The 115,343-nt window shown below is 57.7% G+C and carries 102 protein-coding genes and 1 tRNA gene (1 of these 103 running past the window's edge); 23 read left to right on the forward strand and 80 right to left on the reverse strand.

The window, feature by feature from the left end:
• On the forward strand, window positions 1–339 hold a 339-nt coding region (locus BW950_RS15130), incomplete at its 5' end, for a methyl-accepting chemotaxis protein (protein WP_159438768.1).
• Here the strand turns inward: BW950_RS15130 and BW950_RS09035 are convergent.
• Entirely contained in the window at window positions 336–1,310 is a 975-nt protein-coding gene (locus tag BW950_RS09035; protein ID WP_076488978.1) for a glycosyltransferase, read from the reverse strand. The two genes, BW950_RS15130 and BW950_RS09035, sit on opposite strands and share 4 nt — an antisense overlap.
• On the reverse strand, window positions 1,307–2,191 hold the full coding sequence (locus BW950_RS09040; protein ID WP_076488979.1) for an FkbM family methyltransferase: 885 nt from the start codon (window positions 2,189–2,191) through the stop codon (window positions 1,307–1,309). Before BW950_RS09040 ends, BW950_RS09035 begins: the two co-directional genes overlap by 4 nt.
• A 65-nt stretch (window positions 2,192–2,256) precedes the next feature.
• Here BW950_RS09040 and BW950_RS09045 point away from each other — a divergent pair, with 65 nt between their 5' ends.
• Window positions 2,257–3,147: an inositol monophosphatase family protein gene (locus BW950_RS09045; RefSeq protein ID WP_076488980.1), complete on the forward strand. Its 891-nt coding sequence runs from the start codon at window positions 2,257–2,259 to the stop codon at window positions 3,145–3,147.
• 119 nt (window positions 3,148–3,266) lie between these two features.
• On the opposite strand, the gene BW950_RS09050 is transcribed toward BW950_RS09045, so the two are convergent.
• The 5 genes from BW950_RS09050 to BW950_RS09070 form a co-directional block, all read right to left on the reverse strand.
• The gene (locus BW950_RS09050; RefSeq protein ID WP_076488981.1) at window positions 3,267–6,377 is read right to left on the reverse strand and encodes a glycoside hydrolase family 2; all 3,111 of its coding nucleotides are present in this window, start codon (window positions 6,375–6,377) and stop codon (window positions 3,267–3,269) included.
• A complete protein-coding gene (locus tag BW950_RS09055) occupies window positions 6,370–8,682 on the reverse strand; it encodes an alpha-galactosidase (RefSeq protein ID WP_083943888.1) in 2,313 nt (770 codons plus the stop codon). The genes BW950_RS09050 and BW950_RS09055 overlap by 8 nt, the downstream gene beginning before the upstream one ends.
• Entirely contained in the window at window positions 8,679–9,536 is an 858-nt protein-coding gene (locus BW950_RS09060) for a carbohydrate ABC transporter permease (RefSeq protein WP_076488983.1), read from the reverse strand. Before BW950_RS09060 ends, BW950_RS09055 begins: the two co-directional genes overlap by 4 nt.
• A 4-nt stretch (window positions 9,537–9,540) precedes the next feature.
• Window positions 9,541–10,428: a carbohydrate ABC transporter permease gene (locus BW950_RS09065; RefSeq protein WP_234969076.1), complete on the reverse strand. Its 888-nt coding sequence runs from the start codon at window positions 10,426–10,428 to the stop codon at window positions 9,541–9,543.
• A gap of 141 nt (window positions 10,429–10,569) precedes the next feature.
• Window positions 10,570–11,823: an ABC transporter substrate-binding protein gene (locus BW950_RS09070; RefSeq protein WP_076488984.1), complete on the reverse strand. Its 1,254-nt coding sequence runs from the start codon at window positions 11,821–11,823 to the stop codon at window positions 10,570–10,572.
• A gap of 255 nt (window positions 11,824–12,078) precedes the next feature.
• On the opposite strand from BW950_RS09070, the gene BW950_RS09075 reads away from it, so the two are divergent.
• Window positions 12,079–12,948, forward strand: coding sequence for an AraC family transcriptional regulator (locus BW950_RS09075; RefSeq protein WP_076488985.1), 870 nt, complete (start codon window positions 12,079–12,081; stop codon window positions 12,946–12,948).
• Between the two features lie 33 nt (window positions 12,949–12,981).
• Here the strand turns inward: BW950_RS09075 and htpG are convergent, their stop codons facing one another.
• From htpG to BW950_RS09090, 3 genes are all read right to left on the reverse strand, one after another.
• The gene (gene htpG / locus BW950_RS09080; RefSeq protein WP_076488986.1) at window positions 12,982–14,856 is read right to left on the reverse strand and encodes a molecular chaperone HtpG; all 1,875 of its coding nucleotides are present in this window, start codon (window positions 14,854–14,856) and stop codon (window positions 12,982–12,984) included.
• 173 nt (window positions 14,857–15,029) lie between these two features.
• A complete protein-coding gene (locus BW950_RS09085) occupies window positions 15,030–16,502 on the reverse strand; it encodes a GNAT family N-acetyltransferase (RefSeq protein WP_076488987.1) in 1,473 nt (490 codons plus the stop codon).
• A gap of 62 nt (window positions 16,503–16,564) precedes the next feature.
• Entirely contained in the window at window positions 16,565–17,839 is a 1,275-nt protein-coding gene (locus BW950_RS09090) for a hypothetical protein (protein WP_076488988.1), read from the reverse strand.
• A gap of 162 nt (window positions 17,840–18,001) precedes the next feature.
• Here BW950_RS09090 and trxA point away from each other — a divergent pair, with 162 nt between their 5' ends.
• Window positions 18,002–18,364: a thioredoxin gene (gene trxA, locus BW950_RS09095; protein ID WP_076488989.1), complete on the forward strand. Its 363-nt coding sequence runs from the start codon at window positions 18,002–18,004 to the stop codon at window positions 18,362–18,364.
• 135 nt (window positions 18,365–18,499) lie between these two features.
• The gene (locus BW950_RS09100) at window positions 18,500–19,753 is read left to right on the forward strand and encodes a hemolysin family protein (RefSeq protein ID WP_076488990.1); all 1,254 of its coding nucleotides are present in this window, start codon (window positions 18,500–18,502) and stop codon (window positions 19,751–19,753) included.
• A 238-nt stretch (window positions 19,754–19,991) separates the two neighbouring features.
• Here the strand turns inward: BW950_RS09100 and BW950_RS09110 are convergent, their stop codons facing one another.
• The 4 genes from BW950_RS09110 to amrB are packed head-to-tail and all read right to left on the reverse strand — an operon-like array spanning window position 19,992 to window position 23,099.
• Window positions 19,992–20,546: a hypothetical protein gene (locus BW950_RS09110; RefSeq protein WP_076488992.1), complete on the reverse strand. Its 555-nt coding sequence runs from the start codon at window positions 20,544–20,546 to the stop codon at window positions 19,992–19,994.
• A gap of 9 nt (window positions 20,547–20,555) precedes the next feature.
• The gene (locus BW950_RS09115; protein WP_159438769.1) at window positions 20,556–21,635 is read right to left on the reverse strand and encodes a radical SAM protein; all 1,080 of its coding nucleotides are present in this window, start codon (window positions 21,633–21,635) and stop codon (window positions 20,556–20,558) included.
• Window positions 21,580–22,131, reverse strand: a complete 552-nt coding sequence (amrA, locus tag BW950_RS09120) for an AmmeMemoRadiSam system protein A (protein WP_076488994.1) — start codon at window positions 22,129–22,131, stop codon at window positions 21,580–21,582. The genes BW950_RS09115 and amrA overlap by 56 nt, the downstream gene beginning before the upstream one ends.
• On the reverse strand, window positions 22,131–23,099 hold the full coding sequence (amrB, locus tag BW950_RS09125; RefSeq protein ID WP_076488995.1) for an AmmeMemoRadiSam system protein B: 969 nt from the start codon (window positions 23,097–23,099) through the stop codon (window positions 22,131–22,133). The genes amrA and amrB overlap by 1 nt, the downstream gene beginning before the upstream one ends.
• Before the next feature lie 57 nt (window positions 23,100–23,156).
• Here amrB and leuS point away from each other — a divergent pair, with 57 nt between their 5' ends.
• A complete protein-coding gene (gene leuS, locus BW950_RS09130) occupies window positions 23,157–25,616 on the forward strand; it encodes a leucine--tRNA ligase (protein WP_076488996.1) in 2,460 nt (819 codons plus the stop codon).
• Window positions 25,617–25,649: 33 nt separating this feature from the next.
• Here the strand turns inward: leuS and BW950_RS09135 are convergent, their stop codons facing one another.
• Entirely contained in the window at window positions 25,650–26,507 is an 858-nt protein-coding gene (locus BW950_RS09135; protein WP_143559189.1) for a hypothetical protein, read from the reverse strand.
• Window positions 26,508–26,577: 70 nt separating this feature from the next.
• On the opposite strand from BW950_RS09135, the gene BW950_RS09140 reads away from it, so the two are divergent.
• Window positions 26,578–28,008: a TP0584 family protein gene (locus BW950_RS09140; RefSeq protein WP_076488998.1), complete on the forward strand. Its 1,431-nt coding sequence runs from the start codon at window positions 26,578–26,580 to the stop codon at window positions 28,006–28,008.
• Between the two features lie 75 nt (window positions 28,009–28,083).
• On the opposite strand, the gene aroF is transcribed toward BW950_RS09140, so the two are convergent.
• Genes aroF through BW950_RS09155 form a run of 3 tightly spaced genes read right to left on the reverse strand, consistent with a single transcriptional unit; the run spans window position 28,084 to window position 31,437 of the window.
• Window positions 28,084–30,015: a 3-deoxy-7-phosphoheptulonate synthase gene (gene aroF / locus BW950_RS09145; RefSeq protein WP_076488999.1), complete on the reverse strand. Its 1,932-nt coding sequence runs from the start codon at window positions 30,013–30,015 to the stop codon at window positions 28,084–28,086.
• Window positions 30,016–30,033: 18 nt separating this feature from the next.
• Window positions 30,034–30,723: a lytic transglycosylase domain-containing protein gene (locus BW950_RS09150; protein WP_076489000.1), complete on the reverse strand. Its 690-nt coding sequence runs from the start codon at window positions 30,721–30,723 to the stop codon at window positions 30,034–30,036.
• 15 nt (window positions 30,724–30,738) lie between these two features.
• Window positions 30,739–31,437 (reverse strand): TylF/MycF/NovP-related O-methyltransferase, encoded by a 699-nt coding sequence (locus tag BW950_RS09155; protein WP_083943892.1) that lies wholly within the window; start codon window positions 31,435–31,437, stop codon window positions 30,739–30,741.
• A gap of 180 nt (window positions 31,438–31,617) precedes the next feature.
• Here BW950_RS09155 and BW950_RS09160 point away from each other — a divergent pair, with 180 nt between their 5' ends.
• From BW950_RS09160 to BW950_RS09175, 4 genes are all read left to right on the forward strand, one after another.
• The gene (locus tag BW950_RS09160) at window positions 31,618–32,616 is read left to right on the forward strand and encodes an aldo/keto reductase (RefSeq protein WP_076489002.1); all 999 of its coding nucleotides are present in this window, start codon (window positions 31,618–31,620) and stop codon (window positions 32,614–32,616) included.
• Window positions 32,617–32,657: 41 nt separating this feature from the next.
• Window positions 32,658–34,268 carry a peptide ABC transporter substrate-binding protein gene (locus tag BW950_RS09165; protein ID WP_159438770.1) on the forward strand — a complete coding sequence of 537 codons (1,611 nt, stop codon included), beginning with the start codon at window positions 32,658–32,660 and terminating at the stop codon, window positions 34,266–34,268.
• Between the two features lie 78 nt (window positions 34,269–34,346).
• Window positions 34,347–34,958: a CarD family transcriptional regulator gene (locus tag BW950_RS09170; RefSeq protein ID WP_076489003.1), complete on the forward strand. Its 612-nt coding sequence runs from the start codon at window positions 34,347–34,349 to the stop codon at window positions 34,956–34,958.
• Between the two features lie 40 nt (window positions 34,959–34,998).
• Entirely contained in the window at window positions 34,999–35,655 is a 657-nt protein-coding gene (locus BW950_RS09175) for an endonuclease III domain-containing protein (RefSeq protein WP_076489004.1), read from the forward strand.
• Window positions 35,656–35,671: 16 nt separating this feature from the next.
• Here BW950_RS09175 and BW950_RS09180 read toward each other — a convergent pair whose 3' ends face one another.
• From BW950_RS09180 to BW950_RS09325, 30 genes are all read right to left on the reverse strand, one after another.
• Window positions 35,672–36,379: an AAA family ATPase gene (locus tag BW950_RS09180; RefSeq protein ID WP_076489005.1), complete on the reverse strand. Its 708-nt coding sequence runs from the start codon at window positions 36,377–36,379 to the stop codon at window positions 35,672–35,674.
• Window positions 36,380–36,394: 15 nt separating this feature from the next.
• Complete coding sequence (gene fusA / locus BW950_RS09185) at window positions 36,395–38,485, reverse strand: elongation factor G (protein WP_076489006.1); 2,091 nt, start codon at window positions 38,483–38,485, stop codon at window positions 36,395–36,397.
• Between the two features lie 170 nt (window positions 38,486–38,655).
• Window positions 38,656–39,663, reverse strand: coding sequence for a hypothetical protein (locus BW950_RS09190; protein WP_076489007.1), 1,008 nt, complete (start codon window positions 39,661–39,663; stop codon window positions 38,656–38,658).
• 1 nt (window position 39,664) lies between these two features.
• Window positions 39,665–41,116 (reverse strand): hypothetical protein, encoded by a 1,452-nt coding sequence (locus BW950_RS09195; protein WP_076489008.1) that lies wholly within the window; start codon window positions 41,114–41,116, stop codon window positions 39,665–39,667.
• Window positions 41,095–42,795 carry an adenylate/guanylate cyclase domain-containing protein gene (locus BW950_RS09200; RefSeq protein WP_076489009.1) on the reverse strand — a complete coding sequence of 567 codons (1,701 nt, stop codon included), beginning with the start codon at window positions 42,793–42,795 and terminating at the stop codon, window positions 41,095–41,097. Before BW950_RS09200 ends, BW950_RS09195 begins: the two co-directional genes overlap by 22 nt.
• Window positions 42,796–42,861: 66 nt before the next feature.
• Window positions 42,862–43,512 carry a CBS and ACT domain-containing protein gene (locus BW950_RS09205; protein WP_076489010.1) on the reverse strand — a complete coding sequence of 217 codons (651 nt, stop codon included), beginning with the start codon at window positions 43,510–43,512 and terminating at the stop codon, window positions 42,862–42,864.
• 94 nt (window positions 43,513–43,606) lie between these two features.
• Window positions 43,607–44,314 (reverse strand): ABC transporter ATP-binding protein, encoded by a 708-nt coding sequence (locus BW950_RS09210; protein WP_076489011.1) that lies wholly within the window; start codon window positions 44,312–44,314, stop codon window positions 43,607–43,609.
• Window positions 44,307–45,095, reverse strand: a complete 789-nt coding sequence (locus tag BW950_RS09215; RefSeq protein WP_076489012.1) for an ABC transporter ATP-binding protein — start codon at window positions 45,093–45,095, stop codon at window positions 44,307–44,309. The genes BW950_RS09210 and BW950_RS09215 overlap by 8 nt, the downstream gene beginning before the upstream one ends.
• Window positions 45,092–46,342, reverse strand: a complete 1,251-nt coding sequence (locus tag BW950_RS09220) for an ABC transporter permease subunit (protein ID WP_076489013.1) — start codon at window positions 46,340–46,342, stop codon at window positions 45,092–45,094. The genes BW950_RS09215 and BW950_RS09220 overlap by 4 nt, the downstream gene beginning before the upstream one ends.
• A gap of 3 nt (window positions 46,343–46,345) precedes the next feature.
• The gene (locus tag BW950_RS09225; RefSeq protein ID WP_076489014.1) at window positions 46,346–47,254 is read right to left on the reverse strand and encodes a branched-chain amino acid ABC transporter permease; all 909 of its coding nucleotides are present in this window, start codon (window positions 47,252–47,254) and stop codon (window positions 46,346–46,348) included.
• A gap of 73 nt (window positions 47,255–47,327) precedes the next feature.
• Complete coding sequence (locus BW950_RS09230; protein WP_094336512.1) at window positions 47,328–48,449, reverse strand: branched-chain amino acid ABC transporter substrate-binding protein; 1,122 nt, start codon at window positions 48,447–48,449, stop codon at window positions 47,328–47,330.
• 154 nt (window positions 48,450–48,603) lie between these two features.
• Window positions 48,604–49,395: an ABC transporter ATP-binding protein gene (locus BW950_RS09235; RefSeq protein WP_076489015.1), complete on the reverse strand. Its 792-nt coding sequence runs from the start codon at window positions 49,393–49,395 to the stop codon at window positions 48,604–48,606.
• Complete coding sequence (locus tag BW950_RS09240) at window positions 49,392–50,327, reverse strand: ABC transporter permease (RefSeq protein ID WP_076489016.1); 936 nt, start codon at window positions 50,325–50,327, stop codon at window positions 49,392–49,394. Before BW950_RS09240 ends, BW950_RS09235 begins: the two co-directional genes overlap by 4 nt.
• The gene (locus tag BW950_RS09245; RefSeq protein ID WP_094336514.1) at window positions 50,324–51,325 is read right to left on the reverse strand and encodes an ABC transporter substrate-binding protein; all 1,002 of its coding nucleotides are present in this window, start codon (window positions 51,323–51,325) and stop codon (window positions 50,324–50,326) included. Before BW950_RS09245 ends, BW950_RS09240 begins: the two co-directional genes overlap by 4 nt.
• A gap of 89 nt (window positions 51,326–51,414) precedes the next feature.
• The gene (locus BW950_RS09250) at window positions 51,415–51,738 is read right to left on the reverse strand and encodes a hypothetical protein (protein WP_076489017.1); all 324 of its coding nucleotides are present in this window, start codon (window positions 51,736–51,738) and stop codon (window positions 51,415–51,417) included.
• Window positions 51,739–51,751: 13 nt separating this feature from the next.
• The gene (locus BW950_RS09255; protein ID WP_076489018.1) at window positions 51,752–52,375 is read right to left on the reverse strand and encodes a hypothetical protein; all 624 of its coding nucleotides are present in this window, start codon (window positions 52,373–52,375) and stop codon (window positions 51,752–51,754) included.
• A complete protein-coding gene (gene eutJ / locus BW950_RS09260; RefSeq protein WP_076489019.1) occupies window positions 52,375–53,223 on the reverse strand; it encodes an ethanolamine utilization protein EutJ in 849 nt (282 codons plus the stop codon). Before eutJ ends, BW950_RS09255 begins: the two co-directional genes overlap by 1 nt.
• On the reverse strand, window positions 53,220–54,044 hold the full coding sequence (locus BW950_RS09265; RefSeq protein ID WP_143559190.1) for a cobalamin adenosyltransferase family protein: 825 nt from the start codon (window positions 54,042–54,044) through the stop codon (window positions 53,220–53,222). Before BW950_RS09265 ends, eutJ begins: the two co-directional genes overlap by 4 nt.
• Entirely contained in the window at window positions 54,041–54,649 is a 609-nt protein-coding gene (locus BW950_RS09270; protein ID WP_076489021.1) for a EutQ-related cupin domain-containing protein, read from the reverse strand. The genes BW950_RS09265 and BW950_RS09270 overlap by 4 nt, the downstream gene beginning before the upstream one ends.
• Window positions 54,650–54,685: 36 nt before the next feature.
• A complete protein-coding gene (gene eutM / locus BW950_RS09275; protein WP_076489096.1) occupies window positions 54,686–54,973 on the reverse strand; it encodes an ethanolamine utilization microcompartment protein EutM in 288 nt (95 codons plus the stop codon).
• 248 nt (window positions 54,974–55,221) lie between these two features.
• Window positions 55,222–56,715: an aldehyde dehydrogenase family protein gene (locus tag BW950_RS09280; protein ID WP_076489022.1), complete on the reverse strand. Its 1,494-nt coding sequence runs from the start codon at window positions 56,713–56,715 to the stop codon at window positions 55,222–55,224.
• Window positions 56,716–56,743: 28 nt separating this feature from the next.
• Window positions 56,744–57,400 (reverse strand): ethanolamine utilization microcompartment protein EutL, encoded by a 657-nt coding sequence (gene eutL / locus BW950_RS09285; RefSeq protein ID WP_076489023.1) that lies wholly within the window; start codon window positions 57,398–57,400, stop codon window positions 56,744–56,746.
• Window positions 57,401–57,417: 17 nt separating this feature from the next.
• Window positions 57,418–58,335, reverse strand: a complete 918-nt coding sequence (eutC, locus tag BW950_RS09290) for an ethanolamine ammonia-lyase subunit EutC (RefSeq protein ID WP_076489024.1) — start codon at window positions 58,333–58,335, stop codon at window positions 57,418–57,420.
• 25 nt (window positions 58,336–58,360) lie between these two features.
• Complete coding sequence (locus BW950_RS09295) at window positions 58,361–59,728, reverse strand: ethanolamine ammonia-lyase subunit EutB (RefSeq protein ID WP_076489025.1); 1,368 nt, start codon at window positions 59,726–59,728, stop codon at window positions 58,361–58,363.
• Between the two features lie 31 nt (window positions 59,729–59,759).
• Window positions 59,760–61,208, reverse strand: a complete 1,449-nt coding sequence (locus BW950_RS09300; protein ID WP_234969077.1) for an ethanolamine ammonia-lyase reactivating factor EutA — start codon at window positions 61,206–61,208, stop codon at window positions 59,760–59,762.
• 37 nt (window positions 61,209–61,245) lie between these two features.
• Window positions 61,246–61,536, reverse strand: coding sequence for an ethanolamine utilization microcompartment protein EutM (gene eutM / locus BW950_RS09305; RefSeq protein ID WP_076489027.1), 291 nt, complete (start codon window positions 61,534–61,536; stop codon window positions 61,246–61,248).
• Between the two features lie 81 nt (window positions 61,537–61,617).
• Window positions 61,618–61,908: a EutN/CcmL family microcompartment protein gene (locus BW950_RS09310; RefSeq protein ID WP_076489028.1), complete on the reverse strand. Its 291-nt coding sequence runs from the start codon at window positions 61,906–61,908 to the stop codon at window positions 61,618–61,620.
• Between the two features lie 195 nt (window positions 61,909–62,103).
• A complete protein-coding gene (locus tag BW950_RS09315) occupies window positions 62,104–63,015 on the reverse strand; it encodes a glycine betaine ABC transporter substrate-binding protein (protein WP_076489029.1) in 912 nt (303 codons plus the stop codon).
• 115 nt (window positions 63,016–63,130) lie between these two features.
• Window positions 63,131–63,970, reverse strand: a complete 840-nt coding sequence (locus BW950_RS09320) for an ABC transporter permease (RefSeq protein WP_076489030.1) — start codon at window positions 63,968–63,970, stop codon at window positions 63,131–63,133.
• Window positions 63,963–65,171, reverse strand: a complete 1,209-nt coding sequence (locus BW950_RS09325) for a quaternary amine ABC transporter ATP-binding protein (protein ID WP_076489031.1) — start codon at window positions 65,169–65,171, stop codon at window positions 63,963–63,965. The genes BW950_RS09320 and BW950_RS09325 overlap by 8 nt, the downstream gene beginning before the upstream one ends.
• A 288-nt stretch (window positions 65,172–65,459) precedes the next feature.
• Between BW950_RS09325 and thrH the strand changes: the two genes are divergently transcribed.
• On the forward strand, window positions 65,460–66,053 hold the full coding sequence (gene thrH, locus BW950_RS09330; RefSeq protein ID WP_076489097.1) for a bifunctional phosphoserine phosphatase/homoserine phosphotransferase ThrH: 594 nt from the start codon (window positions 65,460–65,462) through the stop codon (window positions 66,051–66,053).
• Window positions 66,054–66,131: 78 nt separating this feature from the next.
• On the forward strand, window positions 66,132–67,745 hold the full coding sequence (locus BW950_RS09335) for a response regulator (protein WP_143559191.1): 1,614 nt from the start codon (window positions 66,132–66,134) through the stop codon (window positions 67,743–67,745).
• Between the two features lie 41 nt (window positions 67,746–67,786).
• Here BW950_RS09335 and BW950_RS09340 read toward each other — a convergent pair whose 3' ends face one another.
• The 7 genes from BW950_RS09340 to BW950_RS09370 all read right to left on the reverse strand — a co-directional run bounded on the left by BW950_RS09340 (window position 67,787) and on the right by BW950_RS09370 (window position 79,467).
• Window positions 67,787–68,569 (reverse strand): ParA family protein, encoded by a 783-nt coding sequence (locus BW950_RS09340; RefSeq protein WP_076489033.1) that lies wholly within the window; start codon window positions 68,567–68,569, stop codon window positions 67,787–67,789.
• Window positions 68,566–70,599 (reverse strand): cyclic nucleotide-binding domain-containing protein, encoded by a 2,034-nt coding sequence (locus BW950_RS09345; protein ID WP_076489034.1) that lies wholly within the window; start codon window positions 70,597–70,599, stop codon window positions 68,566–68,568. Before BW950_RS09345 ends, BW950_RS09340 begins: the two co-directional genes overlap by 4 nt.
• A 98-nt stretch (window positions 70,600–70,697) precedes the next feature.
• Window positions 70,698–71,657, reverse strand: coding sequence for a hypothetical protein (locus tag BW950_RS09350; protein WP_076489035.1), 960 nt, complete (start codon window positions 71,655–71,657; stop codon window positions 70,698–70,700).
• A complete protein-coding gene (gene pheT / locus BW950_RS09355; RefSeq protein ID WP_076489036.1) occupies window positions 71,629–73,380 on the reverse strand; it encodes a phenylalanine--tRNA ligase subunit beta in 1,752 nt (583 codons plus the stop codon). Before pheT ends, BW950_RS09350 begins: the two co-directional genes overlap by 29 nt.
• Window positions 73,381–73,405: 25 nt before the next feature.
• A complete protein-coding gene (gene pheS, locus BW950_RS09360) occupies window positions 73,406–74,950 on the reverse strand; it encodes a phenylalanine--tRNA ligase subunit alpha (protein ID WP_076489098.1) in 1,545 nt (514 codons plus the stop codon).
• A gap of 42 nt (window positions 74,951–74,992) precedes the next feature.
• The gene (locus BW950_RS09365) at window positions 74,993–77,914 is read right to left on the reverse strand and encodes a tetratricopeptide repeat protein (protein ID WP_076489037.1); all 2,922 of its coding nucleotides are present in this window, start codon (window positions 77,912–77,914) and stop codon (window positions 74,993–74,995) included.
• Window positions 77,914–79,467 (reverse strand): fibronectin type III domain-containing protein, encoded by a 1,554-nt coding sequence (locus BW950_RS09370; RefSeq protein ID WP_143559192.1) that lies wholly within the window; start codon window positions 79,465–79,467, stop codon window positions 77,914–77,916. Before BW950_RS09370 ends, BW950_RS09365 begins: the two co-directional genes overlap by 1 nt.
• Before the next feature lie 49 nt (window positions 79,468–79,516).
• On the opposite strand from BW950_RS09370, the gene uvrC reads away from it, so the two are divergent.
• A complete protein-coding gene (gene uvrC, locus BW950_RS09375; protein ID WP_234969078.1) occupies window positions 79,517–81,292 on the forward strand; it encodes an excinuclease ABC subunit UvrC in 1,776 nt (591 codons plus the stop codon).
• A 1-nt stretch (window position 81,293) separates the two neighbouring features.
• On the opposite strand, the gene holA is transcribed toward uvrC, so the two are convergent.
• The 12 genes from holA to pyrG all read right to left on the reverse strand — a co-directional run bounded on the left by holA (window position 81,294) and on the right by pyrG (window position 92,936).
• On the reverse strand, window positions 81,294–82,349 hold the full coding sequence (gene holA, locus BW950_RS09380; RefSeq protein WP_076489040.1) for a DNA polymerase III subunit delta: 1,056 nt from the start codon (window positions 82,347–82,349) through the stop codon (window positions 81,294–81,296).
• A gap of 6 nt (window positions 82,350–82,355) precedes the next feature.
• Window positions 82,356–82,967 (reverse strand): transcriptional repressor LexA, encoded by a 612-nt coding sequence (gene lexA, locus BW950_RS09385; RefSeq protein ID WP_076489041.1) that lies wholly within the window; start codon window positions 82,965–82,967, stop codon window positions 82,356–82,358.
• A complete protein-coding gene (locus BW950_RS09390) occupies window positions 82,964–84,358 on the reverse strand; it encodes a sigma-54-dependent transcriptional regulator (RefSeq protein ID WP_076489042.1) in 1,395 nt (464 codons plus the stop codon). The genes lexA and BW950_RS09390 overlap by 4 nt, the downstream gene beginning before the upstream one ends.
• Window positions 84,358–86,208 (reverse strand): sensor histidine kinase, encoded by a 1,851-nt coding sequence (locus tag BW950_RS09395; RefSeq protein WP_159438772.1) that lies wholly within the window; start codon window positions 86,206–86,208, stop codon window positions 84,358–84,360. Before BW950_RS09395 ends, BW950_RS09390 begins: the two co-directional genes overlap by 1 nt.
• Window positions 86,198–86,461 (reverse strand): HPr family phosphocarrier protein, encoded by a 264-nt coding sequence (locus BW950_RS09400; RefSeq protein ID WP_076489044.1) that lies wholly within the window; start codon window positions 86,459–86,461, stop codon window positions 86,198–86,200. Before BW950_RS09400 ends, BW950_RS09395 begins: the two co-directional genes overlap by 11 nt.
• A gap of 14 nt (window positions 86,462–86,475) precedes the next feature.
• Window positions 86,476–87,456 carry an HPr(Ser) kinase/phosphatase gene (gene hprK, locus BW950_RS09405; protein WP_076489045.1) on the reverse strand — a complete coding sequence of 327 codons (981 nt, stop codon included), beginning with the start codon at window positions 87,454–87,456 and terminating at the stop codon, window positions 86,476–86,478.
• Window positions 87,457–87,466: 10 nt separating this feature from the next.
• Window positions 87,467–87,766 carry an HPF/RaiA family ribosome-associated protein gene (locus tag BW950_RS09410; protein WP_076489046.1) on the reverse strand — a complete coding sequence of 100 codons (300 nt, stop codon included), beginning with the start codon at window positions 87,764–87,766 and terminating at the stop codon, window positions 87,467–87,469.
• A 22-nt stretch (window positions 87,767–87,788) separates the two neighbouring features.
• The gene (rpoN, locus tag BW950_RS09415; protein WP_327077624.1) at window positions 87,789–89,162 is read right to left on the reverse strand and encodes an RNA polymerase factor sigma-54; all 1,374 of its coding nucleotides are present in this window, start codon (window positions 89,160–89,162) and stop codon (window positions 87,789–87,791) included.
• 95 nt (window positions 89,163–89,257) lie between these two features.
• Window positions 89,258–89,989 (reverse strand): LPS export ABC transporter ATP-binding protein, encoded by a 732-nt coding sequence (gene lptB, locus BW950_RS09420; protein ID WP_076489048.1) that lies wholly within the window; start codon window positions 89,987–89,989, stop codon window positions 89,258–89,260.
• Window positions 89,986–90,675 carry a hypothetical protein gene (locus tag BW950_RS09425; RefSeq protein WP_076489049.1) on the reverse strand — a complete coding sequence of 230 codons (690 nt, stop codon included), beginning with the start codon at window positions 90,673–90,675 and terminating at the stop codon, window positions 89,986–89,988. The genes lptB and BW950_RS09425 overlap by 4 nt, the downstream gene beginning before the upstream one ends.
• Entirely contained in the window at window positions 90,672–91,247 is a 576-nt protein-coding gene (locus BW950_RS09430; RefSeq protein ID WP_143559194.1) for an LptA/OstA family protein, read from the reverse strand. Before BW950_RS09430 ends, BW950_RS09425 begins: the two co-directional genes overlap by 4 nt.
• A gap of 9 nt (window positions 91,248–91,256) precedes the next feature.
• Complete coding sequence (pyrG, locus tag BW950_RS09435; protein WP_076489051.1) at window positions 91,257–92,936, reverse strand: CTP synthase; 1,680 nt, start codon at window positions 92,934–92,936, stop codon at window positions 91,257–91,259.
• 206 nt (window positions 92,937–93,142) lie between these two features.
• Between pyrG and BW950_RS09440 the strand changes: the two genes are divergently transcribed.
• The 3 genes from BW950_RS09440 to lipB are packed head-to-tail and all read left to right on the forward strand — an operon-like array spanning window position 93,143 to window position 95,875.
• The gene (locus tag BW950_RS09440; protein ID WP_076489052.1) at window positions 93,143–93,958 is read left to right on the forward strand and encodes a CheR family methyltransferase; all 816 of its coding nucleotides are present in this window, start codon (window positions 93,143–93,145) and stop codon (window positions 93,956–93,958) included.
• 34 nt (window positions 93,959–93,992) lie between these two features.
• A complete protein-coding gene (locus BW950_RS09445) occupies window positions 93,993–95,165 on the forward strand; it encodes a protein-glutamate methylesterase/protein-glutamine glutaminase (RefSeq protein ID WP_076489053.1) in 1,173 nt (390 codons plus the stop codon).
• 2 nt (window positions 95,166–95,167) lie between these two features.
• Window positions 95,168–95,875 carry a lipoyl(octanoyl) transferase LipB gene (lipB, locus tag BW950_RS09450; RefSeq protein WP_076489054.1) on the forward strand — a complete coding sequence of 236 codons (708 nt, stop codon included), beginning with the start codon at window positions 95,168–95,170 and terminating at the stop codon, window positions 95,873–95,875.
• On the opposite strand, the gene BW950_RS09455 is transcribed toward lipB, so the two are convergent.
• Both BW950_RS09455 and BW950_RS09460 read right to left on the reverse strand, forming a co-directional pair.
• Complete coding sequence (locus tag BW950_RS09455; protein ID WP_076489055.1) at window positions 95,795–96,202, reverse strand: hypothetical protein; 408 nt, start codon at window positions 96,200–96,202, stop codon at window positions 95,795–95,797. The genes lipB and BW950_RS09455 overlap by 81 nt on opposite strands.
• Window positions 96,203–96,222: 20 nt before the next feature.
• A complete protein-coding gene (locus BW950_RS09460; protein ID WP_076489056.1) occupies window positions 96,223–97,068 on the reverse strand; it encodes a TIGR00282 family metallophosphoesterase in 846 nt (281 codons plus the stop codon).
• 118 nt (window positions 97,069–97,186) lie between these two features.
• Between BW950_RS09460 and BW950_RS09465 the strand changes: the two genes are divergently transcribed.
• Complete coding sequence (locus BW950_RS09465; protein WP_076489057.1) at window positions 97,187–98,305, forward strand: GntR family transcriptional regulator; 1,119 nt, start codon at window positions 97,187–97,189, stop codon at window positions 98,303–98,305.
• A 50-nt stretch (window positions 98,306–98,355) separates the two neighbouring features.
• On the opposite strand, the gene BW950_RS09470 is transcribed toward BW950_RS09465, so the two are convergent.
• The 4 genes from BW950_RS09470 to BW950_RS09485 form a co-directional block, all read right to left on the reverse strand.
• Window positions 98,356–99,885: a xylulokinase gene (locus BW950_RS09470; protein ID WP_076489058.1), complete on the reverse strand. Its 1,530-nt coding sequence runs from the start codon at window positions 99,883–99,885 to the stop codon at window positions 98,356–98,358.
• Between the two features lie 9 nt (window positions 99,886–99,894).
• A complete protein-coding gene (locus BW950_RS09475; RefSeq protein WP_234969079.1) occupies window positions 99,895–100,764 on the reverse strand; it encodes a carbohydrate ABC transporter permease in 870 nt (289 codons plus the stop codon).
• Window positions 100,765–100,767: 3 nt separating this feature from the next.
• Window positions 100,768–101,658, reverse strand: a complete 891-nt coding sequence (locus BW950_RS09480; protein ID WP_076489059.1) for a carbohydrate ABC transporter permease — start codon at window positions 101,656–101,658, stop codon at window positions 100,768–100,770.
• 116 nt (window positions 101,659–101,774) lie between these two features.
• The gene (locus tag BW950_RS09485; protein ID WP_234969082.1) at window positions 101,775–103,001 is read right to left on the reverse strand and encodes an ABC transporter substrate-binding protein; all 1,227 of its coding nucleotides are present in this window, start codon (window positions 102,999–103,001) and stop codon (window positions 101,775–101,777) included.
• Between the two features lie 389 nt (window positions 103,002–103,390).
• Between BW950_RS09485 and BW950_RS09490 the strand changes: the two genes are divergently transcribed.
• Entirely contained in the window at window positions 103,391–104,431 is a 1,041-nt protein-coding gene (locus tag BW950_RS09490) for a GGDEF domain-containing protein (protein WP_076489061.1), read from the forward strand.
• On the opposite strand, the gene BW950_RS09495 is transcribed toward BW950_RS09490, so the two are convergent.
• From BW950_RS09495 to ilvD, 6 genes are all read right to left on the reverse strand, one after another.
• Window positions 104,428–105,105: a carotenoid biosynthesis protein gene (locus tag BW950_RS09495; RefSeq protein ID WP_076489062.1), complete on the reverse strand. Its 678-nt coding sequence runs from the start codon at window positions 105,103–105,105 to the stop codon at window positions 104,428–104,430. The two genes, BW950_RS09490 and BW950_RS09495, sit on opposite strands and share 4 nt — an antisense overlap.
• A gap of 55 nt (window positions 105,106–105,160) precedes the next feature.
• Window positions 105,161–106,657: a phytoene desaturase family protein gene (locus BW950_RS09500; protein WP_083943899.1), complete on the reverse strand. Its 1,497-nt coding sequence runs from the start codon at window positions 106,655–106,657 to the stop codon at window positions 105,161–105,163.
• Complete coding sequence (locus BW950_RS09505; protein WP_076489064.1) at window positions 106,645–107,328, reverse strand: lycopene cyclase domain-containing protein; 684 nt, start codon at window positions 107,326–107,328, stop codon at window positions 106,645–106,647. Before BW950_RS09505 ends, BW950_RS09500 begins: the two co-directional genes overlap by 13 nt.
• A gap of 12 nt (window positions 107,329–107,340) precedes the next feature.
• Window positions 107,341–108,231 carry a phytoene/squalene synthase family protein gene (locus tag BW950_RS09510; RefSeq protein ID WP_076489065.1) on the reverse strand — a complete coding sequence of 297 codons (891 nt, stop codon included), beginning with the start codon at window positions 108,229–108,231 and terminating at the stop codon, window positions 107,341–107,343.
• Window positions 108,228–108,995: a tetratricopeptide repeat protein gene (locus BW950_RS09515; RefSeq protein ID WP_076489066.1), complete on the reverse strand. Its 768-nt coding sequence runs from the start codon at window positions 108,993–108,995 to the stop codon at window positions 108,228–108,230. The genes BW950_RS09510 and BW950_RS09515 overlap by 4 nt, the downstream gene beginning before the upstream one ends.
• 100 nt (window positions 108,996–109,095) lie before the next feature.
• On the reverse strand, window positions 109,096–110,787 hold the full coding sequence (gene ilvD, locus BW950_RS09520; protein ID WP_076489067.1) for a dihydroxy-acid dehydratase: 1,692 nt from the start codon (window positions 110,785–110,787) through the stop codon (window positions 109,096–109,098).
• 148 nt (window positions 110,788–110,935) lie between these two features.
• On the opposite strand from ilvD, the gene BW950_RS09525 reads away from it, so the two are divergent.
• Window positions 110,936–111,430: an Hsp20/alpha crystallin family protein gene (locus BW950_RS09525; RefSeq protein ID WP_076489068.1), complete on the forward strand. Its 495-nt coding sequence runs from the start codon at window positions 110,936–110,938 to the stop codon at window positions 111,428–111,430.
• Here BW950_RS09525 and BW950_RS09530 read toward each other — a convergent pair.
• Window positions 111,427–112,290: a DUF2797 domain-containing protein gene (locus BW950_RS09530; protein WP_076489069.1), complete on the reverse strand. Its 864-nt coding sequence runs from the start codon at window positions 112,288–112,290 to the stop codon at window positions 111,427–111,429. The genes BW950_RS09525 and BW950_RS09530 overlap by 4 nt on opposite strands.
• Window positions 112,291–112,335: 45 nt before the next feature.
• Here BW950_RS09530 and BW950_RS09535 point away from each other — a divergent pair, with 45 nt between their 5' ends.
• The 3 genes from BW950_RS09535 to BW950_RS09545 all read left to right on the forward strand — a co-directional run.
• Window positions 112,336–113,148 (forward strand): Cof-type HAD-IIB family hydrolase, encoded by an 813-nt coding sequence (locus BW950_RS09535; RefSeq protein ID WP_076489070.1) that lies wholly within the window; start codon window positions 112,336–112,338, stop codon window positions 113,146–113,148.
• 39 nt (window positions 113,149–113,187) lie between these two features.
• A tRNA-Leu gene (locus BW950_RS09540) sits at window positions 113,188–113,271 on the forward strand.
• A 141-nt stretch (window positions 113,272–113,412) separates the two neighbouring features.
• A protein-coding gene (locus tag BW950_RS09545; RefSeq protein ID WP_143559196.1) for a cyclic nucleotide-binding domain-containing protein crosses the window boundary here: on the forward strand, window positions 113,413–115,343 show its 5' portion. The gene runs 1,234 nt beyond the window's last position; 1,931 of the gene's 3,165 nt are visible here — the first part of the coding sequence; its start codon is at window positions 113,413–113,415; its stop codon lies off the right edge, out of view.

Raw genomic sequence — 115,343 nt, forward strand, 5'->3', positions numbered from 1 at the left:
GCCGGAGGCGGCGAGATTCTTCAGGCCCTGACCCAGATGAGGGAGATGACCGGCTCGGTTCAGGGTGGATCGGGGGAGATGAAATCGGGGAACGACCAGATGCTCACGGCCATGCGGAACGTGAGCGAGATCACCCTGCGCTCCCGCGACGCCATGGATACGATCATTGCCAGCGTGGAGCAGATCAGTGCCGCCATCGGCGATATCTCCAGCGTGAGCGATGTAAACCATTCCCAGATCGAGGAGATCCTCCGGGCCACGGGCGAACTCAAGCTGGCATCGCGGGACACCCTGGCACCGGGGAACACTCCGACATCGGAAGAAGCGTCACCGGACTAGGGGTCCTTCCTCTTGCGCCGCCGGAGGCGGCGGCGCAGCTGCACCGATATTTGCCGAAACTGAGACTGAAGCCGATCCCGCAACAGGGCCTGGTCCGCCTCGCCCTCTCCTTTGGCCGGATCAGCATCACGGCTCCTGGCATTGGCAATCAACGTGGAGATCCCTTCATCGGCAGACAGAAGGAACCGGTCAAGCTTGGCAAGAATCGTCTCACTGGGGGCCTCTTCAGCTGAGACGGGCGGTTCATCGTAGTGGGCAAACTCGTATTCGATAAAGTCGTCCCGGATCTCCCCCACCCACCGCCGATGAAGATCAGTCTGGATCGCCTTCAGCGCGTAGGCCAGACGCCCCTCCTTCTCAAGACGCCGCACGCTTACGTCGGCCCAAACCGAGGAGAGAAACTCCAGGGGCCGGTACTTCACGGCGGCTTTCCCGAAGGCGTGATCTTCCCCCAGACGAATGGTCTCATCAAAGCCCCCGACGCGCCGAAACAGGCGGCGGCTCGCGATGAGACAGAACCCCGAGGAACGGGGCTCTGTCCGCAGGGTCAGGCGGGTTATGGTCGAGGCAAAGCTGAAAAGAAGCTTGTCCAGAGAGACCTCCGAGAGAGGCCGAATCTCGCAAGTGGCGAAATCAATAAAACGTCGCTCTATCTCTTCGTGGGCATTCCGCAAAAACCCCAGAGGAAGTCGCACATCGGCATCGATGAAGAAAAAGAACTCTCCTCTGGCAACAGCTGCTCCGGCGTTGCGGCCTGCCCCGGGCATCCCTCCGGAAACAACCCGGCAGTTCCGGCTCAGGGCACACTCCACCGTTCCATCGGTGGACCCGGCGTCGGCCACAATCACCTCGTAATCGGAAAAATCCTGTTTCTCCAGGCTGTCCAGCAGAACAGGAAGATAGCGGCCCTCGTTCAGGGCGGGAACGATCACACTGATCGCGGGAGACACGGCGGGCGGCAAGGGCGTCATGAGGGCAGATCCGTGCCAAGCTCTGCCCGGGCCAGAGGGAGGGCAAAGCGGTCAGAAAAGGCGATGATATTCCAGATGCGACAGTCTTCAAAGGCTTCTTCGCCGTAGAGCCTCCGATCCTTGTTGCGGTAGAGCCCAAAGATCTTGCGGTACCCGGCGCGGCGCAGCAGATCCAGAAGCTCCCTGCGGTCGTAGCCGGCGTGGGCGGTGTTGACACAGGAATATTCCATCACCACCGCCGGAGCGGCGTCCCGAAGCGTTTCCAGAGCTCCTTCCAGGACATCTCTCTCGGCCCCCTCCACGTCAATCTTCACCACATCAGGCGGAGGCAGGGGGGGCTCCGGCACAGAGGGAAGCGCTTCCTTCAGGACCCCCGCGAGAGCCTGGCGAAACGGGTCCGTCTGATCCGATTCTGCGGTTCCGGTCCCCCGGGTATCCTTTTGGCACACTCCTGTGAGCCCATCCAGAGCCAGGACTGTCACCTCTTCCGTCCCCGTCACGGCAAGACCATACCGTTGGAGATCCTCCCGAGAGCGCTCGTGAAGAGAAGAAAAGGTGTCATCGCTGTAAACATCCAGCACAGCTCTCCCCGGCTGGCGTCCCAGCGCGCAGGGAAGGAGGGTGAATGCCTGAAGATCTGCCTGACGGGATACCCGCTGGAGCAACCGCTCCCGGGCTGCCCGGCCCGGCTCAAAGGCGATCACTTTGTGGGGTTTTCGGGCAAAGGGAAGCGTAAGCTCACCGTCGTTGGCACCGATATCGTAGATCACCGCCCTCCCCGAAGGCACAGCCCCCACCAGCTCGTTCATCCAGTAGCGCAGATTCTCGTGAATGTCGTCGTAGCCGTCGATACCGGCCTGTTCCCCGTTGGAGCTTTTCATGGCTGTGATTCTACCAGACTCGGGCAGTTCTTGCCAAAGCCCGACCGATGAGGAAGAATACCGCCATGACAGACACAGACACACTCTGGAAGGTTGAGGAAATCCGGGATCTGATGCTCGAGGCAGGCAGAATTGCCCTGAGCCATTTCGAAGCCCCCGAGACAGAACACAAAGCCGATCAGTCCCTGGTTACCGCTGCCGACCGGGAAATAGAACAGTTCTTCACCGAACGCCTGGTTGCACCCCAAAAAAATACCACCTCCCGGGGCATCGCCGCCGGGGCGACCCTTCTTGGAGAAGAAACCTGGGAAAAACTGGACCAACCAACCCGGGAAAAACTCTTCCAGGGAGCCACCTGGGTGGTGGACCCCATCGATGGAACCGCCCCCTATGCAAACCATCTTCCTTCCTGGGGTATCTCCCTGGGCCTGCTTCTGGAAGGCCGCTTTGCCGAAGGAGCAATTTTTCTTCCCTGCACGGGAGAACTCTTTCTCACCAGAGACGGCCATGTGCTCTACGAGCAGGGCCCCCGGGACCCCCAGCGCTGGACCTTTGAGAATCTTCAGCCCCTGGAAACACCGGAACGGCCCTACCGTCCGGGAGGAATGGTGGCACTCCCCCACGAGATCGCCCGAACCACCCGTTTCCCCGGACCAAACCCGATCCAGGTGAACGGCTGCGCCGTCTATTCCCTGACCAACCTTTTTCTGGGGAACTATCTGGCCTACATCGCCAAGATTCGCCTGTGGGATGTGGCCGGAGCAATCCCCATGCTTCGGAACCTGGGCTTTCTGGTGCAATTCTCTGACGGCCGGGAGTTGAGCTCCTCCGTCACCGATCAGGACTGGGTCCTGGATCCCCGGGACCGGAACCTCTGGAAGAGCAGGGGCCGCCTCTACACAGCCCGCTCACCGGAAACCCTGGAAAAAATTCGCCAGATCTACCAGACTCCCTGATCCCTGCCCCTGAACCATCGACCCCGCCCGGCCTCTCGGGCCGGATATAACCGAACCGGATAACCGAACCGGCTAACCGGGCCGGGTAACCGAACCGGCTAACCGGGCCGGGCAAGGGGTCAAAAAAACCGCAGATAGAGACTCCAGGAGAACGTTCCTCCCCCTCGGCGGTGACGGTGTGCACAATCAGGACCGCAGGCCCCCGTGCCGAGGCCCCGGTGAAAGTGATCCACGATCAGCACCGTCTGATCCCTGGGAGCAACCTGCCAGGTATGAGCAAGCTGGTCCAGATCCTCCGGCGCCGTGGCCAGCGCAGAAAAATGAAAGCTCTCGCCAGCCGGAGCAGCCACCCAGAGAGCCCGCCCGGAATCGCCCTTCTGAAGACAGACATAGCGGGTTCCGCTGTGTCCCCCGTGTTCCTGGGGAACAATATACGGAACATACTGATCGGCTACGGAACTCTTCCACACCCCCAGGGGATACCCCGAGGCCCGATCGGGATAGCTCTCCTGGGGACCAAACCCGTACCATTCGATCCTGTCGTAGGAACCGGGTAAATCCAGCCGGACCCCTGCCCGGGGAAGATCGGGAATATCCCGAAGCACATCCAGACAGACAGACAGCTCGTACCAGCCCGGAGCCCCGCCCCGGGAGGACTCGTCGCCAGAGGGGCGCAGCGACAGACGGGCAGTCCCCAGTTCATCTCCCCGGGCGCTCCTCAAAAACCCGCGAATCTCCTCTGCCCCCCCCTCACGGGACAACTCCCACTCGACAGAAACCCGATCCAGCCCGAAGCGATACCAGACTCCTCCCGGCTTCTCTTCCTGACCGGACATGCCGCGAATCAGATCGTTATCGGTGGGCGCCCGCCAGAGAGCCGGCATCGGCCCTGCCAGGTGATCGTCCCCGTCCAGGGAGAGCACCGGCTGGCCCTGGCCGTCCAGGGAGAGGGAGAGCCCCCGCGAGGGAGAATGCTCCGGGACCGGGGGAGTCCATTCGCCCGCCAGAACCCACTGTTCCCATCCCAACTGATGGCCCGGGGGAACCAGATCGGTCCCCTCCTCGTTCAGAAGACGCACCGTGAGAACAACCTCTCCCGATACGGTCAGGGGGCGTCCCACCCCATGATCCCGAACCTGACCCGGTTCCAGCCTCTCCAGAGAGACCCTCTCCCGGGCAAGTTCTTCTCCCTGGCACGAAAGAATCCACTCCAGCGAGGTCTTGTGGAGGCAGAGAAAGTCGTAGTCGTTGCGTATCCGCACACCCCGAAGGGCCCTTCCGGGGGCCTCTTCCTCGCCCAGCAGTTCAAACGAGACGGGCTGAAAAAGCTTCCGGAACTCCCACATCGCCGGGTGGGGGCGTCTGTCAGGCCAGACCAGACCGTTAATGCAAAAATCACGGTCGTTCGGCTCGTCTCCATAGTCACCCCCGTAGGACCAATAGGGAGTCCCCTCGGGAGATATCTCCAGAAGTCCCTGATCCACCCAATCCCAGATGAATCCGCCCTGAAGCCCGGGAACACCGTGGAAGGCCTCGGCGTAATCGGCAAGACCGCCGTTGGAATTCCCCATGGCGTGAGAATACTCGCAAAGAATCAGGGGACGGGGATCTGCCTTTCCGGCATCGCTCTCGGCCCAGGAGACGATCTCCTCCACCGATGCGTACATGGGAGCGATCACATCGGAGGCCGCGCCGCCCCGGAAAAACTGATACCCTCCCTGCCCCCACTCACTGCGCTGGGCCCCCTCGTAATGGAGCGGTCTGGTAGGATCGGCGTGACGAATCCATCCCGCCAGAGCATCGTGATTGGGACCGTAACCGCTCTCGTTCCCCAGGGACCAGAGAATAACGCTGGGATGATTCTTATCACGCTGAACCATACGCATTCCCCGATCCAGAAAGGCCGCCGCGTAGAGAGGATCCCGACAAATTTCGTTGTAGTAATGGTGCGATTCGATATTCGCTTCGTCCACCAGATAGATCCCGTACTGGTCGCACAGGTCGTACCAATCGGGATGATTGGGGTAGTGAGCAGTCCGTACAGCGTTGAAGTGGAACCGCTTCAGCAAGGCGATATCGGCGATCATGCTCTCGCGGCTCACCACCTTTCCCGTCTCCTGATCGTGCTCGTGGCGGTTCACGCCGCGCAGGAGCACCGGTTTCCCATTGACCAGGAGCTCCCGGTCCTGCACGCAGACCGTTCGGAAACCAACCCAGAGGGACAGGTGCTGCGCATCACCTCGTTCTCCCTCGATCGTTACCTCCAGACGGTAAAGGTACGGTTCCTCGGCACACCACAGTACCGGCGAAGGAACATCCAGGATCAGACGAGCCCGGTGCCCGCCGGTAGGATCATCGTGGAGATGTCCCTCGGATCCATAGATACCGGACAGTTCCCGAACTCCCCGAGCCACCTGGGGAAGATTCTCCTGGTCCGACGGGACACCCCCTCCCCCGTCCCGTCGACAGGGGCCGAAGAGGGACATCTCCACACGGCACGATGGGTCCTGTCGATCCATCTCTTCGATCCGACCGATTTCCAGATCGACCTGGACAATCTCTTCCCGGGGATCGGGCCGGACAAAGAGGTCCTGCAAGAACACAGGAGGCGTGGCGTAGAGAAAAACGCTCCGGTGCAGGCCTGCCATCCACCATTGATCCTGATCCTCGATATAGCTGGAATCGCTGTAGCGAACAACCATAATCAGGAGATGCTGTTCTGTCTCGAGACCCCGGGCCTTCACCGCTCCCGTGATATCGAACTCGCTCTCCATTCGGGAATCCTTGGAAATCCCCGCCAGCTCTCCATTGATCCAGACCAGAGCCACGCTCTCGGCTCCTCCCAGGTGCAGCACCACCCGTTGCCCCTGCCAATCCCGGGGCAGAAAGAATCGTCGCTGGTAGAGTCCGCAGGGGTTTCTCTCGGGCAGGTGGGGCGGCGGCTCCGGCCAGGGCATGGCTATATTGGTATAGTGGGGCGTGTCAAAACCCTGACGGGTCCAGTTTGAGGGTACAGGGATCGACTCCTCCAGAGAAATCTGGCCATCTCCCGCCGCCAGAACTGTCTCTGCTTTCTTCAGGGCCTCCCCGGGGTTCTCAAAAAGGGCAAACTCCCAGGTGCCGTCCAGAGAGAACTGCCCCTCGGGAATCATCCGGGGGCGCCCTGGCAGGCGTCCCAGACCTGTTATTTCAGGGCGAGCCCAGGGTCGAAGGGTTTCCAGATCAATCATCGCGTGGTTCTCCTCGCTCTCTTTCCTTATTGTTTTCTCCGTCCCGCGCAATCAGCTCCCAGAGGGTTCCCTCGTAGTCTCCCCGGGCCGGCGGAAGGTCAAGGCCCCTCCCCTGCAGAGCCGCTCCCGAAAGCGTCACCGGAGCAGCCTGGCAGCGTTCATTCGTCAGGAGGCTCACCCGGTAATCGGTGTACTCTTCCAACCCCGGCACGAGGAGCCTCCCCGTCCCCGGGTTTGCCCCGGCCAGGACCTGGACATAAAAAACCAGAGCCCGTTGCCGGTCAGGGGCGATCGCCGCCCAGGCCCAGTCGTTTCCTCCCTGCTTCAACCGGACAAACCGCGCGCGGCGAAAAAAACCCCTGTTCCTCCGGTAGAGTTCGGAAAACCGGCGGTAGACAAGCCGGTCCGCCTCTGTTTCCCGAGCCAGATCAAGTTCGTACCCGTAATTAAAGGCCAGCGCCGTGAGCGCCCGGAGCGAGGCCGGTGTTACCCGACCCACCTGATGGTTGGGAACAGCCGAGACATGGGCCCCCATCGTCTCGGGAGGAAACAGCATACTCGTACCCCGCTGAATCTCAAGCCGTTGAATCGCATCGGTCTGGTCACTCGTCCAGAACTGGGGTGTCCAGGCCAGCATTCCGTAATCGAAACGCCCACCGCCACCGGCGCAGCCCTCGATCAGGAGATCAGGAAACTCTTCGGTAATTGCCTCCAGAATCCGGTAGAGCCCCAGAATATACCGGTGCATCACCTCGCCCTGGGCATCGGCGGGAAGAGAAGGCGATGCGGCCTCGCTCATGGGACGGTTCATGTCCCACTTGAGATAGTCGATCGGCGCCGACGCCAGAACCTGCCGTATCACCCCGGTGAGATATTCCACCACCTCGGGGTTTGCCAGATCCAGGACCAGCTGATTCCGGGCCAGGGTAGGATCACGACCGGCAATTCCCAGAACCCACTCGGGATGATCCCGGAAAAGATCGCTCCGGGGACTCACCATTTCCGGCTCCATCCACAGACCGAAGCGAAGTCCCTGCAGATGGACCGCCTCTGCCACGGGCCGAAGACCTCGGGGAAACTTCTCCCCGTCGGGAGTCCAGTCGCCCAGAGAAGACGTATCGTCGTGGCGTCCGCGAAACCATCCATCGTCCAGAACCAGCACCTCGGCCCCAACCCGAGCAGCCTCACGGGCAAGATCAGCCACCTTTTCCCCGTTCACATCGAAGTAATGGGCTTCCCAGGTATTTGCAACAATCGGCCTGTCCCGATCTCTCCAGGGAACCGGCAGAAGCGCCTCCCGCACAAACCGGTGCAGGGCCTCGCTCAGACCGTTAAACCCTTGATCGGAACAACCGAGCACGCACAGGGGTGCATCAAAGGACTCGCCCGGCTTCAGGTGCCAGGCAAACCCCAGAGGATTTATCCCCGCCTGGAGCCGCACCTGCCCGTATTGATCCACCTCCACCTGGTGGCGGTGGTTGCCGCTGTAGACCAGGGAGAGTCCCCAGAGCGTTCCATGATCCTCGCAACATCCGGGTTCGGCCACCGCCACGAAGGGAGCATGGTGATGCCCTGACGAACCACCCCGACTCTCCACAAGCTGAACCCCCGGACCCAGAGGCCTCCGGTGGAAAGAACGCTCCCGAGCCCAGGCGCCGTTCAAGGTGATCATTTCCAGGGGCTCGGCAGGAAGATCAACCGAGGCCGAGGCCACCTGCTCCAGTTCCACCGGTGTGCTCCCGCTATTGGTAACACGAACCCACCGCAGAAGGATCGGGATATCCCCGACCACACCATAGAAGAGCGATACCTCCACCCCCCCGGCAGGGTCAGCGCAATCGACCCGAAGAACCTCCATGTTCCGGTGCTTCACCCAGGGAAGCCCCCGAGGACGAAGAGCATCAACCTCCCGAGGCTCCCGGTGTATCCCGTAACCACGATATTCCAGAGATCCTGCCCGGGTTCCATCGTGGCGACGCACCATCCAGGCGGGAGCCCGAAGCTCTCCCGTTCCCCAGGAAGGATACTCCCGGGGAAGAAGATCCGGAGAGAAAATCCCCTGACCGGACCTCCAGGGAAGAGTCGTCATGTAATCAGCACGACCGGGCAAAGGACGATCCCCCGCCTCGAACGGCCCCCAGTGACGGGACGACACCCAGGTGCCGTCCACCACCTCCAGCTCGTACCGGATTTGCCTGCCACCCTGAACAGGCCTGCCACACCGCAAGGAGAAGATCGGGCCTCGCCGATCCCCGTCACCCTCCCGACAGGTAATCAAATCACCACTTCCGGCAGACATCATCATTCCTTTACCCCTCCAAAGGTCAGACCCGCGATAAACTGCCTCTGCAACACAAAGAAAACCAGCACCGACGGAAGCGCCGCCACCACAGACCCGGCAGAAATCAGGTTCCAGGCGATAGACCACTGCCCTCGCAACGCCTGAAGTCCGAAAGTTACCGGCCGGGCAGCATCACTCTGAACAAGTGTCAGAGCCCAAAAGAAATCGTTCCACACAAAGGTAAAGAGCAGAACTCCCAAAGAAGCCAGAGCAGGACGAATCAAGGGCAGAATAACCCGGAAAAAGACGCCCATCTCGGAGGCTCCCTCCATACGAGCCGATTCCACCAGGGAAATGGGCAGATCAGCGATAAAGTTCCGCAGAAAAAAGGTGGCAAACCCTATCTGAAAGGAGGTATGAAAGATGATCAGCGCCCGAAGCGTATCCAGGAGCCCCAGGTTTCCAAAGATCGTCCGCACGGGGATCATCAGAATCTGAAAGGGCACAAAGTTTCCGGCAATAAATATCGCGTACAGGAGAATTCTCCCCCGAAACCTGTGGATAGCCAGGGTGTACCCCGCCATGGCGCTGAAAAAAATGGCCATAAAGACCGAAGGCAGGGTAATCACCAGGCTGTTTATGAAATACCGCACCATGGGGCTGCGGGCAGGGTTAAAGACCTCGGCGTAATTCTGGATCATCCGGAACTCCGAAGGCCAGCCCCAGTAATTTCCGGCGATGATATCCTGGTTTCCCCGCAGGGAGGTAACAAGAATAGCCAGCATGGGAAGAAGCCAGAGCAGGAGCACCAGGGGCACAGCCAGGTGGTAGAGCACCCGCACAACCCGGGGGGTTCGTTCTATTGGTGTTGGAAACACAGCATTACCTCTCGTTTTTCACGACGGTCCGCAGAAAAAAGGCGATAAAAACCGACATGATCAGAAAGAGCACCACAGCGATCGCCGCGCCATAGCCCATGTTAAAGTTGAAAAGGGCCTCGTTATACATCTGGTAGGCCAGAACATTGGTCCTTCCCCAGGGGCCGCCCCCGGTCATGATCGCAATCAGGTCGAAGCTCCGGAGCGCCCCCACAATCGTCACCACGAATGCTACAAAGGAAGCCCCCCGTAGCTGCGGAATAATCACATGCCAGAGCATCTTCATTCCTGCAGCTCCGTCTATACGGGCCGCCTCCACTACCTGGGCGTTCATGCTGGTGAGCCCTGTCAAATAGAGGATCATGCAGTACGCCGTCTGGGGCCAGAGATTTGCCGCGATCACCGCGTAGGTGGCAAGTCGCTCATCGGCCAGGATAGGAATCGGTTTCATTCCCAAAGAACGGAATAGCACTGCAAGAAGGCCCAGATCAGGGTTGTAGAACCAGGAGAAAACCAGACCGATCACCACCAGATTTATGACGAAGGGGAAAAAGAAGAGCGATTTTACCATCCGTATTCCCCGTATGTTCTGGTTCAGAAAGAGCGCCAGGACAAGCCCCCCCACCGGAGCCAGCATCATCACCACCAGCCAGCGGATGTTGTTCGCCAGAGAAATGTGGAACCGGTCATCACCCAGAAGACGCTCGTAGTTTGCCAGGCCCGCCCAGGTCATGGGCCCGAACCCTGACCAATGATGCAGGCTGATCCAGAAACTCTGAAGCACCGGCCAGACCACGAAGATCGTAAAAAGCAGAACCGCCGGAGCAAGAAAATAGACTGGCGCAAACCGGTATTGCAGCCGCAACCAGCGGTATTCGATATCTTTATTCACGCATAACCTCTACAGAGCAGGACGATAACCAAAACGGCTCCCGACCCCGGACCCCCGGGATCGGGAACCATCCCCTACAGGTATAACTCATGGAGCATTCGCGGTGCCTGCCGGACTACCTGTGTCGTCGGGCACAGACGATCACCGGCTGAAAATCTCCTCGCGCCGCCTGTCCAGACGCTGGAGGATTCTCTCGAGCCGGTCGGGATTCACCATAAACTCCTGGAACCCCTCCATACCGTGGCGGGCCATCTCCTCGCTGGTGTCGCGATCGTAGAACTGGGCCAACCCGTCGGCAGCGTTGAGCATCTCGAAACCCTTCAGCACGAAGGGATCCCGGGGCGGGGGAGAATCCCGGTGGGGAGAAATGTTCCCCGTTGCTGCGGCAAACTGAGCCAGCACATCGGGACGGGAAGCGAACGCCAGAAACCGTCGCGCCCCTTCCTTGTTCCGTGCCCCCGCAGGAATGTGATAGGTCTCGGTAGGTGCGTCCTCGTAGATCCCTACAGAGGGGTCGATCACGGGAAACTGGAAAAATCCCATCTTGTCGCCGACTCCCGCAGCTTCCATATCGGGTATGATGAAGTTGCCGATCAGATACATCGCTGCGGTACCGTTGATCAGTGGAGCCTGAGCCTCCTGCCAGGAGTAGGTAGCATGGTTTGCCAGGAAAAACTCCCGGTCTACCAGGTCCTGCCAAACCTCAAAGACCCGGTCCAGCTCGGAATCAAGATACGACGCTTCCCCGGCCATGAGGCGCATATGATAATCATAACCGTTGATCCTCAGGTTGAGATAATCGAACCACCCCGCCGTGGTCCAGAGGTAGCGAGTTCCGATCGTAACGGGGGTGATGCCCTGATTCTTCAGGACCTCGCCCAGGGCGATGAACTCATCCCACGTCTCGGGAACCTCCAGGCCGTGCTCGGCAAAGATGTCCTTTCGATAGTAGACGCCCCACTGGTAGTACCCCCAGGGCACCCCGTACTGCCGTCCGTCAACGGTGGCCGCCAGCCGCGACGAGGCCATGGCGCGGTGAAGATCATTCTCGGCCCAGACATCGCTGATGTCTTCCAGAAGCCCCTGGTCGACGAAATACTTCATCCGTTCCCCGGCAAACCAGAGGGCCACATCGGGCGGATCGGCCACCAGGAAGTTCCTGATCGCCGTCTTGTAGGCTTCGTGATCAAAGGTGTTGACCACCACGTCCAGGTCGGGATTCTCCTCCCGAAACTGCTCCACCACCTCGGCAAAGGCTGCGCGCGGGGCAGGATCTGAAAGATTGGAGTTTATCACCAGCCGGCGGGATTGATCCTCTTTTTGGCCGCCTCCGAAGGCCACACCCGCTATCAGGGTAGCCAGGACCAGCACCATAAGGGTTCTGCATCGTCTCATTCTGTCTTTCCTCCTTGATTGGCATCCTCTGATATTCTCCCGTCACTCCGTCGGTCGGTCAATCTCAATATTTTCCGGAACTTTCCAATTATTCAGAACGAACAAAATTTCGCATAAAAAACCACAAATTGCGCATAAAAAAAGATTAAAATGGATTTTTATGCAGAAAGAAGGGAACGTTTCGCAAAGAGGCCGTCTCCGCCGTATCACAATAGTGAGGTTTGTTGTAAAATCCTCCGGTCAGGAAGGTCTATTGTGGAAAATCAGCACGACCGGGGCCGCCGGGACGGCGACTTTGTCCTGGGGCAACCCTCGGAGATAGAAAACGAACTCCCCTACCAGCTGGTTGGCGCGGGGTGCGATTTTTTCCAGTACCCCGTGAAGCGTCCCTTCGGTTTTCCTGCTTTTCAGTGGATTCAAACGATCTCCGGTACGGGGTCCCTCAGCCAGGGGGACGACACGCACACCGCCCGTCCCGGAGAAGGGCTCCTGCTGCACCCCAACGAGCCTCACCGCTACCAGGCCCTGGAGGATCCCTGGTATGTGCACTGGATAACCTTCAGCGGATACCATGTGCGGGATATGCTCTCGTACCTGGGAATGTCCACCACCGGCGTCTACGGCGTGGCAGAACCGATGGCTCTGGCAAGCCACATCAGAAAGGCCCTGGGAATCCTCAAAAGCGACTACCCCCTCCGGGGCATCGACGGATCCGTTGTGGTCTACCAGTTAATGATGGACTTTTTCAAGTTTGTCCATTCCGCCGGAGGAACAAGCCACGACGCCCACGTTCGCCGCCTGAAACCCGCCCTGGACCGTATCGAGCGGGAGATCCACCGGTCCCTGACTCTGGAGGATCTGGCACAGGAGGTGGGCGTTACGCCCCAGTATTTCTGCGAGCTCTTCAAATCTATCACCCGGTATCGTCCCACGGAGTACATCAATCAACGTCGGGTGGAGCGCGCCAAGAATCTGCTTCTGCGCAACCCTCGCGACAAGGTTCACGACATAGCCCGCCAGGTGGGGTTCGAGAGCGACAGCTACTTCTCCACGGTCTTCCGGAAGTACGAGGGGGTGAGCCCTCGCACCTACCGGGAGACCAACGGCCCCCTGGGGGGAGGCTGACCACCCCCAGGGGAAATCCCGAAAGAGACAGTCCTAGGCGAGCCCCTGCTCCATAACACGGTTGAGGCGTTTCACAAATTCCGCCGGGTTCTGCACGGGAGCCCCCTCCACGAGCAACGCCTGATCCAGCAACAGGAAAGCCGCATCGGCAAAGCGATCCTCATCGGCAAGTTCCTTCATGCGCAACACAATGGCACTATCGGGATTCACCTCCAGGATCGGCTTGATCTCGGGCAAATCAGTTTGCCCCATGGCTTTCATCATCTGGGCCATCTTCATGGTGGGATCGCTCTCGTCCACCACTATACAACTGGGACTATCGGCAAGACGCACCGAGGTGACCACATCCTTTACCCGATCTCCCAAAACAGTCTTCATGCGCTCCAGAAGCGGCTTGAGAGCCTCGTCCTTTTCCTGATCCTTCTCGGCCTCCAGATCCTTACCAGCATCAGAGCGATTTACCGACTTGAGCTCCACCTCCTTGTAGGTTCCGATCATGGGAACCACCAGCTCATCCACATCGTCGGCCATGATCAGTACTTCCAGATCCTTCTTGCGGTACGCCTCGAGGAGGGGAGAGTTTCGCAGGGTCTGCTCGTTATCGCCGGTGATATAGTAGATCGCCTTCTGATCGGGCAACATACGCTGCTTGTACTCGGCCAGACTCGTCCAACCTTCAACCTTGGTGCTGCGGAACCGCACCAGCTCCAGCAGGGTCTCGCGGTTGGCAAAGTCCGAATAGAGACCCTCTTTCAGGGGCCGATTATAGTGCTCCACAAAGGAGAGCCACCGCTGGGGATCCTCCTGGGCAATCCGGACAAACTCGCCCAGAACCTTCTTCACCGAGCTCTCCCGTATCTTTGCCATCATCCGATTCTGCTGCAGAATTTCGCGGCTCACGTTCAGAGGAAGATCCTCGGAATCGATCACCCCCCGGAGAAACCGCAGGTAGGTCGGCATCAGATCCTTCTCATCGTCGGTGATAAAGACCCGCTTTACATAGAGCTTCACTCCGGGGCGGTAATCCGCCTGATACATATCCAGCGGAGCCTTGGAGGGCACAAAAAAGAGGGTGGTGTACTCCATGGTTCCCTCGGCCCGGGTGTGGAGATGCATGAGGGGATCCTCTGTGTCATGGCTGATCGTCTTGTAGAACTCGTTATATTCCTCGGCCGTGATCTCGTTCTTGGAGCGCTTCCAGAGTGCTGCCGCGCTGTTGATCTGCTCCTCCGTGGGAGTGGATCCCTTCTCCTTGCCCTTATCGTCGTACTCGGTCTTCACATAGTGCAGGAAGATGGGAAAGGCGATGTGATTCGAGTACTTCTTCACAATCTGTTCAATCTGCCAGCGTGAGGCGAACTCGCTCCCCTCTTCGCCCAGATGCAAGGTCACGGTGGTACCGCAACTTTCACGCTCGGCGGGGGTGATATCGAACTCTCCCTGGCCATCGCTCACCCATTTCCAGGCGGTCTCTTCACCAGCTTTTCTGGTAATCACCTCGGCCCGGTCTGCCACCATAAAAACCGAGTAGAACCCGACCCCGAACTGGCCAATCAGGTTGGAGTCTTTTTTGCTGTCCCCCGTAAGGTTTCCCAGAAAAGCTTTGGTCCCGCTCCGGGCAATCGTACCCAGGTTCTCCACCAGATCTTCCTGGTTCATGCCGATTCCCGTATCGCTCACGCTCAGGGTCTTCTCATCCCCCTCTTCAGAGAAGGTAATATCGATTCGGGGATCAAAAGAGAGATCTTTGAAGGAATCGTCCGTAAGGGTAAGATACTTCAGCTTATCCAGGGCATCACTGGAGTTGGAGATAAGCTCCCGCAGGAAAATTTCCTTGTGGGAGTAGAGGGAGTGGATGATAAGATGAAGTAACTGGTTTACTTCGGTTTGAAACTGATGCTTCGCCATGGAATGTCTCCTGTGAGTTGGAATTAGATATCGTTTGTATGCACCGTAATATACCGAGAGTCGGCGCAGCTGGCAATCTCTTCCGGGGCAGTTATCTTCCAGGGCAGTCTGCTGCCGGGGCAGTCTGCTGCCGGGACAGTTTGCTGCCGGGACAGTCTGCTGCCGGAAGCAGACTATCCCGGGAGGGGGACCGCACCGGAGACCTGAGACGCCTCCCAGGAGGTATCCATCGAAAGATACAGGACCTGGCTCTTTCGGTCTGCATCGTAGCGCTGACGTTTCTCCCTGGGGAGTTCATCGGGAGAAACCCGGGAAAACCCGATCGACTCGAACCAGTCCCCTGTCCGGGTGGTAAGAACGAAGACCCCCCGCAACCCCCGTTCCCGCGCCAGCGAGATCAGGTAGAGCACAATCTTCCGGCCAATTCCCAGCTCCTCGAAGGAAGGGTCCACGGCGATCGCCGCGATCTCCCCCTGACCGGAAGAATATGTGTGAAGCGCTCCGCACCCGTGGAGGCGGCCATCGGTCTCGTGAACCACAAAATCCTGGTACATCGACTCGATCTCTTCCTGGGTGCGTACGACAAGAACACCCGAGTCCGCCAGGGGCCTGATCAGGCTCAGAAGCTTGGGAACCTCGTCAAGCCGAACGGAACGGATACTCTGGTAGGCGTTGGCATGAACCATGGTGCCCACCCCGAGATTGCTGAAGACTTCCACCAGGAGCACCCCGTCGCGCCGCCCATCCACCATATGGACCCGGTTTACCGAGACCCCTGCGGCAAGGTAGGCGAGCCGCAGATACTCCAGGATCTCCCGCTGGCCCTCATAGTAGCCACTCGGCTTGGGCGTTGCCCCGGGAGTTGCCGCAGCATCGGCCCGTCCCTCCCCGCCTGCTGCAGGGCGGCCCAGTTCAAGATCATGAATGCCATTCAGGCGCAAAAACTCCCGGGCCTCCTCCACCGAGAGGCGGCTCACCCGGCCATCTCCGGCGGTATCCACACCCTGGGGCAGGTTGAAATCCTTTCCGTTGATCCCCATCTGGTCGGTGATAAAAAAGAGTTTATCCGCCTCCAGAGAGACGGCGATCCGGAAGGCCAGCTCCCGGGAGGAAATATTGTAGGGCTTGCCGCTGACGCTCCAGCCGATGCAGGGAAAGATCGGGATAATCCCCTGTTCCAGCGTCTGCCGGATCAGATCAAGCTGCACCCGCTCCACCACTCCGGCATGGTGGTAATCCACTCCCTCGAGAACTCCCAACCCTCGGGCCCGCACCCAGTTTCCCACCACGGCGTTGGTGTGGTGCACGCTCAGGAGGGTCATGAACCGGTTCGTCACATCCACAGCGGCCATCTTTATAAAAGGAATAGCCTCGGACGAGGCGATCCGGACACCTCCCTCACGTCGCCAGGGAATATTATACCGCGTCAACACCTCGTCGATGCGCTGTCTGGCCCCGGGAACCAGAAGAATCCGGATACCCGATTTGTGGAGCAGCACCAGGTCCTGGATCAGCCCGTTCAGCCGGGAATCGTCCACAGCCCCATAATCAACATGAATAACGAAGGTTTTTCCCCGGAAACGATGGGCGTAGGAAAAAACCTCCCGGATCAGGTCGACCTGATCAATGATCTGCGCACTTTCCATAGTATCCTTTCGGCGCTCCCGCTATCTTATGGCGCTTTTGTCGCTTTTGGCGATTTTGGCGCCTAGAACCGGGCCCCCAAGCCAAGACCCAGCCCGAGGAAAGAGAAAAGCTCTCCCTCGTCGTATATCCCGTAATACCCGACGGAAATAGACAACCGCCCCGTGTTGCCCAGACCGATTCCGATATCCAGGGAAGAGGAAAAGGCAGGCTGATAACTGGCGTCGGAGTCATCCGATACGACCCCGCCCCCATCTTTTCCATCGCGCACCGAGGAGTTTGTCATGGCGATGCCGACCCCTCCCCGAAGGGCCATATCGGCCACCGGGACAGGACCGAAGGATATTCCCGTGGTAAGGAGCAGCAAGGCCGCCTCCAGAGTTGCATCAAGAGGATCATCGGAATCTTTCAGGTCCGGATCGAAGGAGATAAATCCCGCCTCCACCCCCAGAACGTGGTGCCTGAAAAAGACATCGTTAAAGAGAACCGTGGCAAAGCCTCCCCCGGCAAGACCACTAAACTGATCGAGCCCTTCCATGGGTATCATGAGTGCAGCCCGGAGATCGAAGAGTGCGTACCAGTCGTCGGCAAAACCGCCAAAAAAGGAAAGACCGGGCGTCCCCGAATCCTCCTGCAGGGCAAAGCGCACCTCCAGCACCTCCCCGGGAGCAATCGTGACGGTGCGCTGCGCCAGGGGATACTCCAGATCTCCCTGAAGGCGCCAGAGCTCGAGGCGGTGCGTTCCGGCGGGCAGAATCACCTCCTCGAGGCCATGACCAAGGAGTTCCCCCCCCGCATAGACAGCGTAGGCCCCGGGAACACCCTCATTCCGCAAGAGAACTCGACCATGATCGGGGAAATACCCTTCCAGCCTCTCCCGGGTGGCCTCGATCAACCGAAAAAGGACGGAGAACGACCCGGGAGCATCTTCTCCCGAGGGGAGATCCTGTCGTTGAACCCAGACAGAACGTCCCTGATGGAAGAGTTCAAGCATAACCTGAAGCCCTCCCCCGGAAACCTCCCCGACACGGGCAGCCACCACGGCATCCACGGCGGGGGAGAAGGCCTCAAGAGCAGGGCCGTCACCGCGCTCACGATAGAGCCGGAAGCGCCCGCTCTCGCGCAGGCTTCCTTCCAGGAGCGATTCCAGAAGAGGAAGTACAGCCGCCTTCTCCCCGGGATCAACTTCGGCAGCTTCGACAGAAGGCAGATAGATTCCCAGGGCAGGCAACAATGGATGACCTCCGGAGAACAGGGATCCCCCCCCGGAGAGAAAGAGAAATGCCGCGGCGGCAGAGAAGACAAGAACCCGTCTGGAACGCACCATATCTACACCCATAGGATACCGTCTACTCTAACACAAGGGATCGGTCTTTGCACCGTCTTTGCACCGTCTTCGAAGAGCCTTTCCAGGAAAATACTCCAGGAAGCCGCCCCCCTTGCCGACAAGCATCATTGTGGTTACACTATATATAGTTTAATCAAGATCGGAGAGAAAACGATGACCCAGACACTAACAAAAGATACCTTTCGTGAGAAAATTTTTGATTTCGAAGAGAACCAGGACTGGAAATTTCTCGGAGAACGGCCGGCAATCATAGATTTTTACGCCGACTGGTGTGGCCCCTGTAAAATGATCGCCCCGATTCTGGAGGAGATCTCCGATGAATACACCGGCAGTGTCGACATCTACAAAGTCGATACCGATGCAGAACAGGAGCTGGCCCAGATTTTTGGGATTCAAAGCATTCCATCGATGCTCTTTATTCCCCTGGAAGAGAAGCCCCAGATGTCCGTGGGCGCGCTCCCGAAAGAGAGCATCAGTCAGGCGATCAAGGACGTCCTGAAAGTAGACCACCCCTAGGGGGCTGTCGGGCCTCACCCGCCCCTCTTTCTTCTCCTCCTGTCCTCGCCAGGAGGGAACTCCCCGGAAGAAAAGAGGGGGTCCTTCCCTGGCCCCTTCACTCCCCCCTCCCCGACAGGGTAGACTCCAGACATTGTGGACCTCACACCGGCAATCACAGCACTTGCGGCCCTGATCCTGGGATCGGCTTTTTTCTCCGGCGCAGAATCAGCCTTCACGTCGCTCTCTCCTGAACAGTTGGCAGTTATCCGATCCTCGCGCGGCAAAAAAGGTATCCTGGTCTACGATCTGATGGGCCGCCCGAACCACCTGCTATCGACCATTCTCATCGGCAATAACCTGATGAACATCGCCGCCAGCGCGCTGGCAACGCACATCACCATCAGACTCTTTGGCAGCGCCGCCGTAGGCATCATGACGGGCGTGCTCACTCTGATCATGCTGGTTTTTGCCGAGATCACTCCCAAGCAGGTGGCCTTGGCAAATAACGAGTTTATCAGTCTTCACACGGCCCGAGTTCTCTATATCCTCTCCCGGATTCTGATGCCCCTTATCGTTGTTCTGGGAGGATTCAGTCGCCTGGCAGCCCGCGTCGGCGGAGGGGAGAAACGGCGGCACCTCACAATGGAGGGGCTTCTCCACATTATCCGCCACGCCGAAAACGCAGGCATTCTTGAGCAATACAAATCCCGGGCCATGAAAAACCTCTTTCGGTTCAGCGATATTCCCGTAAGCGCTGTCATGACCCACCGCACCGACGTGGTCAGCCTGGATCAAACCACCCCCATCAGGGAGGCTCTGAAGATCGTGGGGGAGACCGGCCACTCCCGGATTCCCGTCTACGACCGTGACCCTGAGCACATTGTTGGAGTAATCGTGACCCAGGATCTGATCAGGACCATCGCCGAACCGGAACGACCGATCAAGGCGATCATGATGGACCCCATGTTTGTCCCGGAATACCGCAGGATCGACCAGGCCATGAACCAGATCCTCCAGGCAAAGCTGAATCTGGCCATCGTCCTGGATGAATACGGAGGGCTCTCGGGCATCGTAAGTCTCGAAGATATTCTGGAGGAGATAATCGGGGAGATCTACGATGAACACGAGCCTCGTGAGGGGAGCAAAATCATCCCCCTGGGAGAAAACCGTTATTCAATTCGCGCAGACATTCCTCTCTCGGTAATAAACGATTTTCTGCCGGTCCCCCTGAAAACCCGCAACAGCGATGTTCACACCCTGGGAGGATATATCGGAGAGATTCTGGGACGAATTCCAGGAAGATCGGAACGTATCCGTACCGTGGCAGGCGAGTTCACGGTGACCCGCATCAAGAAAAACCGCCTCATTGAGCTTACCTGGACGCGACCGGAACAAAACTCAACATAAAACCCAAAAAAGAACCTTCGAAGTGTTGATTCTCTTTGAATTCTGTTGTATGTTCCCAATCAACAACACAGCACGGTCGGGCTCTGTCAGGGTTCGGCCAGATTTCTTTACGTACCCTCTCAGGTTTTCCACCTCCTTTCCTGAGAGGGTTTTTTCTTGCCCTCCCCGAGGGGGGGCCTGCCAAGAAAGCTCCACCGCTCCTGCAAACCAGGCACGGCACAGCCCTCACGAAGGATTTTCAGGGAGTCAGTGGATCCAGAGCAAAGTTGATTCCCAGACTGAACCGCGTCCCCGTGTTAATCCAGTCGTCACCACCGATCAGGAGATCCTGCTGAACCTCGGTGTAGAGACTCATGATAGGATGCACCCTGATACGCACCGCACCCTTCACATAGGGCCCCATATAAAAGTAAAATTCATCATCCGTGTCAGGATTAAAGTTAAAGACCGGCGAGAGGCCCGTTCCAAATACAAAGGTCACCAGATCCTGGGGAAAGGTGAAGTTCAGTCCCAGATTCAGGGGAATAAGAAAACTGGGGACAGTATCCCCCTTGTCGTTTTCATCGGTATTGATCCCGAACTCGGCCCCCAGGTTCAACTCCAGCCCCTCCCCCAAACCATGCAGGTAGGTTGCGCTCAGAGCAGTCAGATAGGCCTTGTCATAGCGGAAAAAATTAACTCCCATACCACCCGAAAAGGAACTCTGCCCGGCCAGAGGAGCGCCACCCAGGGCAAGCCCCGCCACAACCAGCACCAGTGAGAAGAGCCGTGTTTTGCATCGCTGTATCACCATGTATCCTCCTCATTCCACAGAAGCCTCAATATTATTACCTCCGGAGGACCCGGAGAACACCCCGTAAATCTTCGCTCCGCAGGAGGGACACCTGCCCAAACGGGTATAATCCCCAGCGGACCGGCCCCGGCTGATACACAAGCTACCACAACGGGGACAAAGCGTCCTCTGATATCTCATGTGTCGGCAGTTTCCTCCGTAGATAAAAGGAATACGCCCCCCATCACCACCCTTGCGGGAAAATCGCTCCAGAAGCTCCTCCAGAAAGGCTTCTCCCGTGGGAGCCCGGTGGCTCATGGATCCGGCGGGAAAAAACCGGCTCAGATGCCATACCGATACACCGGCAGACACGAGGCGGGAAAACATTCCCTCAAGTTCAGCTCCGGTGTGAATTCCCTCGATCACCAGAGAGGTCACCTCCAGGTGCCGCACCGGGGCGATCCGCTCCAACGCCCCAACCACCCCTTCAAAGCCATCTTCAGCTCCGCAGTATTTTCCATAAAACCCGGGCCCTCCCTTCAGATCCACATTAAAGGCATCCACCAGGGGGATCAGCCGATCCAGAGCCTCGGAGGTGAGATATCCATTTGTCACCATCACGATCCTGGCCCCCTCCTTCCGGGCCAGAGCCGCGACATCCCGAAGGTAGTCCTGCCACACTCCCGGTTCAGTGTAGGTAAAGGAGAGCGTGGGGGTCTGTGATCTCTGCCAGGCCTCCACCGTCTCCCGGGGACTCCACCGCACCCGGGGCGGCCCCAGGCGGGAGGAAAAAGCGATCCTCCCGTTCTGGCAGAAGGGGCAGACGAAATTGCATCCTCCCAGGGCAAGCGAAAAGGTGCGGGATCCGGGCAGGAAATGAAAGAGAGGTTTCTTTTCGATCGGGTCGACGGCCCAGGCCTGAATCTCACCGTAGACCGTGGTGCAAAGTCGTCCGGCTTCGTTCCGGCGCACACCGCACCGGCCGGTACCACCGGGAGGGAGAGAACACCGATGGAGACAGAAGTCGCATTCCGGGCATCCCTCGATCACATCGTCAACCCCGATCATCTTCACCATAGTGACAGGTCTGGAAGACCTGAAACCGTGCACCGCTATCCCTCCAGGCCCGGGGAGAAAGTCCCGCCTTCCGCGCCAGAGCCTCCAGCAGGGCCCGTGTATCCCACCCCTGCTCAAGAGCCACTTCGGGAAGAAAGACGCTCCGGGCACCGCCAAGAGAAAAAATAACCCCGTCCACCCCGAGACGCAGATTCTCTGCCTTGGCCAGGGGCCGGGGCGGCGAAAGAAGGGAGTGTTCGATGGTGAGCATCGACAACTCTTCGCCGGTGAGGGGAGAAAAGCGGCGGTCACCAAAGGCTGCTTCCAGGGTGCAATGCCTCAGCGTTTCGGGAAGTGCCACCTCAGCCACAATCCGACCGATACAGCCCCGCAAGGCCCCCTGAAGGCGCAACGTTACAAAGAGCCCCCGCTTCTCCTCCAGAAGAGCATCGCCCCGGGGCAGAGGGGGGGCAGGAACTCCCAGAAGAGATTCCTCCAGAAGTCCCCGGGAATATCCCAGGAGTTCTCTCCGCAACGCCCGGCAGACCATCACGACGGGCTCTCCCGGGATATTTTCCGGGTTATTTCCAGAGTGGCGTAGGAGACAAAGGAGAGATCCTCCAAACCATCCCGATCGGACGAGGCCTTCCGATCCGCCGAGGTATAATAGCAGAGGGAACGTCCGCCCACAGCCTCCTGCCCGAAGAGCTCCCCCAAAACCGCCAGAACCAGAGCGATCGCAAAGCGCCCGCACACCGAAGAGGGCTCCCTCAGGGCGGCCCAATACCGCAGAAGATTCCCCGAGGCAGCCGCGTCGGCAAGGGCCTGATCGTTTCGGGCAACCCGGTCCCGCACCTCCCGCGCCCACCTCTCCCGGGACATGTTCCGGGACGATCCATCCCGGGAAAAGCGATAGCCGAAACGGGCCCCGTAATGGGTGAAATCGGAACTGGCAAGCCACAGCACACGGCGGGGATTTACATGCCGGGACAGACGCTTCAGGAGACGCCGGGCCGTGGCTACAACCTCTCCGGGTGAGGTCATGGGGCCCGTCAGAATCAGCGCCGTCGGAACCTCGCCGGCCCAGAACCGCAGGCCCGGCAAAAGCAACTCAAAGCCGTGTTCCCGGGCAAGAAGAGCAGGATCATCCCGGTCTCCAAAGAAGGGCAGAAGCCCCGGAATCTCACCAAGAGGCGTCTCGTGGGAAGCGAAGGAGGCACCCAGGATACACCCCTGGGGAAGGTACTCGTAATGGCTGGGAGAAATAATCAGGACCGCCTCGGGAGCGCTCCGGCCCTCCAGCGGGTACCAGCGCCGCCAGAACGCAGCCTGACCGGGGGCACTGTAATAGAGCCCGGCGTGGGGGAGAACCGCAGCGGAGAGGATCTCTTCCGGGCGAGGAGGGCCGGAGGAACAGGCTACAGACTCCGGCGAGCCTTCCAGAAGGGCCTCAAGGGCAGCGACCTCGGCCGGATACCAGGAACCGGCGTAATGCGACGAATTCGACCTGGGTTCCACTCTTTCAAGTATAGGTCACGATTGACTGGCCTGTGAAGCTTTGGGTACCATGCCGGCATGAAGAAATACCCCTTCTCCGAGATCGAGAAAAAGTGGCAGCGTTATTGGGAGGAGAATCGGACCTTCCGGACCGAGGAAGATCCCTCGGTTCCCAAGGAACGGCGCCGGTACGTGCTGGACATGTTTCCCTACCCTTCTGCGGCAGGTCTGCATGTGGGTCACCCCGAGGGGTACACCGCAACCGATATCTACTGCCGGTTCCTGCGCATGCGGGGCTTCAACGTTCTCCATCCCATGGGGTTTGACAGCTTTGGTCTGCCCGCTGAAAATTACGCGATCCAGACAGGAACGCACCCCCGAAAAACAACCGAAGAGAACATCGACCGCTTCCGGGAACAGATAAAGAACCTGGGTTTCTCCTACGACTGGGACCGGGAAGTATCAACCCACAAGGAAGATTACTACCACTGGACCCAGTGGATCTTTCTCAAGCTCTGGGAGAAAGGGCTGGCCTACGTAGCAGAAATCCCCATGTGGTACTGCGAGGAGCTGGGAACAGTTCTGGCCAACGAAGAGGTCCTGACCACCCCCGACGGCCCCCGGAGCGAGCGGGGCAACCATCCCGTTGAACGAAGGCCTCTGCGACAATGGATGCTTCGAATAACGGAGTACGCCGATCGACTCCTGGAAGGGCTGGATGCGCTGGACTGGCCGGAATCGATCAAGGCGATGCAGCGAAACTGGATCGGCCGCTCCGAAGGTGCAAACGTCCGCTTCGCCCTGGCACCCGACACGGTCCCCGCCGGAGGAGATCTTCCCGATATCGAAGTCTACACCACCCGGCCTGATACGCTCTTTGGAGCCACCTACATGGTCCTTGCTCCGGAACACCCCCTGGTACCGCAAATCACCATTCCCGAACAGGCCGACCAGGTTCAAACCTACATAACAGCAGCGCGCCTGAAAAGCGATCTTGAACGGTCCGAGCTGAGCCGGGAAAAAACCGGTGTCTTCACCGGTGCCTTCGCCATAAACCCCGTGAATCAGGAACAAATCCCCATCTGGATATCCGACTATATCCTGATCAGCTACGGCACCGGCGCGATCATGGCCGTCCCCGGTCACGACGAGCGGGACTGGGCCTTCGCGACCCAGTTCGAGCTGCCCATCCGCAAGGTTGTAGCCCGATCGCTCCAGGAAGATCCCGAGGAACTTCTGGAAGCACCCCGGCCTGAGCCGGGCTTTTCCGTGAACAGCGGAGCCTTCGACGGCCTCCCCACAGAGGATGCCAAGGCCCGGATCACCTCCTGGCTGGAAGAACAGGGAATCGGAAAAAAGACGGTAAACTACAAACTGCGTGACTGGATCTTCAGCCGCCAGCGGTATTGGGGCGAACCAATCCCCCTGGTGGAGTGCGAGGGCGAGTACTACCCTGTTCCCTACGATCAACTTCCCCTGACCCTGCCGGAAGTGGAGAAATACACCCCCACAGGAACAGGCGAGAGCCCCCTGGCGGCGGTGGAAAGCTGGGTAAACTGCGAGTGTCCCGACGGAAGCGGCCGCCCCGGGCGCCGTGAGACCAACACCATGCCCCAGTGGGCAGGCAGTTGCTGGTATTACCTCCGCTATATCGACCCCCGCAACCAGAACGCCCTGGCAGATCCCGAGAAAATGGAATACTGGCTCCCCGTAGACCTCTACGTGGGGGGCGCTGAGCACGCTGTTCTTCACCTGCTCTATGCCCGGTTCTGGCACAAGGTGCTCTACGATCTGGGGATCGTCACCTGCGACGAACCCTTCGCCCGTCTGGTGAACCAGGGAATGATCCTGGGCGAGGGTGGCGTCAAGATGTCCAAGAGTCTGGGCAACGTGATCAACCCCGACGACGTGGTAGCCCGCTACGGAGCCGACAGCATGCGCATCTACGAGATGTTCATGGGGCCGCTTCGGCAGGAAAAACCCTGGTCCACCCAGGGACTGGTGGGAGTATACCGCTTCCTGGACCGGGTCTGGCGCCTCACGGAGCGACCCGTCACGGAGGAGGCCCCCGACGAAACCCTGTTGCGCCTGCTCCACAAAACAATCCGGAAAGTCACCCACGACACGGATGAGCTGGCCATGAACACCGCCATCAGTCAAATGATGATCCTGGTAAACGAACTCTACAAGGGAGACACCCTTCCCCGGGCAGTTTGGGACCCCTTCATTCGCCTCCTCTCTCCTTACGCGCCGCACCTGGCCGAAGAACTGTGGGAAATGATCGGGAACCCCGCACCGGCCTCGCTGGCTCCCTGGCCCCAATACGACGAGGCCCTCACCCAGGACGAGCAAATCACCGTGGTCCTTCAGGTAAACGGCAAAGTTCGGGCCCGCATGGAGGTGCCGGCGGGAACCGATAAAGCCACGCTCCAGACCTCGGCAGCCCAAAACGCCCGAATCCAGGAGTTTATCGAAGGAAAAGAGATGGTCAAGGTCATCGTAGTGCCCGATAAGCTGGTCAACTTCGTCGTGCGCTGATCACCCCGCCCTACAGATCTTCGGGGGGGGGCCTCACGGCCCCTTCCGAGCTCTCTCCCCGCCGGGAGAGAGCTCCACCAGGCGATGAAACCCATGGCCCTCGGGCGTTCTGTGCACCACCAGAAGTTCTGTCCCCCTCCCCTCCGTACTGCCAGCCCTCCAAAGGTGCCTCACCTCGCCGGGAAGCACCCCCAGAGAGAATAACTCGTACACGCCAGCCGGGGCCGGCACCAGGGGAGGTTCGGCCGGATCGTCGGTTATCCAGGGTCTGGCGGCCCATTCCGTCTCCGGAGACTCCCAGGGAAGACGAATCTGGTACATCGGAGCCCACCTCTTTGCCACATGATGGCTGTGCATGCGCTGCTCCGCCAGGGCGGCAGCCAGGCGAACCCTGTCGAGACGGCGCGGATATCGGGGAAGGCGCTCCCGAACCAGCCCCTCCAGCCGCTCCACGTTTACCAAAGCCGGATCAAGACCTTCCCTGGCCAGACCCAAAAGCACCAGGGATATCTCACCGCAGTGTCTATCCGGCAGAACCCGGGCATCTCCCGGCAGAAGCCACCCTCCAAAGGGAGCTAGCTCCACCCCCTGGCCCGGCCCCAAAACCGGGGTCACTGTCACCACGGGAAGAAGCGCGCCCCCCTTTGAAAGAGGAAGAACCAGGCGGGAAGATCTATTTCCCGAAGAAACAGCCACCTCCTTCTTCCGAACCCTTCTTCCGTCCCACCAGGAAATTCGCCACAGGACCTCCCCGGATTCGTAGTGTGCGGGAAGATCAGGCAGCTGAAGAAGGACACCTCTCTCCAGGAAATCGCTGCATCCCGCCAGGAAAAATCCAGCCAGTATCAGCAAGCACTGCCACTGCGGAGAGCCTCCCGATGGTACCTTCATCTTCACATCCTCCATCCTGAAGGTACAATCCCGGGAGCACTATCGCTTGTCGAGGAGGGGAACTTCCCGTATGATTGGCCTCATGACCCAGCTGGACCAGTTTGAAACCACCTTGGCAGAACTCCTGGAACTCCGTCGAAGGGAGCTTGAAGAAGCGCTTCTGCCGGAGCTCAAGCAATGCTACCAGCAGATGCGAATAAACTTCGAAGCCATTCATACGGCCTTCAAAAAAAAGGGCCTCATCAAGCCCGACCCCTACAACTACGAGGAACGGATCTCCGAGCTTGACGTCCCTTCGGATCAACCCTTTCTGGAAAGCGACCGGGACCGGGAACTGGCGGCACGATCAGATCAGTACCTGGCACGGCTCATCTTTCTCACCGATTACTACGAGTTCTCCCTGGAGTATATTGACCTTCGCCGCCTGAAATCACTGGTTCGTTTTACCCGGTACATAAAATGGGAGAGCCTGAGCGAGACCGCCACGCAACCCACCACGCGAGGACTGGGAGAAAACGCGGCAAAGCTGAAACGGGGAGGAGATCAGCTTTCGGCAAATATCGTCGCCGACGCTCAGGACAACCTTGCCCAGTCCTGCCGCAAAGCCCTCACCATTTTGCGCCAGCTCACGGCGTATCAGCGGGAAAACTACAAACTTGAGTTGCGCCGGGAGGTCCTCCCCTCGGCCCGGATAGCGGAAAGCATCGCCTCGCCCGACCAGGCGGTGAAGCAGATCAGGATCGCCTGGCAACGGAAAATGGGCAAAACCCCCTTCGTGCAGGAACTCGTCCAGGAGGTGCTCACCGAGAACAGCCCCGACGCCGGCCCTGCCACGAGGGAGGCCCTGCTGGCAAGTCTCCAGGTAAAACAGGAGCAGAAGGAAACCCGGAAGCAACAGGCCCCCGACCTGAAAGATACTCTCCTGGAGGCTATTCGTGCCCTGGCCGGGGGAAGCAGCCCCCTTGAATCAATGGCCCAAAAGCTCACCGATAACGCCCTTATCCTTCAGAGCAAGAAGCTGGGGATCAAGGAGTTCCTCCATCAGGTCTGGGACCGGCTGAGAGGAAAGGACGAAGCTGTCCATATTTACACCGTGGACTACCTGGACGAACAAAGCCAGACCAGAAAATCAGAAGACATCCGTTTCGAGGACTTTGTGAACACCCTCTCTCGACGCGCCCGCGTCTACAACGGATTTCTGGCCCGCTCGGGCAACGCCTGGAACCGCCTGATCGAGAGCAACGAAGAGGAACTGCTCCAGTTCGCAACCCGTGATATGCAGGAAATGCAAGTTGTGCTCCGACGTTGCGAATCTCTCGATACCTTTCTCCGCGCGTCCCTGGATCGGGAACAGCGGAAACGCCTGCGGGGAATCAGCGCAGAGCTGGTCTCGCTAAAAGAAACACTCCAGCGGGCCCGGAAGAAAACCCACGAGTACGTTGCCAAATACGAGGAACAACAACAGCTCAGACGACTGGGGATCTCCCCCGACCAGGTCTGATCAGGGTCAACCTGGCAACCCCGGGGCTGACCTGCCCCCGGGTTCCCTGGCGACACAGGAGATATCCCGAATCTCTCAGGAGCGGGTGTATCCCCGGGCTTCCCGGAAGGTCCCAAGAAGACGCAAATCGTGGGTCTCGCCGTCAAGCTCTTTCATGGCCTGGTCGAAATGCGCCTCATCACCCGTGAGTTCGATGTCGGCGTAAAACATGTACCGCCAGGGTTGCCCCAGAAGCGGGCGGGACTCCAGCTTCTTCAGGTTGAGTTTCCGTTGCGCCAGGATCTTCATGCACTGGTAGAGCGCCCCCGGTTTATCGGGAGTAGAGAAAACAATAGTCGCCATATTGGCGCCCGCCACAGCCTCTGCCTGGTCCTCCCGGACAAGAATCGCGAAGCGGGTATAGTTCCGGGGATTGCTCTCGATTCCCTGGCGCAGAACCTTCATGCCATAGACATCGGCGGTGCGGGCATTTGCAATGGCCGCCACGGAGGAATCACCGCTATCCCGCAAATGCGCTACAGACCCGGCTGTGTCAAAGAAGGGTGTTATCGTCCAGTCGGGGTGGGCATCAAGAAAATCCCGGCACTGCTCGATCCCCGGCCCCTGGGAAATCACCTCCTTGATCGTCTCGATCGAAGAATCGGGGGTGCCGATCAGGCTGTGCTCGATCCTGATCTGGGTCTCTCCCACAATTGTTACGTCGGGATACTGCAAGAGGAGATCATAGTTCTGATGAATTGAACCCATGAGGGAGTTTTCCAGGGGAACAATACCACATTGCACCTCACCTGAGAGGACCGCCTCGAAGACATCCCGAAAATTGGGAAAACTCCGTGGCTCGACCCCCTGGGGCACATCGGAAAAATGGCGCAGGAGCGCCGCCTCGCTGAAGGCTCCCTTGGCGCCCTGGAACCCCACAGCCTGAGGCCCCTCCTGGACCGCCTTCTGCCCGGCTTCAGAGCCCGGTACAGGCTTCGCGGTTTTCCGGGGAAGGCGAGCGACCTCCCGTTCCACCACCGGGGAAAGCACCTCAATATCCCGAAGGAGCTTCTCGAACTGCTCGGGGTAGAGCGTCTGGGGACCGTCCGAAGCAGCTCGGGGCGGATCGGGATGAACTTCCACGATCAATCCGTCTGCACCGGCAACAATTCCCGCAAGCCCCACGGGAATGACCTGATCCCGAAGCCCCGTGGCGTGACTGGGATCAACAAAAACGGGTAGATGGCTAAGTTTCTTTACCACCGGGATGGATGAAATATCCAGACTGTTGCGGGTATAGGTCTCGAAAGTCCGGATGCCCCGTTCACACAGGATGATATCTTCGGCGCCATGGGCAAGGAGGTACTCCGCAGCCATAAGCCATTCCTCAATGGTTGCAGAAAGGCCCCGCTTGAGCATCACCGGCCGCCCCTCGGCTCCCAGAACTTTCAGGAGCTCGAAGTTCTGCATATTCCGGGCTCCGATCTGAAAGACATCCACGTAGTCTCGCATGATCTCAACCTGATGAGGCGCAACGATCTCTGTAATTACGGGCATGCCGTAGCGCTCGCCGGCCTCTTTCATGTAGCGGAGCCCCTCCTCACCGAGGCCCTGGAAAGAATAGGGCGATGTGCGCGGTTTGAACGCCCCTCCCCGGAGCATAACTCCCCCTGCAGAAGCCACAATATCGGCGCACTCCAGGATCTGCTCACGACTCTCTACCGCGCAGGGACCGGCGATAACCACCAGCCGGTTTCCCCCGATCTTGACAGGCCCCACGGAAAAGACAGAGTCAGCCTTCTTGAACTCCCGGGAGGCAAGCTTATAGGGCTTTGTGATCGGCACGACCCGGGCAACGCCGGGCTGCATCTCCACCTCACGGTGGTCTACCTGGCCGCTGCCCACTGCACCCAGAATTGTTTCTTCCTCGCCGGCAACTTCCCGGACCTGAAACCCCCGGTCTGTGAGGAACGCCCGAACCGCCTCTTTTTCACGGGGGGTAACCCCTTTTTCCAGTACCACAACCATAGTGGGAGCAGTTTACCATCAGGCGGCATCGAAGGGGAACTCGTTCAGGATATACTGGCGAAACCGTTTTTCCAGAGACCGACGGTACTCCCGGATACGCTCCACGTAGACCAGGGTGGATGCCGGAGTTCTGCCGGCCCGCACCCGGGTGAGTCCTGCGTTATAGACCGCCACCGCCTGGTACTCCGAGTCCGTATGGGAGAGGCACCAGAGCAGAAAGTCAATTCCGTGCCAGGTATTCACGGGAATATCGAAAAAATCCTCCTCCGAGAGATGCCGGAAGGTTAGCGAATTCAGCTGAAACAGCCCCCTGTCTATGGAGGTGGCATTCTCGTTCACCGCCACCGGAGAAAAGCGGCTCTCTACCCAGACCAGGGAAAAAATCAGCGAGAGCGAAAGATCTGCCTTCTCTGCATAATAGAGCATTGGCAGGGCCGTGGCAGGATCACCCGTGAGATGAACAAAAAAGTCAGTCACCGCCTGGTGGGTCAGATCTTCCCGGTAGAGGGCGAGCATGGGACGCTCGCTTTCAAGCAGATTGTGGACCGTAGCGAAGGAAGAAGGAAGCTCCTGCTGAACAGGATCGCTCTGCCAGAAAAAGCGGAAGCGCGGCGCTTCCCGGGCAGGGTCACGTTCCTCGGGAGCACCCGTGGAGCTGCACCCCAAGAGCAATACCATGAGGTACAGCGTGAGAAATCGATTTGTCATGGAATCTGTCGCCTTTCATCTCGTTTTGACGACCACCGCGTGTCCATTGAGATTGGCCAGAACCACTCCATCGGAGCGGTCTCGCAAGGAGTGAACGTATCGGGTCACCCCTTCGCACCCCAGAAATCCGTAGTCATCGAAGACGACGATCCCTCCTGGGGGCATACGCGGCCAGGCCCATTCAAAGACATCCTGTGCGGACTGGTAGACATCAACATCGATATGGCAAAAGGCGATGTCCGCAGAGGGTACGCGGTGTGCCGTTTCCTCCGGAAAAACTCCGGCAAGCACCGTACAATCGGGCAGACCAAGATCATGCAAAAAAGCACTGACCCTGTCAAGAGACGTATCACCGTGTTCGCCCCCGCGATAATAGGGATCCTCCTCTCCTGCCTTGGCAACACCGCAGAAGGTATCGGCCACCACCAGGGGTCGGGAATCCCCCCTTTGAAGCAACCTCAACCCCATGAGACCGGCGCTACCGCCCCGCCAGGCCCCTACCTCGAGGACTGCCCCCGAAATATCGGGAGAGAGCTGCCCCGTCAGCTCCCAGAGCTCAAAAAGCCGTGCCTGGTCCACCATGGTGTATGCACGAACCCGCCTCCAGGCATCCAGAAACGGAATATCCGCTTCCCAGGGGCGATAATCGGAGGAAAGGGGACTGTGACCGTACCCCGGGGGATACACGTGAGTTGGGGTTATCAACGATTCCATAACTCCTGCAGTTTACACCGCCGGAGCGCATCCCGCCAGCCCGCTGCAGGACTTTACGTCCCGGGAACCGCCACGCCGGCGTCGGTGTCCTCACGGCTCTGGGTCTCCCGCTCTTCCGCTTCTCCCGCTTCTCCCGCGATCTTGAATCTCTCTCTCCGTTCCGGCAAGATACCGCCATCTATGAAGCTACCGGATTTTTTCGGCCCCGCCGGCTTTCCCCTGGCCTTCGGGACCTGGGCCCTGGGAGAAACCGACTGGGGCGAGTTTCCGGCGAGACCCGCCAAGGACTTGCTCCGCCACGCCTGGGATCTGGGGTTCCGCCATTTCGATACCGCCGAATCCTACGGAGCAGGCCGAGCCGAGCAACTTCTGGGTCAGGCCTTCCGGGATATCCTCCGGACCCGGCGGGAGGCCCTCCACATCTCCAGCAAAAGCGTTATCAGGGAGGCCCCGGCCCTGAGAAAACACCTGGAGCGTTCTCTTCGCCGCCTGGGAACTGACTACCTGGATATTTTCTACATCCACTGGCCCCGAGAGGGGATGAGCCTCCCGGCAGCTCTGGAAGAGCTGCGGCGCCTTGCCGACAACGGCCTGATCAGGTCCGTGGGAGTCTGCAACATCACAGACCGGGAATACCGCCTTCTTCTCGAGCACACGCCCCCCGATCTGGTTCAGGAAGGATACAATCTCCTCTGGCGAAAACCCGAACAGACCCTCTGGCCCCACCTTCGCTGCCCTCGCGTGGCCTACAGCCCCCTTGCCCAGGGTTTGCTGGCACGCTCCTTTCCCCGGACCCCCACCTGGGACACCCGGGACCACCGTCAGACAACACCCTTTTTTCGCCCTCCCCTCTGGGAGGCCCTTCACCGCTTCAACACGTCTCTCATCGAGGCCTGCCGCGATCAGGACCTCCTCCCGGGGGCGGTGGCGATCCGGTGGCTTTTGGGAGGCTCATCACCCCGGTCGGATGCCGCTGTCGTGGGCGGCAGGAACCCGCGGCAACTCTCTCTGCTGGCCCGGGGCCTCGAGACGATCAGCAGTCATCGGGGAGAAGCTCGATACCTGGAACTTGAACCAAAGCTGGAGAAACTTTACCAAACCGTAGCCCCCCTGATTCCCGACCTGCCCAACATCTTTGGCTATACCCCCACCCCCAGGAACAGCACACTCCGGGAATAAGGTCTTGCCTGTCCGGGCCAGGTATGAATAATTACAAGGGTATGCGACACAGCACAGGACAGCGGAATCTCCCGGTTTTTTTTCTGGCCATGGCCCTTCTCCTCTCTGCACCCCAGGGAGCTCTCTCCAGACAGCATGTTTCCCGCGACAGAGAGTTCGTTGCCGCCTTTGCAGCTACCTCGATCAGACTGAACCCCCTTAACAGTTACACCGCCACGGAGGCTCAGGTCTATACTGCTCTCTACGAGGGCCTGACAGGATACCACCCCCGCACGCTGGAGCCGATTCCGGCTGTAGCCGAACGCTGGGAGATCAGCGAAGACGGCACAATCTACACCTTTCACCTCCGGGAAGAGGCCCGCTACTGGAACGGCGACCCCGTGAAAGCCAGCCACTTCCGGGACACCTGGCTTGCCATGATCGATCCCTCGCAGGACCGGGCCTACAGCTTTCTCTTTGACGTGATCGCCGGGGTTCGCGAGTATCGCCAGGCCGACGAACCGGACCCTGAATCGGTGGGAATCTACGCTCGGGACGCCCGGACCCTGGAGGTCCATCTCCACTCCCGGGCACCCCATTTCGTCCGGGTCCTGGCTCATCATGCCTTCACGCCCCTCCATCCCCAGGTTCGCTATCTCCATGAGCCAGCCCCCGAGGAAGCTCTGGGGAACGGTCCCTACCGCATTATCAGCCGGACCCCCGAGGAGATGCGTCTGGAACGAAACAGCCATTACTGGGAGGCGTCCCGGGTGGCAATCCCCCGCCTTCGGCTCATCTTCACCGATGACCCGCCAGAAGAGGTAACATCCCGATTCAACGACGGCAAGATTGATTGGGTATCCAGCGGGATGTCTCTGGCCAACGTGGCGGATCAGCCCTCGATAGTCGTTAATCCGCTCTTTGCCACAACCTACTACTTTCTCCGGGCCGACACGCCGCCCTTTTCAAACCCCTCGGTACGCAGGGCTCTGGCCCTGTTGCTGCCCTGGGAGCGTATCAGGGATCCATCGATCCACTTCATGCCATCATCCCGCCTGGTGCCGGCAATCCCGCACTATCCGTTTCAGGAAGGCATCTCCGCCCCCGACCATGATGAAGCAATGACCCTCCTGGCAGAGGCGGGTCACCCCCGGGGAGAAACCCTTCCCGAGATAACCCTCCACATCCCCCGGGGTCCTGAATCGACCCGAGTGGCAGAACTCATGAAGAACGCCTGGGAAGAGGCCCTTGATACGACAGTGTCTCTGGCATATACCCCCTATCCCGATTATTTTGAGGCCCTCCGGGAACAGACCTACACAGTGGGAATGATCAGCTGGATCGGTGACTTCGCGGATCCCCTCACCTTTCTCAAGATGTGGATCAGCAGCAGCAGCCTGAACGACGCCCGTTTTTCCGACCCCCGCTTCGATCAACTCATCGATGAATCGCTGTCACAGACCGGAGCAGAGCGTTACAAGACCATGGCTCAGGCAGAGAAAATCCTGCTCCAGACGGGGACCGTCCTTCCCGTAAGCCATTCCCCGGCGATAAACCTGATCGATCGGGATGCCCTGGAGGGGTGGTATCCAAATCCTCTGGATATTCATCCTTTCAAGCATCTTTCCTTCGCGGAACGTCAACCCCTGCCGGGGCTGATTCGGTTTCCCTGATCCTCTCTGTGCCCGGCATCCCCCTGCTTTCTGCAGGTCTTTGACCAGAAGAGGAAAATTCAGTATACTTCTGACCTCATGAGCGCCAAAACCAACGGGAAGGAAACAACCTTCGCAGTCGGCCAGCACGTTGTTTATCCAATTCAAGGTGTGGGCACAATTCAGGAGATCCTGGAGATTTCTTTTAAGGGAAAGGACGTACTCTATTACGTCATCTATATTCCTGTCTCGGACATGACCGTCAAGGTCCCCGTGGACCGGGCAGAGCAACTGGGCATCCGGGCGATCGTTCCCCGCGAAGAATCAGAGAAAGCCCTGGCCATGTTCTCCGAGGAGTTTGAACCCATCCCGGCAGACTGGAAAATGCGGTACCAGATGAACCTGGATCTTCTGAAACAAGGGTCGGTACACGATATCGCCTCGGTAGTACGAACCCTCTACCAGCGGAAAAAGGTCAAGGAGCTGCCAATCATGGAACGCAAGCTCTACGACAGCGCTCTACAGCTTTTCGTGGACGAGGTTTCCTTCTCTCTTGATATCGCACCGGCTGAAGTGGAAGAGCTTGTTTTCCGCAAGCTTGAAGAGTACGCCCCGGGAGGCAGCAAGGCCTCGGCAGACGTCCTTCCGGACGAGGATCTCGCCGATGACCACGAGAAGGATTCCGGCGATATCCTCGACGACGACGAATAGCACCTCTGGTTCCTGTCACCAGCAACCGTCCCGAGAGCCGGTGCCCTGGGAACCGCTCCTGGGACTCATCGCAGGGTGCGACGAGGTCCGTCGCTACGAGGCCAGTGTAAACGCCGTAGCGAGCTGGACAGACCCTCCCGATCCCTTCCGGGTGTTGCTTGCAACGGTTATCAGCCTTCGCACCCGCGATGAAGTAACCTTCCCGGTGGCAGAAAGGCTGTTTTCCACGGCAGCCACCCCTGACGAGATACAAAGGCTCTCCCTGGAACAACTGGAGAAGCATATCTACCCGGCCGGGTTCTACCGGACAAAAAGCAGACAGATCAAGGAGATAGCACGCCTTATCGCTCACACCCACGACGGCCGTGTCCCGTCGTCGGAGCAGGAGTTGCTTCAGCTTCCCGGGGTAGGCAGAAAGACAGCCAATCTGGTCAGAGCCCTTGGGTTCGGGATTCCGGCGATTTGTGTGGATATTCACGTCCACCGCATCTCCAACAGGATGGGATGGGTAACAGAAAAGAATCCCGACGACACCGAGCGGGCACTGCAGAAAATCCTTCCGGAACGGTTCTGGATACCCCTGAATCAGTGGCTTGTAGGATTTGGACGAAGCATCTGCACACCCCAGTCACCCCGGTGCAGTCTCTGTCCGGTGAGGGAATACTGTGACCGGGCGGGGGTCACCCGGTCACGATAGAAAAAGAACCGAACTCTTACTTATCCTCGCGAATCAGGAGAGTTCTGCTATCCAGCTCCAGATGAAGATCCTCGGCACTGTAATCACCGTGGTCTTTCAACAACCGCAACCCCACATGATCTTTCTCGGGGGTGAGCGTAATGAGCACGTCGATCGAATCAACGAAGGGAGAGAGCGCCATCGGCACACCCCGCTCATCAACCCGCTTGTCATCACGATGAACCGATGCACTGAACCAGACGGCCAGCCCGTTCTCTTTGGCAAAATCCCTCAAGGCTCGCAGCGTTTCGGGATCTCCCTTGGAAAAATCGTAGCCATCCACCACAAGCACATCAGCACGAAACTGTCCATCGTCTATCAAGGCACGAATGCTTCGAAGGAACTGGTGAACCGTGATGCCTTCCTGACTGAAGTTCATGATCATGCGGTTTCGGATCGCCGAATCATGAACGTCCATGGCATGTTCCAGATCCCGGCGTTTGGCGATCTCACCAAAGATATCCTCGTACCAGCTCACTATATGATCGGTTCGCCCTGCAAACGAGACATGGATCACATGCCGGTCCTGAAGCAACTGATCCGTCGCAATATGGACAAGACATGCCGTCTTTCCGGTTCCCTTTCGGGCGGCAAAAACCCCAATTTCTCCATCCTTTAATCCACCATGGATGGAGCGCTCCAGCAACCGCAGGGGACTACGCCTTATGAGTTCTTCCTTGACCATCCCGCTGTCTCCTTTCTACTTATTCCCGTCACGCTTGGCCTTCAAGTACCGTTCACGCAACTCTTCAGCTATACTTTGCGGTACTTTTCCGTATTTGGCAAATTCCATTGTGTACTCTGCCTTTCCCTGCGTGAGGGATCGCAAAATGGTGGAGAAACCAAACATTTCTGCCAGGGGGACTTCTGCCTCGACCACGCTGAACATACCATCCTCATTGGAGGCGATGATCATGCCACGTCGCTGATTCAAGGTAGCAAAGATATTTCCCTGGAACTCCGTGGGACCTTCCACGGTAACTCTCATGATCGGCTCCAGAGCGATCGGCTTTGCCTTCTCGTAGGCGGAACGAAACGCTCCAAGCCCTGCCGTCTGAAAGGCCTGGTCCGAGGAGTCCACCGCATGGGTAGCTCCATCGTTGATCAAGCCCAGGATGTTTACTACCGGATACCCGATGTAGGTTCCCCGCTCCATGGCAACCCGAAAACCCTTGTCAACGGAGGGAATATATTCATTGGGGATCACGCCACCCTTGATCTTGTTGATGAACTCGTAATGTTGTTCCTCAGGGTGCGGCTCAATGTAGCCGGCAACACGGCCGTACTGCCCCGAACCACCGGTCTGTTTCTTGTGAGTGTAGTCAAAATCGGCTCGGGCAGAGATCGTCTCGCGGTAGGCAACCTGGGGCATACCCGTCTCAACGTCGGCCTTGTACTCCCGCTTCATCCGTTCAACGTAGACCTCCAGATGGAGTTCTCCCATTCCCTGGATGATCGTTTCGTTGCTCTCTTCATCGACGTAGCTGCGGAAGGTAGGATCCTCCTTGATGAACCGGCCCAGGGCCTTGCCCATCCGGTCGGAAGAGGCCTTGTCCTTCGGCTTCAGCGAGAGCGAAATAACAGGCTCGGGCACGTACATGGAGGTCATGGAGACGTTCAGGCTGGGATCGCAAAAGGTGTCTCCCGAGGCACAATCGATCCCGAAGAGGGCAACAATATCTCCGGCCGAGGCCTCGGAAATGTCATCCATATGATCAGCGTGCATCCGGATCAACCGACCCACCTTGAACTTTTTCCTGGTTCGAACGTTGTAGAGCTCGGAGCCCTTCTTTACCATCCCCTGGTAGATTCGAATATAGGTGAGCTGTCCGTACTGACCATCCTCCAGCTTGAAAGCCAGGGAGATGGTGGGCAAGGTGCTGTCAGACTGGGTGACAAACTCTTCCTCATTGTTGTCCAGATCGAGGGCCCGGTTTGTAATATCCGGGGGAGAGGGAAGATAGGCGAGGACTGCATCCAGCAGAGCCTGGACTCCCTTGTTCTTGTAGGCACTCCCCACAAACACGGGACACAGTTCGTTGGACAAGACCCCCTGACGAATCGCAGCATTAATCTGCTCTTCCGTGGCAGTTCCTTCCAGAGCAGCTTCCATAAGCTCCTCATCGAACATGGAGACCGCATCAAGGAGACCCTCACGGTACTCCTCGGCCTGGGCAAGGAGATCATCCGGGATTGCCTCGTAACGGGGCACTTCACCGTGGTCGCCATCAAAATAAATCGCCTGCATCTTGACCAGATCAATCACCCCCTGGTGCTTGTCTTCAAGACCGATCGGCAACTGGGCCATCACGGCATTCAATCCGAGTTTTTCCCGTAACTGGCCACAAACCTTGAGAGGATCTGCACCGGTTCGGTCACACTTGTTTACAAAAGCCAGCCGGGGAACACTGTAGCGTTTCAGCTGCCGGTCAACGGTGATCGACTGGGACTGAACTCCTGCCACGGAATCAAGAATGAGGATAGCCCCATCCAGAACCCGCAAAGCCCGCTCTACCTCGATGGTGAAGTCCACGTGACCTGGAGTATCGATCAAATTGATCGGGTGATCTTTCCAGGTTACGTTGGTAGCAGCGGACTGGATGGTGATTCCCCGTTCGCGCTCGAGCTCCATGGAGTCCATGGTTGCCCCGACCCCATCTTTTCCCCGAACTTCGTGAAGGGCGTGAATCTTCTGGCAAAAAAACAGAATGCGCTCGGACAGCGTGGTTTTTCCACTATCAATGTGGGCACTGATGCCTATGTTGCGCATCTTTCTCACTGTTTCATTCATGCGTTACTCTTCCTTATAGTACTCCCTGTTATACTCCTTTGACTTACAACGACAGATATAACAGGTTGGTTTTTCCTTCTGAACCCGCTGGACGAGAGGAGCAGGAACGCTCACACGGGTCATATACATACCACGTTTTCCGATATATACACCAAAGGAGCGGTGATTGTCTACCTCCCGGGAAGCTCTCCCCGATAGACCGCAAGGACTGCCTCGACATGGCGCCGGTGAAGGGGAGGATCGCCTTCGGGGAGCTTCTGATTGACCCTGTCCCGCACCTGATCGGGATCAAGCGAGGGCTCCTCCTGCAGGAGCTCAAGTGTCGCCGAGAGCGCACGGGGCGAAATCTCACGGAGGGATCCGAAAAACGAGCGCCCCTCCAGAAATACCACACCCCGCCGGACCATATCCAGCTCCTCCGATACCTGTTCAAAGTTTTCCCGAAATACCCGGGAGAGATCCTCCGCACGCTCGGCCAGAGCACTTTCCTGAGCCAGCCGCTGGTCCTTCATCAGTCGGGTTTGCTCCCGCAGAGCCACCCTGAGAGCCTCCTCAAGGGCCTCCATATCCCGCTGCTGCTGCTCAAGACGCTGCGCCAGGTAGTAGGGATCGGAACTCCTGATATATCCGGCAGGGTTTTCCACAGCCCCCACCACCCGTTCAGAGAGCTGCCGGGGCGTCAAAAACTGCCCGTGGATACGGAGAGAAAAGTTCTCTACCATAAGCCGAAAATCATAGGACCAGGAATCCTCAAAGACAAATCGCATCCCCCCCGGAAGATAGGGGCGATAATCAACCCCCTGAAGGAGATATTCACGAGGAACAACCCCCGCGGTAATACGCCGACCTTCTACGGAGAGACGCACCCTTCCAATTTGCAACCCTGGCAAGGCAGCAAGAAACTCGTGCAGTTGAAGGAAGCGGCCGATCTCTTCAGGACCCAGCCCCGTGGTGGAAGAAATTGAAACAGAGAAGTTCTGGTGGTGCCGGAGCTCTCCCACAACACGAGGCCCCTCCTGTTGAAAGGAGATGACGGTGTACCCTTGATCCTCGAGCTCTCTCTGGAGAGGAACGGTATCCTGCGCAGCTACGTGATCCAGCAGGAGAACCTGAAGGACAAAGACCAGAGCAACCTGGATGAGCAACCTGGTCCGATAAAACGCTTTGCCACCACTCATACTATTCCCCCCCCTGAAGATCAATCAGAATGCGATCAAAGGCGCGCAACCCCTCATCCTCGCTCCGGGCCCAAACCTGACCATCTTCTTCGTAGAACTGAACCCGCCCCACCAGCTCATCATCACGGCGGAAGACATATCCCAGCGCCTCTTGCGGGAGCGCAACCAGGGGGTGAACATAGACGTGTATTGCTTCAGGATCTCTGGGATCGAGGATGTAGCCACTCTCTCCCTGAATCAGACTCAACTCGTCCAGGGCGTAATGGAACCGCTCCAGGGCTTCCTCCCGAGCTTTCAGAGTATCGGCTTTCCGCTGGAGCGCATCACCTCTCTCTTCTACCAGATCCCCCAGACCCCGCCAGACCATTTCGTAACCGCTCACCAGGTGCTGAAGCCGAACCTCAAGCTGAGCCAGGGCGGGAGAAAGAGAGTTCTCGTAGGGAATCTGCCGGAGGCGTCCAAGCAGTTTCCGAAGCTCCTCATGGCGGGAAACAAAGTCGTTGTAGTCACGACGATCAGCAATATCGGTCTCGGCCAGGACAGTTCGGTACTCACCGGGCTCGGCCCATGCTTCGGGAGCATCCAGGGGGGCATCCAGAAGAGGTGCCACGGGGTCACGAGAGAGGTCCGGGTCAAAGCGGTTCCGCAGGAACGCTTCATTCTCGCGATTCCGTGCCCGCAGGGCAGCCACGACCTCCCTCTGATGAGCTTCAAGGGCCTCTAGCTCATGGCGGTGACCGGCGAGGAGTTGATCAATCTCCCCTTCATAGCGATCGCGGAGCTGCTGCATCTCCATCTCGAAAAGCCGTTGCTGATTATTCAGAACCTCTTCCTGTTCCCGGGCCCGCTCCAGCTGGCGGCTGTCATACTGCGCAATCGCAGCCTCCAGCTCTTCCATTTCCTCTGCCAGAAGGCGATCGGCCCGGACGAACTCTTCCTGAACCAGCATAATCTGCTGCTCAGTTTCCTGTCGAAGCCTTGCCGCCTGAAGCGTCCGTTCCCGGGGGGCCAACCCCGAGTCACCCAGAAGCGAGAGCTCCCGCTCAAGACTCCGTTCAAGGGAACGCACCTGTCCATCCCGTTCATTGGTCAAGCGATTTCGTTCTCTGATCGTGATATCGTAGCGGTTTTGCAAGCGTTGAGCTTCGTCCAGGAGATCTCTCAGGTTCACATCGGCAAAATCATCGATATCCATGGCAATAGCCAGGCTCGATTCCTCTATGAAGCGGGTAACCATGATGACTACCACAGAAAAAACCACCACCAGCAACAGAATAGACAAGGGAATGATGAGGCTCCGGTTTTTTTTTGTCTTGGCAAATTCCGCCTCAAGGTCATACCGGTCCTGACCCTGGCGGAACTCCCTCATGATATCCTGGAGAAACCGCTCCTTGCTCCTGGCCAGGATTTGCGACTGTGAATGGACCTTTTCTACTTCTCTGTCATTGTCCATATTCCATCCCACCCTTCCGGGGCCTCTCGACCATGGATGCGTTCCTTGAAAATGTTTGCCACGGGAAGCGACGAGGCCTGGAAGAGGGAAAAAGCCTCCGGCCATGCCCCCTGATAGTAAAGATTCAGAGCTTCGGAAAAATGAGCGATTCCCCGGCGAAATTCCTCGTCCAGAGATGTTGCCTCCAGGGGCCAGAAGATCTTCTTGCCCTGGGTCTTTCCCTTCACCTGGACAAGATCAAGTTCTACAAAGGCGTACTGATCGGTGAAGGCCTCAACTTCATCCTTCACGTACTCCGAACAAACGAGAGGAACCTTGTAGAACCGGGTAAGCCCCTCCAGACGGGCAGCGCTGTTCACATTGTCCCCGATAACGGTATTCACCATACGCTCGTAGCTGCCGATGTTTCCGTAGAATACCATTCCTCCGTCGAGACCGACGCCCACATCCAGAAGCACCGCCCGGTAGACGTACTGCTCCTCTTCCGTGAGAAAACCCCGCTCCTCCATGATCTGATCACGCCGCTTCCGCATCTCCCGCCGCAACGATGCGGCCACCCGGTTTACCGCAAAGGCAGCCTGCAGGGCCTGGACACTTTTCGGAGTAGAGTCAGCCTCAACCGTGCCAAAAACAGCGAGCAAGGCGTCGCCAATGATGGAACCGATATCGCCACCCGCCTCATGAATATGGTGAATTGCCTGATCGTAGTGGATGTTCAGGAGCTTGATGATGTCAGTCCCCAGGGCCTCGGTCATGAAGGTGAAGTTCTTGATATCGGTGAAGAGGATCGTCAGATCCCGCTTTACCCCTTCCAGACGAATTTCTCGTTCCTCGTAAGCCTTGGCCGCCACATCCCGGGCAACGAACTTCTTGAAGATTGTCATGAGGTTGTCGATGGTGTTGGAGAGAGAGTTGAACGCCATTCCCAGGTAGGTCACATCGTCGTTGGGCGCTCCCTCCAGCTCCATGAGCGAGAGCGCCTGATCTTCGTGCATCTTCATGATGTTGTCCGTGATGACCCGCACAAAACGCAGGATATGCCGGATTATGAGAATTCCGATAACGGCGAAGATCATCGTTACGAAAAGAATAATCCCTGAGACATTGCGGAAAATTTCCGCGGAGTCAGCGTAAAACTCGGAAAGCTCCTCCGCCCGGATCTGGAAAAATCCCCAGGCCTGGTTGTACTTGTAGACGCCGAAGTAGCTGAAATCCCCGTAGCGGAACCGCAGGGTTCCTTCCTCAACTCCGTTTTCAAGGGCTGAGGCCATCTCATTCAGGGCCCTGCGGTCCGGAAAGGAACCGTCTTTTGTGGCGGTGCCAGCCAGAAAAAAAATATCTCCCCGGGGATCAACACCGAGACTCAGCGACCGCTCGCCCCTGTGGTTACGCTGCGCTGCAGCGGCCATGCTGGTAACGGCAGCCTCTTCGTCGGGGTTGAAAAGAAATATTTCCCGCTGGTTGTTGGCAAAGACATGGAGCTCCTTGAGATCTTTTACCAGAAGCTGGTTCAGGAGCCGTATCTGCTCTCCCCTGTTGAGGATAAGATTGAGATAGTTCGTGGTGAAGTTGGAGATCAGGAGAAAAATCACGAATACTGCCACGATCTTGAGCCCCAAGGGAACAACACGAACAGCGCCGACCTTGTGGCCCAAGAAGTGGGTTAGAAAATTTCTCATATCTGTCCTTCAGTATAACAGATACGGGCAACTTTGCTGAGGGATATCAGCAAAATAAATCAAAAATTACACTTCCCGGATATCAATTACCTCGAGAATATGTTTTTCCACGGAAGAGAGGAACTGTTCGCGGGTCATGCCGGTGACCTTCATGATGCAGAGGGCATCGGTGGGTCGCTCCCCGGGCCAGGTGCCAATAGAGACAATATTGCCGTTATGATCGGACACGTCGCTTCCAAGCTTTGCCAGCTCTCCCGGCTCCTCGGGGATCCGCAAGGTGGCTCGCAGCCCTTTTTCACGCGTGCCAAAGAGATCAATGAAGAGGCGGAACATATCGGACTCGGTGATGATTCCCACGGGATAATTATCTTCGTCCACAATAGGAAGACAACCGATATCATGGTCCACCATTTTTCGGGCTGCATCTTCCACCAGATCCTGGGGATGGGCCGAGACAACTTTCTTGGCCATCACACTCCCCACGGAGAGCTTCGAGAGGAGGCGAGTCATCTCGTAGACATCCAGCGTTGAGGCCGGCGATGGAGACGCGTAGAGGAGATCCTTCTCACTCACAATTCCCACCAGCTTTTTTGTATGGTCGTCGATCACCGGAAGGTGGTGAATATTCTCCCGGCGCATCGTCTCCTGCGCATCCGTGACGGTTGTCTTTGGATGGGCCACAAACAAATTGCGACTCATGATGTTCTTTACCAGCATTTGACGCCCTTTCTTCCCTTGGTATATCACCCGCCCACGAGGGCAAGCCCCCTCATGAGCATCATCGAAAACCGGTCTGGCTCTATTATACTCGCTAAACGCCGAGATAGGCGGCTTTCACCTCGGGATTTTCCAGCAAGTTCGCGGCTGTATCAGACAGCGTTATCCGACCGTTTTCCATTACATAGCCCCGGTGCGCGACTTTAAGCGCCTGGTTGGCGTTTTGCTCCACCAGGAAGATCGTCGTTCCGTTTTCGCTGTTTATCTGGCTAATGATCTCAAAAATCTGTTGTACGATCAGCGGGGCCAGCCCCAGACTCGGTTCATCCAGCAACAGCAGTTTTGGACGAGCCATGATCGCCCGGGAAATCGCCAGCATTTGCTGCTCACCTCCCGAGAGGGTCCCCCCGGCCTGCCCTCGCCGCTCGGCGAGAATAGGGAAGAGCGAATAGACGTACTCAAGATCACGCTTTATTCCATCCCGGTCGCGCCGGAGCAGAGCGCCCATATCGATGTTCTCCCGCACCGTGAGGTGGGGAAAAATGCGCCGTCCTTCGGGGACCTGGGATATACCCCTCCCCACAATACGATCGGGATCAACCCCCAGGAGGGATTGCCCCTCGAAGACCAGCTCCCCCTCCCGGGGAGGAACAACGCCGGAGATTGACATGAGCGTTGTCGATTTACCAGCTCCGTTTGCGCCGATGAGCGTGATAATCTCTCCCCGGTCTATGACGAGGTCTATCCCCTTGAGAGCCTGAATGTTTCCATAGTAGGTGCTGATGTTTCGGAGCTCAAGCACTGACGTCCTCCCCCAGGTAGGCCTTGATTACTGCGGGATCATTGCGAACTTCCTCGGGCGTTCCCGTGGCTATCATTTTTCCGTAGTCCATCACATAGATCCGCTCCGACAGGGACATGACCAAGCTCATATCATGCTCGATCAGAAAGATTGAAACCTTCTCGGTGTCGCGTATCTTCAGTATCAGCGACTCCAGCGTTTTGGTCTCCTGCGGATTCATTCCCGCCGCAGGTTCGTCCAGCAGGAGCAGAAAAGGCTCCGTTGCCAGAGCCCGGGCAATCTCCAGACGCCGCTGGGCACCGTACGGAAGGTTTCGGGCCAAATCATTGGCATACTGCCCAAGATTCAGTTTTTTTAGAATCTCGTAGCTGTCGTGAAGAACCTGCTCCTCCTCCGCTTTTGTTCCGGGGGGACGGAAAATTGCCCCCACGATTCCTGTCTTGAGCCGATTGTGGCGACCGATCATCACGTTTTCCAGAACGGTCATGTTAGGAAAGAGCCGTATATTCTGGAAGGTCCGGGCCAGGCCCTTGGCGGAAATGCGACTGGGTTTTGCCCCTTTTATCGATTGCAACTCTCCCTGGGGGGGGCAGATCATTACATCGCCGCCCGTTGGGGTGTAGACTCCGGTGACACAATTGAAAAAGGTGGTCTTGCCCGCGCCGTTGGGGCCAATCAGGGCGATGATCTCGCCCTGTTGCATTCCGATGTTCACGCGGTTCACCGCACGAAGACCACCGAAGTCCATGGTCATGTTCTTTACTTCGAGAATCCGGCTCATTCCTGGGCCTCCCCGTGAAAGGTATAAGCTCGGCGTTTCTTCTGGATCAGCCCGCCGGGACGAAAAACCATCATCACCACAAGCACCGCGCCAAAGATCAGCATCCGATAGTCCGAAAAAGCCCTCAGGTATTCAGGAATAAGAATCAGCCCCAGAGCGCCAATAATAACGCCGGGAATGGACCCCATCCCTCCCAAAACCACGCAGGACAAGACGATAATGGATTGCCAGACGGTGAAACTTGCAGGGTTTATAAAAGCTGTCCGGGATGCAAAGATCACACCGGCAGCTCCTGCCCAGAGAGAGCCCAGGGCAAAGGCCGTGAGCTTTGTTCGGGCAATGTCGATACCCATGGCTTCTGCGGCTATTTCGTCCTCCCCCATGGCTACCAGAGCCCGGCCCAGGCGGGAGTTCTCGAAGCGCCAGACAACAAAAACCGTAAGAACCACAGCACCAAGTACGATGTAGTAGATGTAGGTCGAGACCTGGGAGAGATTCATGGTAACACCGAAGAAGGAAGGCCGCGCAATCCCGCTGATTCCGGCAGGCCCCCCCGTGAGCTCCCGGGCATTGTTCAGGACGATTCGCACGATCTCGGCGAATCCCAGGGTAACAATGGCCAGATAATCACCCCGCAGGCGAAGAACAGGAAGTGCCAGGAGCACCCCCGCAACCATGCTGAAAAGGGCGCCCAAGGGAAGGGCGAACCAGAATCCCAGACCAAAATAGTGGTGGAGCAACCCGTAGGTGTAGGCACCCACGGCGAAAAACGCGATGTATCCCAGGTGGAGCATATTCCCGAGGCCGATAACGATATTCAGCCCCAAAGCGAGGATCACGTAAATCAGGGCCGAGATCATGATGTTCGTCTGGTAGAGAGATCCCACCAGAGGGAAGATGAGGGCCGCCACCAGGAGTGCCACCATCGCTCCCTTGCGAAGAACCGGCGTCCGAGCCAGGACGAGAAGTTTTTCTTTCCAGCCACCATCGGCCGCAAGAGCCTCCCCAAGATCAGGGGTTTCATCATCGGTTTTAACCTTCTGTTTTGCCCCCTGGCTTCGCCGGGAGAGGGCAAAACGCCACAGAAGCCCGCCGAAGAAGGTTCCCAACCCGATGTACAGCATATTGTGCCACCGCCACACTACCGTCTGGGTAATAGTGTTTACCCGGATAACCATAATGGGGAAGGTGAGAAAAACAAACCACAGCGACACCAGGGCAGTCTTTTTAATATCTTGCACCGTCATGGATCACACCTTTTGCACTTCCGGTTTTCCCAGCAGTCCGGAAGGTTTGAAGATCAGAATCAGCACCAGGATAACAAAGGCAAAGACATCCTCGTAGACACTGGAGATATAGCCGGCGGCAAAGGCCTCGGCCATGCCAAGAACCAGACTTCCCAGAACTGCGCCGGGAATACTGCCGATACCTCCAAGAACCGCCGCCACAAAGGCCTTGATTCCTGCAATAAATCCCACATAAAAGTTGATCTGCCCCGTGTAGGAGCTTATCAGGATTCCCCCCAGGGCTGCGGTGAAACTACCGATAATAAAGGTCCAGCTGATCACCTTGTTCACGTTGATCCCTACCAGGGTTGCCATGGTGCGGTCCTGACTGGTGGCCCGCATGGATTTTCCGATCATGGTAAACTTGATCAGAACCGTGAGCGCTACCATTACTACCGCCGTGGTCCCGAAAATGATCAACTGCGGGCCGTTTACAATACCCCGGAGAAATCGGGGAACGGTCACGTTGGGCAGGAGCGACGGGTAGGGAAGAAAGTTTGAAGTTTGTGCCAGAAGCACGTAATTCTGCAAAAACAGGGACATGCCGATTGCGCTGATCAAAACAGACAGACGCGGGGCCTGACGCAACGGCTTGTAGGCAAGCTTCTCGATAGTGAAGCCATAGGCCGAGGAATAGACCATAGCGATGATACTGGAAAGGATCAGGATCGCCAGTGTGGGCATTCCCGTAAAGGAAAAAACGGTCGCCATGATCAGCGCCGTAAAGGCACCTATCATGTAAATCTCGCCGTGAGCAAAGTTTATGAGCTTGATGATCCCGTAGACCATCGTGTAACCGAGGGCGAGAAGCGCGTAGATGCTTCCCCTGGTGAGGCCGCTAAAAAACAACCGGAAAAAATAGTCTATTGCCATGAATGGGTTCCGCCTATCATAAAATCAGAACAGGCGGGCACAACGCTGGCCCGCCTGCATGGTGCTGCGTTTTTTACTGCAGCTCTACGTATACGCCGTTTTGCACCTGGTAGATGGCAAAACCGATTCCGATCGCGTCACCTCGCTCGTCGAAGGTGATTTCCCCGACGGGAGTCTGGACAGGGCTCGTGCGCAGAGCTTCCTGGATCGCCGCAGAATCGGTGGATCCCGCCACCTCGATTGCATTCACCAGCGCCAGCATGCCGGAATAGGCGTTCATGAAGAAGGGGCCCGGTTCTTCACCGTACTTCTCCTGATGGGCGCGCCGGGCAGCCTGGGCAACGGGATTTCCGCTGGTATCGCGAGGGCCGGTAGCATAGACACCCTCGGCGTTGGCACCTGCCACATCGATGAAGGTTTCATCCTGGATTCCGTCACCGGAGATAAAGGGCAAGTCCATACCCTGGGAGCGCATCTGCGAAACCAGACGGGATGCCTCGGGATGATACCCACCGTAGATCAGGACGTCCACGTTGGAAGCTCCCACGCGATTGATAATTGCCGAGTAGTCCACAGCACCGACAGTTATTCCCTCGTAGAGAGCGATTTTCACGTCGGGGTAGTTCTCTGTCAGAGATTCCCGGGCAAAATCAGCAAGTCCGCGGCCATAGTCGCCACCGTCGTGAAGGATCGCCACCGATCGTGCCCCCAGTTTTTCAGCCACAAACTCTGCCTGAAGCGCTCCTTGGGCATCGTCGGGAGCAATGGTGCGGAAAAAGGTGGGAAACTCCCCGCTCTGCGTCAGAGGCGGGCTGGTCGCCGAAGGAGAAACGACGACGATTCCTTCGCCCGTATAGATTCCCAGGGCCGTCCGGGTTGCGCCGGAGCAGATGTGCCCCAGAACGCCAACGACACCGTCACCCACCAGTTTGGCAGCTATGTTTGTGGCGACCTCGGGCTGACACTGATCATCTTCGACAAAGAGCCTGATCTGCTTTCCCAAAAGGCCTCCGGCCTGGTTTACCTGCTCTGCCACAAGTTCTGCAGCGTTTACCGTGGGAAGACCGTACGACGCAAGATCACCGCTGTGAGCTCCGGGAACACCGATTCGTATTTCATCGGCCCCCTTCTGTCCACAGGCGCTCAGCATCAGTGCCAGAACTACGCCCCCCAGGACGCCAAATTTAATTTTCATGCTCACCCTCCTTGGAAAAAGTGGACCCATTATGCTGTAGGGCGCCTTTCGTTTGCAAGGACTCCCGGGCGTTTTTGTATAAATATGCAAATTCACCTCATTGTTATTCATTCCTGGCCTGCCCGAAGCCTCGAGGAACCCCGGGCCGAGAACCCTAGGAGAGGCGGGCTCTGTCGCTCTCCAGATCCCGATGCCGGATTTGATGAAACCGTTCAACAAGACCCTCCACAGTAAGATTCCGTTTCTCGTCTCCCCGGAGATCCAGGATAATCTCACCCTGATCCATCATGAGCAACCGGTTACCGCAGGTAATCGCCTGCTGCATATTATGCGTTATCATCATCGCCGTAAGGCCGTAGTCCTCGATATATCGGCGGGTCAACTCCAGCACCAGATCGGCGTTTCGCGGGTCCAGGGCGGCCGTATGCTCATCCAGGAGAATTAAATCCGGACGGGAGAGAACCATCATGAGGAGCGTCAGAGCCTGGCGTTGCCCCCCCGAGAGAAGCCGTACATTATCCTTCATCCGGTCTTCCAGCCCCATCCGGAGGTTCACAAGTTGATCCCGGAAGAATGATCGCCGCTCCCGGTTCAAACTTATCCGGAACCCCCGCATCCCTTTGCGGTAACAGATCATCATGTTGTCCTCGAGGGTCATGGAACCGGCTGTCCCCAGAAGGGGGTCCTGGAAGATCCTGCCGATATAACGAGCTCTGCGGTACTCCGGTTCGTTGGTTACATTCCGATCATTGATACGAATTGTCCCCTGACTCGGCAGGAAGGATCCGGCGATCAGATTGAAAAGCGTGGTTTTTCCCGCTCCGTTTCCTCCGATAAGGGTGATAAAGTCCCCTTCGGCCACATCGAGCGTAATGGGACGCAAGGCATTCACCTGATTGACCGTACCCGGATGAAAGGTTTTTGCGACCTGCTGCAGGCAAATCACGGTGTCCCTCCTGTCTCTTTTGATGAGAGAAAACTCTTCTGGAGACGCGTGCGTTCGCTGCGACCGCTCTGATAGCGGCTTGCCAGGAGAGACAGAATAATCAGAAGTCCTGTGAGGAGACGAAGATCATTGGGCGTCAGTCGCACGTGGTATCCGTAGTAGCGGCCCAGGTACATAATCCCCCGGTAGGCGATAGATCCCAGAAGAACACGAAATGTCAAAAGGCCGATTCGATTGGATCGGAGAAGGAACTCGCCAATCATGACCGAGGCGAGCCCCGCCACAACAATACCCTGCCCCATGTTAACATCGGCGAACCCCTGGTATTGGGCAGCAAAAGCACCGGCAAGAGCAACCAGCCCGTTGGAGAGACTCAGACCAATGACCTTCATGATCTCGGGGTTTACTCCCTGGCTCACCACCATCTGCTGGTTGTCCCCCATCGCACCCAGGGCAAGCCCCAGATCGGTGTGAAAGAAGAGGTCCAGAAGAAACTTCAGCGCAAAAGCAAGAAGGGCAAAGAACACCACCACCGACCAGGGGTACGGAAGAACCCCGCCGATCCACTCCGTGGCGGTGCTCAACACCGTGGGTGTCCGCAGGAGCGAGAGGTTGGCCCTATTCCCCAAAATACGAATATTCACGGACCAGAGCATGGTCATGGTAAGGATTCCCGCCAGCAAATTAGGAACCTTGAGCTTATTGTGAATGGTAGCAGTAACAGCCCCGGCGGCAGCACCCCCCAGGAAGGCAAGAAGCACTCCCAGGAGATGCGGCACCCCGGCCAGGACAGACATCCCCAGGATAGCCGCCCCCAGGGGAAAAGTCCCGTCCACGGAGAGATCGGGGAAGTTCAGAATGCGGAAGGTAATGAAGACCCCCAGCGCCATAACGCCGTAGAGGAGGCCCTCTACAAGGATACCCTCGATCACCTGAGGGTTCCCTCCTCGATCACCAGCGACGCCTGTTCGATTAATGCCTCGGGAAGGACCAGCCCAAGCTCCCGGGCCACGTCCAGATTCACCAGAAGGTCAAGATCTGCAGGGTCTGTTATAAATCGCACCGGCATGAGATCAGGATTGGCCCCCTGGAGGATCTCGGCAACCATACCTCCCGTCACCCGGCCAAACGCATAGTAATCAAAGCCCAGGGCCAGAAGAACCCCTCCATCGAGAGCACTCGTGGTATCGGCCGCAACAACAGGAACCCCGGCCATCGCGGCGACCTCCGTCAGGGCCGGCAGGGCGCTCACCACGGTGTTGTCGGTGCTCACATAGATCACGTCCACCCGGTGCAGAATCGACTGTGTCGCGGCGCGAACCTCGCTGGAATTCACCACCGTGGCTTCAATAAAATCCATCCCGAAGAACTCTGCCGCCTCCCGGGCTTTCCCGGCCAGACTCACAGCGTTGGCTTCGCCGCTGGCATAAACGTGCCCAACCCGTTTGGCATCCAGGACATCGCGAATGAGCTCGAACTGGGCCTGAACGGGGGTCATATCAGAGGTTCCCGTGACGTTTCCTCCACCCCCCTCCAGGGAGGGAACAAGGCCGGCCCCCAGCGGGTCCGTCACGGTGGCAAAGACCACAGGAATATCTGTGAGGGTATTCGCCAGCGCCTGGGCAGTCTGCGTAGCGATCCCCACGGCCACGGCCACACGATCAGCGCGGAATTTTTGAGCAATCTGGGCCGCCGTGGAGACATCACCTTGGGCGTTTTGCAAATCAAACGAAAGATCGCCGAACCCCTGGTCCCGCAACTCGTCCAGGATGCCCTGCTCCACGGCATCAAGGGCCGGGTGAGTAACTATTTTTGATATTCCGATAACCATCCCCGCCTCCCGGGGTGACTCGGGAGCTCCTCCGGCAAAAAGCGGCATCCCCGCAGTGATCAGCACCAGGAGCAGTGAAAACTTTTTCATTACCTGCATACGTATTCATCCTCCTTATTAAGGTCAATCGAATACGCATCAGGTTAGCGGAATCGTTCCCCCCGTGTCCATGCAGGGAACGACGGGGATCAGCCCCTCTTCTGAAGTATCCTGGCGATCACGCCCTGCAATCCCGCGGGTTCATGCCCCAGGTGGGCCACAACAGCCCTCCTCACGGCGGCCGCCAGGGCAGCATCGGCCGGGGCCGCCTCCAGCGAGCCCGCTGCGGCAGGCGATACCGGAGCATCCTGTTGTGCTGCAACGCCTTCGCCCCGGCGGAGGGAAACACCCCGTTCCCGTGCCCGCTCCCGCGCCACATCGGTAACCACCGTATTGGCATCAAGACAAAGCTCTGTTTCTCCCCGTTCCGTCAACTCATCAATATCCCGGGCTGTGATAAAACGCTTTCCCATTCTTCTGCCTCCGTCACACACCATCAATCGATTCTATCGCCGTCACTGCCGCATCGCGCGCAGCCAGGACATCGGCCTCGGTGCCCGCCATCCAGAGCCGTCCGTATCGCCCAACTCCGCTAATGTGCATCAAGTTGACCGTTGAAGCTTTCTCGGCCTCGTTTGCAGCAAGGTTGATGTATGCAGCAGGTTCAACCTCCAGGACCAGCATGGTCTCCCCCGGGACAAGCATCATCCCCCGACTGAAGCGGTTCAGGAGCTGTGCCTGGTAACCGTTCACGTTGGTGATCACCTGCATCGAGGCAATCGAGGGTTTTTTCCGCTGGCTCATATCCAGGCCGAGCTCCCGCAATACCACCTCACCAGCCTGAAGCACATCCTCCTGGGAGGTGGAGTGAAGCTCAAACATTCCGAACTCCCGTTCCACAATCTGAGCCCCCGGGCGAGCACTGGTGGCCTTTACAGCCGCATCAACCACCCGAAAAACCCAGTTCCCTGGAGCCATCTCCACGTAAAGGCTTGCCATACCCTCTATGGGAAGATCACCCTGGGTCACGGTACCCACAAAGGCGGCGTACTGCGGCTGCATCCGGTCAAGATAGCAATAGGCCCTCAATTGAAAATTGTCAGTGGTCATCAGTTATTCCTTTCTGCCAGCGCCAGCGTCTGGACCCCGTCGTTCAAAGCGATTCCCAGGGGCGTCACAAAAAGCGGATTGCCCGGCACCAGGGTTTCTACCCCCGTGGCCGCCTGGACAACGCCCGCCATACCCTCAAAACTGCAGGTGCCACCCACCAGGTACACTCGGTCAACCTGAAAGGGTGCAATATGGGAGGAGATGATCGAACCGATCTTCTCCATCACCGGCCGCACCAGGGGAAACAACTCCCGATGTCTGGAAGGATCCGTCTTGAGCGCCTCGGCCTGGTCAAAGGAGATCTTCCGTGCTCCCGCCAGGACCAGACTGAAATGGGTTCCTCCCGTGGGTTCATCGGCCGTATAGACCACCTCTCCCTGATCTATCACGGCGATCCCCGTTGTTCCGCCTCCTACATCCACAACTACGCCCTGATCAACCTGCAGAAGCGTGTTGGCCGCGCTTGGCTCGTCGATCAGGGTGCTGCAGGAAAGACCTGCCGATTCCAGAACGTACTTCACCGCCCGGACCTCTCCGGGAGAAACCCCCGGAGGGTACGAAGTGGCGGCGCTCTCCAGCTCCCGTCCAAGACGAGCCTCAAGACGCTCTTTCATGGACCTCACCAGATCCGTGGCCCCAAGAAAATCCACCACTACGCCATCGCGCACCACTTGAGCAAAGTGGTACTCCCCCGCCAGGGGCGTACCCTCTTCATCAAGGACAAACATGACGGTATAGGCCGTTCCCAGATCCACTCCAACCGAGAGACGCCCTTCGGCCCGGACAGGGCCCGTTTCCTGCACCACCTGATCAGCTCTGTCGAGGATCTCCAGAAGTCGGCTGTTCACAGGAGACCTCCTGCACCGTAGTCTCCCCGCACCAGCAGGAGCTCCAGCAGATAGACGGCGCTACTCAGGCGATTCACCGCAACCGCCAGCTCAGGAAGCTCCCGGGATGACCCCGGAGGGAAGGCATCAAGCGCAACAAGCTCCGTCTCCCTCACCTGGGTTCGCAGCACATTGAGCCAATGAAGCAGTTCCGCATCCTCTACAGCAGGCGCCAGGTGTGGCACCCCCAGCTCTTTCTGCGGATCGTGGGTAGCCTTCCGCAAAGCAGCCTCGTCGAATCCAGCTACCTGGATCGGCGCTACAGGCCGCAGATTATACTCGGCGCTCATTATTTCCCGGCAATAGGCCGCCACCGTGGCCAGATGCTCCACCAGTTTTGGATACCCCGCCGTCCTGGCCCGGGACGCTGTCAGCATAACCCAGGCATTCAGGCTGTCCATTTTGCCCCGAAAGCGTATCCGGGGACTGTTCTTTGCATCAAACCTTTCGGCATCGACCTGCGTCATATGTTCCGGTTTTTCCTTCACACCGGAACCACACAGCGCGCAACGAGGAGCATCTCCCGAGAGAACGACAGGAAACTCACCGGGGCGATCCCACCCGGAATCAGCCATCCCCGAGGCCTCCTTCTCACCGGAAGGAAGGGAACCCGAGGGATCATCAAAAGCGATTGCCACCTTCCAGTGGTTCAGAAAGTCCTGTGCCGCCGGAGAGAAGCGGGATCCCCGGGGTAGCGAAAGCTTCATCCCCTCCCGGGGCGGCCCCAGGAGGTGCCTCAGGGCTTCCTCGGTGTACAACGGCATAGCTTTGCCTTTTTTCACGACGGCATCGCCCAGTCAGCCGGGTATGTGACGTAAAAGAGTTTCGCCCAGGAAGGAGTCCCGAAGGTTATCGCCGTTCCGTGGGGCACGTAGAGGATATCGCCCGGCTTGCCCACGATCGTTCCCTCCCGAGTCCCGATATGCAACTCCCCTTCCAGCACGTACTGAACTTCATGGTAATGAAAGGTCCAGGGGAAGGATCCTTTCTGGAGCGAGAGGAACCCCGCTGCCAGAGGAGCTCCATCGGCCGAGGTGATCACATCTCCGCACCGAACATCCATCTCGGGCCGGCCGATATCGAAGGCGAAGGGAGGCAACGATACCTCCCGGCCATTCACGACCTTGATACCCCTCTGGGAAGAAAGCTCCTTCGCCACCGGGGGCGGAGCCGCCAGAGCATCCTGGTTCGCCCCGGGCCGGCCTTCACCGGAATCACCCTGGCTCGAAGCGGGACGACGCCGAACCTCGATGGAAAGCTCCCTCGCCAAATCCCGGGCCAGGGGCGTAATGATATCCCCTGGCTCAAGGATCAGAAGGGAACAGCTACCGCTTCGTCCCAGATCACGGATCGAATCCTCGGTGTATAGTTTTTTCTTGCCTGCCATAGGATCCCCTCCCCCTCGGTGCACACCGGCACAGTATTATTTCGCGCTCGGCAGAATCATCTCGGCATCACTGTGGGGCCGAGGAATTACATGAACGCTCACCAGCTCCCCGATCCGCTGCGCAGCGGCCGCTCCGGCATCGGTAGCAGCTTTAACAGCACCTACGTCTCCCCGAACCATGACAGTAACCAGACCGCCACCAATATATTCTTTACCAATCAGCTTTACGTTTGCTGCCTTTACCATCGCATCGGCTGCCTCGATTGCTCCGACAAGCCCTTTGGTCTCGATCATTCCCAACGCGATCATCTGTACGTCTGCCATTGTCTGCTCCTTTTCAGGTTTCTCTTTTTTTGGTGATGAAGAACCGGATTGTTCCGATTTCCCGCCGTCTTCCCCGCTACTCTCGCCTTTATTTTTGTTGCCTTTGCTGTTTCCCTTCCGGGCATCTTTCTCTTGCCCGGCGGTATCGCCCTGCGCCAGCCCCCCCTCCTCAACCGAATCAAGTTCGGGCTGGACAGGATCGTTCTTCTTGCCACCTTTTTTTGGTTCATCAGCCATCTACCAGCTCCTTATATCTCCGCCAGAACCTGGCGAACGATATCGGCGATCAGCTCTGGTGAGTGGGTAGACGTACCGGCACTCCCCTGGCCGTCCGACACAGCCTTCACCCCCGGAGCGAGACTCTTTGCGGCCTCGGGAGGTTCCAGGGTCATCGTCGCCAGCTGCTTTACGTTCAGAAGGTGCGTCACGGTAATATTTCCGCTCATCACCGCCCCGCCGACACCACCAGGCGCAAGGGTCATGGAGGGCATCACGCCCGTCGTTGCTCCCACGGCGCCCAAGGTTCCCCAGGTGTTTACCAGAATGCGAAAGACCGGTTTTTCCAAACCGAAGGCCTCAACAACCTCTTCATCGGTGGCGTGAATCACCAGGGAGTGGCCGTCGCCTCCGTAGCGGATCAGCTGCAGGCACCGTTCGCACCCGGCATGCCAATCATCCTCCACGTAGAACCCCAGGACAGTGGTGAGCTTTTCCCCACTTAGAGGGTATTCCTTCCCGACCCCCTCCAGATCAGCCACAAGCACCCGGGCATGATCAGGGACAGAAAACCCCGCCAGGGCAGCCAGTTGCTGCGGAGTCTTCCCCACAGCCTTGGGGTTCATGGCGCCGCTGGAATGAAAAAGAGTTCGCTCCAGAGCGTTCCGTTCTTCAGCGTTCACCCAGTGCGCCCCGGCAGCACGCATCTCCTGTCGCAACTGCTCCGCAATGGGTCGGTCTGCCACAACAGCCTGCTCGGTAGCACAAATCACGGAACAATCGAAGGCCTTGCTGTTGACGATATCCTGAGCAGCCTTCCGGACGTAGGCGCTCCGGTCTACGTAGACAGGGACATTCCCCGGACCAACCCCGATCGCAGGTTTTCCCATGCTATGGGCTGCCCGAACCATGGGGGTTCCTCCGGTAGCAAGAATCAGTGACACCGCATAATGCTGCATCAACTCCCGGGACCCTTCCAGAGAGATCTGTTCCATGCAACTGACCAGTCCGGGAGGCATTCCGGCCCGTTCCCCCGCTTCAGCCATAATGCGCACCGTCTCCAGAGAACACTTTTTCGCCGAGGGATGGGGTGCGATGATCACAGCGTTGCGAGCCTTCACCCCGATGAGGATTTTATACATTGCCGTGGAAGTCGGGTTGGTTGAAGGAATTAACCCTGCAATCACCCCCACGGGCCAACCGATCTTTACAACCTTGCGCGCCTCGTCCCGCTCGATCACGCCAACGGTGGGAATATTCTGTATGGATTCCCAGAGAGTCTTGCTGGCGAACTCGTTTTTCACGCGTTTATGAGCGGGGACACCAAAGCCCGTCTCGTCGTGGGCCATCTGTCCCAGCCGTTCCGATGCCTTAAACGCAGCCTCAGCCATGGCGGCGCAGATCCGGTCCACCTCCTGCTGCGACGCCTTCAGAAACTTCCGTTGAGCAGCACGAGCAGCAACAGCCCGCTCCCTCGCTTCCTGAATCGAAAGCAGATCCGCATCAAAGGTTTGCTTTTCCTGCATTCCTCCCCCTTTCCAGAACCGTTTCCAATCAGTACTTCAGCGGATGGGCCGCAACTTCCACCACCGCATCGGAAAAGGCCTGACAGGCAGCCTTGCAGGCGCTCTGGGAACCCGCCATAAGAGCTCCACCAAAGTTTGTCTCCGAGGGCGGCTTGAACCACTCCTTCATCTCCACGTCAGCTGCCTTCAGCGCCGCATCGATGGCGAAGGTCGATTCAATCGGTGGAGCAATGAGATACGCCAGGGGTGTCCCCAGGGGGATATCGGCCATCTTGCTCAAGAACGATCCTGTTCGTGAAATGGTATGGGGGAAAAAAGCGATCGAATCATCATCGTTGGCCGAGTAAAACCAGGCGCTTTCCTCGCAATAGGCCACACAGGCGTTGACGCCCGATCGAACCTCGGCGGGATCGTTTCCGGCAAGAATACCGATCACCTCTCCCGACAGTTTACCCGACGCGTGAGCCGATCCGGCATAGAAGCTCTGTCCGTAGACGACCTCCACATCGGCCATCTTTGTGGCCTCGTCCAGCGCCACGTAGAGGGGATCATCCATATCGCAGGTGATAATTGCAATGCTTCGCTGATCCGGTCTCAACTCCAGCCGCTTTGCAAAATCGGTGTGAACATTCGGGATAAGCCGAACTGCCAAAATAGTTGGTTTTATTGGATCAAGGGTAGCCATCTTCTCATCCTCCTCGTTCAGCCCTGCTCGCCGGAAATCTTCATCCGGAGATCTACACCGCTTGCCTGGTACTGGAGATACTTTTTGACCTGCTCCACAATATAGGCTCCCGCCTCAAGGGGGTTCGTTCCACCCTGGGTCGTAATCATGCAAAAAGCATCACGCTCTCCGTCGGTCTTTCCCTTGGCAGGTTTCCAGCCCATGTAGGCGCTCATCGCATCGGCAACCCCCAGGCCGGGTCGTTCACCGATCAGGATAATCACTACGTCGGCCCCAAGAACGGAGTTTACGCTGTTAATCACCCCCACCCGGGCGTACTTGATGAAGAAAGGAGTGCCCGAAGAGATACCCGCTGATTTCAGCCCCTGCTGGATAACGGGAAGAATCTCCGGCGCATTGTTGTTTATGGCAGCAGCGCTCAGGCCATCGCCCACGACGATCTGCACCTGGGGATTTTTCGTGCATTTCTCGGCCACCAGCGCCTTCGCCTCATCGGAGAGCTCCCTCCCCAGATCAGGCCTCATGAGGTACTGCTGCCGGTTCTCAACTTTGCTTTGCACAGAAAAGAGCCCCATTTTTTCGATGACCTCGTCGGGGACATCGGAATAGATCGCATCCTGGGTTACTCCGTGATCCGCCTGGAAGAGCAAGAGCGATTTGGTCCGGGGACGGGATCCCGCCCGGCCAGCCCCAATGCGCGCGCCCGAGGCGGCTTTCAGATTCTTCAAGCCCTCTGGATCAACAGGATTCTGTACTCCGATTTCCTGGCGGGCCTCGACGGTGGTGGGGTCATCCAGGTCGATAACAACGCCCCCTTCCGGGGAAGCGACCTGAGCCTTTCCGGCAGAACCAGCGGCAGTCGCTCCCGGTGATCCGCCCAGCTCCTTTAACACTGCCTGAACGATAGCCTCTATATCATGCTTGGTCTGTTCCATGTCTATGCTCCTTTTTCCGTGTGCCCTACCGTTGCAGGAAGAACGAAGCGTCCCCGGCTTTTTCGGTGAGAACGCCGTCTTCCATGAGCCCGATCTTCTCCATCCACCGCTCAAACTCGGGCAAGGGCCGCAAGTTCAGCAACCGCCGCAAACTGGCCGCATCGTTGAAACTGGTGCTCTGGTAGCTCAACATTGGATCATCTCCCAGGGGAACACCGATGAAGAAGTTACACCCCGCCGCCGAGAGAAGCACCGCCAGATTCTCGATATCGTTCTGGGTTGCCCGGGCATGATTCGTGTAGCACACGTCCACCCCCATGGAAATCCCCGAAAGCTTGGCCATGAAGTGGTCTTCCAGCCCGGCCCGAATGATCTGAACCGAGTCATAGAGGTACTCAGGGCCGATGAAACCCACCACAGAGTTTACCTGATAGGGTTCGTACCGTTTTGCCAGGCCGTATTTCCGGGCTTCCAGGGTGACCTGGTCCGCACCGTGATGGGCATCGGCCGAAAGATCGGCTCCCTGGCCAGTCTCGAAATACATGTAGTTCGGCCCGGGCGTTACACAGTACTTCTTGGCCATGTCGTAGGCTTCATCGAGCATGTTCACGGTCACCCCGAAACTGGTATTGGCAAGCTCGGTACCGGCAATACTTTGAAAGATAAGCCCCGCAGGAGCGCCCTTCTTGAGAGCATCCATTTGGGTGGTAACGTGAGAAAGGAGACAGTTTTGGGTGGGAATCTCCCAGCGCTCGATCACCTCCCAGGTCATTTCCAGGAGCCGGGAGACGCTCGCCAGGGAATCGTCCACAGGGTTTATTCCGATCACACTGTCACCGGAACCAAAGCTCAAGCCATCGTAGAGCGCAGCCCGGATACCTTCCACGGAATCGGTGGGATGGTTAGGCTGATTACGGGAGGCCAGTGTTCCCGGCAACCCGATGGTGTTGGCGTTCTTTGCCACAACACGCACCTTTGAGGCAGCCAGCATGAGGTCCATGTTCGACATGAGCTTTGTCACTGCCGCAATCATCTCCGAAGTGAGACCCCGCGCAACCCGGACGATCATATCCCCCGTGGTGGTATCATTCAGAAGCCATTCCCGGAGCTCTCCCACGGTCCACCCGCTGATCCCGGTATAAATTGAGACGTTCACCTGATCCTGAATGATCCGCGTGACTTCATCGTCCTCGTAGGGAACCACTGGATTCTCTCTGAGCACCCGTAACGGGAGTTCTGCCAGAACAAACCGTGCAGCTACCCGTTCAGAGGCGTTCTCGGCGGCGATACCCGCCAATTGATCACCCGATTTAATCTCGTTCGCCTTGGCCAACAGCTCCTTTATGCTATGAAACTGATAGGTCGTACCGAACAGCTTGGTCTTTAGGATCATTCCCCTTCTCCTTTTTTTGCTTCGTGCCGGATCATTGATAAAACACCAAGGTCTTGATAGAAAGCGGAACCACCCGCCCTCCCAGAATCGGCTCCCCGATATCGATAAAGTCACCCTCGCCCAGCCCGACCTGATCAATACTGATCACCGGGATATCCCCGCGCAGCGCCTTGATGGTCTGCCCCAGACTCTGGGCAAAATCACGTTGCAGAACGAGCACCAGCGGCATTCCCTCGGGAACCACCGCATCATAAAATTGCCCCAGACCCTCAGCAATGGAGGAGAGTCTGCGGTAATTCATCTCCTGCGGTACGTCGAGAGCCAGAGCAAAACCGATCTCCCGGGTGTGCTGATCCCAACGTCGCACCGCCGCCTCGGTACTCGCAGAAAACCGGCCGGGATTATCGAAATCATCCTGCTCAAGTTGTGGATAGATCACCGCCAGATTCCTGAGCGGCAGGATATCCCCATCGGTCCAAATCGTGCTTCCACTCAGGGTTATTGTCTGACTTGCAGCACCCAGGACGGTAGCCCTCAAGGTCTCCCCCGGAGGGATTACCTTCATTGACCGAAAACGCGGGTTGAGCCGCAGAGATCGGGCAAAAAGGGGTCCCACATCGTTGTGGACTGCCACATCGGCGATCGAACTGATCTCCAGGGGCTCGTAGAAATACCTGGCTACGCCCCCCGAGAGAAACACCGTGGTTGACTCCTCCGATGCTGTCAGAGGAGGACTCAGCTGGACCGCATCTCCCAGGGAGGGCCGTATCCCCTGGGCGAGATCTGCCGTCAGATCGGCCATGCGATCGCAGAAATCCTCCAGCACCGACAACTCCGCAGGCCGCCCCTCCTGCAAAGGAATATCGAAAGCGTCAATGATGGCCCTTCCGGGCCCGGCGATCCGCCGCACGATTCCCGACGTTCCTTCCAGGATAACCTGGCGCCCTCCGACAGCCATCGCCGAGGCACTCACGTTTCTTCCCATTTTGAAGATCGCCGCGTTGGCCGTGCCCCCCCCAATGTCGATATTGGTCACCTGGGTATAGTGCTCTGCCGAATACGCAGCAGCACCAGAACCACGGCCGGCTATCTGGGCCTCCACATTCGGCCCCGCCACGGTGACGACAAAATCTCCAGCGAAATCCGAAAGGGCTTCCAGCATGACGTCGGCATTTTTTGTCCGGGCAATTTCCCCGGTTATGATCACCGCACCGGTTTCGACCATCTCAGGGGTCATGCCGGCTTTGCCGTACTCCCGCTCCACAATCGCCACAAGAGCATCAGAATCGATCTCATCGGGCGATATCAGGGGGGTAAAGGAAATATCACTGGTGAAAAGCACCGACCGAGCGCTAACCTCAATGCGCGGAATCTGACCGGGACGGGCGACATTGTAAAGCTCCAGCCGAGAGAAGACGACCTGTGTTGTCGTGGTGCCGACATCTACGCCGACACTAAGCATGGTGCGACTATCTCTCATGAAAGCCCTTCTGCCGTCCCGTCATGCCGCATCACAATCAGGAACTGATTTTTGGCAGGATTGACTCCACATCGCCATGGGGTCGGGGAATCACGTGAACGCTTACCAGTTCGCCAATTCGTTGCGCTGCCGCTGCACCGGCGTCGGTCGCTGCTTTCACCGCACCCACATCACCTCGAACCATGACGGTAACAAAACCACCGCCGATATACTCTTTTCCGATAAGCTGCACGTTGGCTGCCTTCACCATTGCATCGGCTGCCTCAATCGAACCGACCAACCCTTTGGTCTCTACCATCCCCAGCGCGATCATCTGAACTGATGCCATTCCTCTGCCTCCTCTTTCTGTCCTGTCATGTCTGTATCGCCTGTCTTTCCGGGACGTCGCCCCGGAAACGACCTGTGATTCCTATTCTTTTCGGAAGGTTTCCCCCGACTCAACTTCAAGTGAATCGATTACACCCACGATTGCCGCGTCAACCGGAGCACCTTCGGTTTTGTCCGTCTCCCGGGCAGCACTGCCCAGAGCGACAATGACCAGCTCACCCGTGCCTGCCCCGACGGTATCGATCGCGACCATCTCGGGACCGGAGAGGTCTCCCGACGAAGTACACTGCCGGAGAATGAGCAATTTCTGACTGACCAGTTTTGGCTCTTTTATGGTAGAAACCACGCTACCGATTACCCGTGCGATGATCATAACATTCCCTTTCTGTGCCCCCACACCTGGTCTGTTCGGTGCGGCGGCCACCAAAATATACCAAACACGCCCTCGTATCAAAGGCGGCCGGCAGATTTCAGGCTCCCTCTAACGATAAGACCGAACTGTGAAAATCGCAAGAGAAAAAAAGGGCTGTCCTCGCGGACAGCCCCATCAGATTCCCCGTCAGGGTTCTTAGATCTGCAACCCTTCGGGAAGCATGCTGTTGATCAGATCGGTATTGTCCGCAACAATCTGTGCAGCGGCATCTTCAGGATTCATTCCTTCATCGGTCATGACCATCACAGGGCTGATCAGATCATCCTCCACGGAGATCCAGTCAAAGGTTGTGAGGAACTCGTAGACCAGGGGAAGATCGTCCTTGAGACCAAGCCGTCCGATCGCGTTGATCGTCTCGGTCCCGCCGTAGATCCCTGCGGGATCTTCCAGGATCTTGAGATCAAACCGGGCAAACTTGATATGGGGAGCCCAACCGGTGACAACGATGGGCTCGTTGTTCCTGATCGCATCCTGAAGAGCGGACATCATGGTAGCGTCGCTTCCCTCGAGGAGGTCGAAGGCTCCCAAGCCGAGGACATCGTCGGCGATCGCATCCTCTGTGGCCTGCATCATACCGGCACCGGGATCGATCCCCACAATCTTGTTGTTGTAGGCCCCGGCGTTTGCAACAAGCTCTTCCACAGTGTTCTCTTCCACGTAGGAGGGAACAACCAGTCCAAGCATGGCGTTATTGTAGGTTACACCCAGATCCTCCACCTGATCGGTGAACTGACCTTCGGGTCCGTAGAACATCTGGTGCGTCACGGGCAACCATGCCGCCACGTGGAAATCGGAATCCCCCGTAGCCACGGACTGCCACATTGCCGCGTTGGCTACGCTGCGAATCGTCACATCGTATCCCGCACGATCAAGGATCTCTCCAACCACGTGGGTGATGGCAACTTCGCGATCCCATTCCACGTAGGCGATGTTGACAGGGCCACCGACACCGTCAACCGCTTTTTCTTTTGAACCACCTGCCATAGCAAGGGACGCAACCATCGCAATCATCAACACGCTCAAGAGAGCTTTTTTCGTAAACCTCATCAATATTCCTCCTTGAAAGGTTTGTTTTCATGCTAGCCGGACCAGGGGTTCCGGTCCGGCGGCTATCATACAGAGCCCGCAGGCGGCTCACTATCACCGTATCTTCCAGTGCTCCCTACTGCTCCCGCTTCTGCGAAGCAATACTGGCACTCATTCGATCCAGAATCATCGCTATAATTACCACAGCCACACCAGCTTCAAAGCCCTGTCCAGGTCGGAGTCGCTGGATAGCCCTCCAGACCTCGCTTCCGAGCCCCCCGGCCCCAATCATGGCGGCGATAACAACCATGGAGAGAGCGAGCATGATCGTCTGGTTTACCCCGGCCATAATGGTGGGCAACGCCAAAGGCATCTGCACCTTGAAGAGCTTCTGACGAGTTGTACTTCCAAAGGCGTCAGAAGCCTCGATCAACTCCTTGTCGATCTGTCGTATTCCCAGAGCTGTCAGGCGAATCGTGGGAGGGATGGAAAAGATCACCGTGGCAAAAACCGCCGATGTCTGGCCCAGTCCGAAAAAGGGGATCGCCGGGATCAGGTATACGAAGGCCGGCATGGTCTGCATGAAGTCAAGAATCGGCTTTATGATCGAGTAAAAAGTGTCGTTCAAGGCAGCCAGTATTCCCAAAGGCAGGCCCATGGCTACAGCGATTGCCGTGGCCACCACCACCAGGGCGATTGTGGCAAGCGTCGGCGACCAGAGCCCGATGTTCCAGATAAAGAGCAACCCCAGGGAGGTAAAAATTGCAAGCTTTCGCCCCGTGAGCTTCCATGCGAGAGCAGCAAAGAGCGCTATCAGGATCAACGGAGGGAAAAGTCCCAGGAGATCTTCCAGAGAATTGATTCCAGCCTGAACCACCGTGGAAAAGGCCCGGGTGGCCCAGGAGAATGTTGTGGTCATCCAGTCCAGAGCCGCCTCAACACCGGCTCCCAGAGGAATTCGGGGTATATTAGTCATTGTTGCCTCCTTGCTCGGCCAGCGCCGCCAGGATGGCACCCCGGACAATCACACCTTTCAGGATATTTTTCTCGTCCACCACAGCAACGGGATTTTTTCCGCCAGCCATGGGGAAAATTTCCCGAAGCGGCGTATCCGGGAGAACCGTGGGAATCTCTTCCCGGTCCACCACGTGATCGAGCCACTTTTCTTCTTTTTTCAGCGCCTCGGCGGCACGCTCGGCACTCACGTGCCCCACAAGTTCATGATTCTGTCGAACAACAAAGATGCCAGAAATGTTGGCATCGCGCATTTTATGCAACGCCGTTCGGGGTCCATCCTTTACAAAAGCTACGGGGCGAGCCTTTTTCATCACATCCTGAGCAGTGAGCACTTTTGTGATATCCACGTTCTCTACAAACTTGGCCACATACTCGTTTGCCGGGCTGGAGAGGATCTCTTCGGGGGTACCTATCTGAACAACTTCCCCGTCCTTCATAAGGACAATCCGGTCTCCCATCTTGAGAGCCTCATCAAGATCATGGGTAATGAAGAGAATCGTCTTCTTTACCTCGCTTTCCAGCGCAAGAAGCTCATCCTGCATGTCAGTACGGATCAACGGATCCAGAGCACTGAAGGCCTCGTCCATGAGGAGCACGTCCGGCTCAACCGCCAGAGCCCGGGCCAAACCGACCCGCTGTTTCATGCCGCCGCTCAGCTTGTCCGGGTAATAGTCTTCCCAGCCTTCCAGCCCCACCGATGCAAGAGCTGTCCGGGCTTTCTCGGCACGGACTTCCGGAGATACACCCTGAATATCCAGGCCAAACTCGACGTTCTGTTGAACGGTTCGGTGCGGCAAAAGGGCAAAGCTCTGGAAAACCATACCGAACTTCTTTCGGCGCAATTCCCGAAGTTCGTCGGCCTCCATGATGGTGACGTCCTGGTCATCCACAAAGATCTTTCCATAGGAGGGTTCGTGAATGCGATTCACGCACCGGAGCAACGTTGACTTTCCACTGCCGGAAAGCCCCATCACGACCAGGGTCTCTCCCTCGTAGATATCAAAGGATGCATCGGCCACGCCAATGGCGCACCCTGTTTTTTTCAGGATCTCGTCCTTGCTTTTTCCCTTGAGTAGCATCTGACGGGCACGGTCCTGCTGTCTTCCGAAGATCTTGTAAAGACCCTCAATTCGTATTTTTACTCGTCTATTTTCTTCCATAACCATCCTGTTTTTCTCATCGATAATTATGATACTAATATTTGCTGTACGATGTAAACCGATTCTATCAGTTTATTCGGCGTTATTCGTCGCCAAAGAGCTATAATAATTGAGTAATTATATTCATTTTAATCGTTAACTAATTTTATTCGCCCGAAAGGGGAAAAACTATCGTCGGGATCGAAAGGCAAATCATTCCAGAACGAACAATTACTGGTCGTATCTTTTTCTTAAGAACCAGGGAAACAGGAATTGTGGCGCCACCCCGGTATGTGCTATGAAAGGGCCATGCGAGTTATCTGCCTTGATCTGGAAGGGGTACTGGTTCCCGAAATATGGCTGAACGTTGCCAAAACAGCGGGTGTAGAGGAACTGAACATCACAACCCGGGACATACCGGACTATCACGAGCTCATGAGAACCCGTCTGGAGATCCTGGAACGCCATCGTATCGGCCTTCCCCACATCACGGACGTCATCGCCTCCATGGAACCCTTGCCGGGGGCGGCGGCGTTCCTTGAATCCCTGCGGGCAGAAACCCAGGTAATCATCCTCTCCGATACCTTTGAAGAGTTCGCCTCACCGCTGATGCGCCAGCTCCAGTGGCCCACGCTTTTCTGCAACAGCCTGAAGGTTACCCCCGAGGGACGAATCACGGACTACAGATTGCGCCAGGAAGACGGAAAACGACAGGCTGTACAGGCGTTCAAGGCCATGAACCTCCAGGTGGTCGCCGCCGGAGACTCCTGGAACGATCTCAACATGATTCTCGAAGCCCACCGGGGAGCCTTTTTCTGCCCCCCCTCATCGATGCAGGAGGCTCACCCCTCGGTGCCGGTCTGCACCAATTACGAGTCCCTGAAGGATTTTCTCCTGCAGTGATCCCCCGACGCAGGCCTCACGAGCCGGGCCGTGTCCGGTCTGGCAGATCAGCATCAATCATACTATAATCATCGGAAGATGAAGAGCCAAACCTCCTCCAGCGAACGCGCCTCCTGCCGGGATCTGCCGGAGGAGGACCTTTTTCTCCGACTCCCCCTGGCAGCGATCCTTCTGAACTCAACGGGGACAATTGTCCGGGCAAACCAGGCAGGAACGACCCTTTTACAAGCCGACGAGCGCAGCCTTCCCGGCACACCCTTTACCCGTTTTCTCCCTGGGGAATACCATCAACCCTTCAGGGACCACCTGGAAACGGTTCTGCAACAGGAGAAACAGCAATCGATCGAAGTGGCTCTTCGGACAGTACAGGGAACGACAAGTCTGATCCGCCTCGAGAGCAGGCCGCTCCCGGGAGAACACCCCTTCTGCCTTACCGCGCTTCAGGATATCACCGGCCGCAAACACCTGGAGGACGATCTCATTATCGCCCGGGAGCGTGCAGTTGAGGCCAACGACGCAAAAAGCGCTTTTCTGGCAAGCATGAGTCACGAGATCCGGACCCCCCTGGGGGGAATTATTGCTACGGCGGAACTCCTGCTCCAGACAGACCTCTCGCCGGAGCAACAGGAATACGCAGAAACCCTGCACGCCTCGTCCCGATCGCTCCTGGCAGTGGTGGAGGATCTTCTTGACCTCACCAGGGTCGAGGGGAACAACCTCCTGCTGAAAGACGCTCCCTTCAACCTCTCCCACCTCGTCTCGGCGGTGGAACACCTCTTCCACCCCGTGACAACCCGCAAGGACATAACCTTCACCGTGACCCTGGCCGAATCGATCCCCCCCTTCCTCCGCGGCGATCAAAACAGACTGCGCCACATCCTGGTGAATCTGGTAAGCAACGCCATCACCTACACCAGGGCCGGTTCAATTTCATTAGATGTAACCGAGAAACCTCTTGCCGATTACCTCCGGGAAATCACCTTTGAAGTATCCGATGCAGCCAGAAAGGTCGATCGATCCGAGGAGCAGCTTCTGAGAAGCGCCCTGAAAGAAACGGGGAGAGAGCATCCGCGCTTTGACCCTCAGGTTCAGGGGTTGGCCATCGCACGAAAACTGGCAAAACTCATGGGGGGACAGATCTACTTCGAAACACCTCCCCGGGAAGGGTTGAGATTTTTCCTCACCCTTCCCCTGGAGATCGCCTGTAGCGACGAGCCTCCCTCATCCCAGGGTGCGGCCGGGCCAGATACCAAGGGAGCGCCTGGCTCCAAAGATAGTTCCGGGTGTGACTTAAAGCAGGGACAGGTTCGGCGGATTCTTGTTGCCGAAGACAACGAGACCAACAGTCTGGTTCTTCGGACTATCCTTGAAAAGGCGGGGTTCGCGGTTCGGGCAGTCCGCGACGGCCTGGAAGCCCTGGAAGCGCTGGCGGAGGAGTCCTTCGATCTGGTCCTGATGGACATTTCGATGCCCCGCATGGATGGCATCACTGCCACAGGAAAAATCCGGCAACGCCACGGCCGGACAGGAAATTTTCCCGAAGATCTTCCGGTAGTCGCTATCACAGCCCACTCCCAGGAGGGAGACCGGGAAAGCTTTCTTGCTGCGGGAATGAACGATTATATACGCAAACCCTTTATGCAGGAGACCGTTCTGGATGTTATCCGGCGGAATCTGCTCCACCGGAGCTGACCGGATCAGAGCGAACCGGACTCGCCCGCAGAATCCCGGGGTTAACCTTCGGGAGCCCGATCCCGGATCTGCAGAGCCACCCGGTAGTAATCGATCGCACCGGAACTCCGAAGGCTGTGCTGGAAGATCGTCTGGCCTGCTCCGGGCGCCTCGGCAAGCTCCCGGTTCAGGTGAACGGGTTTAAGGACCAGCTCCCGGCCCAACCGGTTGCGGATATCTTCCAAAAGCGCCCCTCCCCCCAGAACCGAGGTATCCACGAAGGTGGGGATGATCCCCCGAACCTCCAGGTCGGGGTTGTAATGCTTCTGAATCTGCTCGGTGAGTTCGATAATCTCGATCATTCCCTCCATCGCCAGGAACTGGGCCTGCATGGGGATGTAGGCCTCCCGCCCCGCGATGAGAGCCCCCAGCGTCAGCAGCTGCGTTGTGGGGGGCGTATCAAAAATGGTGAACTCGAAGGAATCCATGGCCGGACTCAAGCGATCCCTCATCCAGAACCGGGCCTCCCGAAGATTGGAGTGGCGCCGTTCGAAATCGGCAAGCCGCCGCGACGAGGGAATAACGGCCAGGCGGGGGATATAGGTGGGCTGAAGGGTTTCCTCGAACGAGGAACGGCTCTCCACGAGGGTGCTCAAGTCCGCCTTCAGCCCGGCCTGGGCTATCCCCAGCGACATGGTTGCGTGAGCCTGGGGGTCCGTGTCGACCACCAGCACCCGATGCCCCATATGTGCAAGAGCTGCGGCGATATTCACGCTGGTTGTGGTCTTTCCGCAGCCTCCCTTGCGGTTTGTGAAAACCAGCCGCCGCGGGGCTAAAGCTGTCATAGGGCTCCTCCCCCGAGAATATTGTTCAGAATTGTTCGGGTGATTGCGTAGAGGGGAGGGACTCCCTCGTGGGGCGCCAGCGGTGCCGTGAGGCCCCCATGAGCCCGAAGCGGTATATCGGAAACGTAATAGAGAAAGGAACACCTCACATCCCGGGGAATAACCCCCAACTCGCGAGATTCCAGAATTTCCCGATAATAATGGGTTCCTTCCATTTCCATCCCCACCACATCCCAGATTTCCCGATAAAAGGAGAGCATCTGCCTGTTCTGAAGCAAGGTTCCCTCCACGGTCAGCATGGGGCCGCTGTGAACGGCGAAGGTTTTTGCCAGAATCGCTTCAAGCTCTTTTTGGCTCCCCGGCAAGGGCTGAAACTGATCAGTCTGCTGCTCAATAAACGCCGAGGGACACAGGAGGTCCCCTCGTTCTCCTGCAAGCGCTCCGGCCTTTCCCAGAAAACTGATACTCCGGATGTTCGCCCCGAAGAGGGTCAGCAGGTTTCTGATCACGTACTCCGCCTGGTGCCCGAAGGCATAATCGATGTTTACCACCAGGTCGCGACAGCCGCCTGGAACAGGGAGGAGGTCTTCGTCGTAGGCCTCACCCCTGAGTTGCTCCAGGTCGATCACCTGCACCTGGATTCCTGTACTTGCCGTCTGGTCAAGCCAGTGCTGTCCCCCGGCGAGTGCACGCTTTCGCGCAATCTCTGCCTCCCGGGGAAAGACAGCAAAATAATCCCGGGCCAAGGCATAGACCTGGTCAGCCTGGTGGCGCCAGGCCCCCTCCAATGCAGCGTGCTGCTCCTGCCTCCCCCACTGAAGGATAGCGCTTTGGTGCTCGGGAAACCAGGGATTCAGACAATTTGTTACGGAGTGGGTATTGCTGCTCACAATGTGAACCCCTCGCTCGGAAGACAGGTCCGTGGGATCGCACCCGATGAGCTCCCTCGTTACCCGAGCCACCTGGCTGATCCAGTACTCGCCTCGGCGCATATTGTAGTTTCGCCGCTGCCGCCGCACATCAATGCCGATCATCTCCCGATGCCTGAGAATTTCGTAGAGCCTCTGAGGCGTATCGGCAGGCCAAATGCTTCTGATCCCCGCCATTTCCCGGGTGCTGAAGGGCATGGTCCTGAGAAAATCCTCCTCATCCCCTCCTTCCCCGGATGACAGGAACCGCTGGAGCCGGGGTGCTGCCTGATCCCGGGCCAGACGCTCCCGGATTTTTTGTGCCTCCACCGCATAGAGGCAGAGGCAACTTACCAGGTCGATCAGATCGGAGCGGCCGTTTCGCAGAAGCACCATGTTTTTGCCCGGCATCATCTCCCAGACATCACGCCGCCGCGCTGCCGTAGCGATAACGGGAAAAAGCGTTTCCGGCTCATCGAAGGCGTGGGGAAACTCATCCACCAGGAGAAAGGCGAAGGTCCGGGTGACGTTTTCGGGAAGGCGTCGCAGGGCGTAGTGAAAGGCCGCCGTGTCCAGGCGGTGAGGATCGGTCACCCTCGGATGAATCGCCGGATGAAGCGAGCGGTAGAGGGGCAGGAGTCCCTCGATATTGATATAACCCTCGTCTGCTTCCTTGAGAAGCCGGCCCGTGAAGCGGTCAAAACCCGAGAATATCCCCTGGTTATCTCTCAGGATCGTCCCGAACCCCTGGGAGCAGGCGGGAGATTCCCGAAGAAGTTCTCGAAATCGCTGCCCCGGGATCCAGAAAAGAAGGCCCTCACCCCGGGCGCGGGCGCCAAAAAGCCGGGGCTCGCAAAAGATGGCTTCCCATTCTCCAAAATAGTGGAAGGGCTTCACCACTGTGACAAGCTGGTCATCTCCGCGCCGGGGGTCCAGAATTTCAACCTCCCCCCGGGCGATCAGGAAAACACGATCATCCTCATCACCGCGGAGAAAGACTGTCTCACCCTCGGCAACGTTCCGGGGTTGAAGATTCTGCGCCAACCTGTCCCTCTGATGGCCACGCAAGAACCGGAAGGGATGCACCCTCAAAAGAAGATCCTGAACTATTTGATCCTTCACCGCTCCATGGTAGCACGTCGGCAAGCCTTGGCGGAAGAGAAATGAGCCCCCACCCGGAAGGAGCTCCCCGAAGGAGCTCTCCAAAGGAACACAAAAACCTAGCGAAGATACCCGGGCACCAGCGCCTGGGCCCGAACCCGCTCCAGGAGCCTGTAGGCGTCACCGTAGGAAAATCCCTCGGCCAGATCAAAAAGGTGGTGATCCCCGGGCAACCCCTCCCCAAAGTTGAAGGTGCACACAGGATGCTCCAGAACTCCCTGTATGCCGTCAAGGGAAAGCCCCTGGTCAAGAAGAAATCGGGCAAAGGACGAGTCTTCCAACACCGCAGGAGAACCGTCGGGCCGCAGAAGATAATCCCGGGTATCGGCTAGCTGCTCGAAGGGGCTTCGCGAGATGTGGACGGTACGAGCAATAGGGGAGGTTTTCCGAAGGATTCCCCGCTCGATCAAGGCCCGTTTCATCTGGTGGGCTATTTCAAAGAAATGGGGATACCCCAGGCGCGTCCGAAAGGCCATGACGGCGATATCGGTGGAAGCCGTATTCTTGTGAAGCAGGGCGGGAATATCATAATTTACGATGTAATCATCGCCATGCCGCTTTATCACCTGACCGGCGATATGGACAATGTCCCTCTCTTTCACCCAAAGGGAGAAGAGCTCTTCCGGAGACCAGTGATACCGCTGAAGCGCAGAGAAGGCTCCGAGAACCCGCCCTTCGGGAAAGGGCTCACCGTAGAAGTCCCCGAACTGCCGCCGCATGTCGCCGGTGAAAAACCGGCCTCCGTGAACGGCAAAGAAGAGACGCAACGAATAATGGCGCTCCACAATGGCGTTGTTCACGATATAACTGCCGGGGAAATTGGCCAGGTAGATAAACTGCAACCCCTGGCGGTACTCCCGGCAATGCTGGATCACCGAGAGTATCGTGCTCTCCACAAGGACCCCGTTGGATTCCGGCCGAAGGTATAGAAAGATATCCAACACCTCCGGGTCCGGCTCTGGCCCTGGATAGGGCAAGAGAAGCTGAGGCTTATGCAGAACCTCCGGTTTTGCCGACATGATCCAACAACCCCTCCAGGTTGATCTCCCCGGCCGTGCAGGGCATCTGGATACCCCAGGCGTCGAGCACCCGGGGATGAAGCTCTCCGAAGACTCCCACAGCCTGGTCCGTTCCCTGAAGCACGATCTCAGCCGCCCGCCCCGGAATAAACCGGGAGTCCCGGCACTCCCGCAGGGAATACTCGTGCCCCATGTAGTACAGTATAGCTGAGACGCGAGAATTTACCAGATTAAAGCCGGCGCCCCGATCGGCCGTGAGAAACCCCAGGTTTGTCAGAGTTCTCGTTCCCGTGGGATCCGGCTCATACTGTTCCGCAACCTTGCCAACCTCGAAGACGTTGTGGGGATAGACCGCATTGGCGCTCACGCTCTCTGCCTGGAGCAACGAGGCGATCACCGAGGGCCGTACAAAGGCGTAGTTCTCGCTCATGGGGTTATCCACCTGGACGGTGTGAGCAAAGGCCTGGTCCCACTCGTCCCTGGGGTAGAGTTTTTCTATGTAATCTTTTCCCGATCCCAGGTAGTTGAAGACCATTTCCTGGAACCCCAGCCCCACCAGGAGCGTTTTCAGGCGCCGGCTATATTCTTCCAGGGGCGTCAGTCGGCCCATGGTAAAATCCCGGGGCATCCGGGGCGAGAAGAAATCCATGCCGCAGCCAATCATTACGTCCTCCACCACATCCACGGGGTGAAGAAAATCGTTCCGGTACTGGGGCACACGAATTTCCACCGATCCTTCGGCGATCGAAGCCTCAATGCCCATGCGCCCCAGGGCCTGGAGGATCTCCTTTTCCTGGAGATCCACCCCGAGAAGGGCTGATATCTGGGCTATCGGAGCGCTTTGAGAAACCTGGAAGTAATAGGGAACGGTGAAAGAGCGACCGTAGGGTGTCTCCCAGGGATATTCCACGGCCACCGGTTCCACGGTGTACCCCAGGTCAGCGGCATCACAGGCGACGATGGACGCTGCGTGAAGAAGCGAATCCAGGTCCGTTCCGGTGAGCTCCACAAAGAGGCTGCTGTCTCCCTCCTGAACCGCTCCCAGGTGGGCACTGTTGATAACGGGAGGAAAGCTGAGAATCTCCCCCTTGTCGTCTTCAAGAAGGGGAAAAAGGGGGAGGTCTTCCACGATGTGCGCGTATTCCTGTCCCTTGGGGTGTTTCCGGAGAATCTCTCGGAGAGAGAGGGCCTGCTCCATCTGGAGCGGAACAAAGCGGGTCGTTTCGGGATCAGCCCCCCGGTAGTGCACGGGATAGGTGATCAGATCGGAGCGGTACAGCCCCATGGCAATGGACTTTCGCTTGCGCCCGTAGTTCCAGGTGAGCTTCTCCTGGGTCTGGATCAGGTCCTTCAGAACGGCTTCATTGACGGGGTCTCCGGTCATGACGAAGCCCACAACCCAGGGACGGATCTCCCGGACCGAGGAGTCCACCACTATTTTTCGTCCGGCGCTCTCCCGACTCGTCCCGGAATCGGAAAAGAAGGGATAGTCGGGATGATTCCCGCCCTGGTGTATCCGCAGTTGTCGTGCGAGTCCCGCCGTGGACCAGAGATCGGGCCGGTTGGTGTCGTTCAACTCGACCTTCATGATTCCCGTTTCGTCGGCAGACTCGTCCAGCTCTGCTTTTGCGCAGGGGAAAATCTCCTCCAGCTGTTCGTCTGTCAGGGGCCCCGACCCGATCAGTTCGATCAGGGCATCCCGGTATACTTCTATTTTCGGCATAGCTTATGTCCCTCTGGCTCCCGGCTCAACCCTGACGGCGGCGAAGCCGGACGTTTTCGATATCGGAGCTGAAGAGCTCCCGCAGATCATTCAGACCCAGGTGCATCAGCGCCATCCGGTCTATTCCAAGACCCCAGGCAAGAACCGGAACCTCCACTCCCATGGGCTTGGTCACTTCGGGACGGAAAATTCCGGCCCCCCCCAGCTCGAACCAGCCCAGACGGGGATGCTTGATATGGACCTCCACGGAGGGCTCGGTAAAGGGAAAATAACCCGGCACGTAGCGGACCTCGGTTGCTCCGGCCAGCTCCTCGGCGAACATTTTCAGAAGCCCCAAAAGGTTCCGCAGGTTTACATCCTCGCCCAGGACAATTCCCTCGGTCTGGTAAAAGTCCGAGAGGTGTGTGGCGTCTACCTGGTCATAGCGGAAGCAACGGAGGATTCCGAAGTATTTCCCCGGTATCTCGGCGTTCCGCAGAGATTTTGCCGACATCACCGTTCCCTGGCTGCGGAGAATCAGGCGCCGGGTGAAGTCCCGGTCGAACTGGTAGCCCCAGCCCCGGCTTCCTGTATTGCCACCCTTCTCGTGGACCTCGGCAATCCGCGAGAGGTAGGGTTCCTCAATCTCCCGGGCATGGCGGGGATTTTTTACGTAGTACACGTCGTGAATGTCCCGAGCGCTGTGGAACTGGGGCATAAAAAGAGCGTCGGAGTTCCAGAACTCGGTCTCAACTACGGGACCGTCGAACTCGCTAAACCCCAGGGAAACGAGCTTGTCCTTTACCGAGTCCAGATATTCAGCGTAGGGGTTGCGCCGCCCCGGAAGGAGTCTGCTTGTCGGGGCATCCACCCCGTACTCCCGGAAGGTCTTTCCCTGCCATGAGCCGTCCCGGAGCATCTCCGGCGTGACCTGGCCGATCTCCTCGCCCGTGATGCCCCGCTCCTGGAGAGCGCTGCGGACCTGGGCTCCGGTTTCGGAGAGTTCGTACGATACCGACTCCCGCTCGATGATTTTGAACATGGCCGTGGCAGCGCCTCGTTTACGGGCGTGCCGGGCGATTTCTTTCTGGTCCTGGGCCGAAAGATGATTGTGCTCCAGCGGCGCCTGCGCCGCACGATCCAGAAGTTGCCTGATCGCCCGGTCCGGCTCTGCCGAGGGATTTTCCAGGCACACCCGCTTCTCCCCGTCCATGGACAGAACACCCGCCTTGGATAACTGCCCGTAGGACGAACCGGCATCGCGGTTTTCTACTCCTGCGGCAGCAGCAAGTTCAGGGAGGGTAAGAGGGCCTTTTTCCGCAAGAACCCGCACCATTCGTTCCACGGGAGTTCCCTTTGCGGCGTAATCAGCTCCGAGATCGGTCCGCTCGTAGAAGATATCGGTCCGTCGCTGGCTTTCGTGAAGAAAACCTTTGGCCTCGAGCCAACTCAGAGCTTGATTACACTGTCCAAGGACCAGACCGAGATCCACCTGCATACGAGGAGCGTCAAAAATAGCGCCACCTTCGTAGAAAAGAAGGGTCTTCACCTCCAAAGGGTGAAGATTCTTGAGCGTTGCATCCGAAACCATGAGGGGCATTATAGACAGAAGTGGGAGAACGTGCGAGGGGTCTCAGCCATTCTCCCGTATCTGCCGCAACCGCTCACTCATGGCCTGGGCCCGCTCGCCCAGTTGCTCGCCAATGCTGGTATCGGGAAGGGCACTGCTCAGACGGGCTATATGCTCGAAGGTGCCGGGAAGGTCCTCGGGAAGAGAAGACTCCGGAGACTGGCGATGGAATCCTTCCAGACGTTCCCGCAACGTGGGGCGGCCCGTGAGACGGGAGGTCACACCGATCAGTTTGAGGCGTTCATCGCTTCGGCGAAACTCCTGATCCCGATCAGGGGGGAGCTCCTGAGTCAGATCGATGAGATACCGGAAGAGTCGGGCCGACTTCGCCAGGGGGTCTTCATCGGAATCTTCCGATTCCCGAGGTGGCTCCGGTCCGAGCTGGTCCTTCAATTTTTTTATCATGTCCTGGAGACGTTTTCGCAGCGAGGGGTCCGGTCGGGGGAGATTGGGCTCCTGGTTTTCCTCCTGTTCCGGCTCCGGCGGAACGGGGCGAGGTTCGGGCCGGGGTTGCGGCCCGGGGGTGGGAGACGGTGCTGGCTGGGGCTCGGGGTTGGCCCGGGGAGGAGTTGGCGCTCCTGTCCCGGGATCGCTGTCAGGGAGTGGTGATGGCTTCGCTTGGGGGGGCGCCTCATCGGTCGCCACAGGGTCCGGCTCCGGTGGAGCTTCGGGGACTTCCTCGGGGGGCGCCTCATCGGGGGGCACAGGGTCCGGCTCCGGCGGGGCTTCGGGGACTTCCTTGGGGGGTGCCTCATCGGGGGGCACAGGGTCCGGCTCCGGTAAAGCTTCGGGGACTTCCTCGGGGGGCGCCTCATCGGGGGGCACAGGGTCCGGCTCCGGTAAAGCTTCGGGGACTTCCTCGGGGGGCGCCTCATCGGGGGGCACAGGGTCCGGCTCCGGCGGGGCTTCGGGGGAGGGCTGGAGAAGAGCCTCCTCGGGATCACGCAGATCCTCAGGATCAACCAGATCCCTCAGGGAACTCTCTGGCTCTGGATCTGGCAGAGAACCGGAATCATCGTGATCCTCTTCCTGTGCGTCGGGCTCAGCCTCAGCCGGCTCCGGCTCCGGCTCCGGCTCCGGCAAAACCTCCGAAGAATCGGGGTCCTGTCCATCGGGGAGGGCCTCGTCATCGGCTTCCATCCCTTCCTGAAGCGCTTCGCTAAACCCCTCAGGAACATCCTCCAGAGCAAGACCGGTTTCCTCAGGAAGCGTTTCGTCCAGGGGCTCATCCTCGGAAAAGGGATCATCCTGAACGTCTTCTCCCACCTCAGCACCGGAAAAATCCAGAATCGGTATAGAATCCTCGTCCAGATCAGCCGTCTCTTCCGTGGCCAGAGGCTCCACAACCCCTGTCTTTCCTTGCTCGGCCAAACGGCCTAACTTGTCCAGATTCCGTTGCCACCGTTCGACGTTTTCGCCCTCGTAGGCCTCCACCAGCTGTTCGTAAAGTTCCAGGCTATCGTTCAGATCCGACAGATCCTCCGACGACGCCCGTTTTCCCTGAAGCGAAATAAGATCATCGGCCGCAGCCAGAGCCCCATCGCGATCTCCCAGCACTCGGTTGACGTTTGCCCGGGAGGCAAGAACCCGCCCGTCCTGGGGACTAAGCTCCGAGGCCCGATCAAGCGCGGCCCGAGCCTCATCGGCCCGCTCCAGAGAGGCCAGGGCTTCAGCCCGACGAAGGTGGGTCTCGGGATCTTCGGGATTTCGGACCGCAGCTTCCTCAGCCAGTTCCAGAGCCTCTTGTGACAGCCCTCCCTCATTCAGGATTCCCGAGAGCTCCGTGAGATAGATCTTGTCCTCCGGGTTTGCCTCGGCGTAGGCCTCCAGGGTCTGCCGCCCCACGTCGGGCCGCCCTGCACGATATTGGGCAAGCCCCAACTCCCTGATCGCGGCGATGTCCTGAGGATCATCCTCCATTACCCGCTGCCAGGCGTTACAGGCCTCTCCGTGTTGTCCTGCTCGTGTCAGGACTCCAGCAAGACCCTTGCGCAGATCCACATTATCGGGATCCTGGGTCAGCATCTGCTGCAGTACCCGCTTCGCCACGGAGGGATCGGATGATTGAGTTGCTGCCTGACCAAGATTCGCCGCAGCCCGGCGATAGCGCGGCGAATGCTCCAACGCAGTCTGGAAGGCCTGGATTGCATCGTCGGCTCTCCCCGTCCTGGCCAGGACAGCACCAAGGTTGTTATAGGCGGTGCTGTTTTCGGGCTGAAGATCGATCAGTTCCCGAAAAATCTCCTGGGCCTCGTCGGTTCGATCCTGCCGGTCCAGGACAATTCCGAGGTTGTTCAGCGCATCGGGCCAGCCGGAACGGGTTTTGAGAGCCATTTTGTAACTCTCGGAAGCCTCATCCAGTCGTCCCAAGGCCGAAAGTGAATTGCCAAGGTTGTAGTGAAGGGTCGGATGATTGGGATCTTCCTTAAGGCCCCGCTGGAACGCCTGGACCGCCCGTTCTTTCTCGCCCCGGGAGTCGTAAAGTGTCCCCAGGTTGTTGTAGGCGACGGCTATGGACGGATCGATCCGTACGGCCTGCTCATAGGCGTCGATCGCGTCGGCGTAATTGCCCATATCCTTCAGGATATTACCCAGGTTGTACCGTATTTCACCGTTATCGGGTGCTATTTTCTGAGCCCGCCGGACCATCTCCAAAGCATGATCGGTGTCACCAATCTGGCGGTACACCACAGCAAGGTTATTCAGCGCCTCGGCGTTATGGGGATCCAGCATGATCGCCTGCTCATAGCGCTCTATGGCTGGAGCGATACGACGTTGCCTGCCGTAGATCGTCCCCAGCAAGACCTGTCCCGCCACAAGATCCGGAAAACGTTCCAGCAGTTCCAGGGTGAGGCGCTCGGCAATTTCATAGTCGTTCACACGAAAGGCGCTGACCGCCCGGTCGAGCAGCTCTGTGTGGTTCATCACTCACCCTCTCTTCCTGCACGCACCTCTAGTTCCCGCGACAACGGCCCGGCCTGACCGTAGCGATCATAGCTCTCCAGAGCAAAGACGTAGGGAACATCCGGCTCCAGACCAAGAAGGGTAATCGCATGGTCCGTTCCCGCCTGCACAGGGCTCACCAGGCCTGCCGCTCCCGTGTAGGAACGGGGCCGCTCGCCAAAGTAGATCCGATACCCCGCAAGATCCTGGTGCTGCACGGGACTCCATTCAAGGCGCACTCCCCCCGGGACAGGGGTTCCCCGAATCACACGGGGAGGAGCCGGAGGAGCAACGCGATCAAACCGAATACGAACTTCCTGCAGACGGGGACTCTCCTCCCGGGCTGCATCGGCCAGAAAATCGTAGCGAAGCTGCAGATAACGGCCCCGTTCGTCTCCCTTGATCATACCCGATGCCGGCAGAGGATTCCACTCCGCATCGAGAGACTCCGAAGTATTTCTGCTTACCACCAGGTCAGCCAGGCGGTAATATCCCCGAATCTCGGTGTTTCCGGGAGTCTGCACTCTGGATTCCACGGCGAGAAGGCGTGCGCCGCTCCCTCCGAGATTCATGGGTTCCGTGATCAAACGTCCGGGAGACCCGGTATAACGCGAAAGGTGTGGTCCCGTCGTGGACGAACGAGAGATCCGAAACTCATCAAGAGCTCCCTCGAAGCCGCGACCCAGGATGATTCCATCGCCCGTATCATGACCGAAATAGAGAGAGAACGACCCCGGCTCCTCGCGACCGCTTTCGCTCAAATACGTGATATCCTCCGGAATCTCATCGACCAGGTACGCCAACTGCCCCGTCTTTGCATCGTAGCGAAGCTGATGGTGTTGCCATATCCGGGGCACAAGCCCCCTCCGTGCCGAAAGCCGCACCTCTTCAAGAGGCTCCAGCCCATTCTGACCGGCCCGGATCGCCACGTGGGAGAATATCCAATGGAGCCTCCGATCAGAGATCTCCAGGCGGATCGTCTGAAGCACAGGATCCCGCCCCTCCAGAAGCGCTCCCTGCCATCGAAAAAGCGTTGCTCCCTGGGTTATGCGGTTGGGATAAAGCCAGAAATCGATTGAGAAGCTTCCCGGCTGCTGTCGCGGGGCGAAGAGGGCCTCCGGTCCCGGGTAAAACACCAGTTCACCCGTTCCATCAAAACCCGCAGCAGCGCTTCCTCTGCGACGGGGAGTCTGGACCAGGCGCACACCTTTTTCCGAAACATGGTAGTTGCCGGCCTGATCTTCCAGGGTATTGTGGAAACCAGCCTGAAGATCCACCTCGTGGAGCATCGGCAGGGCCCCCTCGGCCAGGACGATCTCGTTACCTCCCTCCCAGCCAGGGACAAACCGGAGGTTCGAGAGGCTGGCAGCCCGATCCCACCCGGCGCGTCCTCCCAGAAGGATCATCTCTCCCGGAGTATCTGCCCCAAGCCCTCGGGCAGGAAAGATCAGGAGAGCCAGGCACCACAGGAGAAGGTAGTGTCTCCATCCCGAATTCGTATGTGTTCCCCCCAGCGACATGACACGAGCACCCATAATTCCGTACTATCTTATCGGCATTATGAAGGATGATCTGAAAAATACCGTGAATAACTTTCCTGCCTCACCGGGCGTGTACCTGATGAAGGACTCCCAGGAGCGAATTATCTACGTGGGAAAGGCCAAGAATCTCCGGGCCCGGGTTCGCTCCTATTTTCTGAAGGATAACCCCATCAAGACAAAGGTGCTCATGTCTCACGTGACAGTAATTGACTACATCGTCACGGGGAACGAGTACGAGGCGCTCCTCCTGGAGAACAACCTGATAAAGCGCCACAGCCCTCGCTACAACATCAACCTGAAGGACGGAAAGAGCTATCCCGTTATCAGAATCACCGCCGATCCCTTTCCTCGAGTCTTTCAGACCCGGACAATAATCCAGGACGGCTCCCGCTACTTCGGACCCTACCCCGGAGTCAGCCGGTTGGAAAGCTACCTGGAATTGATAGAAAAACTATATCCCCTGAGAAAATGCCGTTCATCATCGCTGAAAAAGCGGGAGCAGCCCTGCCTGTACCATCACATCGGACGATGCGCTGCAGTCTGCGCGGGGAAAACATCCCGAGACGAATACCTGCGGCGAGTGGAAAAGATCGAATCCCTGCTCTCGGGAAAGACCGAGGCACTCCGCCGGGAGATCACTGAAAAAATGACTGCAGCAGGAGCCTCTCTCCAGTTCGAAAAAGCCGCGGAATACCGGGACATCCTGGCGGCGCTGGATCAGATGGAATCGGAGCAGCGGATTGTCGACTTCGACCCGGAAGTCCGCGACTATATCGGCTACGCCACGGGGGAGACCTTCTCGGCCTTCGTTGTCTTTCAAATGCGCCAGGGAAACCTCCTGGGCAGCACCACCTTTCACGGCGAGCTCCCCGGATCGGAAGAAGAAAACCTGGTGGAGTTCGTGCTCCAGTTTTACAGTTCCACCAGCAGAGCCCCGCAAAAGCTCTATACATCGGCCTCACTGGGAGATGTAGCCCCCCTGAAGCGTTTTTTCCAGGAAGAGCTTTCCACAGAAGTCGATATCAGCCCGCCCGGATCAACCCGGGACGCTGCCATCCTGCGGCTCTGCACAGAAAATGCCCGACAGGAACTGGAGCGACTCCAGCGAGCCCGTGGCGATCTGCCTGCACTGGAAGAACTGGCCCGGCTGCTTCACCTCCCGGCCCCGCCTCTGCGCATCGAAGGTTTCGATATCGCCCAGGTGGGAGGGCACCATACCGTAGCTTCCCTGGTAAGCTTCTCCCGGGGCGTCCCCGACAAGAGCCAGTATAAGCGGTTCCGCATCAAATCACTCCCCGACGGAGCCATCGACGACTTCGGAGCCATGAGAGAAGTCCTGGCCCGCCGCTACAGCCGTGTGAAAAACGAGAAGCTTCCCAAGCCGGACCTGATTCTGATCGACGGAGGCAAGGGACAGGTCAGCGCAGCCCGGGGAATTCTCCTGGCCCTGGAGCTGCCTATCCCCATCGTGGGCCTGGCGAAACGGGAGGAGGAAATCTTCCTGGACGACACGAAAGAGCCCCTGCGGCTGCCCGAGGGAACACCAGCCCTGCGCCTTCTCCAGCACGTACGTGACGAGGCACACCGCTTTGCCACCACCTACCGGGGATCGCTCCAGAAAAAAGACGCCCTCACCTCCCTGCTTCAGGCCGTGCCGGGGATCGGGCCCCGGCGGGCAGCACGGATCATGAAAGCCTTTCCCCGGGAGGAAAGCCTCCTGGAGACACCCCTGGATATCATCGCCAAAAGCACCGGCATATCGGAGGATCTGGCCCGGGAGATTCAGAACCACCTGCGTAAATCCCGGGAAGGTTCCTGAATCAGACTCCTCTGAAACCGGACGCCCCGGGAAACTCCCAGGGCCGCCGGGCAAAAGGAGCCGCCACATTCCAGCGGCCCTTCCTGCTGATCACACTATAGAGATACTGCTGCACTATTCCTCCGTGAAGCGTGGCAGGAACAGAGCGGAGAAGCGCATCGGTATCACCCGTGAGAACGCGGAGAGCCCTGCAGTCTTCGAGAGAATAGCGGGATATTCCCCCCAGGAGACTTTTCTGGAGCCGTTTTCCCGCGATTCGTTGCCCCGATCGCCGGGCCTGTTCCTCAAAGAGCTTTCCCTGGGGAACTCCCCCGGCACGCAAGGTCTGGAGAGAAAAGAGCCGATCCACCTGCCAGGCAATCCCCAACACAACCTGGACCGCATCCATCGTCATCAGAAGCTTCACGGCAATATCCAGTGCGTGGTCCAGATCCTCGGCAAGAATTGCATCAAAGAGGGTAAAGATACTCTCTTCCCTTGCATGATAGATGTACTGATCCACATGCTCCAGAGTGATCTGCTTCCCGAAAAAGGCCATGAGCCGGTCCGCTTCCTGTCGAAGATCAAGTGTGTTATTTTCCACCAGCTCCAGGAGAAGCTCCAGCGCCTCGGGATCGATTCGGGCATCGTGGCGCCTGAAATACCCCGAGAGCCAGCCCTTTTTCTGGCTCTCGAACATTTCCCAAAAGATTTTGGTGTGGCGGCTACCCACAGCATCCTTCACGTCTTTATGAAGGGAAACCTCGGAGCTCTCCAGGAGGAGCACCGATGTTTTCGAAGGATTTTCTGCGTAGCGGACCAGGGGAAGGATATCCTCCTTCCGCTTGAGCTGCTCCACTGCCCGGTACCTCACCAGCGAAGCTGATCCAAAGAGGGAGCCGTTCTGAAGGATGTCCACCACCCGATCGGGGGGAGTCTCAAAAGCGTAGAAGGAGTGCTCCTCCAGATCCTGACCATAGGCGTTCCGCAAAGCTCCCCGCAACTCCAGGAAGGCAGCCTGCTTCTCACCCTCCTCAGGTCCCAGATGAAGCAACAGGGAAGGAAAGGACTGGGCCATAGGATTTTACCCGTAACTCCGGAGAAGATGCGCCAACGTTCCCAGGATGCGAACTTCCCGCGTATAGATCGGTGCATAGGCGGGGTTTTCTGCCTTGAGCTGAACCCGGCTTTGCTCCCGGTAGAAGCGCTTCAGCGTAACAGCCTCATCGACCAGGGCCACCACAATTTGTCCGTTCTCTGCTACCGGGGTACTGACAATTACCGCGATATCTCCCTCAAGAATTCCGGCCCCTGCCATGCTGTCGCCCCGGACCCGAAGAGCAAAGTAATCCTGGTCCCGCAGGAGGGATTCCGGGACATCGATGGTCCCATCGTAATGCTCCTCGGAGAGGACGGGTGCCCCCGCCGCAACCGTTCCAATAATCGGAACCTTCCGGGGAGCGGGTTCGTCTCCGACAGGATCCTCATGATGGAGGATCTCGATGGCCCGGGAGCGGTGGGCGTTGCAGCGAATCATGGATTTTCGCTCCAGGGCTTTCACGTGGCCGTGCGCTGCCTTCACGGAGATCCCGAAGTGTTCTGAGAGATCCCGAATCGCGGGGGGATACTTCTTCTCCCGGATAAAATCCTGGATCGCCTCAAAGACTTCCTGCTGCCGTGGCGTGATGGATTTCATCGTTCTACCTCAATACCAAGTTTCTTGATTTTGCCGTGCAAACTGCCGGGATATATCCCCAAGGCCTGGGCGGTGCGGGAAATATTGTTATTGTGAGCACGCAACTTGGCTTGCAAAAAATCCCGCTCAAAACAATCCCGAGCCTCGGAGAGGCCCATATCCAGATAATCAGCCAGGGCAGACCCTTTTTCGGAACCATCCTCCGGAACCTGCCCGGGAGCCGCCCCCCCCAGAAATCGCCGGGCCTCTTCCCGAGTCAGCGAAGTACCAGCAGCCATGATGCTAACCCGTTCGGCAAAGTTCTTCAACTCTCGCACATTCCCCGGCCAGGAATGAGCACACAACTCCTCCATCGCCTGGGGTTCACAGACCAGGCACCGCTCCTGTCCCCGTTCCCGCGCACAATCCTCCAGGAAGCGATTCAGGAGAATCGGAATATCCTCCCTGCGTTCACGCAAGGAGGGCATACGAAGAGGAACCACATTTAACCGGAAAAAAAGATCTTCCCGAAAGGTTCCGCTCTGAATCTCCCGGGAAATGTCTTTATTTGTGGCTGCGATAATCCGGACATCCACAGCGATCGTCTCCTCGCCGCCCACCCGTTGCAAACGCATTTCCTGAATGACACGAAGAACCTTCGCCTGGGCACCAGCGGACATATCGGCAACTTCATCAAGAAAGAGCGTTCCCCCATGGGCATGCTCAAACTTCCCCCGCCGTGCCGCATGAGCGCCGGTGAAGGCACCCTTTTCGTGGCCAAAGAGCTCCGTCTCGATCAGCGTCTCCGGGAGGGCTGCGCAGTTTACTGCAACAAAGGGCTGATCGCGGCGGGTGCTTGCGCCATGGATTTCCCGGGCGGCCAGCTCCTTGCCGGTGCCGTTCTCCCCGATAATCAGGACACGGGCATCGCTCTCCCCGATCTGACGAATGACTTCCCGCACCTCCTTCAGGGCCGAACTCACCCCCACAAGGCGGGAGCGGGCGGAGGCAGGGCTATAGTTGCGAAGCATCTCGTTTTCCCGCCGAAGATCCTTCATTTCCAGCGCCAGCCGGACCACTCTGGTAATCCGATCAAGGCTGAGGGGTTTTTCTATAAAGTCGAAGGCTCCGCGTTTTACGGCCTTCACCGCCATGTCGATCGAACCGTGACCGCTTATGATAACCACGGGGATTTCCGCATCATGGGAGCGAATATCGTTAAGCACATCCAGGCCACCCCGTTCCGGAAGCCACACATCCAGGACTACACAGTCCACCAGATCCTCTTTCAGCACACCCATCCCGGACAGCCCATCCTGGGCGACTAATACCCGATATCCCTCATCGGAAAGAATATCCGAGAGTATCTGGCGAATGCCTTCCTCGTCATCAATAACAAGAATCGTTTTCATTATGCCTTTGCCTCTTGATGCCGGTCATGCCGATCATGCCGGTCCAGGGGAAGATCGATGATAAACACCGTGCCGGAACCGGGAGTACTTTCGCAGGAAATCCGGCCTCGGTGATCAAAAATAATCCGCTCCACGATGGCAAGCCCCAGACCGGTACCATCACGCTTGCCCGTTACGTAGGGGACAAAAATCGATTCCTCCAGATCGGGAGCAATCCCTGGTCCGTTATCCTCAACCCGAAAACGACAGTATTCATGCCCCGATTTTCGCACCACATCGGTGTGAAAGCGTACCAGAACCCCCTTGGGCGCTGCCTCGGCGGCGTTGGTAACCAGGTTCACAATCACCTGCCGCATCAGTCCTGGGTCCAGAGGCAAAACCAGGCCCGGATCCAACCCGTCAATATCGATCTCTACGCGAGGATCTGCCTGGAAAACACTGACAGCCTCTCGAACAAGTTCTTTCAGAGGAACCAGCGAAAATGCGGGGAGAGGCAGCCGGGCAAAGGAGCGAAACTCGTTCAGGAGCGCCGAGAGGGTATCGACCTCTCTCAGGATGGTATCAACCGTTCTTTCCAGAACTTCGGGAAAATCCGGGGAGCCGGTCTGATGCTTTCTTCGCAGGCGCTCTGTCGCCAGCCGGATGGGAGTAAGAGGATTCTTGACCTCGTGAGCCAGGCGTTGTGCTATTTCCTGCCAGGCCTGGACCTTTTCGGCCTGGGCCATCCGTCGTTGCGCCCGATCAAGATCAGTCACCATATTGTTGAAGGAAATTACCAACAACCCCAAATCATCCGAGGGACGGCCCAGAATCCGCACCGAATAATCGCCCTCTGCTACACTCCGGGTGGCCTCCTCAAGGGACTCGATGGGGCGAATGATACGATCGGCAAGGAAAAAGCTGGTCAGCACTGCCATAAGCATAATCGGCACAAAGAACGAGCCGTAGACCAGCCCCGCAAAGATACCAAAGAAGGGCCTGATGTCCCGCAGCCCCTGAAAGAACCCCATCACCCGGGCCATATCCCGGGTGGTTTGCCCAAAACCGGGAGGAAGGCTCGTGGTTATTGCTGCCCGCCCCGCCCAGGGATGATCCAGGGGAAGATCGAGCCTCAACAGCTCTTCCGTTCCCTGGTGGATCGTACGCACCGCCGAGGGCTCTCCGGATCCGATCACGCCCAGGAGACCTGGAGAATAAAAACGCCCCTGGCGAAGATCTTCCCGACCCAGAAAGAACCAGTCCCGACCTGTTTTATCGAAGATCTGTACCGCTGCCAGCGTGGGCAACCGCCCCTGCAGAGCCTTCCAGAGAGCTCCTTCCTCCGGAGGAGACTCGCCGGGAACCAGAAGATCTTCCAGATCCTCCAGCGTTGCGAGATGCTTCAGGTCCTGAACATGGCGATCATGATACTCCAGAACAAGGGCAAGGCCGTCCGAGAGAGCATCATCGGTACCGATATGAAAGAGAAGCTCCTGGGCCGAGGAGAGGAAGTTAACCGACAGCACCCCCTGGGGAATCGCCGAGAGCCCCACCACCACAAGGAAACATACCGAGAGCCTGCTCTTGAGCATGCTCCCCGCAACTCCCCGGCGCCGATCCCGAAGGAGCCGGAGCAGGTTCAGCGCCACAATTCCCAGGAGAACCACCGAGACGATCATTCCCAGAAGGGCAAAAAAAGCAGCGAGCCTGATCTGAAACCGTTCAGGACCCCGGCCAAGCTCCCGGGAGAGAAGAACCGCCAGCACCACCACGGTGATATAGAGGGTTCCCAGGCTCAGCACCGCCGTAAGGGATGCCGAGGTTGTTCTCTGAACTCGCCGGGAGGGGGCTTTTCTCTTTTTACTCCTCAAATCCGCTTTCAAAAAGCTGAACCAGCTGTTCCACCGCTTCCTCCTCATCGTCACCGTCGGCCTTGATCCGGATCATGGCCTGATACCCCGCGCCCAAGGTTATGATCCCCATAATCGACTTGGCGTTTATCGTTTCATGCTCTGTGGCAAACTCGATATGCGATGAAAATCGGGCAGCAGCCTGCACAATCATTGCGGCGGGTCGTGCGTGGATTCCCGCACGGTTTCGTACCACCACATCCTTCTCCGTCATAGTGCGTTACCTCGCTAAATACCTTTTTTCTGCAAGTATGCCTTGCGCGCGTTTTCGCTATCGAGCCAACGCATCACATTCTGGTTAAACTCGCGGGCAGAATAATACCCCATTTTCTTAAGACGTTCATTCATTGCCGCTGTTTCAATGATAATCGGGATATTTCTGCCGGGTTTAACAGGAACTTCTATGTAGGGAGTTGCCACTCCCAGGATTTCGTAGCTCTGCTCATCAGCTCCAATCCGGTCGTATTCTTTGGACGCATCCCACGCTTCAAGACGGCAGATAAGCTGAATCTGTTTTTTGTCCCTGATCGACCCCACTCCGGAGAGGTGGGCGATGTTGATAATTCCCAGGCCCCGAATCTCCATATGGTGACCCAGGGCCGGATTTGCCCCCTGCCCCATGAGGATGTTCCCCGCTACGCGACGAATCTCCACGGCATCGTCCGCCACAAGCCGGTGCCCCCGCTCGATCAGCTCCAGAGCGGCCTCACTCTTGCCAACTCCGCTCTCTCCCAGAAGCAGCATTCCTATTCCGAAGACTTCCACCAGGGTGGCGTGAATCGTCTTTCGGGCAGCAAAGACATTCCCCAGAGCCCGAATCAGCCGCATGGTGAACTCACTGGTATCAAGGTTCGTCTGGAGAAGGGGGCATCCACTGATCTCGGCCAGCCTGGCAAAAGAGGGAGTAGGCTCAAGACCATGCGTAAAGAGACAACAGGGAATGCTGCTCTGGAAAAGCCGCTCCACCGATTCAAGAGTTTCCTGCTGCTCCAGGCGCTCCAGATAGGCCTGTTCTCCACGACCAAAAATCTGTATCCGCTGGGCTCCAAAGAGATCGAAAAACCCGCTCAGGGCAAGACCAGGCCGATTCAGCTCTGGTGTCTCGATGCGGCGCAACAAACCGCTACGCCCACCGATGCACACCAGCCCGAGATCGTTATTTTCCTTCAGATCGAGATCAAGCAGATCCAAAACGGTAAACTGTTCCATAGCAATGGGATCAGGCCTTATGCTCCTGAACCTTTTCTACTTCCTTCCGGACTTTCATATCAACCTTGTCCACCAGCTCGTGTATGCCCTGGTTGAGATCGTAGGTTTTCGTTTTCACGACGGCCCGCAGCCCCCACCGGAAATGAATCTTTGCTTCTATCTCGAACTGGTGATCTTTTTCCCTGGTGAGGGTAAAGTCCAGATCCACGATCTTGTCGGTGGCAAAATCGATTTTCTGTAGTCGCTCTTCCAGAAACTCTCGTGTAGATTCACTTGCATCGAAATGTACCGATTTAATCGTAATGTTCATCAATAAACCTCCGGTTCGTTTGTCATCGCTCGTAGGACGAGCTGATTTTCAGTTCGCTGCGATATTTTGCAACGGTCCTGCGGGCAATCTTGATCCCCCGCTGAGCCAGGAGATCCGCAAGCTTCTGGTCCGAAAACCGCTTGCCCTGCGAATCCTGCTCTTCCAGAATCTCCCGAATGATCTCCTTTACGCCCTCCTTGCTGTATTGCGCGCCGCCAGGCCCCGCACCGGCTACACGATTCGAGAAGAAATGCTTCAACTCGAAAATTCCCCATTCAGTCTGAATATACTTTCCGTTCGTGATCCGGGAAACTGTGGATTCGCTCACGTTCAGCTCGAAGGCGATATCCTTGAGCGTGAGAGGAACCAGATGCTTTTTGCCCTTCAGGAAGAAGTCCCGCTGAAACTCCAGGATCGCCCGGGCTACCCGGAGCAGCGTCTCGTTGCGCTGCTGGATACCCTGAATAAACCACTGAGCCTCACGAACACCGCGGCCAGCGAACTTTCGGGCCTCCCGGTTGTCCCCCGTTGCCACCCGGGAAAAGAACGGGTTTACACCAAGAACCGGGATTTGCTCGTCATTCAGCACCAGGAGGAACTGCCCCTCCTCCCGTTTCAACAGCAGGTCGGGAATCACGTAACCAGCGGCGTCAGAGGAGAACATGCGCCCCGGATAGGGCGTGAGCGATCGAAGCGCCTCCAGAGCTTCTTGAACCTCTTCCAGAGAGATAGCCAAAGCTTGGGCGACCTCATGATGATGGCCTCGCTCGAGTTTTTCCAGATGATTCCCAACGATCTCCTGGAGTTTTGGCGGGGGATCTACCATGAGACCCGCCTGAACCAGGAGTGATTCCCGAAAATCGGCAGTACAGCACCCCACAGGTTCAAAAGTCCTGATGGTATCCATGAGGGGCTTGAGCAGAGGCCGGTCATCGTCGGAGACGAGCAGGTCCGGCGGCTCCTGGTGGAAGCCATTGTCATCGAGGTTGAGAATCAGCAACTCCCCCACCCGGAACTCTCTCTCGGAAATGGGTTGAAGCCGCAGTTGCCACAGAAGATGCTCATGAAGCGATTCGGGCCGGGAGAGGGCGCCCTCCAGGAAATTTCGTTTTCCCTCCTCATCCCCCTGAAACGAGGCCCCTGGGGAATACCCGGGATCTGAGGAGTTTTCGAAATAATCGTAGTCATCGCCGGAATCGTCCCGTTCGTTCAGCGAAAGTGAAGGAGCCTCCGAGACCAGTTCCAGGGCAGGATTTGTCTCCAGCTCCTCCTGAACGCGGAGCTGCAGCTCCTGCAGGGGGAGTGTCATGAGCTGGATACTTTGCAGGAGCTGCGGGGTGAGCCGCATTTCCTGCCGCTGTGATAACGCAGGTTTCTGGAACTGCATACTACTCATAATGCGAGAGGCTGTCTCCTTTGTCAATTTTTTCGGGATGCACCCGTCACATTATCACCAGCCGGGTATCACCAGCCAAGGCTCTTCCGGTGGTTTTACCGCTGGTAATCGTCTCCCAGATAAATCCGCCGCGCCGTCTCATCGGCCTCGATCTCTTCCCTTGTTCCGGCTACTACAATTTCTCCGCAATTTATCAGGTAGGAATAGCCGGAAATCTCCAGGGTGTCCCGCTCATTGTGATCGGTAATGAGGATACCGATCCCCTGACGGGCCAGGTGCAAACAGATGCTTTTGATTTCATAGCGCGCTCTGGGATCTATTCCGGCGAAGGGCTCGTCCAGAAGCAGGAATTTCGGCTCGATCGCCAGAGCCCGGGCAATTTCGGTGCGCCGCCGCTCACCACCGGAAAGGGTGTAAGCCTTCTGCCGCCGAAGCCCGATGACGCCCAGCTCATCCAGAAGCTGATCTGCACGAAACAGCCGTTCCTTCCGGGAAAGATCCCGTCGGAGTTCCAGGACAGCCAGGAGATTCTGCTCAACCGTAAGTTTTCGGAAGATCGACGGCTCCTGAGGCAGATAGGATATTCCCGCCAGAGCCCGACGAAACATGGGAAGGCGGGTGATCTCCCGGCTTCCCAGGTAGACCTGGCCGGCCGTGGCAGAGATAAACCCTACTACCATATAGAAAAGAGTGGTCTTTCCCGCCCCGTTGGGTCCCAGAAGACTCACCACCTGCCCCGTCTCCATGGAGAAATCAACCCCCCGGACAACTTCCTTGCGGCCGAAGCGCTTTCGCAACCCCGAGACGCTCAGGGTGGTCCCACTCATTCCACCTCCTCCCGGGGAGCCGTCTCTTCCAGGAAGACCGACCCTTCCACCTGTCCCTGGAGCTCAATCTCATCGGTGGCAAGATTCATGATAATCCGCGTTGCCCGGTATTCATCGCCCTTCCAGAAGACCCGGGGAAAACCCGAGAGCTCCAGAACTTCTTCCTGCCGACGATAACGAAGAAACTGGGACCGGGCGGTGAGATCTTCCCGAAGCACCCGCACCGACATCTGGAGAATAAGAAGATCACCCCCACGGCGGGTCTCGAGAAATCCTCCTTTCACAATCAGATCGTTGATCTCGTCGTCCACAACAACCTGCCCGGAGGCTCTGAAGTTTTCCGTCTCCCGATCGAACCAGACCGTATCGGCGGTGATGGAGAAACCCCGTTCCCCATCAAGGACACGAACGTTCTTTCGCGTCTCGGCATAGCGAAAGTCGGGGCCGTACAACTCGATTTCGTCAGCCAGAAGGATAACCGCGGCGCTCTCCACGCGGGCATTTCCGCGCAAAACCGTTCGTTCCCGCCCTTCGGCAAGAATAATTTCGGTCTCATCTCCGGAAAACCGGAATGAATCGGCCCCGGCGAGGCAGGGAGGAAGAACAAGGAGAAGAAACCCCGCGAAGACCCCGAGGGGCCGCCCCTTCAGTAACTCCCAGGCTCGGCCCCACCAAAAAGTTCTCACTGAGAGGTCTCCTCCGCTGAAAAGCGCCCCGAGACATCCCGGGAGAAGAGTATCCTGTTCTCACGCCCCTTCAAGCGAAACCCTGTCCCCTCCACAGCCGAACCGTCATCGCGGAGCAGCAGGACCTTTCCGTCGGGAGGCCCTGCCAGAAGACGCTCCGCCTGATCCCAGGAAAGGCTCTCGCTCTCCAGCTCGGCACCCTCCAGAAGTGAATGAAACCGGACCGTTCCGGTGAGTTCGATGTTCTCGGAATCCAGAAAAAACACGCCCCGGTCGGCATCCCCCTCCAGGCGCAAGACCCCGTCAGGACCGTACTCCCGGAAAGAAAGCCCCTCAAAGGTCTGGATACGCTTGTCCCGGTAGGTGGCAATCCGATCCACCGTCAGTTCAACCCGGTAATCCCGCTCCACCACCATGCGGGCCTTCAGAACCTCTACCTGGGGGATCTCCCGCGCTTCACCTGCCGAAGTTCCTGCTGCAGCGTTATCGGGCGAACACCCGCTTCCCGCAAGCAGAAAGGCCGTCACCAGGAATGCCGACGGTAATGCCGAAAACATCGTCGGCACAATCATCCATCGCTCCTAGGATTGATCGGACGTTTCAGATGTTTCCGATTGAACCGGGGCCTCGGACCGGACCGGACCGGACAGACGCTCTTTCTGATACGCCCCGACAGCCCCGAGAAAGCTGCGAAACAGGGGGTGAGCCTCAACGGGTTTGGAGATAAACTCCGGGTGAAACTGAACACCCAGTCCCCAGGGATGGCCCCGCCACTCCACCGATTCCACCAGCGAGAAATCTTCCGTGACTGCTCCCGTGACAAGGCCCGCCTCGTCCAGGCGCTGCCGATACAGGTTGGAGACCTCGTAGCGGTGGCGATGCCGTTCGTGAATAATATCCTTTTCGTATACGCTGCGGATCAGGGTATCGGGCAAAAGACGGGACACGCTTAACCCGAGGCGCATGGTCCCGCCGTAGTTCTTCACGTCCACCTGCTCTTCCAGAAGGCTCACAACGGGATGTTCGCAGTCAGGAACAAACTCGGTACTGTCGGCACTCTCATACCCCAGAACGGACCGGGCGTACTCGATCACCATGATCTGCATACCCAGGCAGATCCCGAAGTAGGGAATCTTTTGCTCCCGGGCATAGCGCGCAACAGCCACCATGCCTTCAACGCCGCGCCCGCCAAATCCACCGGGAACGAGGATACCGTCGACATCTGCAAAGGCTTCTTTGAGCCCACGGGGAGAACGATCAAGCCGTTCTGAATCGACCTTCACCAGCTCCACCCGCAGGTCCTGAGCTACTGCTCCGTGAATGATCGCCTCGTCCACGGACTTGTAGGTATCGCTCAGCTCGATATATTTTCCCACCACGGCAATCCGCACCAGCCGATCCGCACCAGTCACCACGGAGACCACATGTTCCCATTCCGAGAGATCCTCGGAAGGAACCTCCATGCCCAACCGTTCCAGACAGATCCGGTCAAGCCCCTGCTGATGATACATGAGGGGAATCTCGTAAAGCGACCGTTTTACATCGTAGGCGGAGATAACACTGTCGTGATCAACATTGGTAAAGAGCGCGATCTTTCGACGCTCATCATCGGGCAGCTCCAGAGGAGCCCGGCAGAGAAGAACATCGGGCTGAATACCGATTTCCCGCAGTTCCTTCACGGAATGCTGGGTTGGTTTCGTCTTGAGTTCACCGTTGGCAACCACCGGGATCAGCGTCAGGTGAACCGAGAGGACGTTTTTCTTGCCCAGCTCGTGCATCATCTGCCGTACCGCCTCCAGGAAGGGAAAGGATTCGATATCCCCCACAGTCCCCCCTACCTCGACGATGGTCAGATCCACTCCGGGCTCGTCGCCTACCTGGCGGATGCGCTGCTTGATCCTGTCAGTGATATGAGGAATTACCTGGACGGTTCGTCCCAGATAACGGCCCTCCCGTTCGCGCTGGATTACTTCCTGGTAAATCTGTCCCGTGGTAATAGAGTTTGCCCGGGAGAGGGTGGACTTGGTAAAGCGTGCATAGTTGCCGAGATCCAGATCGGTCTCGGCCCCGTCGTCGGTGACATAGACCTCGCCGTGCTGATAGGGACTCATGGTCCCGGCATCAACATTGATGTACGGATCAACTTTGATCATCCGGATTGTGAGACCGCGACTTTCCAGAAGGCTTCCAAGGGACGCTGCGGCGACGCCCTTCCCCAGACTCGAACAGACACCACCGGTTACGAAAATATACTTGTTCATCGGGGTTCACATTATTACCTCGTGGGGGTGGAATAGCAACCCCGGGAGCGATTCCTTTTCCCAATCTCCGATCTTTCTGCACTGTTCCCTATCAACTGGAGATCGATTTTGGAGGGCAAAAAAAAGTATGCGCAGAAATCGCTGGATTTGACAGGCGTTATGTGCAAGAATTATTCTTGACTAGCACATGAGGCGGTGAGGAAATTATGTCTGAATTTTTAAGCGATGCCGATTTCACGCGCTTTCGGGATTTAATATATAACGAAAGCGGTATCCATTTCTCGGAATCAAACCGCACCATTCTGGAGAGCCGCCTCAAGGAGCGGCTCAAGGCGGAGAAAATCGAAACCGTGGGGCAATATTTCTCCCATGTTCGGTCTGACCAGGAGGAGCTGAAGGTATTGCTCGACGCGGTGACAACGAACCTCACCCGGTTCTTCCGCAACGCCGCTCATTGGCAAACCTTCGAGAACTACGTTCTACCCGATCTGGTAAAGTACAAACGCGAGAAAGGCGACCGAAAGTTCCGGGTCTGGAGCGCAGGGTGCTCCACCGGAGAGGAGCCCTACACCATTGCCATGCAGCTTCTTGATCTGCTTCCTCCAGGGTTCGATATCGAGATTCTCGCCTCTGACCTCAGTCTCAAGTCGGTCCTCACGGGCCAGCAGGGCTTTTATCCCGACAGTCGCGTTACGGGGATCCCCGAAAAACCCCTGGCCAAGTACTTCGACAAGAAGGACGGCGGCTATCAGGTAAAGGATTCCATCAAAAAGCTGGTCACCTTCGATTACCACAATCTGAAGCACGACAGCGGCAAACGGAATCTTGATGTGGTGTTCTGCCGAAATGTTCTTATCTATTTTGACGAACCTGCCCAGAAGGTTGTGGTAGATCGGTTCTGGAACGCCATGGCGAATCACTCTTTTCTTTTCATAGGCCACAGCGAGTCCCTTTTTGGAATGAAGACACAGTTTTCATTTCTCAAGACGGATTGGGCTTGTATCTATGCAAAAGATGTGTAATAGCACCCCGGGTACTACTTCCAGGAGAGATTAGGTGAACAAAGAAAAAAAGATCAGTGTTCTGGTCGTCGACGATTCTGCCCTGATGAGAAACCTCGTGAGCAGAATCATTGAGAGCGCCCCGGAACTGGCCGTGGCCGCAACAGCCATGAACGGCGAGTTCGCTCTGCAAAAGATCCCCCGTCTGAAACCGGATGTAATTGTCCTGGATCTGGAGATGCCCAAGATGAACGGGATCGAGTTTCTCCAGGCCCGGCGCGACCAGGGAATCGACATTCCCGTCATTATTCTCTCCTCCATTGCCCAGAAGGGAGCCCGCATCACCATGGAGGCTCTCTCCCTGGGAGCCAGCGACTTTATCCCCAAACCCTCAGGGGCGGTCTCCCACGACCTCCACGTGGTGGGCGATCAGCTTATCACCATGATTCGAGCCTATGGGGGAGAATATCTCCGCAGCCGTGGCGAGACGCCTCCCGAGCCGCCCCAGGACTATGCCACCAGGGTACCCCGCCACGAGGAAGTACCACCCCAGGAAACGGCCGGGCCTGGAGCCGCTCCGGTATCCCCGACGGAGAAACCCTGGTCGGCCCAAAAACCCGCAAAAAAATCCCCCCAGGCACGGCCGGGCACGCTGGAAGTGATCGTCCTGGGAATTTCCACGGGAGGGCCCAACGCCCTGCGTCGGGTCTTTGCCGATCTGGAGGAAGATATCGGAGTCCCAATCTTGGTGGTGCAGCACATGCCACCGGGGTTCACCACCGAGTTTGCCGCAAGCTTGAACCGGATCTGCCCCCTGGAGGTTCTGGAGGCCTCCGATGGCGACGTGATAAAACCGGGCCGGGTCCTGATCGCCCCGGGCAACTACCATATGGAGGTGAATCGCCGCCCCCTGGCCGCCACAATATCCCTGCACCAGGGCGACCCCTGCAACGGTCACCGTCCCTCGGCAGGGCTCCTCTTCAAGTCGGTGGCGCGGGCCTACGGCAATCAGGCCATGGCGATTCTGATGACCGGCATGGGCCGGGATGGAGCCTGGGAGATAGGTGAAATCTACGAAGCCGGAGGAATGACGATCGGCCAGGACGAGCAGTCCAGCATTGTCTACGGTATGCCCCGCGTGGCCTGGGAAAACGGCTATATCCACCGACAGGTCTCTCTGGACAATATGGCCGAGACGATCAACGCCATGGCCAGGAGCTTGCGCTAACGGTGCGGGGTTCTCTTGGACAGGGAGCACCCCTGGAAGTGCGGGATCTTGGTCTGGTTTCTTACAAAGAGGCCCTGGCGCTTCAATACGAACTGGTGCGCCAACGCCAGCAGGGGGAGATCCCCGATACGTTACTCCTTCTTGAGCACCCTCCCGTGATTACCCTGGGGAGAAGCGCTGCCGAGAGTGACATTCTGGCACCCCCGGAGGTTCTCGACGCAGCAGGTGCCACAATTGAACGTATCGAGCGGGGTGGCGAGACCACCTACCACGGCCCCGGGCAGTTGGTGGGATACCTCATCGTGGATCTTCGCCAGCACCTGCGTAGCCTCAAGCGCTACGTTCATCTTCTGGAAGAGGCCTTTATCCTGCTCCTGGAGGAGCACTACCTGATCAAGGCCGGGCGTGACCCCGAGCATCGTGGCGTATGGGTGGACAACAAAAAGATCACGGCCCTGGGTGTGGCTGTCCAGCAACGGGTTACCTTCCACGGCTTTGCCTTCAACGTGAACACCGATCTCTCCCATTTTTCCTGGATCATTCCCTGCGGAATCTCCGACAGGGGGCAGACATCGCTTCAGGAACTAACAGGAGCACCCACTGATATGCAGCGGATCAAGGACGAGATATCACGAATCCTGGCGGAACTCTTCGGGTTTGAACGAATCCTCCTGAAGGGAGAGACCTCCACCCCCGGTAAGCACCGGTAGGTCCTCCCGTCGGGAACCGCGAGCTACAGCCAGCCCCAGGACAGCGAGACCGGCCAGAAAAGCGCACCAGGGCCCCCCGGGGAGAAATCTCCCCCAAAGGATTCCTGCTGCCAGGGGAGCTCCCGGAAACCGGAGGAGCCCGCGCACGAAGGCACTCCGGGGTGCGAGGAACCAGACCATTTCTCCGGGACGGGGATCAGGCATATCTTCGGGCACAGCCACCCGCAGAAGCCGGTGCCTGGCGCTGCACCGGCTCCCCCCGCAGGCACGACACCCTTCCTTTCGGGGCAGGACCAGCGCCTCCCGATCATCCGGGTTCCAACGCATTACCCGTCCCCAATGGTGTTTCACGCCGGAGACTGGCACGGAATCTGAAGCGCCTCAAAACTCAGGAGGTATCCCGTGGCGGAGTCCACTTCCAGTAGCACCCCCTGGAGCTGAAGATCCTCCCAGGACTCCTCGGACTTTGCCGACAACCGGGAGAGGTATTTTTTGATCTCCGGCCCCGGAGCAAAGCCGCCGACGCTGCTCCGGCTCCCCGTACGACCCGCATCGCATATAACGGCAGTACCCGAAGGCATTACCTGGGCATCGGCCGTCTGAACCCGCTGGCCGCTGCCAATCACAGCGGTGACCATGCCATCGGCGTGATGGAACATGGTGTATTTCTCCGCCGTGGTGGTGGCATGGAAATCAAGAATGATTGCGCAGGCTCTCTTGCGCAATCGCTCAACCAGGGAAGAGAGCATGGTATAGGGATTGCTCCCGTGGATTCGATCGAACCCCGATTGCCCCAGGAGACTGATAACAGCCACGCGCTCCAAAAGACCTCCCTCCTCTGATTCCTCTTCCTCGGGCAGCTCAGTCTCGCCGGGGCTGATCGTATAGTGCCGCCAGCCCCGCCCGGGGGTATCAGGACAGAGATTTGCCGGCCGCAGTATCCAGGGGGCCTGGCCGATGTGTTCGGTCATGTCCTTCTTGAAAAAAAGCTGGTCTCCTCCGGTTATCACATCGACACCCATCTTCTTCATCGTGATGGAGTGGTTCTTTCCGAGACCAAACCCACCGGTAACGCTATCGCCGTTGGCGATCACCAAATCTATATTCCGATCTCGCTTCATCGCCGGCAGGGTGGTCTTCAGGCAATGCAGCCCGGGTTTCCCCACAATCTCCGCCACATACAGTATCTTCATAGGGCGCTATCCTACTGGCCCGCAGGAACCTCGTCCACCCTGAGGCAACACCCCGGGAAGTGCAGACATGGCGGTGGTGCGAAAACAGACCATCTGTGGTATACTCAAATAGATCATTATGTATACACAAAATAAGCCAAAACATCAGCAAATCTATGACAATCTCCTGGAAGAGATCACCCGGGGCGTCTTCCCTCCGGGCGCGCAGCTTCCGACGGAGCGGGAACTGGTGGAGCGGTACCAGGTATCGCGGCCAACTGTGGCCAAAGCTCTGACAAGGCTTCAGCAGGAGGGGTTTATCAGCCGCCGCGCCGGTTCAGGGAGTTTTGTAAGTCTCCTCTCGCGAATGGACACGGAGAAGAACAGCAAGGCCAGATATTTTGGACTCCTGATCCCCAAATTGGGCGTGACAGAGATCTTTGAGCCAATCTGCGGACGAATCGCCCAGCTTTCACGACTCCATGACTTTCATCTGCTCTGGGGAGACTCCTCAGCCCACGGGACCGAGACGATCGCTTCGGATTTCGAGGAGGTCTGTCTGCGCTACATTGACCAGGGAGTGGACGGTCTCTTTTTTGTCCCCCTGGAACTGGTCCCCTCCCGGGAGGAGACCAACGCCCGCATCGTCCAGCACCTGGAACAATCCCGTATCCCCGTGGTGATGCTCGACAGCGACTACCTCCCCTTTCCCCGGAGAAGTCCTTTCGATCTGGTAGGGATCGACAATACCCGGGCAGGCTACATGGCAGCGTTGCACTATCTTGACCAGGGAGCCCGGCGGATCGACTTTCTCTACCGCGAGAAGTCAGCCTATACCGTGGACGAACGCCTCCAGGGGGTACGCCTTGCCCTGGCCGAGCGGGGGATATCCATGCCAGACCGGTGGGTCCACATCGGAGAGCCCCAGGAGGACTCCTTTACACAGACCCTGATAGAAAGCGGTGCCCGGAACATGATCTGTGCCAACGACGCCACAGCGATTGCCCTGATGCATACGGCATACCGAATGAAACTGGAAATCCCCCGGGACCTGCGAATTATCGGTTTTGACAACGTCAAATACTCTGAATATGCACGCATTCCCCTGACAACCCTGCGCCAGCCCTGCGCGTCTCTGGGCGAACTCGCCGTGGAGACGATGCTTCTGCGGCTCCAGAATCCTCGTCGGGCACCAACCAAAATATGCGCAGAACCGGAGTTCCTGATACGGGACTCTTCCATCATACCTTCAGCGTAACCTATCCCCGCCCCGGGGCGGGGCTTTCCGGGGATATTCCCCGAAACCGGTCAGCTTCCGGGGTGCCACTCCGGGGCTATCCTCTTTCCGGCCTCACGACGCTCCCGCAGCCAGTCGGTCCTGGACAATCGGGGATACACAACTCGTTCAGGTTTGATGGCAAGCACCCGAACCCCCTCCTCAAGGGATGAATAACACCCTGCGGCGACCCCTCCCAGAAGCGCGGCACCACGGGCGGTGGAGTTCATCTCGGACAAGACCGTCAGGGGCTCTCCCAGGGAATCGCAAAGAAGCTGCACATAGGCTTCGGAACGGGTTCCTCCTCCCCCCAAGCGCACCCGACCCTCACCGGAAAAGTCCCCGGATGGTTCGAAAACAATCTCTCGAACCTTGGCAAGCGCCCCGGTGAGGCTGAAGACAACCCCCTCCAGGGCCGCATACAGCAGATCCTCCCGAGAGGTGCTCTGACGAAGGAAACGCCAGCTCCCCGTTGCCTCGGGAGCCATCACGGGAGAACGCTCTCCTGTCAAATACGGAACAAAGAAGGGGAGCGATGCGACATCGTGCCCCCCGCGGCCAGCCTGCACGGTTCTTGCAGCCTCTTCAAGCTCCAGCCAGGAAGCTCCCAACACCCCTTGCACCCAGGCCAGGGCAGAACCGGCGTTCTGCACGCTTCCCTGAACAAGCCAGTCCCGGTGGTGACAAAAAAGGTTGAGCCCCTCAGGAATGGTCCGGGGGCATCTTGCCAGGGGAGATGAGATCTGCCCTCCTGTCCCCAGCATCATCTGGATAACTCCAGGGCTGATCATCCCCGTAGCCAACGCTGCGGCTTGCTGATCCCCACACCCCTGCGCAACGGGAACAGGCCGATTCACTCCGAAAGCGGAAAAGAGCTCCTCCCGCAAGGCCCCTCCCTGAACCCAGCTATCCTGCAGAGGAGGCAGAATATCACCGGAAAATCCAAAGAGCTCCTGCAAATTTTCAAGCCACACCCGGCCAGGAACATCAAAGAGCAATGTCGCCGAAGCATCGGTAGGATCCGACGCCAGGTGACCAGTCAGGCGGAAGCGAATGTAGTCTTTGGCTGTCAGCAGAACCGACGCCCGGGAAAAGACCTCTGGCTCGGTTCTCGCGAGCCACAAGAGAGGGAGCGCCGTAAGTCCCGGAGCAGGAGCGTTCATGACACGCTGCTCCATCCCGTGGCGCTCAAGCGTCCCGAGGACCTCCGGCACCAGTGCTTTTGCCCGTGAATCCATCCAGGTCACGGCGGGCCGAAGGACCTGGTGGTTTTTGTCGAGGAGAACAAAGGAATGCATCTGTCCGGTAACACCGATCCCTTTAATCTCGAGGGCCCGGCCAGAGCGTCCGGCACCATCGCGGGCCTTGTGAAGAGCTTCTCCGAGCGCCTCCAACGTCCCCTTCCACCATGCCTCGGGATCCTGTTCGGCCCATCCCGGTCGGGGAGAAACCGTAACGTAGGAGGCCTGTCCTTCTCCCAGGACTCCGCGGTCCTCCTGGAGAACACAGACCTTCACACTGGAGGTACCGATGTCGATACCGATGAGAATACTATCTGTCATGTTTTCTCGTTACCCTTTCACAGCACCCTGGGTGAGGCCGCTCACAATATACCGGTTTGCCACAAGAGCAAAGAGAATAATGGGAATAATGATAAGGCTTCCATAGGCGGCAACGACGCCATACTGGGCGCCCACATCAACCCCGCCGACAAATCGAGTGATACCCACCGTCAGGGGCTGGGTATTGCGGCCCGCCAGAAAGAACGCAAAAAGGAACTCGTTATACGAGATGATGAGTGCCAGAATGGCCGATGCGTTCAGCCCCGGAAGAACCATGGGGAGAGAGACCCGCCAGAACGTCTGAAAGGGTGTACAGCCATCGATTACTGCCGCTTCTTCCACCTCCAGGGGTATTCCCGAAAAGAACCCCAGCATGAGCCACACGATCATGGGCATCTGCATTGCCAGATGGGCCAGGATAACACCCGTAAGCGTTCCCGATATACCCATCTGCCGGAAAAGCATGAACATGGGCATAGCCAAAACAACGTAGGGAAGAAACCGCGTGCTCAGAACGGAAAAAACCACAATATTTTTTTGCCGAATTGAGGGGAGCCGGGTAATTCCGTACGCCATGGGTGTACAAACAACCAGGACCACCACCAGGGCACTCAGGGAAATTATCATACTATTGCGCAGATAGAGGAAAAAGTTTCCTCCCCGCAGGGCTCGGCTGTAATTCTCCAGTGTCATTCCCTGGAACGAAAGGATCTCGGGAACCGTCTGAAAAAGATTTGTCGGTTTCAACGAGGCCATCACGAGAATCAGGATCGGGACCACGCAGACAGCAAGCCAGCCAAGAAGAATAACCAGCCGTCCCCCGTAGGAAAGTCGTCGACGCAAGCGGTAATTCTTTATTTTCGTTTGTACTTCACCCATAGTTTACTCGCTCATTGCTCCAAGTTTTCCGATCTTTACTGCTGCAATAGTAATAACCGAGACAATTACCAGCATGGTCACCGACACAGCGTTGGCCATGCCCATGTTCCCCTGGGTAACGCCCAGTCGGTACACCAGAATGCTCAACACCTCGGTGGAGCGACCAGGGCCGCCTCCAGTGAGCCCGTAGATTACATCAAACTCCCTGAAAGCCGAGGTGAGAATGATCAGCGAGACAAAGCCCAGGTGAAACCGGATCATGGGATACTTGATGCGGAACCAGAGCGTGAGGAAGGATGCCCCGTCTACTTCGGCCGACTCGACGATCTCATCAGGGATCGTTGCCAGGGCTGCATAGAAAATCAGGAGCGCCAAAGGAGCCATGCGCCAGCCGTTGGTGATCACCGTGGCGGTCATGGCGTGGTCCATACTGGTGAGCCACCTCACCCGTTCCAGACCGACTGTCTCAAGAAGAAAGTTGACCAGGCCATAACTCGTCTGCCATACGTAGAGCCTTCCCAGTATTCCTGTTACGACCTGGGTTGTTACAAAGGGAATCAGAAAAAAAGCCATGAAAAATCTGGCCAAGGCTGTTCCCCGGATACCCCGGCTGCTCATTACGCTCGCTATAAACAACCCGAACCCTACAGCAAGAAGGGTGCTCCCCAGGGTAAAATGGACGGTTGCTACAATGGATCGCATAAAGAGGTGATCGCCAAAAAGTTGGGCAAAATTATCCAGCCCGACAAAGACCCCGTCGCCAAGCCGTCTCATGGTTACGGCGTGAAAACTGTGATAAATCGCCTGAAAGATGGGATACCCCAGCGTGATCAGACCCAGCGCCGCCCCGGGGAAAATGAAATACCAGGGGCGGAAATATCGTTGTGTTGCCATTCACGGCTCCTGCAGGGGCCTTCCTGGAGGAAATATTTCTCCGGGAAAGCCCCGTGAATACTCGACACTTTCAGCCGACGCGGGGTCGGCTGAACCATCTCATTCCTGGTCGTTCCTTACTTCAGATATCCTTCACGCCGGAAGACGTTGTTCATATTCTGAATCAACCGTTGCTGAGCCGCCTGGGGTGACTCAACACCAAAGAAAACATCCGCCGCAAACTGGCCCACCGGGGTGTACATAACCTCTCCCCACTCTGCAATCGGCTGCCGGGGAAAGGCATGCTTCATCTGTTCCTGAAAGACCGGCAGAAACTCGGCATAGAAAGGCCGGGATTCCAGGATCTCCGGATTCTCGAACTGCTCGTTCAGAGCGAACATGGCGGTCATTCTGGTGAACTCCACGGCGTTCTCTACCAGGAGCCAGTGCAGGAAATCATAGGCGTGGTCCTGGTTCGGTGTATCAAAGACAAGAACACCGCCGCCGCCCAGAAAAGACCGCCCCACGGAAAGATTTTTCCGGTTTCCCGGCCACTGGGGCAATACCGCGTACCCCACATTCCCCTCGGAAGCACCGCTCTCGGCGGTCATCACTCCCTCGGGCCAGAGTTCTGCCATGGCAAGACGTCCGCTGGCAAAAAAATCAAGGTGTTCCAGGAAATTCCACGCCAGGGCATCTTCGGGAAAGGTCTCTCCCACAAGCCGAGTCCAGTACTCTACCCCCTCCAGCAAGATAGGGTCGTCCAGATCGGTTCGAAACTGATCGTCGAACCCGTCGAGGCCCAGGGATTTCACGATTGCCAGAAAGGCTCTCGCCATTCCTCCCGGCTCGCTGATCGAGGCGGAGTAGCCGTAGAGATCGTTCCGAAGGGTTGTCCCTGCCACGGTTTCCCCGGCGGGCCTGGTAAAAAAGGAAGCTACCTGATAGAGCTCCTCCCAGGTGGCGGGCGGCTCCAGATCGCGGCCGTATTTCTGGCGGAAGGCTTCCCGTTCCTGGGGGTGCTCAAACCAGTCGGTCCGGTAGGCCATGATGGGTGACTGGGGGTTTCGCGCCAAGGCGATGATCTCACCGGGACGCAGCATTTCGTTTACCATATGAGACTGGATAACCGCCTCAGGGTAATGTTTGTAGGGATCAAAGCCGTGGCGAGCCATGTGGGGAGCCAGATCGGCCACGTGCTCGTAAAAATAACCGAACCATCCGGGGCTGTGGTATCCAATATCCCACTCCCCGTCGGGGGCATCCATCTGAAATCGCTGCCACACCTGATCGGGAGGCAGGACCTCCATCTCTATACGAATACCCGTTTTCTCTTCGTAGAGGGGAATGAAATAGTCCTCCATGGGTGCCACGTGGGGTCCCGGGTGTTCTCCGATTCTGATTGTGATCTGGTCGGTCCCTTTTTCTGAGGACCCGCCCGCAAAAAGGACAGTCGGGATCAACAGAAATGCCACAACTCCTGCAACAGCTAACAATCGTGTTTCTTGGCGCTTTGCGTACAAAACAGCCCTCCTTTGGAAATGTTCTGTCTTTAATGATAGCATATCCGGAAATCCTGTCAATGTATTAACCTTGTCATTTCAAGGTTTTTCCTGTTTTGGTATATACATATTCAGATGAATCTGGTTCGATCTGCCGACCTCATCCCGGAACGGGCCAAGAAATGCCGTTACGTCTTGCCGAAAGAAGGAATCATTCCTATTATTTCGTCTTTGTGTGAAAGGCGGGATGTGTGGAGTGGTATCACCTGCAGAAAAAGTCCTTTGAAGGTGTGAAGGCTCAAATTTTCAAGATTGTCCTCGTCTTTGCCGGCCTGGCCTTTTCCTTTGCCACCTTGGCCAACACCATCAACGGAAGACCCGCCGTTAACATATGGCTCCCCTTGCTCGCCGCAGGCCTTCATGGACTTCTGTTTTTCATCTATACTAGGGAACGGTCTTCTCATTCCCGCACCGCTATCACGCGAATCTACATGGCAGGCCTTGCCTGGGTGTACCTTCCTCTGGCATGGCTGACCTCACCGGGATCGTACAGCGCAATGCCCTACTATGCCCTTGCTTTCATTGTTATCATGGCCTGCCTGACCCTTAAATCCTGGGAATATGTCTTTGCCGTGTCATCGCTGATGATCACGATCCTGCTCTTTCACTATGAGGTTCTTCATCCCGGGCAGTTTTCTCTCTATTCGCCTCCAAAAGAGCGGGCTCTCGATTTATCCATCCATTTCTTCGTGGCCTCCACGATAATGATTATTTCCCTCTACATGATTAATCGCTCTTTCAGGCACGAGAATCAGCGCATGTACGACGCAGCCACCACCGACCCGCACACGGGATTATATAACCGGCGATTTTTTTACGATGCAATTTCTCATCAGCACCTCCATACCTTTTGCCTTGTATTGATGGACCTGAACAACTTCAAGAGAATTAATGATATCCACGGCCACCCTGTGGGCGATGAGGTTTTGCTTGCTTTTTCCCGCATTTTGAAATTGTCCTGCCGAGAAGAAGATTTAGCTATCCGCTACGGAGGAGATGAGTTTATCCTGCTATTGCACCACACCACCCTTTCCCAGGCAAGAGCACTGGAATCTCGTATTCGTCACGATTTCCGGGAGCTGGAAGAGACATATAAACATGAAGAACTATCCATCTCCTTCGGCTACGCCACGCATCTTGACGGCTCCATTGATGAGATTATTCTGAAGGCGGACCAGCACCTCTACCAGAGAAAGCCGAAAAAATTTCTCCAGGAATCCCTTCCCCGTTAACCGCCACCAGCGAAGATCTGCAGTACCAGAAAAAAGAACGCCTGGGCTCCCAAATGAAGCAGGGGAAGCCGGGTTTTGATCCTGACAGGGCCGACAAAATAGAAGAATCCTGCCACCAGGGCAATCAAGAACCAGGCGACATAGTTTTGCAAGGGAATCTCGCCGCCTGCCCAGGACCAGTAGCCCAGAGCTATCGCCACGGGCTCCATGAGGTAATCAAAGGCGGTGGCCAACGCGGCGGCGATCAGAACCTTCACCCCCCAGGGCAGCGTCCAGCCCTGAACCAGCCTGATCGCCCCCAGACAGACCAGAACCCAGTTAAAACCAATCAGGGGAGGGACTCCAAAGACAGGAACCCCCATACCCCGACCATACTGGTAACCTCCAAAGACCAGCCCCGTATGGACTCCCAGGACCTCCAGCAGATAGGTCAGTAGAAACGTTCCCACAGCCCAGAACCAGACGTAGCGACGCCCCCCGGCTACAAGAGGAAGAAGGGATACTACACCGAGAGTCAGGAGGAACCAGGGTGTCATGGCCAGCATGATTTCCCGGGTGGGACCAAAGAGGTGCCCCAGAGCCCCCACACTATAAAGGATAAAAAAAACTGCCCCCACCCTGCGCCACCGGGAATCCAGAACAGCCACGGCGGCATGAAACGTATCTCTCTTCATGAAACCTCCTTGCATTCTTGTTTTGTCTCGGGCATTCATTCCTTCCCGGGAACGCTCACCAACTCCTCTCAAGCTCTTTCACGGCTAAACGCCCCGAGAGAACCACCAGGGGCATCCCTCCACCGGGATGGGCCGATCCACCGCAAAAATACAGATGACGATGGAGAGGGCTCTTGTTGGGGTGTCGCAAAAAGGCAGATTTCCAGTGGTTTGAACTGGGACCATAGAGGGCCCCCCGATAACTCCCGGTCAAATCTTCGATCATGGGTGGGGTCAGCCAGGACTCTTCCTGAATGTACCGGCCGATATCCCGATCGAGGCGCCTTTCCAGGGAAGCAATAACCCTCTCTCTCACAGAAGGGACCAGATCATTCCAATCCTGATCGCCCCGGGGAGGTGCGTTCATCAGGACAAACCAGTTTTCCGACCCTTCGGGAGCATCGCTTTTCACGTACTTCGCAGTGATGTTGACATAAATGGTGGGATCATCCGGCACCTCTCCCGCTTGAAAGATGCTGCGGAACTCGCCCGGATAATCAGCGCCGAAGAAGATATTGTGCAGCCCCATTTGGGGATAGGTGTTTTGCACACCCCAGTAAAAAACCAGTGCCGAGGAACTGAGCCTGGAGTCTTCAACGTTGTATCGGCGGGCATCGCGGGGAGTTCCCAAAAGATCGTGGCACCCGTGAGGATCGATATTCGAAAAGAGAACGTCTGCCTCGAAGGACCCGCGAGAGGTCTCGGCGATCCAGAGGTCCCGCTCTTTCACGGGGGGCGAAAGATGTTCTGCGGCACAGGAATAATAAAATTCAACACCCATTTCCCGGGCTCGTTTCTCCATGGCCAGGGGGATGGAGTAGATTCCTCCCTCGGGAGCCCAGGCCCCCAGGCCGTATTCCACGTGAGCAATCAGGGCCAGAGTCCCCGGGGCCTCGTAGGGATTCGATCCGTTGTAGGTGGCGTAGCGATCAAAAAACTGCCGGGCCCGGCTATCCCTGAAAAAGGCCTGATGCACCTCATGGAGCGTTCTCGATGTATCCAGTTTGAGAATTTTGAACAGCTGAGGCCAGAGACGGGGGCGGCGCCAGAAAGAGCGGGGATTCAGGGTCTCGTAGAGGAAGAGTGGAGTACTGGCTTCGTAGATTTTCCGGGAGTGCCTCAGGTAGGCAAAGATCTCCTCCGGCCGGGCGATACCGGCCCTGGAAAAAGAATCGGCCAGCTTCTCCGCCGACGAGTAGGATCGCAAGGTGCTCCCGTCGGGCCAAAAATAGCGGGTGATCTCTTCCAGGTGCTGCACCCGGAAATAATCTTCCCGTTCCACCCCTGTCCGGGCAAAGAGCTCATCGAAAACGGGCAGGAGCGTCAGCAGGCTGGGGCCTGTGTCGAAGCGGTACGCCCCCAGGCGCTCCGTGAAGGCCTTCCCCCCGGGGCCGCTTCTCTGATCAAGGACCTGCACCCTCCAGCCCCGGCTGGCAAGCTCCAATGCTGCCGAAAGCCCTCCAAGCCCGGCGCCGATAACCAGAGCCGTTCCCGCTTTTTTCATTGTAGCCATGGCAGACCGCCCCGCAGGGTGAGATGAATCACCAGACTCAACCCCAGGAGGGAAAAGTTATAAAAAAAGTCCTCCAGGGGAATGGTTCCAGCCTTGAGTCCCCATATCTGCCGGGGGTTATACCAGATCGTGGGCAGAGCCGTGTAGAGCCCGTTAAACACCAGGAAGGCCAGAAAACTCAGAAACAAAAAGATCCAGAATGCCCGGGTTGCCAGAAGGTCGGGAACCAGAAGGAGCTGGACAAGAAAAAAGAGGACCAGCGAGAGCATCACCAGCCGGGTATATCCCTGGTCCCGGTATTTCCAGGCTGTCAGACCCGATATCAGGACAAGGACAGCACTCAACCAGAGGGGCCACTGAAACCAGAGCGAATCACCGAAATAGGCCACCACAACCTCATAGATGAATAAACACGCGTAGGGGACTGCGAAAAAAAAGAGGACTTCTCCCAGGGGCAATCCCCAGACCCGTAGCGTGCCGGTATACTTGGGGTTGAAGGTCCAGTGGCCGCGGCGGGTAACCCCTATGTCCCAGATGGTATATAAACCACCCACAAGAAAGCAGGCAGCCAGCACACCCGGCCAGTATTGATAGAAGGCAACCTTGCTATCGAAACTCAAGGCCAGGGGCCCCGCGAGAATAACCAGGGAAATCACGGTATAGCTATCCACAGCAATCTCCTTTCAGGCCTCTTTCATTTCTTCTGCCACAGGTCGCTGGCCTTGCACTTCCCGGTGAAAGAGAAGTTTCACGCTATTACAGGCAATGGCCAGGAGTATACGCAACCGGGAGGGTTTTACTTTTCCCTGGTAGACCCGAAAGGGGTTGTCCATAATCCGACGAGCTGTCCAGTTATACATATCCGAGGCCGTTTTGATGGGAATTAAAACTCTTCTGGTCAAATAGCGATATCCCCTTTCGCCCTCTTTCTGCCAGGCCCGGTACAGACGGGATTGATCCCGGATAAAGGAGACGAACTCCTCCGGGTGAGCCCGGGCCTCGTCTCTGGTCAGGCCCGGCAGGGGACTCTCGCCCAGAGGGAGATATCGCCGTCCCAGAGAAAGGTCCTCATCGATGTCCCGGATGAAATTAATGTACTGCATGGAACGTCCCAAAGCACGGGCACCGTCGTGGGCCGACCGGGGCAGGTCCAGTATTGCCGCCATAAACAATCCTATCACCTCGGCAGAGCCATAGATGTATTCCAGCACCTCTTCAATCCGGTCGTATTTATGACGGGTCAGATCCCACGCCATGGACTGAAGAAAGGCCTCGGCCCAGGAGGGATCAAAATTCTTGCGGCGGGCTAATTCGATAAAGCCGTCGATAATGGGATCGCCCGATAGAGCATCCGGACCGGCAGCCCAGGTTTCACGGTAGCGCTGACAGAACCTGTAAAACCCGTCAGCATCCTGAGGGACAGCATCCACAAAGTTGTCAGCCACCCGGACAAAACCATAGAGCAGGAAAACATCCTTCTTCACCGATTCCGGAAAGAAGAGGCTCGCGGTGTAGTAGGTTTTGCTCCCCGCTCTGAAAACCCGGGCGTACAGTTCCTGATGTTCACGGATCATGGTGATTCCCCCTGACAGTTCCCTGCAGCAAGGGCAGGCAGCAGCTTCTCCCGGACCCAGTTCAGGTCCGGCTCAATGGTCAAAACCGTTTCAAGGACAGCAACCCCCTCCCCGATTTCTCCGATATGGCATAAACTTCTGGCCAGCCCAACCAGACTATTCAGGTAGAGCCATTTCTCACGAATCTTCAGATCCTCCTCAAATAGCCGCACCGCTTCCCGATAGGAATCGCGGGCACCTTCCTTGCTTCCTCCAAACAGGGCAGGTCTGTGAAAGAGCGCGTTGGCCCGCTCCAGCCATGCCAGGGGCTCCCGAGGATCCAGTTCCAGGGCATGATCGAGGGCTCGGGAACTTTCAGGGCCGAGCCGAAGCGCCTCAAGAGGCCGCAGGAGGATATGGAATCCCTTAATGCCCCCCCGGAGAGCCCAGGCGCGCGCATCCCCTTCGCTGTGGTGCATCAGGAGTTCCAGCTCCCGGCGAGCCCTGGAAAGGTGAGCCCGGGCCACGGTCTTCTCGCCCCGCTCCAGGGCGCTTCCTGTGTAGCCGTATCGCGCCAGCAGAAGGCTGTAGAGGTCTTCTGTCCGGGACCAGGCTGCGTATAATTGCTCGTACTGCTCGATGGTTTCGGCCCAGAGGGTGACGTTTCCCTCCACATAGGAACGGTATACCCGGTGGTGCAGACCGGTGGCTCCCTCCGAGGGATCAGCCCGGACCGTGAACGAGAAAAGGCACACTGACCAGAACACGAACACAGCCTTCGTCATGACGCCCGCTCCTGAAGGGATTTCCCTGAAGATCATAATTCACCACGACCGATGTCAACAAATTTCCGATCCATTCCGGGTATCATCGGTCTTCCGGGTATCAACTTGTAACGGCCCCCGTGGCAGCGCTGCTGCAAAGGCGGGCAAACTTGGCCAGAGCCCCCCGATGATAGCCTGTCTCCCGGGGAGTCCAGTCCGCCCGGCGACTCTCCAGTTCCTTCTCCTCCAGGTGCACCGTGAGTTCCTTTGTTGCCGTACTGATGGTGATGAGGTCTCCGTCCCGGACAAGTCCGACAGGACCTCCTGCCTGCGCTTCCGGCGCCACATGACCTACCACCATGCCGTGACTTCCGCCGGAAAATCTGCCATCCGTTATAAGAGCAACCTTCTTGCTGAGCCCCGCCCCAGCTATCGCCGCCGTGGGAGAGAGCATTTCCCGCATTCCCGGACCTCCCTTGGGGCCTTCGTAGCGGATCACCACCACATCTCCGGCAACTACCCGGTCCTGGAGAATCGCCTCCAGGGCCTCCTCCTCGTTGTTGAATACCCGGGCGGGGCCGGTGTGACTGAACTCGTTGAGTCCGCAGGTTTTCACGACGGCTCCTTCGGGGGCCAGATTTCCCTTGAGTATGGCCACTGGTCCCCGGGGTTGCTCGGGATCGGCAAAACTCCGCACCACCTCCTGCCCCTCCAGCCGTACCTGGACCCTGGAGAGGTTTTCTGCCAGGGTTTTGCCGGTAACGGTCATGCAATCACCGTGCAAGAGCCCCTCGTCCAGGAGCATGCGCATTACCATCTGCACCCCCCCCACCTTGTACAAGTCTATCATCACGTAGCGTCCCGCCGGCTTCATGTTCGTCACGATGGGGGTTGAATCGTAGAAATGATTGAAATCGTCGATCGAAAGCTCCACGTCAACCTCCCGGGCCAGGGCGAGCAGGTGCAACACTGCATTGGTGGAACCTCCCAGGGCCATCACAAGGCGTATGGCGTTCTCGAAAGCCCGGCGGGTCATGATATCCCGGGGAAGAAGATCCTCCCTGAGACAGTTCATCAGGGCGTCGGCGCTGGCCTCCATAACCCACTGCCGATGCTCGCTCACGGCAGGGACGGAGGCGCTCCCGGGAATGCTCATGCCGATAGCCTCCATGGCCGAAGCCATGGTATTCGCCGTGTACATTCCGCCGCAGGCCCCCGCGCCGGGACAGGCTGCTTTTTCAATGAGCAACCGCTCCTCGTCGGTGATCGCTCCCGCGCTGCAGGCTCCTACCGCCTCGAAGGCGCTCACGATATCTACGGGTTCTCCCCGGTGAATCCCCGGAGCGATGGATCCGCCGTAGACAAAGACAGAGGGAACGTTCATGCGGGCCATTCCCATGACCGTTCCCGGAATTGTCTTATCGCAGCCCCCTATGCCCAGAAGACCGTCCATCTGGTGTCCCCGGGCCGAGAGTTCTATCACATCGGCGATCACTTCCCGGGAAACCAGGGAGGATTTCATTCCTTCGTGACCCATGGCCTCTCCATCGGTGACCACAAAGGTGTGAAAGGTAAGGGGCATTGATCCAGACTCCTTGAGCCTGGACCGGGAATAGCGGGCAATTTGATCCAGGTGCATATTACAGGGGCTGACGTCACTGTCGGCGCTGGCAATTCCCACGATCGGCTTGGTAAAATCATCGTCCTCAAACCCCACGGCCCGGAGCATTGCCCGGTTTGCCGTGCGTTCTACCCCTTGAGTCATGGCTCTCGACTTTTTGTTTAGTATTTTTGTCATGTTTTTGTCTGGCATGTTTTCTCCTTCCGCGAGGAAAAGGTACTACCATCGTTTCCCCGGGAACAGCATTTTGCACTATATTAGATGAGTACGGTGCCGAAAGGGCCGTTGGTGCGGGTCCGCAGGACCGCCCCATTACTCAAACCACCAGGGAGGTGATGACATGCACAACAGGGACTATCTGGATCTGGGACAGCTTTTCGATCACATTTTCGAAGCCACCGAGGAGTTCGCCAATACCTTTGGGGATCTTGGCTTCGATTTCCGGAAATCGGCAGAGCATCGCAACTATTATTCTCTGTACTCGTTTCCCCCGGCGAACATCTACATGATGCCCGACAAAACCATCGTCTTTGAATTTGCCCTGGCAGGATACCGGGATACCCAGGTTTCCCTGGAGTTCTCCGGCGACTACATGGTGCTCAGTGCCGCTGAACCCGAGGCATGCGCCAACGCGGACCAGGTTATCTTTTTTCACCGACGGCTCAAACTCAAGGAGATCCCACCCCAGAAGTACTACGTTCCCGAAGACAAGTTTGACCGGGAACAGGCCAAGGCGGTCTTCCGCAACGGCATTCTCAAGGTAACAGTCCCCTCCCGGGAAGAAGTGAGAAACCCTGGGGGAATGAAGATCAAGATCGTCAGCGACGAGGACTAACCGCCAAGAACCGAGATCCGAAGGCGAAACCCGCTGTGGCGCCGTACATTCAGGACGGCGCCTCCTTCAAAGATCAGGTACTGCCCCCGGATTCCCTGAAGAATGCTCTCTACCAGGGGAGTTTTTGCCAGGTTCACTGACTTGACCTTCTCCGGCGGGGCAATCACAGGATAGGAGATCGTCAGCGGCTCAGCCTGGCCGGGTTGCACCAGATATTCCGTTAGCTCCGGCTCACAGTCAGCCAAAAGCTCCCGTACCCGTTGCAGTTCCACTGCCAGATCCACGGGATCAGCCGGTGTCTCGTCTTTCAGCATACGCTGCCAGGCAGTCCGGTCTGTATAGAGCGCTTTCATGGCCACCTCGATCCGCCCCGCCAGCTGGCGGTAGGGAACGCGGGCGATCACCACCGCCCAGGAGGCTCCCTGGTCTATCCAGCGCACAGGAACCTGGGTCAGTCGGGTGACCCCTACCTTCAGGGCGCTGGACCGGGCAAAGTAGACGGCGTGGGGCTGGTTGTGATGGTCTTCTTCCCACTGAACGTCCCGGCCGCGCCCCAGGTGAGCCTCACACAGTTCCGGTTTCACGATACACTCGGCCGCCTCGGGGGCGTTGCGAAAACAGGGGTAGCAGAATCCCTCGCCAAAAACTTTTTTGAGAGCGGTCCCGCAGCGAACACAGGCGTACTCACCCCGGTGCTCCAACCGCAGGGGTTTGCCCAGAAAGGTGCTGATGGGAAGAGTCCGAACCGCCGCCGGAGAGGTGCCAACCCCCGACCGGGGATCTTCAAGCCGCATTTCGTAAGCCACCTGGCCACTCTCAATCCGGACAGGCATCTTTACTGCTATTCCCGTTGCTTCCATGGCCCTATCTTGCACCGACCGGGAGGGGCGCGTACAGTACGTGCCATGTATAGATTGATCGCAACAGACATTGATGACACCCTTCTGGCCCCGGACGGTTCCTTTCCCGAGGTTAATCGGCTTGCTCTGGCGCGCTTGCACCGCCAGGGTGTGGCGGTGGTTCTCAGCTCGGGCAGAGCCACCGTAAGCATGAGGCCCTTCGCCGAGAAAATTGGCCCCGCCGACGATACGGAGTATCTCATTTCCTTCAACGGGGCCCGGGTGAGTACCGTGAAGTCCGACACCGTTCTGTTTCAGCATCTTCTGTCTCAGGAGGCGGTGAGAATCGTCATGGAGTACGCCCGGAAGGAATCCCTTCTCGTTCACGGGTACCGGGACGAGTCCTTTCTGACTGAACAGGACCATCCCCGCAGCGCTCGCTACGCCCGGGATACGGGAATGAACTGCCTGCAGACACCCGATATGGCAGCAGACCTTCCCCTGGGTTCACCCAAACTGCTTGTTATCGGAGATCCCCGGGAATTGCCGCGCCACAGGGACGAGTTGATAAAACGCTCCCGGGGCCTCTTCGACGGAGTCTTCTCAAAGCCGGAATACCTGGAAATCATGGCCCCCGGGGTGAGTAAGGGCAAGGCCCTGCACGAACTGGCGGGGCACCTGAAAATTCCCCTGGAGGAAACCATTGCTCTGGGGGACAGCCTGAACGATCTGGAGATGATCGCCACAGCGGGGCTGGGGATCGCCGTGGCCAACGCCCGGGACGAGCTGAAAGGTGTGGCCGATCTGGTGCTGGCCCAGACCGCATCCGAAGGGGCTGTCGCAGAGGTGGCGCGCCGTTTTTGGAGCATCACCGCTTGACACAAGAGGCCCCTGTCGCTACCATGTTCCACGGTTGTTGCCCGAGTGGCGGAACTGGTAGACGCGCTAGGTTCAGGGTCTAGTGTCCTTACGGACGTGGAGGTTCAAGTCCTCTCTCGGGCACAAAAGGCCGTCGGTCATTGCAGACCGGCGGCCTTTTTGTTTTTTCTGGCCTTTGCATTTTCTGCCCTTCCGCTCCCCGCCCGGACCAGATCCCGCAGATTTCCCCGAAAAAATCCGGCCAGTCTTGAACCCCGGCATCCCATGAACTACCCTTTCTGTACCGTGGACACCACAACGTTGCATGGGCCGAAAGTAACCGTCAGCACCTCGTTCCTGCGGGACAGGGCGTTGTTATTGCTGGCAGGACAGGCTTTTTTTACAGGACTCTCCTTCGGGTTGCTCTTCAACGTGGCCTATACCCTGCTGGTGGTGGAGTTTGGTTCCGCCGGCCTGAGAACCGTCTATGTTCTGGTGGGGGTGACCGTTCCCTTCTTCACGATCGGTTTCAACGCGCTGGAAGGGAAACTCCATCTAGCCAGGACATCCCTGATCGTCACGGCCCTTTTCACGGTTCTTTTTTTCCTGGCCTATTTTGCCTTGCTCTTCCTGAACCTTTCCTGGGTCATCTACGCCCTTATGGTGATGAATACCATGGGAACTCTCTACCTGATGATGCTGCGGGGATCCCAGGCGGTGGAGATCTACGATGCCAGAACGATAAAAAACCGCTACCCCAAGATTACCGGCGGGGAGATACTCGCCGTGGTTCTTGCCGGTATCATGGTGGGCCCCCTGACAACTCTCACGGGCTCCCTGGAACGGCTCCTGATTGTGGGAGGGGTCTCCATGACAGGTGCGTTCCTGATGGTTTTGATGGTTGTCGGTGAGTACATCGGCCCGGCAGAGGCCCGGCACCACGCCCATCGTCACGAACAGAGCCGGCGCAAAAGCGATCACGGGGTCCGGGCCTTCCTGGCAATTCTGGGAAAACGCTATACCCTGCTGGTTTTTGGATACCAGATGATCACCTCCATGATCTCCCTGCTGGTGCAATATATTGTGTACTCCCAGGCGCAGCGCTTCTTTTTGACCCAGTCCGAGATGAGTCAGTTCATTGGTCTGGCAAAATCTGGGACAACCGCTGTGAGCTTCCTCTTTCTCAGTTTTGCAGCGGGGCGCCTGTTGATACGCTTTGGTATGCCCCTGGGCCTGGCGGGAAGCCCTGCGGGAGTATCAGTAATGCTTGTGGCTGCTCTGGTAGCAGGCCTGGTCGAGGGAACTCCCGGCAGATGGTTTTTTATCCTGGTAGTGGTCTCCCAGTTTGTCGACTACGCAATGTATTCCGGTTTCGTAAAAACCTCTATCCAAAGCGCCTTCCAGCCGTTGCCTCCAAAAGAACGGGATATCGTTCATACCTTTGCCCAGGGGATCGGAATTCCCGTCAGTTACGGCCTGGCGGGGCTGTTGCTTGTCTCCTTCGCCCGGATGACGCGCTACACCCCAACCGTGGCGGCCTACCTCACACTGATAGTGACGGGCCTCTGCGGAGTGGTGGGATTCTTTCTCTACCGGGCCTATAGTGCCCAGCTCCGCAAGACCCTCAGCCGGCGGAACATTGGCGAGATGGAACTCAATCTGGAAGACGCATCCACAATGCAGGTTGTGGACCGGCTTCTTGAAGCGCAAGACCCCTGGATCCTTCGTAGCGGTCTGGACCTTCTGGAGAAGGCGGCCCACCCCTCATATACCGATAGAATCCGGGACCTGCTGGAACGCCCTTTGCAGACAGAAGCCCGGAGGGATCTGCTGGAGCGGATAGAACGGGCGAAACCAGCCTGGGGAAAGGATGCCGCGGAGCGGGCGGTTCTGCAATCGGACGATACGTCCCTCCGCTCTGCAGGAATCAGGGCGCTCTGCGCCACCGTGGATGAGCCGGCCAGTTCTGTGTCGGAATATCTCGAGAGCCCCTCTCCGGAGATCAGAAGCGCCGCCGTAAGCGGATTATTCCTCTACGGAGGAATTAATGGAATCCTTCAGGCTGGAAACGTCTTCAACTCCATGCTTGGTAGCTCTGATATCCAGGAGCGGGTCGAAGCGGCAAGCATACTGGAACGAACAGGAATCAGAAATTTCTACCATCCCCTGATAGGTCTGCTGAAAGACCCCTCGGAGAGCGTGGTTACGGCATCTCT

The organism is Alkalispirochaeta americana, from assembly GCF_900156105.1.
GTDB classification, from domain to species: domain Bacteria; phylum Spirochaetota; class Spirochaetia; order DSM-27196; family Alkalispirochaetaceae; genus Alkalispirochaeta; species Alkalispirochaeta americana.

Bases quoted from the DNA above. Each gene is read 5' to 3' on its own strand.
- BW950_RS09035 (WP_076488978.1), bottom strand. From the start codon at position 1,310: ATGACGCCCTTGCCGCCCGCCGTGTCTCCCGCGATCAGTGTGATCGTT.
- BW950_RS09040 (WP_076488979.1), bottom strand. From the start codon at position 2,191: ATGAAAAGCTCCAACGGGGAACAGGCCGGTATCGACGGCTACGACGAC.
- BW950_RS09045 (WP_076488980.1), top strand. From the start codon at position 2,257: ATGACAGACACAGACACACTCTGGAAGGTTGAGGAAATCCGGGATCTG.
- BW950_RS09050 (WP_076488981.1), bottom strand. From the start codon at position 6,377: ATGATTGATCTGGAAACCCTTCGACCCTGGGCTCGCCCTGAAATAACA.
- BW950_RS09055 (WP_083943888.1), bottom strand. From the start codon at position 8,682: ATGATGATGTCTGCCGGAAGTGGTGATTTGATTACCTGTCGGGAGGGT.
- BW950_RS09070 (WP_076488984.1), bottom strand. From the start codon at position 11,823: ATGAGACGATGCAGAACCCTTATGGTGCTGGTCCTGGCTACCCTGATA.
- htpG (WP_076488986.1), bottom strand. From the start codon at position 14,856: ATGGCGAAGCATCAGTTTCAAACCGAAGTAAACCAGTTACTTCATCTT.
- BW950_RS09085 (WP_076488987.1), bottom strand. From the start codon at position 16,502: ATGGAAAGTGCGCAGATCATTGATCAGGTCGACCTGATCCGGGAGGTT.
- BW950_RS09090 (WP_076488988.1), bottom strand. From the start codon at position 17,839: ATGGGTGTAGATATGGTGCGTTCCAGACGGGTTCTTGTCTTCTCTGCC.
- trxA (WP_076488989.1), top strand. From the start codon at position 18,002: ATGACCCAGACACTAACAAAAGATACCTTTCGTGAGAAAATTTTTGAT.
- BW950_RS09110 (WP_076488992.1), bottom strand. From the start codon at position 20,546: ATGGTGATACAGCGATGCAAAACACGGCTCTTCTCACTGGTGCTGGTT.
- amrA (WP_076488994.1), bottom strand. From the start codon at position 22,131: ATGGTCTGCCGGGCGTTGCGGAGAGAACTCCTGGGATATTCCCGGGGA.
- leuS (WP_076488996.1), top strand. From the start codon at position 23,157: ATGAAGAAATACCCCTTCTCCGAGATCGAGAAAAAGTGGCAGCGTTAT.
- BW950_RS09135 (WP_143559189.1), bottom strand. From the start codon at position 26,507: ATGAAGGTACCATCGGGAGGCTCTCCGCAGTGGCAGTGCTTGCTGATA.
- BW950_RS09140 (WP_076488998.1), top strand. From the start codon at position 26,578: ATGATTGGCCTCATGACCCAGCTGGACCAGTTTGAAACCACCTTGGCA.
- aroF (WP_076488999.1), bottom strand. From the start codon at position 30,015: ATGGTTGTGGTACTGGAAAAAGGGGTTACCCCCCGTGAAAAAGAGGCG.
- BW950_RS09150 (WP_076489000.1), bottom strand. From the start codon at position 30,723: ATGACAAATCGATTTCTCACGCTGTACCTCATGGTATTGCTCTTGGGG.
- BW950_RS09155 (WP_083943892.1), bottom strand. From the start codon at position 31,437: ATGGAATCGTTGATAACCCCAACTCACGTGTATCCCCCGGGGTACGGT.
- BW950_RS09160 (WP_076489002.1), top strand. From the start codon at position 31,618: ATGAAGCTACCGGATTTTTTCGGCCCCGCCGGCTTTCCCCTGGCCTTC.
- BW950_RS09165 (WP_159438770.1), top strand. From the start codon at position 32,658: ATGCGACACAGCACAGGACAGCGGAATCTCCCGGTTTTTTTTCTGGCC.
- BW950_RS09170 (WP_076489003.1), top strand. From the start codon at position 34,347: ATGAGCGCCAAAACCAACGGGAAGGAAACAACCTTCGCAGTCGGCCAG.
- BW950_RS09180 (WP_076489005.1), bottom strand. From the start codon at position 36,379: ATGGTCAAGGAAGAACTCATAAGGCGTAGTCCCCTGCGGTTGCTGGAG.
- fusA (WP_076489006.1), bottom strand. From the start codon at position 38,485: ATGAATGAAACAGTGAGAAAGATGCGCAACATAGGCATCAGTGCCCAC.
- BW950_RS09190 (WP_076489007.1), bottom strand. From the start codon at position 39,663: ATGAGTGGTGGCAAAGCGTTTTATCGGACCAGGTTGCTCATCCAGGTT.
- BW950_RS09195 (WP_076489008.1), bottom strand. From the start codon at position 41,116: ATGGACAATGACAGAGAAGTAGAAAAGGTCCATTCACAGTCGCAAATC.
- BW950_RS09200 (WP_076489009.1), bottom strand. From the start codon at position 42,795: ATGAGAAATTTTCTAACCCACTTCTTGGGCCACAAGGTCGGCGCTGTT.
- BW950_RS09205 (WP_076489010.1), bottom strand. From the start codon at position 43,512: ATGCTGGTAAAGAACATCATGAGTCGCAATTTGTTTGTGGCCCATCCA.
- BW950_RS09215 (WP_076489012.1), bottom strand. From the start codon at position 45,095: ATGAGCCGGATTCTCGAAGTAAAGAACATGACCATGGACTTCGGTGGT.
- BW950_RS09220 (WP_076489013.1), bottom strand. From the start codon at position 46,342: ATGACGGTGCAAGATATTAAAAAGACTGCCCTGGTGTCGCTGTGGTTT.
- BW950_RS09225 (WP_076489014.1), bottom strand. From the start codon at position 47,254: ATGGCAATAGACTATTTTTTCCGGTTGTTTTTTAGCGGCCTCACCAGG.
- BW950_RS09230 (WP_094336512.1), bottom strand. From the start codon at position 48,449: ATGAAAATTAAATTTGGCGTCCTGGGGGGCGTAGTTCTGGCACTGATG.
- BW950_RS09245 (WP_094336514.1), bottom strand. From the start codon at position 51,325: ATGCAGGTAATGAAAAAGTTTTCACTGCTCCTGGTGCTGATCACTGCG.
- BW950_RS09250 (WP_076489017.1), bottom strand. From the start codon at position 51,738: ATGGGAAAGCGTTTTATCACAGCCCGGGATATTGATGAGTTGACGGAA.
- BW950_RS09255 (WP_076489018.1), bottom strand. From the start codon at position 52,375: ATGACCACTGACAATTTTCAATTGAGGGCCTATTGCTATCTTGACCGG.
- BW950_RS09270 (WP_076489021.1), bottom strand. From the start codon at position 54,649: ATGGCAGGCAAGAAAAAACTATACACCGAGGATTCGATCCGTGATCTG.
- eutM (WP_076489096.1), bottom strand. From the start codon at position 54,973: ATGGCAGACGTACAGATGATCGCGTTGGGAATGATCGAGACCAAAGGG.
- BW950_RS09280 (WP_076489022.1), bottom strand. From the start codon at position 56,715: ATGCAGGAAAAGCAAACCTTTGATGCGGATCTGCTTTCGATTCAGGAA.
- eutL (WP_076489023.1), bottom strand. From the start codon at position 57,400: ATGGCTACCCTTGATCCAATAAAACCAACTATTTTGGCAGTTCGGCTT.
- eutC (WP_076489024.1), bottom strand. From the start codon at position 58,335: ATGGAACAGACCAAGCATGATATAGAGGCTATCGTTCAGGCAGTGTTA.
- BW950_RS09295 (WP_076489025.1), bottom strand. From the start codon at position 59,728: ATGATCCTAAAGACCAAGCTGTTCGGTACGACCTATCAGTTTCATAGC.
- BW950_RS09300 (WP_234969077.1), bottom strand. From the start codon at position 61,208: ATGAGAGATAGTCGCACCATGCTTAGTGTCGGCGTAGATGTCGGCACC.
- eutM (WP_076489027.1), bottom strand. From the start codon at position 61,536: ATGGCATCAGTTCAGATGATCGCGCTGGGGATGGTAGAGACCAAAGGG.
- BW950_RS09310 (WP_076489028.1), bottom strand. From the start codon at position 61,908: ATGATCATCGCACGGGTAATCGGTAGCGTGGTTTCTACCATAAAAGAG.
- BW950_RS09315 (WP_076489029.1), bottom strand. From the start codon at position 63,015: ATGAGGTTTACGAAAAAAGCTCTCTTGAGCGTGTTGATGATTGCGATG.
- BW950_RS09320 (WP_076489030.1), bottom strand. From the start codon at position 63,970: ATGACTAATATACCCCGAATTCCTCTGGGAGCCGGTGTTGAGGCGGCT.
- BW950_RS09325 (WP_076489031.1), bottom strand. From the start codon at position 65,171: ATGGAAGAAAATAGACGAGTAAAAATACGAATTGAGGGTCTTTACAAG.
- thrH (WP_076489097.1), top strand. From the start codon at position 65,460: ATGCGAGTTATCTGCCTTGATCTGGAAGGGGTACTGGTTCCCGAAATA.
- BW950_RS09335 (WP_143559191.1), top strand. From the start codon at position 66,132: ATGAAGAGCCAAACCTCCTCCAGCGAACGCGCCTCCTGCCGGGATCTG.
- BW950_RS09340 (WP_076489033.1), bottom strand. From the start codon at position 68,569: ATGACAGCTTTAGCCCCGCGGCGGCTGGTTTTCACAAACCGCAAGGGA.
- BW950_RS09350 (WP_076489035.1), bottom strand. From the start codon at position 71,657: ATGTCGGCAAAACCGGAGGTTCTGCATAAGCCTCAGCTTCTCTTGCCC.
- pheT (WP_076489036.1), bottom strand. From the start codon at position 73,380: ATGCCGAAAATAGAAGTATACCGGGATGCCCTGATCGAACTGATCGGG.
- pheS (WP_076489098.1), bottom strand. From the start codon at position 74,950: ATGGTTTCGGATGCAACGCTCAAGAATCTTCACCCTTTGGAGGTGAAG.
- BW950_RS09365 (WP_076489037.1), bottom strand. From the start codon at position 77,914: ATGAACCACACAGAGCTGCTCGACCGGGCGGTCAGCGCCTTTCGTGTG.
- BW950_RS09370 (WP_143559192.1), bottom strand. From the start codon at position 79,467: ATGGGTGCTCGTGTCATGTCGCTGGGGGGAACACATACGAATTCGGGA.
- holA (WP_076489040.1), bottom strand. From the start codon at position 82,349: ATGGCCCAGTCCTTTCCTTCCCTGTTGCTTCATCTGGGACCTGAGGAG.
- lexA (WP_076489041.1), bottom strand. From the start codon at position 82,967: ATGAAATCCATCACGCCACGGCAGCAGGAAGTCTTTGAGGCGATCCAG.
- BW950_RS09390 (WP_076489042.1), bottom strand. From the start codon at position 84,358: ATGAAAACGATTCTTGTTATTGATGACGAGGAAGGCATTCGCCAGATA.
- BW950_RS09400 (WP_076489044.1), bottom strand. From the start codon at position 86,461: ATGACGGAGAAGGATGTGGTGGTACGAAACCGTGCGGGAATCCACGCA.
- hprK (WP_076489045.1), bottom strand. From the start codon at position 87,456: ATGGAACAGTTTACCGTTTTGGATCTGCTTGATCTCGATCTGAAGGAA.
- BW950_RS09410 (WP_076489046.1), bottom strand. From the start codon at position 87,766: ATGAACATTACGATTAAATCGGTACATTTCGATGCAAGTGAATCTACA.
- rpoN (WP_327077624.1), bottom strand. From the start codon at position 89,162: ATGAGTAGTATGCAGTTCCAGAAACCTGCGTTATCACAGCGGCAGGAA.
- lptB (WP_076489048.1), bottom strand. From the start codon at position 89,989: ATGAGTGGGACCACCCTGAGCGTCTCGGGGTTGCGAAAGCGCTTCGGC.
- BW950_RS09430 (WP_143559194.1), bottom strand. From the start codon at position 91,247: ATGATTGTGCCGACGATGTTTTCGGCATTACCGTCGGCATTCCTGGTG.
- pyrG (WP_076489051.1), bottom strand. From the start codon at position 92,936: ATGAACAAGTATATTTTCGTAACCGGTGGTGTCTGTTCGAGTCTGGGG.
- BW950_RS09440 (WP_076489052.1), top strand. From the start codon at position 93,143: ATGTCTGAATTTTTAAGCGATGCCGATTTCACGCGCTTTCGGGATTTA.
- BW950_RS09455 (WP_076489055.1), bottom strand. From the start codon at position 96,202: ATGCGTTGGAACCCGGATGATCGGGAGGCGCTGGTCCTGCCCCGAAAG.
- BW950_RS09460 (WP_076489056.1), bottom strand. From the start codon at position 97,068: ATGAAGATACTGTATGTGGCGGAGATTGTGGGGAAACCCGGGCTGCAT.
- BW950_RS09465 (WP_076489057.1), top strand. From the start codon at position 97,187: ATGTATACACAAAATAAGCCAAAACATCAGCAAATCTATGACAATCTC.
- BW950_RS09470 (WP_076489058.1), bottom strand. From the start codon at position 99,885: ATGACAGATAGTATTCTCATCGGTATCGACATCGGTACCTCCAGTGTG.
- BW950_RS09475 (WP_234969079.1), bottom strand. From the start codon at position 100,764: ATGGGTGAAGTACAAACGAAAATAAAGAATTACCGCTTGCGTCGACGA.
- BW950_RS09480 (WP_076489059.1), bottom strand. From the start codon at position 101,658: ATGGCAACACAACGATATTTCCGCCCCTGGTATTTCATTTTCCCCGGG.
- BW950_RS09485 (WP_234969082.1), bottom strand. From the start codon at position 103,001: ATGGAGGACTATTTCATTCCCCTCTACGAAGAGAAAACGGGTATTCGT.
- BW950_RS09495 (WP_076489062.1), bottom strand. From the start codon at position 105,105: ATGAAGAGAGATACGTTTCATGCCGCCGTGGCTGTTCTGGATTCCCGG.
- BW950_RS09500 (WP_083943899.1), bottom strand. From the start codon at position 106,657: ATGGCTACAATGAAAAAAGCGGGAACGGCTCTGGTTATCGGCGCCGGG.
- BW950_RS09510 (WP_076489065.1), bottom strand. From the start codon at position 108,231: ATGATCCGTGAACATCAGGAACTGTACGCCCGGGTTTTCAGAGCGGGG.
- BW950_RS09515 (WP_076489066.1), bottom strand. From the start codon at position 108,995: ATGACGAAGGCTGTGTTCGTGTTCTGGTCAGTGTGCCTTTTCTCGTTC.
- ilvD (WP_076489067.1), bottom strand. From the start codon at position 110,787: ATGCCAGACAAAAACATGACAAAAATACTAAACAAAAAGTCGAGAGCC.
- BW950_RS09525 (WP_076489068.1), top strand. From the start codon at position 110,936: ATGCACAACAGGGACTATCTGGATCTGGGACAGCTTTTCGATCACATT.
- BW950_RS09530 (WP_076489069.1), bottom strand. From the start codon at position 112,290: ATGGAAGCAACGGGAATAGCAGTAAAGATGCCTGTCCGGATTGAGAGT.
- BW950_RS09535 (WP_076489070.1), top strand. From the start codon at position 112,336: ATGTATAGATTGATCGCAACAGACATTGATGACACCCTTCTGGCCCCG.